This is a genomic window from Variovorax trehalosi, assembly GCF_051216415.1.
Classification (GTDB): Bacteria; Pseudomonadota; Gammaproteobacteria; order Burkholderiales; family Burkholderiaceae_C; genus Variovorax.
Genome location: NZ_JBPJZG010000004.1, coordinates 391,901 through 506,350, shown reverse-complemented (window position 1 = coordinate 506,350; position 114,450 = coordinate 391,901). Strand labels below are relative to the sequence as shown.

90 protein-coding genes (2 of these 90 only partly in view) are annotated in these 114,450 nt (G+C 68.4%); 33 read left to right on the top strand and 57 right to left on the bottom strand.

Annotation, left to right across the window (positions count from 1 at the left end):
• The 3 genes in view from ACSFA7_RS17895 to ACSFA7_RS17885 are tightly spaced (at most 36 nt apart) and all read left to right on the top strand, a layout consistent with a single transcriptional unit that may run on beyond the window.
• On the top strand, positions 1 to 740 hold the 3' portion of the coding sequence (locus tag ACSFA7_RS17895; protein ID WP_435500623.1) for a sll0787 family AIR synthase-like protein. Its footprint begins 268 nt before the window's first position; the window shows 740 of its 1,008 coding nt (coding positions 269-1,008); the start codon falls outside the window, past its left edge; it ends in the stop codon at positions 738 to 740.
• On the top strand, positions 731 to 1,015 hold the full coding sequence (locus ACSFA7_RS17890; RefSeq protein ID WP_435500622.1) for an MSMEG_0570 family nitrogen starvation response protein: 285 nt from the start codon (positions 731 to 733) through the stop codon (positions 1,013 to 1,015). Before ACSFA7_RS17895 ends, ACSFA7_RS17890 begins: the two co-directional genes overlap by 10 nt.
• Before the next feature lie 36 nt (positions 1,016 to 1,051).
• Positions 1,052 to 2,365, top strand: coding sequence for an MSMEG_0569 family flavin-dependent oxidoreductase (locus tag ACSFA7_RS17885; RefSeq protein ID WP_435500621.1), 1,314 nt, complete (start codon positions 1,052 to 1,054; stop codon positions 2,363 to 2,365).
• Position 2,366: 1 nt separating this feature from the next.
• On the opposite strand, the gene ACSFA7_RS17880 is transcribed toward ACSFA7_RS17885, so the two are convergent.
• Positions 2,367 to 3,056 carry a response regulator gene (locus ACSFA7_RS17880; RefSeq protein WP_435500620.1) on the bottom strand — a complete coding sequence of 230 codons (690 nt, stop codon included), beginning with the start codon at positions 3,054 to 3,056 and terminating at the stop codon, positions 2,367 to 2,369.
• A gap of 366 nt (positions 3,057 to 3,422) precedes the next feature.
• On the opposite strand from ACSFA7_RS17880, the gene ACSFA7_RS17875 reads away from it, so the two are divergent.
• Both ACSFA7_RS17875 and ACSFA7_RS17870 read left to right on the top strand, forming a co-directional pair.
• Positions 3,423 to 4,748 (top strand): DotU family type IV/VI secretion system protein, encoded by a 1,326-nt coding sequence (locus ACSFA7_RS17875; protein WP_435500619.1) that lies wholly within the window; start codon positions 3,423 to 3,425, stop codon positions 4,746 to 4,748.
• Positions 4,745 to 5,884 (top strand): type VI secretion system protein, encoded by a 1,140-nt coding sequence (locus ACSFA7_RS17870; protein ID WP_435500618.1) that lies wholly within the window; start codon positions 4,745 to 4,747, stop codon positions 5,882 to 5,884. The genes ACSFA7_RS17875 and ACSFA7_RS17870 overlap by 4 nt, the downstream gene beginning before the upstream one ends.
• Positions 5,885 to 5,901: 17 nt before the next feature.
• Here ACSFA7_RS17870 and tssJ read toward each other — a convergent pair whose 3' ends face one another.
• Positions 5,902 to 6,414: a type VI secretion system lipoprotein TssJ gene (gene tssJ, locus ACSFA7_RS17865; protein ID WP_435500617.1), complete on the bottom strand. Its 513-nt coding sequence runs from the start codon at positions 6,412 to 6,414 to the stop codon at positions 5,902 to 5,904.
• A gap of 71 nt (positions 6,415 to 6,485) precedes the next feature.
• On the opposite strand from tssJ, the gene tssA reads away from it, so the two are divergent.
• The 5 genes from tssA (at position 6,486) to ACSFA7_RS17840 (ending at position 10,921) form a co-directional block, all read left to right on the top strand.
• Complete coding sequence (gene tssA / locus ACSFA7_RS17860; protein ID WP_435500616.1) at positions 6,486 to 7,514, top strand: type VI secretion system protein TssA; 1,029 nt, start codon at positions 6,486 to 6,488, stop codon at positions 7,512 to 7,514.
• Positions 7,515 to 7,584: 70 nt separating this feature from the next.
• Positions 7,585 to 8,100: a type VI secretion system contractile sheath small subunit gene (tssB, locus tag ACSFA7_RS17855; RefSeq protein WP_013539053.1), complete on the top strand. Its 516-nt coding sequence runs from the start codon at positions 7,585 to 7,587 to the stop codon at positions 8,098 to 8,100.
• Between the two features lie 41 nt (positions 8,101 to 8,141).
• Positions 8,142 to 9,635, top strand: coding sequence for a type VI secretion system contractile sheath large subunit (gene tssC, locus ACSFA7_RS17850; protein ID WP_435500615.1), 1,494 nt, complete (start codon positions 8,142 to 8,144; stop codon positions 9,633 to 9,635).
• A 137-nt stretch (positions 9,636 to 9,772) separates the two neighbouring features.
• A complete protein-coding gene (locus tag ACSFA7_RS17845; protein ID WP_435500614.1) occupies positions 9,773 to 10,255 on the top strand; it encodes an Hcp family type VI secretion system effector in 483 nt (160 codons plus the stop codon).
• A gap of 213 nt (positions 10,256 to 10,468) precedes the next feature.
• A complete protein-coding gene (locus ACSFA7_RS17840; protein ID WP_435500613.1) occupies positions 10,469 to 10,921 on the top strand; it encodes a hypothetical protein in 453 nt (150 codons plus the stop codon).
• Between the two features lie 46 nt (positions 10,922 to 10,967).
• On the opposite strand, the gene ACSFA7_RS17835 is transcribed toward ACSFA7_RS17840, so the two are convergent.
• From ACSFA7_RS17835 to tssK, 31 genes are all read right to left on the bottom strand, one after another.
• A complete protein-coding gene (locus tag ACSFA7_RS17835; RefSeq protein WP_435500612.1) occupies positions 10,968 to 11,798 on the bottom strand; it encodes a PP2C family protein-serine/threonine phosphatase in 831 nt (276 codons plus the stop codon).
• 83 nt (positions 11,799 to 11,881) lie between these two features.
• A complete protein-coding gene (gene tagH / locus ACSFA7_RS17830; RefSeq protein WP_435500611.1) occupies positions 11,882 to 13,591 on the bottom strand; it encodes a type VI secretion system-associated FHA domain protein TagH in 1,710 nt (569 codons plus the stop codon).
• A gap of 122 nt (positions 13,592 to 13,713) precedes the next feature.
• Positions 13,714 to 13,881, bottom strand: coding sequence for a hypothetical protein (locus ACSFA7_RS17825; RefSeq protein WP_435500610.1), 168 nt, complete (start codon positions 13,879 to 13,881; stop codon positions 13,714 to 13,716).
• 2 nt (positions 13,882 to 13,883) lie between these two features.
• Positions 13,884 to 15,146, bottom strand: coding sequence for a TIGR02270 family protein (locus ACSFA7_RS17820; protein WP_435500609.1), 1,263 nt, complete (start codon positions 15,144 to 15,146; stop codon positions 13,884 to 13,886).
• A 19-nt stretch (positions 15,147 to 15,165) separates the two neighbouring features.
• Positions 15,166 to 16,065 (bottom strand): beta propeller repeat protein, encoded by a 900-nt coding sequence (locus ACSFA7_RS17815; protein ID WP_435500608.1) that lies wholly within the window; start codon positions 16,063 to 16,065, stop codon positions 15,166 to 15,168.
• A gap of 20 nt (positions 16,066 to 16,085) precedes the next feature.
• On the bottom strand, positions 16,086 to 17,282 hold the full coding sequence (locus tag ACSFA7_RS17810; protein ID WP_435500607.1) for a PAAR-like domain-containing protein: 1,197 nt from the start codon (positions 17,280 to 17,282) through the stop codon (positions 16,086 to 16,088).
• A gap of 61 nt (positions 17,283 to 17,343) precedes the next feature.
• On the bottom strand, positions 17,344 to 18,375 hold the full coding sequence (locus ACSFA7_RS17805) for a hypothetical protein (RefSeq protein ID WP_435500606.1): 1,032 nt from the start codon (positions 18,373 to 18,375) through the stop codon (positions 17,344 to 17,346).
• On the bottom strand, positions 18,372 to 19,493 hold the full coding sequence (locus ACSFA7_RS17800) for a DUF2169 family type VI secretion system accessory protein (protein ID WP_435500605.1): 1,122 nt from the start codon (positions 19,491 to 19,493) through the stop codon (positions 18,372 to 18,374). The genes ACSFA7_RS17805 and ACSFA7_RS17800 overlap by 4 nt, the downstream gene beginning before the upstream one ends.
• A 17-nt stretch (positions 19,494 to 19,510) precedes the next feature.
• Positions 19,511 to 19,993 (bottom strand): DUF6484 domain-containing protein, encoded by a 483-nt coding sequence (locus ACSFA7_RS17795; RefSeq protein ID WP_435500604.1) that lies wholly within the window; start codon positions 19,991 to 19,993, stop codon positions 19,511 to 19,513.
• Positions 19,994 to 20,018: 25 nt separating this feature from the next.
• The gene (locus ACSFA7_RS17790) at positions 20,019 to 22,397 is read right to left on the bottom strand and encodes a type VI secretion system Vgr family protein (protein ID WP_435500603.1); all 2,379 of its coding nucleotides are present in this window, start codon (positions 22,395 to 22,397) and stop codon (positions 20,019 to 20,021) included.
• A 57-nt stretch (positions 22,398 to 22,454) separates the two neighbouring features.
• The gene (locus ACSFA7_RS17785; protein ID WP_435500602.1) at positions 22,455 to 22,850 is read right to left on the bottom strand and encodes a DUF4150 domain-containing protein; all 396 of its coding nucleotides are present in this window, start codon (positions 22,848 to 22,850) and stop codon (positions 22,455 to 22,457) included.
• 24 nt (positions 22,851 to 22,874) lie between these two features.
• Positions 22,875 to 23,558: a DUF3540 domain-containing protein gene (locus tag ACSFA7_RS17780; RefSeq protein WP_435500601.1), complete on the bottom strand. Its 684-nt coding sequence runs from the start codon at positions 23,556 to 23,558 to the stop codon at positions 22,875 to 22,877.
• A 38-nt stretch (positions 23,559 to 23,596) separates the two neighbouring features.
• A complete protein-coding gene (locus tag ACSFA7_RS17775; protein ID WP_435500600.1) occupies positions 23,597 to 24,649 on the bottom strand; it encodes a pentapeptide repeat-containing protein in 1,053 nt (350 codons plus the stop codon).
• Positions 24,646 to 27,240, bottom strand: a complete 2,595-nt coding sequence (locus ACSFA7_RS17770; RefSeq protein WP_435500599.1) for a DUF2169 family type VI secretion system accessory protein — start codon at positions 27,238 to 27,240, stop codon at positions 24,646 to 24,648. The genes ACSFA7_RS17775 and ACSFA7_RS17770 overlap by 4 nt, the downstream gene beginning before the upstream one ends.
• Before the next feature lie 21 nt (positions 27,241 to 27,261).
• Positions 27,262 to 30,315, bottom strand: a complete 3,054-nt coding sequence (locus tag ACSFA7_RS17765) for a type VI secretion system Vgr family protein (protein WP_435500598.1) — start codon at positions 30,313 to 30,315, stop codon at positions 27,262 to 27,264.
• 26 nt (positions 30,316 to 30,341) lie between these two features.
• Entirely contained in the window at positions 30,342 to 33,071 is a 2,730-nt protein-coding gene (gene tssH / locus ACSFA7_RS17760; RefSeq protein WP_435500597.1) for a type VI secretion system ATPase TssH, read from the bottom strand.
• Positions 33,072 to 33,140: 69 nt separating this feature from the next.
• Entirely contained in the window at positions 33,141 to 34,478 is a 1,338-nt protein-coding gene (locus ACSFA7_RS17755) for a methyltransferase domain-containing protein (protein ID WP_435500596.1), read from the bottom strand.
• Positions 34,475 to 35,557 (bottom strand): type VI secretion system baseplate subunit TssG, encoded by a 1,083-nt coding sequence (gene tssG, locus ACSFA7_RS17750; protein WP_435500595.1) that lies wholly within the window; start codon positions 35,555 to 35,557, stop codon positions 34,475 to 34,477. Before tssG ends, ACSFA7_RS17755 begins: the two co-directional genes overlap by 4 nt.
• The gene (tssF, locus tag ACSFA7_RS17745) at positions 35,521 to 37,413 is read right to left on the bottom strand and encodes a type VI secretion system baseplate subunit TssF (RefSeq protein WP_435500594.1); all 1,893 of its coding nucleotides are present in this window, start codon (positions 37,411 to 37,413) and stop codon (positions 35,521 to 35,523) included. Before tssF ends, tssG begins: the two co-directional genes overlap by 37 nt.
• Positions 37,414 to 37,420: 7 nt before the next feature.
• The gene (tssE, locus tag ACSFA7_RS17740) at positions 37,421 to 37,936 is read right to left on the bottom strand and encodes a type VI secretion system baseplate subunit TssE (protein ID WP_206176972.1); all 516 of its coding nucleotides are present in this window, start codon (positions 37,934 to 37,936) and stop codon (positions 37,421 to 37,423) included.
• A 1-nt stretch (position 37,937) separates the two neighbouring features.
• Positions 37,938 to 38,783, bottom strand: a complete 846-nt coding sequence (locus tag ACSFA7_RS17735) for a type VI secretion system accessory protein TagJ (RefSeq protein WP_435500593.1) — start codon at positions 38,781 to 38,783, stop codon at positions 37,938 to 37,940.
• 1 nt (position 38,784) lies between these two features.
• Complete coding sequence (locus ACSFA7_RS17730; RefSeq protein ID WP_257862657.1) at positions 38,785 to 39,342, bottom strand: hypothetical protein; 558 nt, start codon at positions 39,340 to 39,342, stop codon at positions 38,785 to 38,787.
• Between the two features lie 48 nt (positions 39,343 to 39,390).
• Positions 39,391 to 41,334: a caspase family protein gene (locus ACSFA7_RS17725; protein WP_435500592.1), complete on the bottom strand. Its 1,944-nt coding sequence runs from the start codon at positions 41,332 to 41,334 to the stop codon at positions 39,391 to 39,393.
• A 170-nt stretch (positions 41,335 to 41,504) separates the two neighbouring features.
• Positions 41,505 to 42,656: a hypothetical protein gene (locus ACSFA7_RS17720; protein ID WP_435500591.1), complete on the bottom strand. Its 1,152-nt coding sequence runs from the start codon at positions 42,654 to 42,656 to the stop codon at positions 41,505 to 41,507.
• Positions 42,657 to 42,684: 28 nt separating this feature from the next.
• Positions 42,685 to 43,434, bottom strand: a complete 750-nt coding sequence (locus ACSFA7_RS17715) for a hypothetical protein (RefSeq protein WP_435500590.1) — start codon at positions 43,432 to 43,434, stop codon at positions 42,685 to 42,687.
• Between the two features lie 29 nt (positions 43,435 to 43,463).
• A complete protein-coding gene (mltA, locus tag ACSFA7_RS17710; protein WP_435500589.1) occupies positions 43,464 to 45,053 on the bottom strand; it encodes a murein transglycosylase A in 1,590 nt (529 codons plus the stop codon).
• A gap of 60 nt (positions 45,054 to 45,113) precedes the next feature.
• Positions 45,114 to 47,054, bottom strand: a complete 1,941-nt coding sequence (locus ACSFA7_RS17705; RefSeq protein WP_435500588.1) for a protein kinase domain-containing protein — start codon at positions 47,052 to 47,054, stop codon at positions 45,114 to 45,116.
• 670 nt (positions 47,055 to 47,724) lie between these two features.
• On the bottom strand, positions 47,725 to 48,363 hold the full coding sequence (gene tagF, locus ACSFA7_RS17700) for a type VI secretion system-associated protein TagF (protein ID WP_435500587.1): 639 nt from the start codon (positions 48,361 to 48,363) through the stop codon (positions 47,725 to 47,727).
• Positions 48,360 to 51,959: a type VI secretion system membrane subunit TssM gene (gene tssM, locus ACSFA7_RS17695; RefSeq protein WP_435500586.1), complete on the bottom strand. Its 3,600-nt coding sequence runs from the start codon at positions 51,957 to 51,959 to the stop codon at positions 48,360 to 48,362. The genes tagF and tssM overlap by 4 nt, the downstream gene beginning before the upstream one ends.
• Complete coding sequence (locus ACSFA7_RS17690) at positions 51,956 to 53,326, bottom strand: DotU family type VI secretion system protein (RefSeq protein WP_435500585.1); 1,371 nt, start codon at positions 53,324 to 53,326, stop codon at positions 51,956 to 51,958. Before ACSFA7_RS17690 ends, tssM begins: the two co-directional genes overlap by 4 nt.
• 31 nt (positions 53,327 to 53,357) lie before the next feature.
• Positions 53,358 to 54,689 carry a type VI secretion system baseplate subunit TssK gene (gene tssK / locus ACSFA7_RS17685; protein WP_435500584.1) on the bottom strand — a complete coding sequence of 444 codons (1,332 nt, stop codon included), beginning with the start codon at positions 54,687 to 54,689 and terminating at the stop codon, positions 53,358 to 53,360.
• A 223-nt stretch (positions 54,690 to 54,912) separates the two neighbouring features.
• On the opposite strand from tssK, the gene ACSFA7_RS17680 reads away from it, so the two are divergent.
• Positions 54,913 to 55,692, top strand: a complete 780-nt coding sequence (locus ACSFA7_RS17680) for a hypothetical protein (RefSeq protein ID WP_435500583.1) — start codon at positions 54,913 to 54,915, stop codon at positions 55,690 to 55,692.
• 59 nt (positions 55,693 to 55,751) lie between these two features.
• Here ACSFA7_RS17680 and phnD (ACSFA7_RS17675) read toward each other — a convergent pair whose 3' ends face one another.
• Entirely contained in the window at positions 55,752 to 56,777 is a 1,026-nt protein-coding gene (gene phnD / locus ACSFA7_RS17675; RefSeq protein WP_435500582.1) for a phosphate/phosphite/phosphonate ABC transporter substrate-binding protein, read from the bottom strand.
• 47 nt (positions 56,778 to 56,824) lie between these two features.
• Positions 56,825 to 57,862: a phosphate/phosphite/phosphonate ABC transporter substrate-binding protein gene (gene phnD / locus ACSFA7_RS17670; RefSeq protein WP_435500581.1), complete on the bottom strand. Its 1,038-nt coding sequence runs from the start codon at positions 57,860 to 57,862 to the stop codon at positions 56,825 to 56,827.
• Between the two features lie 163 nt (positions 57,863 to 58,025).
• On the opposite strand from phnD (ACSFA7_RS17670), the gene ACSFA7_RS17665 reads away from it, so the two are divergent.
• The 3 genes from ACSFA7_RS17665 to ACSFA7_RS17655 all read left to right on the top strand — a co-directional run bounded on the left by ACSFA7_RS17665 (position 58,026) and on the right by ACSFA7_RS17655 (position 63,107).
• Positions 58,026 to 59,918 (top strand): ATP-binding response regulator, encoded by a 1,893-nt coding sequence (locus ACSFA7_RS17665; protein ID WP_435500580.1) that lies wholly within the window; start codon positions 58,026 to 58,028, stop codon positions 59,916 to 59,918.
• Positions 59,919 to 60,069: 151 nt separating this feature from the next.
• Complete coding sequence (locus ACSFA7_RS17660) at positions 60,070 to 61,155, top strand: ABC transporter substrate binding protein (protein WP_435500579.1); 1,086 nt, start codon at positions 60,070 to 60,072, stop codon at positions 61,153 to 61,155.
• Positions 61,152 to 63,107 (top strand): hybrid sensor histidine kinase/response regulator, encoded by a 1,956-nt coding sequence (locus ACSFA7_RS17655; RefSeq protein ID WP_435500578.1) that lies wholly within the window; start codon positions 61,152 to 61,154, stop codon positions 63,105 to 63,107. The genes ACSFA7_RS17660 and ACSFA7_RS17655 overlap by 4 nt, the downstream gene beginning before the upstream one ends.
• 3 nt (positions 63,108 to 63,110) lie before the next feature.
• Here ACSFA7_RS17655 and ACSFA7_RS17650 read toward each other — a convergent pair whose 3' ends face one another.
• The gene (locus tag ACSFA7_RS17650) at positions 63,111 to 64,088 is read right to left on the bottom strand and encodes a GlxA family transcriptional regulator (protein WP_435500577.1); all 978 of its coding nucleotides are present in this window, start codon (positions 64,086 to 64,088) and stop codon (positions 63,111 to 63,113) included.
• 95 nt (positions 64,089 to 64,183) lie between these two features.
• On the opposite strand from ACSFA7_RS17650, the gene ACSFA7_RS17645 reads away from it, so the two are divergent.
• From ACSFA7_RS17645 to ACSFA7_RS17635, 3 genes are all read left to right on the top strand, one after another.
• Positions 64,184 to 64,816, top strand: a complete 633-nt coding sequence (locus ACSFA7_RS17645; protein ID WP_435500576.1) for a cysteine hydrolase family protein — start codon at positions 64,184 to 64,186, stop codon at positions 64,814 to 64,816.
• Positions 64,817 to 64,927: 111 nt separating this feature from the next.
• Positions 64,928 to 65,713, top strand: coding sequence for a hypothetical protein (locus ACSFA7_RS17640; RefSeq protein ID WP_435500575.1), 786 nt, complete (start codon positions 64,928 to 64,930; stop codon positions 65,711 to 65,713).
• Positions 65,714 to 65,718: 5 nt separating this feature from the next.
• Entirely contained in the window at positions 65,719 to 66,588 is an 870-nt protein-coding gene (locus ACSFA7_RS17635) for an FkbM family methyltransferase (RefSeq protein WP_435500574.1), read from the top strand.
• Positions 66,589 to 66,597: 9 nt separating this feature from the next.
• On the opposite strand, the gene ACSFA7_RS17630 is transcribed toward ACSFA7_RS17635, so the two are convergent.
• The 6 genes from ACSFA7_RS17630 to ACSFA7_RS17605 all read right to left on the bottom strand — a co-directional run bounded on the left by ACSFA7_RS17630 (position 66,598) and on the right by ACSFA7_RS17605 (position 81,748).
• Positions 66,598 to 72,084 carry a two-partner secretion domain-containing protein gene (locus ACSFA7_RS17630; RefSeq protein ID WP_435500573.1) on the bottom strand — a complete coding sequence of 1,829 codons (5,487 nt, stop codon included), beginning with the start codon at positions 72,082 to 72,084 and terminating at the stop codon, positions 66,598 to 66,600.
• Positions 72,085 to 72,086: 2 nt separating this feature from the next.
• Positions 72,087 to 73,814, bottom strand: coding sequence for a ShlB/FhaC/HecB family hemolysin secretion/activation protein (locus ACSFA7_RS17625; RefSeq protein ID WP_435500572.1), 1,728 nt, complete (start codon positions 73,812 to 73,814; stop codon positions 72,087 to 72,089).
• A gap of 122 nt (positions 73,815 to 73,936) precedes the next feature.
• On the bottom strand, positions 73,937 to 76,084 hold the full coding sequence (locus ACSFA7_RS17620; RefSeq protein WP_435500571.1) for a CHAT domain-containing protein: 2,148 nt from the start codon (positions 76,082 to 76,084) through the stop codon (positions 73,937 to 73,939).
• 190 nt (positions 76,085 to 76,274) lie between these two features.
• The gene (locus tag ACSFA7_RS17615) at positions 76,275 to 79,094 is read right to left on the bottom strand and encodes an ExeM/NucH family extracellular endonuclease (protein ID WP_435500570.1); all 2,820 of its coding nucleotides are present in this window, start codon (positions 79,092 to 79,094) and stop codon (positions 76,275 to 76,277) included.
• Positions 79,095 to 79,358: 264 nt separating this feature from the next.
• Entirely contained in the window at positions 79,359 to 81,554 is a 2,196-nt protein-coding gene (katE, locus tag ACSFA7_RS17610) for a catalase HPII (RefSeq protein ID WP_435500569.1), read from the bottom strand.
• A 41-nt stretch (positions 81,555 to 81,595) separates the two neighbouring features.
• Positions 81,596 to 81,748 (bottom strand): hypothetical protein, encoded by a 153-nt coding sequence (locus ACSFA7_RS17605; protein ID WP_435500568.1) that lies wholly within the window; start codon positions 81,746 to 81,748, stop codon positions 81,596 to 81,598.
• Positions 81,749 to 82,034: 286 nt separating this feature from the next.
• On the opposite strand from ACSFA7_RS17605, the gene ACSFA7_RS17600 reads away from it, so the two are divergent.
• A complete protein-coding gene (locus tag ACSFA7_RS17600) occupies positions 82,035 to 82,853 on the top strand; it encodes a transglutaminase-like domain-containing protein (protein ID WP_435500567.1) in 819 nt (272 codons plus the stop codon).
• 10 nt (positions 82,854 to 82,863) lie between these two features.
• Here ACSFA7_RS17600 and ligD read toward each other — a convergent pair whose 3' ends face one another.
• From ligD to ACSFA7_RS17585, 3 genes are all read right to left on the bottom strand, one after another.
• The gene (gene ligD, locus ACSFA7_RS17595; protein ID WP_435500566.1) at positions 82,864 to 85,407 is read right to left on the bottom strand and encodes a DNA ligase D; all 2,544 of its coding nucleotides are present in this window, start codon (positions 85,405 to 85,407) and stop codon (positions 82,864 to 82,866) included.
• A 12-nt stretch (positions 85,408 to 85,419) separates the two neighbouring features.
• The gene (gene ku / locus ACSFA7_RS17590; protein WP_435500565.1) at positions 85,420 to 86,406 is read right to left on the bottom strand and encodes a non-homologous end joining protein Ku; all 987 of its coding nucleotides are present in this window, start codon (positions 86,404 to 86,406) and stop codon (positions 85,420 to 85,422) included.
• Between the two features lie 65 nt (positions 86,407 to 86,471).
• On the bottom strand, positions 86,472 to 87,470 hold the full coding sequence (locus tag ACSFA7_RS17585) for a succinylglutamate desuccinylase/aspartoacylase family protein (protein ID WP_435500564.1): 999 nt from the start codon (positions 87,468 to 87,470) through the stop codon (positions 86,472 to 86,474).
• Positions 87,471 to 87,626: 156 nt separating this feature from the next.
• On the opposite strand from ACSFA7_RS17585, the gene ACSFA7_RS17580 reads away from it, so the two are divergent.
• Complete coding sequence (locus ACSFA7_RS17580; protein ID WP_435500563.1) at positions 87,627 to 87,899, top strand: hypothetical protein; 273 nt, start codon at positions 87,627 to 87,629, stop codon at positions 87,897 to 87,899.
• Here ACSFA7_RS17580 and rpe read toward each other — a convergent pair.
• A complete protein-coding gene (gene rpe / locus ACSFA7_RS17575) occupies positions 87,889 to 88,581 on the bottom strand; it encodes a ribulose-phosphate 3-epimerase (RefSeq protein ID WP_206176942.1) in 693 nt (230 codons plus the stop codon). The genes ACSFA7_RS17580 and rpe overlap by 11 nt on opposite strands.
• A gap of 59 nt (positions 88,582 to 88,640) precedes the next feature.
• Between rpe and apaG the strand changes: the two genes are divergently transcribed.
• From apaG to thiL, 5 genes are all read left to right on the top strand, one after another.
• Positions 88,641 to 89,036, top strand: a complete 396-nt coding sequence (gene apaG / locus ACSFA7_RS17570) for a Co2+/Mg2+ efflux protein ApaG (RefSeq protein WP_013538994.1) — start codon at positions 88,641 to 88,643, stop codon at positions 89,034 to 89,036.
• Positions 89,037 to 89,063: 27 nt separating this feature from the next.
• The gene (locus ACSFA7_RS17565; protein WP_435500562.1) at positions 89,064 to 91,046 is read left to right on the top strand and encodes a site-specific recombinase; all 1,983 of its coding nucleotides are present in this window, start codon (positions 89,064 to 89,066) and stop codon (positions 91,044 to 91,046) included.
• Positions 91,043 to 92,314 (top strand): cation:proton antiporter, encoded by a 1,272-nt coding sequence (locus ACSFA7_RS17560; RefSeq protein WP_435500561.1) that lies wholly within the window; start codon positions 91,043 to 91,045, stop codon positions 92,312 to 92,314. The genes ACSFA7_RS17565 and ACSFA7_RS17560 overlap by 4 nt, the downstream gene beginning before the upstream one ends.
• Positions 92,311 to 93,519, top strand: coding sequence for a YbdK family carboxylate-amine ligase (locus ACSFA7_RS17555; protein ID WP_435500560.1), 1,209 nt, complete (start codon positions 92,311 to 92,313; stop codon positions 93,517 to 93,519). Before ACSFA7_RS17560 ends, ACSFA7_RS17555 begins: the two co-directional genes overlap by 4 nt.
• A 134-nt stretch (positions 93,520 to 93,653) precedes the next feature.
• Positions 93,654 to 94,613, top strand: coding sequence for a thiamine-phosphate kinase (thiL, locus tag ACSFA7_RS17550; protein WP_435500559.1), 960 nt, complete (start codon positions 93,654 to 93,656; stop codon positions 94,611 to 94,613).
• On the opposite strand, the gene ACSFA7_RS17545 is transcribed toward thiL, so the two are convergent.
• Together ACSFA7_RS17545 and ACSFA7_RS17540 are read right to left on the bottom strand one after the other, a co-directional pair.
• The gene (locus ACSFA7_RS17545; protein WP_435500558.1) at positions 94,614 to 95,321 is read right to left on the bottom strand and encodes a DUF3053 domain-containing protein; all 708 of its coding nucleotides are present in this window, start codon (positions 95,319 to 95,321) and stop codon (positions 94,614 to 94,616) included. It abuts the gene before it with no gap.
• 69 nt (positions 95,322 to 95,390) lie between these two features.
• Positions 95,391 to 96,299, bottom strand: a complete 909-nt coding sequence (locus tag ACSFA7_RS17540; RefSeq protein ID WP_435500557.1) for a LysR family transcriptional regulator — start codon at positions 96,297 to 96,299, stop codon at positions 95,391 to 95,393.
• A gap of 102 nt (positions 96,300 to 96,401) precedes the next feature.
• Here ACSFA7_RS17540 and ACSFA7_RS17535 point away from each other — a divergent pair, with 102 nt between their 5' ends.
• Together ACSFA7_RS17535 and ACSFA7_RS17530 are read left to right on the top strand one after the other, a co-directional pair.
• A complete protein-coding gene (locus ACSFA7_RS17535) occupies positions 96,402 to 97,409 on the top strand; it encodes a Bug family tripartite tricarboxylate transporter substrate binding protein (protein WP_435500556.1) in 1,008 nt (335 codons plus the stop codon).
• 30 nt (positions 97,410 to 97,439) lie between these two features.
• Positions 97,440 to 99,146: an FAD-dependent oxidoreductase gene (locus tag ACSFA7_RS17530; RefSeq protein WP_435500555.1), complete on the top strand. Its 1,707-nt coding sequence runs from the start codon at positions 97,440 to 97,442 to the stop codon at positions 99,144 to 99,146.
• 18 nt (positions 99,147 to 99,164) lie between these two features.
• On the opposite strand, the gene ACSFA7_RS17525 is transcribed toward ACSFA7_RS17530, so the two are convergent.
• A complete protein-coding gene (locus tag ACSFA7_RS17525) occupies positions 99,165 to 100,637 on the bottom strand; it encodes an MFS transporter (protein ID WP_435500554.1) in 1,473 nt (490 codons plus the stop codon).
• Between the two features lie 182 nt (positions 100,638 to 100,819).
• On the opposite strand from ACSFA7_RS17525, the gene ACSFA7_RS17520 reads away from it, so the two are divergent.
• Entirely contained in the window at positions 100,820 to 101,347 is a 528-nt protein-coding gene (locus ACSFA7_RS17520; protein WP_435500789.1) for a phosphatidylglycerophosphatase A family protein, read from the top strand.
• A gap of 5 nt (positions 101,348 to 101,352) precedes the next feature.
• Positions 101,353 to 101,871: a CinA family protein gene (locus tag ACSFA7_RS17515; RefSeq protein WP_435500553.1), complete on the top strand. Its 519-nt coding sequence runs from the start codon at positions 101,353 to 101,355 to the stop codon at positions 101,869 to 101,871.
• Between the two features lie 14 nt (positions 101,872 to 101,885).
• Here the strand turns inward: ACSFA7_RS17515 and ACSFA7_RS17510 are convergent, their stop codons facing one another.
• On the bottom strand, positions 101,886 to 103,070 hold the full coding sequence (locus ACSFA7_RS17510) for an Acg family FMN-binding oxidoreductase (RefSeq protein WP_435500552.1): 1,185 nt from the start codon (positions 103,068 to 103,070) through the stop codon (positions 101,886 to 101,888).
• Positions 103,071 to 103,145: 75 nt separating this feature from the next.
• Here ACSFA7_RS17510 and ACSFA7_RS17505 point away from each other — a divergent pair, with 75 nt between their 5' ends.
• Genes ACSFA7_RS17505 through ACSFA7_RS17495 form a run of 3 tightly spaced genes read left to right on the top strand, consistent with a single transcriptional unit; the run spans position 103,146 to position 104,880 of the window.
• Positions 103,146 to 104,042, top strand: a complete 897-nt coding sequence (locus tag ACSFA7_RS17505) for a LysR family transcriptional regulator (RefSeq protein ID WP_435500551.1) — start codon at positions 103,146 to 103,148, stop codon at positions 104,040 to 104,042.
• A gap of 29 nt (positions 104,043 to 104,071) precedes the next feature.
• Positions 104,072 to 104,569 (top strand): nuclear transport factor 2 family protein, encoded by a 498-nt coding sequence (locus ACSFA7_RS17500; protein WP_435500550.1) that lies wholly within the window; start codon positions 104,072 to 104,074, stop codon positions 104,567 to 104,569.
• Positions 104,566 to 104,880, top strand: coding sequence for a GNAT family N-acetyltransferase (locus tag ACSFA7_RS17495; protein ID WP_435500549.1), 315 nt, complete (start codon positions 104,566 to 104,568; stop codon positions 104,878 to 104,880). The genes ACSFA7_RS17500 and ACSFA7_RS17495 overlap by 4 nt, the downstream gene beginning before the upstream one ends.
• Here the strand turns inward: ACSFA7_RS17495 and ACSFA7_RS17490 are convergent.
• Both ACSFA7_RS17490 and ACSFA7_RS17485 read right to left on the bottom strand, forming a co-directional pair.
• Positions 104,870 to 106,057, bottom strand: coding sequence for an MFS transporter (locus ACSFA7_RS17490; protein ID WP_435500788.1), 1,188 nt, complete (start codon positions 106,055 to 106,057; stop codon positions 104,870 to 104,872). The two genes, ACSFA7_RS17495 and ACSFA7_RS17490, sit on opposite strands and share 11 nt — an antisense overlap.
• 49 nt (positions 106,058 to 106,106) lie before the next feature.
• Entirely contained in the window at positions 106,107 to 106,904 is a 798-nt protein-coding gene (locus tag ACSFA7_RS17485) for a UPF0149 family protein (RefSeq protein ID WP_435500548.1), read from the bottom strand.
• Between the two features lie 56 nt (positions 106,905 to 106,960).
• Here ACSFA7_RS17485 and ACSFA7_RS17480 point away from each other — a divergent pair, with 56 nt between their 5' ends.
• A complete protein-coding gene (locus ACSFA7_RS17480; protein WP_435500547.1) occupies positions 106,961 to 108,658 on the top strand; it encodes an FMN-binding glutamate synthase family protein in 1,698 nt (565 codons plus the stop codon).
• Positions 108,655 to 109,557, top strand: coding sequence for a BUD32 family EKC/KEOPS complex subunit (locus ACSFA7_RS17475; RefSeq protein WP_435500546.1), 903 nt, complete (start codon positions 108,655 to 108,657; stop codon positions 109,555 to 109,557). Before ACSFA7_RS17480 ends, ACSFA7_RS17475 begins: the two co-directional genes overlap by 4 nt.
• An 11-nt stretch (positions 109,558 to 109,568) precedes the next feature.
• Here the strand turns inward: ACSFA7_RS17475 and ACSFA7_RS17470 are convergent, their stop codons facing one another.
• The 5 genes in view from ACSFA7_RS17470 to ACSFA7_RS17450 are tightly spaced (at most 22 nt apart) and all read right to left on the bottom strand, a layout consistent with a single transcriptional unit that may run on beyond the window.
• Positions 109,569 to 111,875, bottom strand: a complete 2,307-nt coding sequence (locus ACSFA7_RS17470; RefSeq protein WP_435500545.1) for a spermidine synthase — start codon at positions 111,873 to 111,875, stop codon at positions 109,569 to 109,571.
• Positions 111,875 to 113,083, bottom strand: coding sequence for a TadE/TadG family type IV pilus assembly protein (locus tag ACSFA7_RS17465; protein WP_435500544.1), 1,209 nt, complete (start codon positions 113,081 to 113,083; stop codon positions 111,875 to 111,877). Before ACSFA7_RS17465 ends, ACSFA7_RS17470 begins: the two co-directional genes overlap by 1 nt.
• A 22-nt stretch (positions 113,084 to 113,105) precedes the next feature.
• Positions 113,106 to 113,447 carry a DUF192 domain-containing protein gene (locus ACSFA7_RS17460; RefSeq protein ID WP_042577057.1) on the bottom strand — a complete coding sequence of 114 codons (342 nt, stop codon included), beginning with the start codon at positions 113,445 to 113,447 and terminating at the stop codon, positions 113,106 to 113,108.
• A gap of 8 nt (positions 113,448 to 113,455) precedes the next feature.
• Positions 113,456 to 114,346 (bottom strand): type II secretion system F family protein, encoded by an 891-nt coding sequence (locus ACSFA7_RS17455; protein ID WP_435500543.1) that lies wholly within the window; start codon positions 114,344 to 114,346, stop codon positions 113,456 to 113,458.
• Positions 114,347 to 114,359: 13 nt separating this feature from the next.
• A protein-coding gene (locus ACSFA7_RS17450; protein ID WP_093436872.1) for a type II secretion system F family protein crosses the window boundary here: on the bottom strand, positions 114,360 to 114,450 show its final stretch. The gene runs 767 nt beyond the window's last position; only the last 91 of its 858 coding nucleotides appear in the window; its start codon lies off the right edge, out of view; the stop codon is at positions 114,360 to 114,362.

Genomic DNA, 114,450 nt, shown 5'->3' with positions numbered 1-114,450 from the left:
TCAACGTGAGCGACATCTACGCCATGGGCGGGCGGCCGACTGCGGTGGTCGATGCGCTGTGGAGCACAGGGATGAACCCGGCCGACGATGTGCTGCGCGGGCTCGCGGAGGCGGCGGTGCGCTATGGCGTTCCCATCGTCGGCGGCCACAGCAACAACCGCAGCGAGCGGCCGCAGCTCGCGGTCGCGATCCTCGGCCATGCACGCAAGCTGCTCACCAGCTTCGATGCGAAGCCCGGCGACCTGCTGGTGATGGCAGCCGACCTGCGCGGCGCTTACGAAGAGCCTTTTCCGTACTGGAACGCATCGACCACTGCGCCGGCCGCGCGACTGCGTGCCGACCTCGAAGTGCTGCCCGCGCTGGCCGAGGATGGTCTTTGCCGCGCAGGGAAGGACATCAGCATGGCTGGCGCAGTCGGCACGGCGATGATGCTGCTGGAGTGCTCGGGCGTGGGCGCGCGCATCGATCTCGAAGCGCTGCCGCGGCCCGGCGGCGTGCCGCTGCTGCGCTGGCTCTCGTCCTTTCCGAGCTACGGTTTCGTGCTGAGCGTTCCACCTTCGCAGGTCGCGCAGGTGCTCAGCCGCTTTGCCGCGCGCGACATCGCCTGCGCAGTGATCGGCGAGGTCGATGCGACGCGACAGGTGCGCTTGCAGGCGGGCGGCGACGAAGCCCTGCTGTGGGACTTCGGCAGCGACGCCTTCATCCAGCCGCTGCAGCAGGAGGCGCTCGCATGCCCGTGATGCATTTCCACGTGCGCTGGCCCGACGCCAGCGAAACGCGCTGCTACTCGCCCTCGTCGGTGGTGCAGGAATTCTTCGCGCCCGGCGAACGCTATGCGCTCGAGGAATTTCTCCAGCGCACCCGCCAGGCCTTGGGCATCGCCTCCGAACGCGTGCGTGCCAGGTACGGCTTCGCGTGCTCGCAGGCCATGGACCAGCTCGCCGAGATCGAGCGCATCGCCACCCGCTTCACCGGCATCACTGACGCCGAAGTCACCGTCGTCGCGGTCGATTGACGCCCTCCACATCCAGACAAAGAGAAAGAAGACCCCATGTCCTATCCCTACGGCGGACGCAGCCACTACAGCGTCGTCATCGTCGGCGGCGGCCAGGCCGGCCTGTCGCTGAGCCACTGCCTGCAGCAGCGCGGCATCGACCATCTCGTGATCGAGAAGCGCAGCCTCGTGCACACATGGCGCACCCAGCGCTGGGATTCGTTCTGCCTCGTCACGCCCAACTGGCAGTGCCAGCTGCCGGGCTGGAGCTACCTGGGCAGCGATCCCCACGGCTTCATGCTCAAGGACCAGATCAACGACTGGCTCGCCGGCTTCGTCGCGCATGTGAAGGCGCCGGCCATCGAGGGCGTCACCGTCGAGCGCGTATCGCGCGTGCCCGCCACCGGCGAGCGAGACCGCTTCATCGTGCAGACCGACACCGGCCTCTACACCGCCGACCAGGTGGTGGTGGCCTCGGGCGGCTACCACCGCCCGATCGTGCCGCGCCTGGCGGAGAAGCTGCCGGCCACCGTTGCGCAGTACCACTCCGCGCAGTACCGCAACCCGGCGCAACTGCCCGAGGGTGCGGTGCTGGTGGTGGGTTGCGGCCAGTCGGGCGCGCAGATCGCCGAAGACCTGCACCTGGCCGGCCGCAAGGTCCACCTTGCCACCGGCAACGCACCGCGCTGCGCGCGCTTCTACCGCGGCCGCGAGGTGGTCGACTGGCTCGCCGACATGAAGTACTACGACATGCCCGTCACCGAGCATCCGCTGCGCGAAGGCGTGCGCGACAACACCAACCACTACGTGACCGGCCGCGACGGCGGACGCGACATCGACCTGCGCCGCTTCGCGAGCGAAGGCATGGAACTCTATGGCCTCTTGAGCGGCTTCGACGATGGCAGCTTCGAGCTGCAGCCCAACCTGCGCGAGCACCTGGACAGTGCCGACGACACCTACAACCGCATCAACGCATCGATCGACAAGTTCATCGCGGCGCAGCGCATCGAGGCACCGCCGCCCTCGGTCTACACGCCGGTGTGGGAGCCGCCTGAAGAACGCACCCGGCTCGACCTCGCCGCGGCGGGCATCACGAGCGTGGTCTGGTGCATCGGCTTCTCGCCCGACTTCGCCTGGGTGGATGCACCGGTCTTCAACGGCCGCGGCGCGCCGGTGCACCGGCGCGGCGTGACGAACGAGCCGGGCCTGTATTTCCTCGGCCTGCCGTGGCTGCACACGTGGGGGTCGGGTCGCTTCTCGGGTGTCGCGCGCGATGCGGAGTTTCTTGCCGAGGCGATCGAAGAGAGAAAGGCGGGGTTGCGCAGCGAGACAACGGAGACGTCGTCGCCTCCCGCGCTGCGCGCCGCCTAGGTCAGGCCTGCTGCGCCTCGGTCAGCGCCTGCGCAGCCACCACCGCCTCGGTCCGGTTGCGCACATTCAGCGCCCGGAAGATCGCGGCCAGATGGATCTTCACCGTACCTTCGCTGATGCCCAGGCTGCGCCCGATCAGCTTGTTCGGCTTGCCCTGCGAAAGCAGCTGCAGCACCTCGACCTGCCGCTCGGTCAGCACGCTGCGCAGGTGCTCGAGCGTCTGGCCGGCGCCGCCGCCGCGCGTCAACACCTCGGTGCCGCCGGCCTGCGGCGCCACGCCGGCCACGATGCCCGGCGGCAGCGCCGTCAGCATCATCGGCGGCACGTACACGCCGCCCGCCAGCACCAGGCGCACGGCCGAGAGCATGACTTCCGGTGAGTAAGCTTTTGGAATGAATCCGAGCACGCCGCGTTCGAGCGCGCTGCGCATGATGGCCGGGTCTTCGTAGCCCGACAGCACGATCACCGGCACAGCCGGATGGCGGCGCCGGATTTCGTCGATGTGCGCCTGGCCGTCCGCGCCGGGCATGTTCAGGTCGATCAGGGCCAGGTCGAGGTCGTCGTTCGCGCCTGCAAGCAATTCGTCGACGCTCATCGCCAGGACGAATTCGATGCCGGGCTCGAGCTCCGACAACTTGGCTTTGACCGCCTCGATGACGAGCCGGTGGTCGTCGGCGATCAGGATTTTCATGGCTTGGTTCCGTTGTTCCAGCTGCGTGGAAGTCAGCGATTGCCGAAGATAACGGCGATTGCCCCGCGCAGCAAGGCCGCCCGGCCCCACCAACGGCATAGACCCCAAGCGGTATGGCGCCCGCCGGGACCCCTTTGGAAGAATGAACCTCCACTCGAAGGAACCGGGGACATGGGCATGTGCCATCGATGCAGACGCCGGTGCAAGCATCCTTCGCAATGCACGATTTCCGAAGGTGCGAATAAACCTGCTGCGCACCCCGATCTCGCACCTGCGGTCCTCACCGTACAGAGTACGGCTGCGGTCCTCGATGCAAGCTCGGCGCGCTCGCTGCGGTTTCTTCACACCTTCTGAGCGGGCACGTCCATGGCCCGGCTGCTCGACTGCTTCTCGACCTTCATCTCGTTCGGCCTCGCGCTGGACGCCTCCATCGCGGCCGGCCGGCCCGCACTTTCGCACGACGCGGCGCAACAACAGGCGCGCCGCCTGCTCGACACGGCACGCGCCCGGGCCGAGGCTTCGGGCACGCCCGCAGCGCAGGTCGAATCCGCGGTGTTCGCGATGGTGGCGTGGATCGACGAGATCCTGGCCCGCCACCCCGGCGCAGAGGCCAGCGCCGCGCCGCTGCAGGTGCAGCTCTTCAACTCCAACAACGCGCACAGCGAGTTCTTCCATCACCTCTCGGCGCTGACCGCGCAGGACGACGAGGTGCGCGAGGTCTACTGGCACGCACTTGCGCACGGCTTCAAGGGCCAGTACTACTTCGAGGACGGCGACCACGGCGAGCTCGGCAAGCTCAAGGACCTGCATGGGCGCCAGCTGCGCCTGCGCCCGCTGCCGCTCGGCAGCCTGGTGCAGGACCACATCACGCCGCAGCCCTACGGCGTCGCCGACCCGCGCGGCCCCAACGACACCCACAGGCGCGACCGCGCACTGCTGCGCGCGAGCGCGGCGCTGGCCCTGCTGCTGCCCCTGCTCTACCTGCTGTGGCTCATGACCTCCGGGCCTGCGACCACCCAGACCGCACTGGCCCAGCGCATCGACCAGTACCTGCAGACCTATGCCTGCGCCGACCTCTCGGCCTCGGTCGGCAAGGACGGCCACACGCAGGTGAGCGGCTTCGTCTCGCTGCCCGAGGACGTGCCGCGCGTGGCGCGCGAGGTGAGCGCCATGCCGGGCGTGAGCTCGCCGCGCTTCGACGTGGGCCTGCGCGTGTGGCCGCACTGCGAGGTGTTCGCCATCCTCAAGCCCTACCAGGCGCGCAACCAGGAGAAGCACCACGGGCTGGACATCGACGCCCCCACGGCCCGCAACCACCAGCTGCGCGAAGGCGACAACGTGCGCGTGCAGGTGGTGGCGCCGCGGCACGACAGCTACATCTGGGTCGACTACTACACGGCCGACGGCTCGGTCATGCACCTGAACGCCGGGCAGGCGCCCACGCCGCTGCGCGCCGGCGCCACGCTGGAGATGGGCCGCGACATCCCGTCGAGCTGGCTCGTGAGCCCGCCGTTCGGCAGCGTGCTGATCACAGTGCTCTCGGCGCCGGTGCCGTTCACCGAGACCTTCGACCGCCCGCCGTTCGAGCTCGCCTCGGCCTACCTGCTGCGGCTGCGCGAAGCGATTGCAGCCAGCAAGAACAGCGAGCGGCTGATCGCCGATTTCGTGTTCCTCGAAACGGTGTCGCGATGACCACGCTGTTGTCGCCCGCCCACCTCTTCTGGGTGCTGCTCGCGCTGTGCCTGCTCGGCTTCGGGCTGCTGTACGCGGTGGTGCACGACGCGGGCCGCGGCGCGCGGCGGCGCGCGCTTCTGCGCCGCATCGAGACGCTCGATGCACCGGTCGACGAAACCGCCGCCGAAGCGCTGCGCGAATCGATGGCGCGAGCGAGACAGGCGCTGCGGCAGGCACCGCGGCCCGCACGTTCGCCGCACGAACCGTTGGCGCCCGTGCCGTGGTTCCTGTTCCTCGGCGATGCGGCGGCCGACCTGCCCGGACTGCTGGCCACCGCTCACGGCCAGCGCCTCGCGCGGCCCGACAGCGAAACCGACACCGACGATCGGGCCTGCTGGCGCTGGTGGCTGACCGGCGCGGTGGCGGCCATCGAGGTGCAACCCGCCGCGGTCGGCGACACCGCCGGCACGCCGCGCACGCGTGGCCTGTGGCTGCAAGCGCTGCTGGCGCTGGCCGAGCGGCGCGACCGCCTGCCGCTCAATGGCGTGGTCGCGTGCTTCTCCGCGAGCGCATTGCTGCAGGCGGATGCCGACGGCCTGCGCCCTCTTGCCGCGAAGATGCGCCGGCTGCTCGACGAGGCGGGCGACACCCTGCGCCTGCAGTTGCCCGTGTACCTCGTCGTCACCGGCCTCGAGCACCTGGCAGGCTACGCCACGCTGCGCGGCGCGCTGCCGCCCGAGGTGCTGGCGCAAGTGCTGGGCCATCGCCTGCCGGACCCGTTCGCCGCGCCCGGCACATCGGCCGGCGATCGGCTCGATGCGCTGTTCGACCCGATCGCCGCGCAACTGCAGGGCCTGCGCATGGCCTTGCTGCGCGAGCAGCACGGGGCCGCGGCCCGGCTTTCGATCCATGGGTTCGTGGAAGCCGTGCAAGGGTTGCAGCCCGCATTGCACGAGGTGGCTGAGGTCTTGTTCGAGAGCCACGGCAAGGGCTCGCGCGCGCCGCGCTGGCGCGGCCTGTATTTCACGGCCGCGGCATCGGATGCGAGCGGCGGGGCTTTCGTGACCGATCTCTTCGAGCGCTTCCTGCCGGCCGATCAACCGCTGGTGCGGCCGGGGCGTCCGTCGTCGAACACAACGACGGGTGCGCCATGAAGAACGACGCGTCGCCCTTACTTCGCGTCGATGCGGATCTGGCGCGCGCCGAAGTTGACCGTGAGCGTCTGCGGCTTGCCCGTGGTCACCGGCACCACTTCGCGCCAGCGCGCGCGGTCGAGGTCGCGGAACGCAGCCATCACCGCGATGGACTTGGCATCGGCGGGCAGCGTGAGGTCGAGCTTCTTTGTTTCGCCGGGACGCAGCAGCATTTCTTCGCGCTGCACGAGCTCGGCGCCGAGCGTGGCCTGGTCCTTCTCGAACAGCGAGAAGAAGTCGGCGCCCTCGAAGGGTCCGGGCGACTTGAGTGCATACACGCGCACCGTGAGCGGCGAGGCGCGGCCGCGCGCATCGGGGTTGGCATCGGCGCCAGCCACCAGCGTGATGCTCACCGGCGTGACCACCGGTTTGCTCGCGCAGCCTGCGAGGACAAGCCCCGCAACGGCGAGCCCGAGGGCCGCCACACAGCGCCGCGATGCCGCAGCGAAGAAGCCTTCATAGGACGAATGGTGTGTACCCAGCGTGCGCATGCTATTCCCTTCGTTGCATTGACCGGTCCTGACGCATCTTTGATTATCACCAGCGAACTCGAACAGGCAACATGCTGACTCACGAACTTGTCGAAGCACTGCTCACGCCCATTGGCGAGGCATCGCCATGCGGGGACGATCTGGAGTACGACGCGGACTTCACCGCGCTCACCACGTCCGCACAGGGCAAACCCGAACAACAGTTCGGCGACACCGTCATCCCGGCGGTGGAGCCGGAGTGGCGCCAGGTGGCCGAGCAGTCCGATGCGCTCCTGCGCAGGAGCAAGGACGTGCGTCCCGCGGTGCTGCTGCTGCGCGCATCGACGCGCCTGCAGGGCATCACCGGCTTCGTCGCCGGGCTCGAGCTGCTCACCGGCCTGCTCGACCGGTTCTGGGAAGGCATACATCCAAAGCTCGATGCCGACGACGACAACGACCCGACCATGCGCCTGAACGCGCTGGCACCGCTGGGCGACGAGTCCATGGTGCTGAAGGACCTGTACGACGCGCAGGTGGGCCTGGCGCCCGGCGTGGGCGCGATCCGCGTGCGCGACATCGCGGTGGCCAACAACGCATTGAACGCAGTGGGCGGCGAAGCCACCTATTCGCCGGCGCAGATCCAGGGCGGCCTCGAGGCGCTGCATGCCGAGCGGCCCGAGCTGATCCAGGCGGCCATCAGCGTGCCCGCGCTGGTCGAGAAGCTGCAAGCCCTGCTGGTCGAGCGCACCGGCCGCGCCGACGTGATCGACCTGGCCCCGCTTCGCACCATCGGCCGCATGCTGCAAAGAGCCTGCAGCGCCGCCATCGGCGCGCCCGAAGAAGCCGCTGCAGAAGGCGCGGAAGGCGATGCCGCACAGGCCGGAGGCGCACCGCGCCCGGCCGCCGCGCGCGGCGAGATCCAGAGCCGGCAGGACGCACTGCAGACGCTGGACCGCGTGATCCGCTTTCTCGAACAGACCGAGCCCGGCAACCCCGCGCCGCTCCTGATCGACCGCGCCAAGAAGCTCATCGGCGTGAGCTTTCTCGAAATCATGGCCAACCTCGCGCCCGGTGCGCTGGACACGATCGAGACCGTGACCGGCAAGCGCTCGTCCGAGTAGCCGCCTCTTCCCCTTCTTTTTTCCCTCTGTTGATCGAACCGCCCCATTTACCCCCGCAAGGAGCATCGCCATGGCCAAGAGCAGTCAGAAATTCATCGCCCGCAACCGGGCGCCACGCGTGCAGATCGAATACGACGTCGAACTCTACGGCGCCGAGAAGAAGATCCAGCTGCCCTTCGTGATGGGCGTACTGGCCGACCTGTCGGGCAAGCCCACCGATCCGCTCGCGCCCGTGGCCGACCGCAAGTTCCTGGAGATCGACGTCGACAACTTCGACTCGCGCATGAAGGCCATGAAGCCGCGCGCCGCATTCGCGGTGGAGAACTCGCTCACCGGCGAGGGCGAGCTCAAGGTGGAGCTCACCTTCGAGAACATGGAAGACTTTTCGCCCGCGGCCGTGGCCAAGAAGGTCGGCGCGCTCAACAAGCTGCTCGAGGCGCGCACGCAGCTGTCCAACCTGGTGACCTACATGGACGGCAAGAACGGCGCCGAGGAACTGCTGGCCAAGGTGCTGGAAGACCCGGCCCTGCTGCAGTCGCTCGCCGCCACCGCCAAGCCGGAGGACGGCAGCAAGCCGGCCGCCTGAACCCCAACGCCTGACACACCGGTACACGAGGAGAAACCACCATGGCAGAAGCACTCGAGCAGAGCGCACTCAAGGACGTTGCCTATGCGGGCAGCGACTTTTCGTCGCTCCTTCAAAAGGAATTCAAGCCGCGCAGCGACGAAGCCAAGAGCGCCGTCGAAGCCGCGGTGCTCACGCTCGCGCAGCAGGCGCTGAGCAACAGCACCGTCATCGGCAAGGATGTGACCAAGTCGATCCAGGCCATGATCGCCGCGATCGACGCCAAGCTGACCGAGCAGGTCAACAAGATCATCCACCACCCCGACTACCAGAAGCTCGAGAGTGCGTGGCGCGGCCTGCACTACATGGTGAACAACACCGAGACCGACGAGCACCTGAAGATCCGGGTGATGGACATCTCGAAGGTGGACCTGGCCAAGAGCCTGAAGAAGTTCAAGGGCGCGGCCTGGGACCAGAGCCCCATGTTCAAGAAGATCTACGAACAGGAATACGGCCAGTTCGGCGGCGAACCCTTCGGCGCGCTGGTGGGCGACTACCACTTCGACCAGAGCCCGCCCGACATCGAGCTGCTCGGCGAAATGTCCAAGATCGCGGCCTCGGCGCACGCGCCCTTCATCACCGGCGCGAGCCCCAACCTGATGCAGATGGAGTCGTGGCAGGAGCTCGCGAATCCACGCGACCTGACCAAGATCTTCCTCACGCCCGAATACGCCGGCTGGCGGTCGCTGCGCGATTCGGACGATGCCAAGTACCTGGGCCTGTGCATGCCACGCTTCCTGGCGCGCACGCCCTACGGCGCCAACACCAACCCGGTGGAGGAGTTCGACTTCGAGGAAGACACCGCCGGCGCCGACCACAGCAAGTACGCCTGGGCCAATGCCGCGTATGCGATGGCGACCAACATCAACCGCTCGTACAAGCTCTACGGCTGGGGTTCGCGCATCCGCGGCATCGAGTCGGGCGGCGCAGTGGAGAACCTGCCGCTGCACACCTTCCCGAGCGACGACGGCGGCGTGGACCAGAAGTGCCCGACCGAAATCGCCATCAGCGACCGGCGCGAAGCCGAGCTTTCCAAGGCGGGCCTGCTCTCGCTCATCCACCGCAAGAACTCCGATTTCGCGGCCTTCATCGGCGCGCAGTCGCTGCACAAGCCGGCCGAGTACGACGACCCGGACGCCACGGCCAACGCCAACCTCGCGGCGCGCCTGCCCTACCTCTTTGCCTGCAACCGCTTCGCGCACTACCTCAAGTGCATCGTGCGCGACAAGGTCGGCAGCTTCAAGGAGCGCGACGACATGCAGCGCTGGCTCAACAAATGGATCATGAATTACGTGGACGGCGACCCCGTCAACTCCTCGGAAGAGACCAAGGCCCGCAAGCCGCTGGCCGCGGCCGAAGTGGTGGTGGAAGAGGTCGAGGGCAACCCCGGCTACTACACCTCCAAGTTCTTCCTGCGCCCGCACTACCAGCTCGAAGGCCTCACGGTGTCGCTGCGGCTGGTGTCCAAGCTGCCCTCGGCCAAGGGCGGCAAGTAACGAAGGCATATGCCTTCGGGGGGCCTTTGAAAACCCGGCCCCTTGCTCGTTCTCTTGATAGCTCCCGGGCACCAACGCTTAGGCACCGCACGGAAGCCCTTTTTCTCTGACTCACACACAACTGAAAGGTAAGCATCATGGCTGCAGACATGTTTTTGAAGCTCGAAGGCGTCGACGGTGAATCCAAGGACGATTCGCACAAGAAGGAAATCGACGTTCTCGCCTGGAGCTGGGGTGCCAGCCAGTCCGGCACCGGCCACGTGGGCGGCGGCTCGGGCGCCGGCAAGGTGAGCGTGCAGGACGTCTCGATCACCAAGTACGTCGACTCTTCCTCGCACCTGCTGCTCCTGGATTGCTGCAATGGCCAGCACATCAAGAAGGGCACGCTGGTGGTGCGCAAGGCCGGCGCCACGCCGCTCGAATACATCAAGCTCACGATGGAAGACATCCTGGTGAGCAGCGTCCACACCGGCGGCAGCGGTGGCGAAGACCGCCTGACCGAGACCCTGACGCTGAACTTCTCGAAGTTCAAGTACGAGTACACGCCCCAGAAGGCCGACGGTTCCGGCGACGGCACCAAGGAAACGGGCTGGGACATCGCGGCCAACAAGAAGGTCTGACACCGACCACGGCGTGGCGCTTCCCCCGGCATCGCCGCCGGGTGCGAAGCCCGCCTCCAGGCAACGCCTGGCCACCGGGGAGGGTCGTGGCGCATCGCCACGGCACCCGAAAACAAACAAACAAACCTTCGACGGCATCGAGCCCATGCGCTCGGCACGGCGCCCGCGCGCCTGCCGCAGCGACAGCGGCTGCCGTCAGACCAGGAGACCGAGATGATCGGATTCGAACTCAAGGCCCGTGGCAGCTATGGCTTCAAGCAGTCAAGATCGGCGTGGACCGAAGGCAGCCTGATCGCGCTGAAGGCCGTGGCGCTCGCGGACAACTTCGCGAACAAGACCTCGCAGACCGCCCGGAACGGGACGCTCACCCAGATCGAGCAGCAGTTCAAGAAAATCGCCGATGCGCGGTTCGGCGCGATCTGCTCCTTCGGCCTGGACTTCACCCTTTTCCTCGAGGGTGACATCAAGCTCAAATACTTCTTCGACTCCAGCAAGGATTCGAGCCAGATCCAGAGCGAATTCCTCAATGCGCTGCGTGGGCAGACGGCCAAGCTCGGCGACCAGGTCGTGATCTACATGGCGCAGACCATCGAAGATTTCGTGACCGCGGTCTTCGACAAGACCGACGAGGAAGAGCTGATCCTGCACATCAACGTCGACCTCTAGAGTCGACGCCCATCAGGGCATCCGGCCGGCCCTGCTGGCCGGCCCCTCATTCCTGGTTTCCGTCTTCCCTGCCTGCCCCGGTGCCCCCGGGCTGCGCGGACTCATCGACCGGCAGCAGCCGCGTCGCATCGTCTTCTTCACCGGGAATCACCCACAGCGTGAGCGCCGTGTAGTTGTCGTGGCCCGGCTTGGCGTGTGCCTTGATCTGCGCGTCGAGCAGATCGGTCCACTGGCTGGGGGTGCGCGAGGCATGCAGCGTCTCGACCAGGCATTCGTCGCCCAGCGGCTCCCATACACCGTCGCTGCACAGCAACAGCACGTCGCCCGCCACGAGGCGCATGCGATCCGACACTGCGATGTCGGGCGCCTCCTCGATCGAGCCGAGCGCCGACAAGAGCATGTTGCGCTGCGGATGCAGGCGTGCGCCCTCCTCGTCGAGCATGCCGCCGGCAACCATCTGCTGCACCAGGCTGTGGTCGGTGGTGCGCGCCACGATGGCACCGCCGCGAAAGAGGTACGCCCGGCTGTCGCCGCTGTGCACCCAGGCGAGCGCCTGGTTTTCGAGGTCGATCGCCGCAAAGACGATGGTGGAGCGCATGCCCGCGAGCTTGCCGCCCTCGGCCTGGCGCGCCACCACGTCGCGGTTGGCCTGCTCGACCAGCGTGCGCAGCGTGAATTCGTCCAGCCCCGGCGCCGCCGAGAAGCCGCCCAGCACGCTGCTGCGCGCCGTGGCCGCCGCCACATCGCCGCCGCCATGGCCGCCCGCGCCGTCGGCCACCAGGCAAGCGACGTAGCGCTCGTCATGCCAGTGGCCATGGACGTCCTCGTTGTAGGTGCGGCCGCCCTGTCGGGACAACGTGACGATTTCGATTTCCAAGCGGGGTGCCTCGCGTGTGCTGGTGTTGTTGTGGTGGTGTCGACCGAGGTCGTCGTTCTTCTGCTTTTTTTTCTTCTTCCGCGTCACTGTCCGTCGGACTTCAGGCGCGCCATCTGCTCTTCGTAGGCTTCGAGAAACGCCTTGCCGAAGAGGTTGTGGAAATCGTCTTCCGCCTCGCTCGCGATGCCGCCGTAGAGCGCCACGAACTGGTCCCAGAGCTTGGCCTTGCGGTTGGCCGCGAAGATGGCGTCGAGCGCCGACTTCGCGCTGATCTTCTTCTCGAGCTCCCCGGGCTCGAAGCGCGTGATGACGTGGGCCAGCGCCGCGCGCATGCCCACCATCACGCCGAACTGGTGGGCGCGCAGGTCGTTGAAGGCATCGCGCATCGCGGCCTCGGGCGGCATGAAGCCGCGCACGCCGGGCCCCAGCAGGTGCGCGAGCGCCACTTCCACCGTGGGAGAGAACTTCAGCGGGTTGTTCGCCTGCGCCGCGATCATCGTGACCTCGGCGCGCACCTCGCGCTTGAACTCCTGGCGCGTGAGCAGCAACTGGAGTGTGCCCTCGGTGGCGCTGCGCAGCATCGAGCCGATGCGCTCCATGAGGCCGGGCGTGAGCATCTCGGGCGGCTGGTGCGTGCTGGCCAGGCCGCGCAGGAAGGCGGCGAGCAGCTCGTCATCAGTGGCCGTGCGTTCGGCGCGGGGAGCAGCCGGTGCGGGCGCGCGTTGAACGGGTGGCGGCGGCGGTGGCGGCAGAGGAGGCAGAGCCTCCAGCGGCCTGCTGCCCAACTCGGGGCCGCTGATGCGGATCGGCTGGCCCGTGATGTCGTCGAACTGCGGCAGCACTTCTGCTGGCACTGCGGCCACAGGCGCGGGTGCAGGTGATGGCGGCGGAGGAGGCGGTGGTGGCGGTGGCGTCACAGCCTTCGGCGGCGTGAAGCCGAACTGGTCGATCGGCAAATGGTCGGAGCGCGGCGTCGGCGTGGACGGTGCCGCGCTCTGCAATGCGGCGAGCGGGTCCGCGGACGACGCCGTGTTCGGCTGCAGCAGCGGATCGGCCAGCGGCGACAGCGCGAGCGGGTCGCCGCCAATGCCGCCGCCGCTGTTCATGCCGCCGAACAGCTCGTCGATGCCGGACGCCTTGCCGTGTGCGGGCGGCGCACCGAGGTCGGAGAAATCGTCGAGCGCGCCGATGCCCGCGGCCGGCGCGGAGCTCGGTGTGGGCCCGAGCAGATTGGCGAACGGATCGACCTGCGCGGCCTGCGCGTTGCGCGAGCCCGTTTCCATCGGGTCGGGGAACAGCAGCGAGTCGGCGCTGGCGGGTGCAGCGGCCTTGGCACCGGACGCGGCGGGTGCAGGCGCCGGCGGCGAGCCGAGCCCCGCGAGCAGATCGGCAAAGGGATCGTCACCCGTGCCGCCCGCCGGCGCGGCGGCCGGCGCCGACATGATGGTGTTGGGAATCGCCAGCGAAGGCGGTGCCGCCGCTGCCGTCACGCGCACGCTGAGCTCGAAGCTGCCGACCACCAGCCGCGCGCCGTCGGTGAGCGGCGCTTCCTTGCCCGAGCCCAGCGACACGCCGTTGCACTGCAGCGGATTGCTGCCGCGGTCGATCACGAAGTACTGGCCATCGCGGCACAGCACCTGGGCATGCACGCGCGAGACCGTGCGGTCGGGGTCGTCGAGCACCAGCGTGTTGGTGTCGGCCCGGCCGATGGTGCCCCCGTTGGGTCCGAAGTCGGCGGCGATGGGCTGCCCTGCCGGAGCGCCTTGCCGGGTGATGACAGCGATATGGATCATGAATCGGCCCCCGAGGCTCTAGGCCTTTCTATGCCCGAAAACAGCCCGCGCGCGCAGGGCGTGCACGGGCGAAAAAACTCAGAAGGAGTATTCATTCCGTGGGGCACGTTGGCAATCTCGCCTTAAGAGGTATGCCATTGCAGCCAGGCTGCGACGGCGGTGAAGATGAAGGCGATGAGGAGCCAGGTGCGGGTGGCGGGGTCGACGCGCCTGGCGTTGCGTGCCCAGCGCATCGCGGCCGCAATCAGGAAGACGGCGGCCAGTGCGGCGAGGACGAGCCTGGCCTGCATGGCTAGGCCTCCATCTGCGACAGCAGCCATTGTTGGCGCCATGCCGGTGCCGCCACATTGAACAGCGGGGTGCCCGGCGCCATCAGCGACAGATGGTCAGCGGCGGCAATGCGCTGGCGCTGGCCTCCTGTCTTGAGCACGGTAAGGCAGTGATCCGGAGAGACCGGTCCGCCCACGAAGCAACAGCTGCCGGGCGGAAAGCGATGGCCATTGGCCTGCCACCAGGCATCGATCTTTTCCACATCGGGCCAGGGGAGGCTTTCGTCCTCGTCCATGGCCACGTCTTCATCGTCGGGATCGTCGTTGGGGCCGGCCGCAGGGTGCTCGGGGGGCTTCAGTTCGAGATCTTCGGCGGCAAGGTCCAGCCCGGTGATCGCACTGAAGGCTTCGCCGGCCAGCCGGGCCCGCTTCGGGTCGTTCATCTGCGCAATGAGCCAGGGCACGTAGTGCGGATCGCCGACCGCGCCGATGCCGCGGACCAGGATGCGGAACCAGTCGGCCTCCTGCGCCAGCGCGTGGAGCAGCGCATGGGCCTGCACGGCGGGCAGGACCTTGAGCACCAGCACTGCCGCTGCCGTCTGGCAAGGGCCGGCGGTCCTTGCGAGCGCGACGAGCGTTCGCACCGCGGCTTGCCGGTCGCCGAGCAGCAGCGCGGAGCGGGCCGCTTCGAACCGGCGCCCGGCGTCCTCATGCAACAACCCGCCCACGCAACCGGGCAGCAGGTCGGTGCGACCCAGTTTTCCGGCGACGACGATGGCCTGCCTTGCAGTCGCCACATGGGCCATGGCGGTTTCGAGCACCGCCTCGGGGTCGGCGTGATGCATGGCGCATGCGGCAAGGCCGATGTCGCGGCGAAAGGCATGCGGCGAATCCAGCAGCGCCCGGGTGATGCCGCGCAGCGAAGGGGCCGGCACCCATCCGAAAGCGGAGACCAGGCCCACGCGCGCCTCGGGCACGGCCTCGGCGAGCGACAGCAGGCGTTCGAGCAGCGCGGGGTCGCGGGCGTCGATGGCGCCAACGGCATTCGCGAACACCGCGCCCCGGCTGGGGGCCTCCAGCGCGGCAACGCAGAGGCCGCGCGCGAAGTCACCTGCCACCGCCAGACCGTCGAGACTGGCCGCCAGACGGTCGTCCAGGCGGCGCAGCCGATGCAGCTGGACGTGCGGCGAGCGCAGCAGTTCTGCGCGCGTCGAACGAAGCACGGCGGTGTCGTCCAGGTGCTGCTGCACGATGACAGGGATGGGAGGACGGAGGATCGCGACCATGAGCGCCGGCTTCCCGAGGCTATGCGGACGGTGGAGGGGCGATGCGCACCCAGGTCCGGCCATCGAACGCGAGCAGGTCCGAATGGCCGATGGACCAGAGAACACCGGCGCTCCTGGCAAGAAATCCGAAAGAGTGCGCATCGGCGGGAAGTCCCGGGACAACTTCGAGCACGTCGTCCCGCAACATCAGCAGGCGGTTGGTCGTGCTCATGTAGACCGTTCCATCGAACTCGGTGACCGCCCAGATCGTGTCCCTGAGTTCGGCCTGCGGCAGTTGCGCCCAGCTGAATCCTCGACCGCGCAGCACGGTGCCGGCCCCGCCGCACGCGATGAAATCTCCCGACGAAGTTGCGGCGACCTGCTCCAGTTTCACATTGGTCGGTGAATCGACGGATGTCCACTGTCCGTCCCTGCACAGCCAGATGTCGCCTTTGAATCCCACCGCGTACATCTCGCGCTCGTCGTGCCCGGCCATCGACTTGATGCCCGCGACGTCGTGTATCCGGATGCCTGCATCGACCCGCTGCCAAGTGCCATCTTCCAGCCGCCGATAGACCTGGCGGCACATTCCGTAGGCATACACCGCGGTGCCGATCAGCGACAGCCCCAGGATCCATTGCAGGTTGCTGGGGCCTTCCGGTGAAGCATCGATGAGTTCCGCGCGGCTGCCATTCGCATCGACGACCTGCACGAGGCCATTTCCGGTCACGACAAGCAGTTCCTTTCTCGCGCCGTCATAGGCCAACTGGCAACCGACGCCCAGGCTTGGCATGCATGACCAGTCGCGCCCCGACCTGAAATAGATCAGGTCGCGGTCGATGCCGTCGGCATCGAGCTTCGCGTTGCGCGCCAGCACGACAGCCATCTCCGCGGAGATCAGCCAGCCTGGACCGAAGGTGAGCGGGTTGTTTTCTTGCATGGGTCGCGTCGGCAAAGGGATCAGAGGCTGAATCCCGGCGGGAAGGGAAGCTTCTGCGTCACCGGAGTGGGGTTGAGATAGGGCCGCAACTGTTGCTCGGTCACACCGCGCGCAGCCTCTGTATTGGGAGGAATCCGTTCGGGCGGGTTCAAGCGCCGGTCCGGATCGTCGCCATAGAAATTGTCGAGCTGGGCCTTGATGCACTCGTCGTCGCACATCGGGCTTCCCGCATCGTCGACGAACACCATCTGATGCGCCATCACGCCTCCGGACTTCGCGGCCGCAAAGTCCCAGGGCTGGTTGGCACGGAAGCCACCCGGCATGAAGGATTGCTCGTAGTTGCCCTGGATGACGTGCAACTCCCCATGCTCCGCACGCCACTTGTCGCCGGTCGCACAAACGCAAGGCGCGTCCTCATCCGACCGTATGGCGGGGTTCGTGGCCTTGAGCGCGTCGACGGCGTCCTTCGTGTTCGCCGGTGAACGCAGGCTCTTGTACCAGGGGAAGTCGGCGTTGTCCTTGATCCAGTGGTCTTCCACGAGATGGTGCGGCTGGCTGTAGTGCGGCGAACTCGAGTCGCAGCACAGGTTGGGGGAGAACGGGGCCATCCGGCATTTGCGGGCGCGCCGGCACGCCGCCGCCGCGTCGTTCGATTCGCACAGGGCCCGCTTGCTTGCCGCCACGTTGAGCGTGCCGTCGGACTTTCTCACCTCCCTGCCCGCGCAGGCCGCACTTTCTTCCTGGAAATGCTTGTTGCACGGGTGCGCCGGGTCTGCCAGCGCAGCCTCGTCGATGTAGGGCCAGGGCGAAGTGTTCGACGGAAACGAGGCATGGTTGTGCGTGGTCATGTCCAGGTTGCGCACGACGTTCTCCCCTTCCACCTTCACATCCATCGACCACATCGTGAAGTACACCTTCCCCATATTCTTGCTCGTCATCACGCCCTTCTTCGGCGCGCACCCGGCCTCGTCGCCCATGCTTTTCTTGAAGTAGCTCTTGTTCTTGAGCATGACTTCCTGCCCCGAAATCTTCACGCTGGTCGAACCGTCGCTGGTGTCGCTGGCCATACCGGTATTCGGATAGGGAATCGGCACGCCAGGCGGGGTCGCCGGCGTTTGCGGAGGGGTGAAGCACACATCCGGAAACGCACACGCCGACTTTCCTGCCGCCTGCTTACACGACACCTCCATGTGGTTGGCGTAGACCTGATTGCTCATTGGCATACCCTTGTGCTGCGCACTGCGGTGCGAGCTTGCTTGGGGCGGCCCGTCGCAGCGCTCATGCGGGCACCGTGTATTGCAGGCACAGGGCGGCGCGCTGCCCCGCATCGTTGGAAAGGTGCACGAGGATGTTCGGACCGCAGGTGTATTGCTTGTCGCAGGCCGCCAGTGCCGTGGCGACGATGGCAACGCCCGATGCGGCGCCGATCTCGCCCGTGCATTCGGCCGGATGCCAGATGTCGAATTCCGCCTTGCGTACGCGCAACGTGCGCGAGAGTGCCAGCGACGCTTCCTTGAAGTAGTACTGCTCGCCCGAGTTGTCGGTGATGCGGAAATCCATGTGATGCATCTGGCACCCCGCTTCGGCCAGCGCCGCCTTGATCGCCTGCGCGAGCCCCTCGGCGCGCAACGGTTCCTCGTCGTCGATGCGGGCCGTCTCGCGGCCGAAGCCGATACCGCTGCACAGCAGTTCTCCGGCGCGGCCCTGCGGCCTCCCCAGCAGCAACGCCCCGGCGGCTTCTCCGGGCATGAAGCCATTGGAGTTGTCGTCCGTCAGCAAGCGATCGTGCTGCTCGTAGTAGCTCAGCGTCGGCCAGGACAACAGGCTGTCCGTCGCGGCCACCAGCACGCGCGGGACATTGGCGTCGGCCATCAGCATCCGGGCCTGCGCAAGCGCGGCAGCCAGACCGACCCGCCCCTGCGTGACGATCACCGATGCAGGGGAAAAGACAATGCCGAGCTCCTCCTGAACCTGCGAGAAGAGTTCGTCGTCCAGTCCCGCCATGCGCCCGGGCCGCTCTGCCTCCGCCACGCACAGGATCAAGGGCAATCGCTCCCACTGATCCCTGGGTACATCCGCCAACGCTTCGTCGATCGCCATCGCGGCCATCTTCGCAAGCCTGGTGATGCCACGCCAAGGCTGCGACAACGGCACCTGGTGGGCCATGATCCATTCACTGCCCCCATCGAGAAAGCGTGTCTGCGTCGGGTTCGTCAGCTTGGCGCGGAATGCGGCACAGCACGCGTCCGCGCGCAGCCCGACCGCGGTGACCAGGCCAGTGCGAAGGATGGAGATCGGGGACGCGCTCATGCGGGGGCCGCCTGTCTCGGGTGCATGGGAACCATCACGACCGGAATGGGGAACACCACCTGCTCGCGCTGCTGCCACCACGCCTTGCCCTTCTTCCCGACCAGCACCTGCGCAATCTCGAAGATGCTCTTCCTGAGCGGCCTCGTCACCCGCCACGACAGCGTGAAGCGCTGCGCATCGGGCTCGAGCACCACGGTATCGAGCGTGGCCGTGTAGTCCTCGCGCGCCCCGTGCCTGGGAAAGACATGCACCGGTGCCACCAAGTGCGGAATGGCGAAGCGCGTGATGCCCTCTGGCGTGAGATTGCCGAGCACCACGTCGACCGGCCCCTGCTGGAACATTTCCAGCGGCACCTGCTGGTCCATCGGTGCTGCCTGGTAGTACTGCGGATCGAAATCCGGCGGCAGAAACGGAAAGTGCCTGTCCAGCCATTCGTCGTCATAGGTGCCGGCAAAGCACGACCGTGTGGACCAGCCGCGCCCCACGGGACCGAAAGCCATCGGACGGTAGTTGCCGCCCGGGTCGTGCACTGCGTGGCCGATCTCCTCGGTACGCGGCAGCGGCGCTCCGTCGACCCAGCCCATGCGGATGTGCTTGTGAAAACCGCGGCCCACGGGGTTGGGCATGAAAGCGGCATGTTCCGACGGGTCTTCATGCCGCAGGTCGGTGCCGCCGAACGCAACGTCGTACGACAGCGGCTGCTGCAGGAACACGCCGGGCGGCGAAGCGACCGCGCCGAGCGGTCCGCACTCCCAGTGGCGCGGGCCGACGACAGCCAGGCTCTTGCTCCAGTTGCCCACGCGCACACCCGCCTCGATCTGTGTCGCGGGCTTCCCCTGCGGCGCGTAGGCGCTGCCCAGCAACAGGATGTCGCAACGCTGCTTGCGCGGCGCGAAATCGATCTCGTACACCGGTGCGGAGAGCCCCGGCTCGCCGGTGAAGGTGTCGGCCATCACGAGTGGCACCTGTTCCTCGTGCAACGCGAAATGGCCGGCGGGCGCGTCGGGTGGCGGCATGCGGAAAGTGCCCTTGATGACCACCACGAGCGACTCGCGCCCGCTCGGCTCCAGGCCGATGTTGTAGCTGGCGACCATGCGGGTGGCGTTGATCAGTTCCACGGGCTTCTCCAGGGGCATCAGTTCAATTGCACCGATCCGCCCTTGATGCGATTCACACCCGTGGAGCGGCTCGACACGTAGCTCCCCTGGATCAACACCTTGCCCGCCTTGGTGAGCGTGATGCTGGCCTTGCCGCAGCGCAGCACGAGCTGCTCCTTCGCGTCGACCACCATCCGGCCGCCGTCGACCTCCACATCGACCTGTGCCGGCATCGTGGACAGGTCCGAGACCTCTCCGCCACGCAACACGCCCATCACGATGGGCCGAGCCGGGTCTGCCGCCTCGAACATCAACACGACCTGCCGGCCGATGTGTGCGCCGTGCAGGTCGACCACGCTGCGCGCACGCACGGCCGCGGTGCCGGGCTGGCCCGGAAACACGACGAGGGGCGAGCCGCCGTCGTCCGTGATGGCGATGAGTTCACCCGTCAGCACCGCATTCCACGCGGTGGCGTCCGCGGCCGTTTGCAACTGCGCTTCGATCAGATCCCTGCCGCTCATGGTCGGTCCTCCGTCATGGATGGTTTCAGTTCTGCAAGATCTTCGAGCCCTTGATCACCACGTCGCTGCTGGCCTTGACGTTGATCTTTCCGGAGCCTTCGACCGTGATGTCCTTGCCCTTGATCACGATGGTCCCGTCCTTCTTCATCGTGATGCTCGCGCTGCCCGTCGTGATCGAGATGGAGTCGCCTGCGCTGATGACCAGGTTCTTGCCGACCGTGAGCGCGTCGTCCTTGCCCACGCTGGTGGTGCGCCCCTCCCCCACGCTGCGCGACTCGTTCTTTCCCACGGTGGTCGAGAGGTTCGCCCCCACATCCACCGACCGGTTCGCCCCGATGCTGCTCGACTGATTCGCGCCTACGTTGATCGTCTGGCTTGCCCCCACCGTCACCGCCTGCATCGCCCCCACCGTGATCTCCTGCGCCGCGCCCACGGTGATGGTCTCGTTGATCCCCACCGTGTGCGTGCGCTGCAGCGCCACCGTGGCGGTCTCGCTCGCGCCCACCGTGATCGTGCGGTTCTGCCCGATGGAGATCGTCTCGTTCAGGTCCACCGTCTCCGTGCGGTTCTGGTGGATCGTGATGGTCTCGTTCTTGTCCACCGTTTCGGTGCGCTGCCCGTGCACGGTGATGGTCTCGTTGTTGTCCACCGTCTCGGTGCGGTCGTGCTTGACGTGCGTGGTCTCGTCGTGGTCGATGGTCTTGGTGCGGTCGTGGCCGACCCAGTGGGTCTCGTCGTTCTCGACCTCGATGTCCTGGTTCTTCTCGGCGTGCAGGTAGACCTGCTCGGAGCCCTTCTTGTCCTCGAAGCGGAACTCGTTGCAGTTCGAGGCGCTGCCCTTGGGCGTGGAGCGCGTGCGAAAGCCGCTCTGCGTGTGCGAGCCGAAGGGAATGGGCTGGTCATCGTTGTAGACGCGGCCCACGATGATCGGCCGGTCGGGGTCGCCGTTCAAAAAATCGACGATCACTTCCTGCCCGATGCGCGGAATGAAATACCCGCCCCAGCCCTTGCCCGCCCACGGCTGCGACACGCGCACCCAGCAGGTCGATTTCTCATCGCTCTTGTCGTAGCGGTCCCAGTGAAAGTGCACCTTCACGCGGCCGAAATCGTCGGCATGGATTTCCTCGCCGGCCGGCCCCACCACGATGGCCGACTGCGGCCCGGGCATGACCACGCGGGGCGTGAGGCGCGGCGGGCGGAACGGCACGTCGATCGGCAGCGCGGTGATGAGAAAGGCGCTCGTGCCCTGCAGGTCGCTGCGCAGTGCGGGCGCGCCGGCAATCAGCGCCTCGAGCGCCGGCCGCGCCTCGGCGTTCACCGCATCGTCGGCCAGCGCTTCGCGCAGCGCCCGCTCGATCGGCATCCGCGGCGTGTTGGAAGGAATGCTCTCGTAGCCCGGATGGCTCGCCGCGAAGGTGCAGGCCGCGATCACGTAGTCGCCATCGCGCGCGCCGTCAGGGTCGCCCTCGAAGGTGAAGCTGCGCCCCGCGGTCACGTCGGGCCAGGTGGTCAGCGCCCAGTGGCGCTGGCGGCGCGCGACGATCTCTTCGCCGCGCAGCTTGCCCTTGTCGTCCGCGTCGCCGCCCGAGAAGTAGCCGCCCGCGAATTCGAAGGCCTCGAACTCGGCCAGCTCGTGCTTGTCGGGCGCGCCGCCCGCGGCCTCGAGCTTCTTCTTGATCGACTTGAAGTTGCTGTCCTGCGATGCGTAGGTGCCGGTGTCGAACTGGCGCGCGCTCACCCAGCGCGAGATCTCGTTGTGGCGCGCCTCGGTGGCGTCGGTCGCCGCGTGCCGCAGCGTGCCCTCGACGGGCAGCTTGTCGTGCGCGATGTCGCTCGCGTCCGACAGGTGCATGGTGCCGGGCGCGTCGTGCGCGTCGAACCAGTAATAGATACCTTCGTCTTCCAACAGTCGCGATAGAAACTGGTAGTCGCTTTCCTGGTGCTGCACGCAATAGCGCCGCGGGTTGTGGGTGCCCATCACGTTGCTGGTCTTCGTTTTCTTGAAGCGCTTGATCGGGCTGTCTTCAAAGACGGCATCGAGCACATCCAGCACCTTCTTGTCCTGCAGGATGCGCGAGTTGATGCGCTTGGTGAGCAGCCAGAACCACGAGCGCAGGCCGATGCGGTATTCGAAGTGCCGCCCCACATGACCGGTGCGCTCGAAGCGCACCGCATGGCCCTGGCAGTGGCGCTCGTGCACGCCGCCGTCCTTGTCCTGGAACTCGATGACCACGTCGAACGCGCGGCCCAGGATGTCCTTGGCGTCGAGCGCCCGGTTCTTCGACAGCACGGTGAGCTCGTAGGTGGACGCGCGCGCCAGTGCCTCGTGACCCACGATGCGCCAGAACATCAGCTCGCCGTTGGCGGGCGAATCGCTTTCGATACGGAACTCGTGATCAGCCATCGGTGGCCTTCTCCCCTTCCGCGGCGCCGGGGCGCCGGTGATTGCCGTTGTCTTCTTCTATGGCGCCAGCAGCACCACCAGGGGCTGGCTCGGCACCGTGCGCACGCCCGGGCAGTTGGTGCTGTTCTGCAGCGAGACGCTGGTCAGGCGCGATGCGGGCATGCCCATCCACAGCACGGTGAATGCGCCTGTCAGGTGGCGGCTCGGCCCCATCACCGTTCCGGAAGCCACGCCCAGCAGCACGCCGGAGTTGTCGCCGTTGGTCATGGGAATGGTGGTGCCCAGGTTGTGCGCCGGTGCGCCCATGACCAACACCGTGGGGCAGTTCGGAATCGCCATCGGCCCCATCGCGATGTTCGGATACGGCACCGGGATCGGCGACGGTGCGGCGGGTGTGATGCAGACATCGGGAAACCCCATGTCGGTGCCCATCAGCTGGCAGTTGGCGAACATGCTGTGCTCCGCTTCTTTTTTCTTTCAGCCGAAATGGATCTGCGCGCCCCGCGCCTTGATGAGTTCGCGGCCGTTCACCAACGTGTGCTCGCCCTCCAGTCGCAGCAACTGCTGCGCCTCGCACTCGATGTGCGTGGCGGCCACGCGGTCCATGCCGTCGGTGGTGCGCAGGTAGCTCTTGCTGAAGTGCTGCACCCGGTCCATCACCGAAGACAGCATCGAGCCAACCACCTTGATGTGGGTGCCGATGAAGCTCAATTGCCGGCCCACGACCTCTGCGCTGTCGGTGGCCACGCGGGTCTTCTGCGTGGCAATGTCCAGGTCGTCCGACTTGAGCGCGATGTGTGCGGCCGCCAGTTCGAGCGCACCACCGTCCACCGCGATGCGCATCTGGCCCGGACAACCCACGACGTTGGGTGTGCCTTCCTCCCGCTGCAGTACGCCCATGATCCAGAGCTCGTCGGGCGCAATGCGCAGGCACGCCACGCTGTCGCCCGCAGCCGGCGCGAGCAGGCAACTGGCGGCCCGCCTGGCGTGAAGCCGCAGTTCGCCGCTGGTCACGACGAGTGCGCCCCTGTCGCCCCTGTCGCTCCTGTCGCTCCTGTCGTCGATGCCGACAATGCCCACGCACCACTCGCCGGCGATGGCCTTGGCGGCGCGGTGTTTGCGGGCCGGGGCGACGGCGGGTTTCTTCAGTGTTGCGTTCATGGTGTCTTTCCTTGTTCTTTCCGTTCGATGGGTCGCGTTCAGGCGACCAGCGGTTGCCAGCGTTCGGACGCCAACAGGTCGGGATCGGATTCGATGGCCCGCGCGCGGTCGCTCATCTGGGCGTTGTCGGTGAGTGCACCGTGCAGCACCGCGCGCAGCATCGTGGCCCGTCGCAGGTCTGTTGCGGTGAGGTCGGCATGCCGGAAGTCGGCGTAGGTGAGCTCGGCGCCACTGAAGTTGGCGCCTTGCAGCTTCGCGTCGGCGAAGTGCGTCTGGTAGAGGTCGCAGCCGGCGAAGTTGGCATGCGGCAGCACCGCGCCGGTGAACAGCGCCTGCCGCAGCCGGGCGCCCGAAAAGTCGATGCCCTTGCCCGTGGCCGCGCAGAAGATCGTGAGCGGCGCGATCGCCTTGACGAACTTAGCGCCATCCAGGACGGCGCCCTGGAAGTTGCATTGCTGCAGCTTGACGCCGCTGAAGTCGGCACCGCCCAGGTCGGTCGATGTGAACTGGCAGCCGTCCAGCGTCAACCCCGCGAACGACATGCCTTTGAGCGAGGTCTTGAAGAACACGTTGCGCAGCATCTGCCCGCCGACCCAGGTGAGGTGCGAGAGATCGCACTCGTTGATGGTGGTGTATTGCCAGCTGGTGTCGTCGGCATTCACGTCGAGCAATATCGAATGGGTGATGACCGCGCCGTCCAGCCGCGCGCCGCGCAGCACCGCGTGTTCGAGCCGGCAGCGGGTCAAGGTGGCCATCGACAGCGCCGACTCGGCCAGTTGCGCATGCGACATCTCGCATTCGGCAAAGACTGCGCCGTGCAGGTCGCACTGGCGCAGGTCCGCATGATCGAGGATGCAGCGGTTGAACACCGCCTTTCGCAGTGTCGCGCCCGAGGCCAGGGCGCCGCGCAGGTCGCAGTGGTCGAACACGGCCTCGCGCAGGTCGGCACCGCGCAAGTCGACCTCGGCGAAGTTGATGTTCGAGAAGACGGCGCCGGCGAGCATCAATCGCGCATAGGCGCCCTTGCGCAGGTCGAGCCCTTCCAGCGCCTCGCCGAGGCTGACGGCCATGGACAGCAGGTTCGGCGTCATGCCATGGCCTGTTCTTCGGGGCTCAGCCGCGGCCAGGTGCGCGCGCGCTTGAGCAGCGCGCCATCGAAGCTGGTCGAACCGTCCAGGCGCACACGGCTGAGGTCGGCGCCGAACAGGTTGCTGCGACGCAGGTCCGCGCCACGCAAGTTGGCCGACTGGAAGATCGCGTCGCTGAAGTTCACGCCCGACAGCAGCGCGTTCACGCACCCGGCCTTTCGCAGCAACGCCCCCTTGGCGCTGGACAGCCGCAGGTCTGCGCCCTCCAGCTGCGCCTCGCACAGGTTGGCGCCGTCCAGCACCGCCCGGACCAGCTTGGCGCCGCGCAGGTCGCAGGCGCCGAAGTTGAAGTTGCGCAGGTTGGCCTGGCTCAGGTCCGCGCCGACGAGGCTCGAGTCCTTCACCGTCACGGTGCCCACGCACTGCGCCCCCATGAGCTTCGCACCGTCGAGCCTGGAGGTCGCGAAGGTGGCGGCATCCAGCTTCGCTTCGTGCATGTCCACGCCCGAGAGATCCGAGTGCAGGAAGTTGCATGCGGAGAGGTCTGCCTCCGGCCAGCGCATGCCGCGCAGGTCGAGCTTGTGAAACAGCTGGCCGGCCAGCAGCGCACCGGTCCAGTCGGCGTTGCCCCAGCTCGTTTCAAGCAGGTTGGCCTTGGCGAACCTCGCGCGCCGCATCTGGGTGTCGGCGAAGGCGCAATGCATCAGCGTCGCCTCGGTGAAGTCCGCGTCGTCGAAAACGCCGTGCGCAAGCACGGCCTTGCCCAGGTTGGCTTTCGCGAATTTCGCGCCGATGGCAATGGCGCCCTGCAGGTTCGCATGTGCGAGCACGGCGCCCGACAGGTTGGCGCCCGAGAGATTGGTCTGCGCGAAGTTCACGCTCTCCAGCCACGCACCCTCGAAGTTCACGTCCCTCAGGTCCAGGCCCGACAGATCCGCGCCGGTGAGGTCGATACCCGCGAAGAACTTGATGCCGGCCGCGCTGGCGCGGGCCATTTCGCTGCGCAGCGTGGCGGCTTCCTCCGCCGGCATGGCAAAGGCCGGCGGCTGCATGTGCGCCGACTGCAGGTAGCCCGCGCGATGCGCATCCTCGATGCGGCACAGCTTGGGAAACAGCGGCCGCAGGTCGGGTGGCTGCGTGGTGCTGCTCGCGAGCGCCTGCATTTGGACCAGATGCTTGTCGGGGTCGTAGGTGGGTGGCCCGCGGTGCTGCAGCGAGGCGATGTCGATCTTGTTCTCTTCGGCGAACGCCAGTGCTTTCTCGACGGCAGTGACGGCATCCTCGATCGCCGCCCACTTCTGCGCTTCGGCCTCCTTCATCTTCTGCAGCAGGTAGGCAGGCAGGGCATCGCCGGTGGGAACTTTCTCGCGCGGCGGCATCCGGATCCCGAGGGCATCGGGGTCCTTGCCCATCGCAACGACTTTCTCGCGCGCGATCTCCACGTCCAGCTCGGCGCGGCGACGCTGGGCTTCGCCCTGGAATCCTTCCAGCGCGAACGGCGACTTCGCGGCCTCGACCTCGGGGTCGAGGGTGCTGGCGCCTTCGGGCAGCAGGTCGCTGTCGACCAGGGCGTAGACGGCGCCCATCTTCGGGTCGGCGCGCTTTGCTGCGGCATCCAGGTAGTGGGCATCGGTCCTGGCCTGGCCCACCCGCTCGACGGCCCCCATGAGGCTCACCACGTCGGAGCCGTCGTCGGTGCCGACCTCGGCCAGTCCCTGGAAGATCGCGATGCAGCGCTCGGCATGCGGAAAGAACCACACGGTCGTGAGGCGCAACGGCACCTCGCGCACCTTGGGCTCGCCCACTTCCATCCTGTAGCCGACGAACACACGCGCCCGCATGCCGGGCAGGCGGCCTTCAACCAACCGCTTGTCGGGATGCATGTTCTCGAACGAGAAAGGCTCGTCGCCCACGAGCGCTTCTCCCATCCACTGGTCGGACGGCGCCAGGTTGAAGTAGCGCCAGTCGGTATCGGGGGCGAAGCCGGGCGCGTGCTGTTTCAGGTAGTCGGCGTCGTAGGTGCCGCGGTACTGCACGCGCTGCGGATGCATCACGTCGAGCGCGCCCATGCCCGCGGGTGCGACGGCCTGGTCGGGTCGCAGCAGGCGATCCCCGGGCAATTCGATGTTGGGCAGCCACGCCACCCCGTCGGTTTTCTGCCGGCCGCGCCCGCCCGGGTTGGGGGCGAAGTCGGGGCCGCCGTAGGCGCGGGACCAGTCCAGCGGCATCTGCGCGAACGGCTGGGCGGCGCTGGGGCGCGTGCCGTCCCAATAGCGGTCTCCCAGTACCAGCAGCGTCTTCTCCCGTGTGCCAAAGCGCGCGCGCACGGCACAGCCGTCGGCACGGTCGGGCGAAGTGAAGGCCCGGCCATGCACCAGGAACTCCGGCGTGAGCTTGGCCACGCCCTCGTCGATCAGAGGCTGCGCCATTTCCTTCCCGAGGAACGACCACATCGACTGCTCGGCCCAGAGCGTGCCGCGCTCGCCCTGCGCGAAGGGCAGGTACAGGCACGCGCTGATGCTCAGGCCGAAGCGCTTGCGGAACTCGATGGGGCGCGTCGAAAGGCCGAGCGCCTGGGGTTTGAGGACTTGCATGGTCGCGTCTGGCGTTCTCTCTCAGGGCACCCCGCCGCTCGGCGGCACCCCGCCGTCCATCGGATCGGACGGTGGCGGTGGCGGTGGCGGTGGCGGCGGCGGCGGCGGTGGCGGTGGCGGTGGCGGTGGCGGTGGTGGCGGTGGCGGTGGCGGTGGCGGTGGCGGTGGCGGTGGTGGTGGTGGTGGTGGCGGTGGCGGTGGCGGTGGTGGTGGTGGCGTTGGCGTCCACTCCTGCGTCGGCTCCGGCGTAGCGGCCTCGCCTTCCGGCGGCGGTGGGGGGGGCGGAGGGGCCGGGGTGTTGTCGGCCAGGCGGGACGTATCGTCCGCCCACTGCTCCGCACCCGTTTTGAGACCCAGCACGGTCCCCAGGCCTTCGGCCAGGATGACGGGGATGGTCCCGACGACAGGAACCGCGGCAACGATGCCTTCGATGCGCCGACGCTCGGTGTAGCCCGCCAGCGCCCTCAACCTGTCGCCCAATCCCGGGAGGTCCGCGAGATCGGCTTCAGCCGCGGCATCCTTGAGCTGCTGGGCCGCATCGGCGTACTGCTTCAGCGTGGCGGCAACGTCCTTCTTGACGCTCTCGACGCCCGCAACGAAACCCAGCGCGCCGGCAACTGCAGCGCCACCGGCGCCTCCCATGCCGGTGCCGGGCGAGAACGTGTGCAGGGTCGCCTGTTTCACTTCGATGGGGAATGCCTGGATCTCGGGTGCGACGCCGGACGACAGCTTCACCCCCAACGCCGTCTCGACGGCCAGGCCGACGAAGTTGTTGACGGCCAGCGCCAGCGCGTTGTCGATGCTCATCCCGATGAAGGTCGAGCGCGCCATGCCCAGGTTGGCTTCGCTGTTCGTGCCGATGTAGCCGCTCGAGTTCGGGCCCAGCACCGTGGTGTTGGAGCCGACCGACGTGGCGTCGATGTTGCCCACCGCCATCATCTCGATGCCGGTGTTGCTCATCAGCTTGATCTTGTTGGCCATCAGGTGCAGCGGGCCCTTGGGCACCGTGATGTATTTCGAGTTTGCCCCCGTCACCAGCCAGTCGATGTGACCGGCCTCGAAGGTCATGTTCGCGGCCTTGTAGGTCACGTTGCCGCTGACGGTGATGGTCTGGTTGCCGACCACGTTGCGCGTCTCGCCGGCGCGCGAGGTGTCGGTGCGCGCGCCGGTCACATCGGTCAGGCTGGTTCCGGTGACGATGGTCTTGTCGTCGATGTCGACATGCGTGGTCCGGTTGCCCACCACCTGGTTGTTCTGGTTGCCCTTGACGGTGTTCTTCTGGTCGACCACCACCATGTTGGTGTCGTTGCGCGTCACCGTGTTCTTGCGGTCGCGGTCCACCAGCGTCGTCTGGTCGCGCTTGACGGTGACGGTCTGGTCGCGGTCGATGGTGGTCGAGTCGTCGCGCTCGACGCTGCGGCTCATGTCCAACTCGGCGTGGATGTTGATGTTCTCCTCGCCCTTCTTGTCCTCGAACATGATCTCGTTGAAGTTCGCGGGGCCGCCGCCGGGCGTGGAACGGGTCTTGAAGCCGCTCTGCGTGGGCGACTTGTACGGAATCGGCTGGTCGTCGTTGTAGACACGGCCGACGATCACCGGGCGGTCCGGGTCGCCGTTCAGGAAGTCGACGATCACCTCCTGGCCGATGCGCGGAATGAAATACCCGCCCCAGCCCTTGCCGCCCCAGGGCTGCGACACCCGCACCCAGCAGGTCGACTTCTCGTTGCTCTCGTCGTAGCGGTCCCAGTGGAAGTGCACCTTCACGCGGCCTTGATCGTCCACATGCAACTCATCGCCGGCCGGGCCGACCACGATGGCCGTCTGCGGGCCGGGCATGGTCACGCGCGGCGTGAGGCGCGGCGGCCGGTAGGCGCGCTCCATCGGAATCGCGGTGATCAGGAAGGCGCTCACGCCCGGCTGCGAGCTGTTGAGCATCGGCGTGCCGGCGATCAGGTCTTGCAGCACCTGCAGCGTGTCGGCGTTCACCGCATCGTCGCGCAGCACATCGGCCAGTGACGTGTGCACCTGCTGGGGCGTTGCCCCGCCAGCGCCCACGCTTTCATAACCGGGGTGGCTCGCCATGAAGGTGCAGGCCGCGATCACGTACTCGCCATCGCGCGTGCCGTCGGGGTCGCCCTCGAACTTGAAGCTTCGTCCGGCCGTCACGTCGGGCCAGGTGGTGAGCGCCCAGTGACGATCGCGGCGCGCGTTGAGCTCGTCGCCGCGCAGCTTCGTGCGGTTCTCGCCGTCGTCGCCGGTGAAGTAGCCGCCCGGGAATTCGAACTCCTCGAAGTCGGCCAGCTCGTGGTCGTCCTTCACGTCGATGGCGGCGCCCAGCTTCTTCTTGATCGCCTTGAAGTCGCTGTCGCGCGAGGCCTGCTTGCCGGTGTCGAACTGGCGCGAACTCACCCAGCGCGAGATCTCGTTGTGCCGCGCCTCGGTCGCGTCGCTGGGCATGTAGCTCAAGGTGCCTTCGACCGGCAGCTTCTCGTGCGCCATGTCGCTCGCGTCCGACAGGTGCATGGTGCCGGGCGCGTCGTGCGCGTCGAACCAGTAGTAGATGCCCTCGTCCTCCAGCAGGCGCGAGAGGAACTGGTAGTCGTTCTCCTGGTGCTGCACGCAGTAGCGCCGGGGCGTGTGGGTGCCGATGACGTTGCCGGCCTTGGTCTTCTTGAAGCGCTTGATCGGGCTGTCTTCGAACACCGCGTCGAGCACCTCCAGGATCTTCTTGTCCTGCAGGATGCGCGAGTTGGTGCGCTTGGTGAGCAGCCAGAACCACGAGCGCAGCGTGATGCGGTATTCGAAATGCCGGCCCACGTGCCCCGCGCGCACGAAGCGCACCGCGTGGCCCTGGCAGTGCCGCTCGTGCTTGGCTCCGCCTTTGTCGTGGAACTCGATGACCACATCGAACGCACGGCCCAGGATGTCCTTGGCATCGAGCGCCTTGTTCTTCGAGAGCACGGTGAGCTCGTAGGCCGACGGGCGCGCAAGGGCCTCATGACCCACGATGCGCCAGAACATCAAATCGTCCTTGGCGGGTGAATCGGTCTCGATGCGGAACTCGTGGTCGGCCATTTTTTACTCTTGAAAGATGGAGCAGCTCAATCGAACGCGTAGGTGAAGTCGGCGTCTTTGACATCCAGCGCAACACGGCGGATCTCTCCGCCGGACGCCAGGCGTTGCAGGTACTCGACGGAAATCGTGGGCAGCACCGTGTTGGTCAGGATCGCGTCGATCACGCGGCCGCCCGACTCCGGGTCCTGGCAGCGCGCGACCACCTGCTCGATCACCGCCTCGGTGTATTCGAAGGGCACGCCGTGGTTGGTCTCCACGCGCTTCTTGATGCGGCCCAGCTGCAGGCGCACGATCTTCTTCATCATGTCCGGCGACAGCGGGTAGTAGGGAATGGTGACGATGCGGCCCAGCAGCGCGGGCGGGAACACCTTCATGAGCGGCGCCTTCAGCGCATCGGCCAGCGCGTTCGAGTCGGGCAGGAGCTCGGGGTCGCGGCACATGCTCATCACGAGCTCGCTGCCGGCGTTGGTGGTGAGCAGGATGATCGTGTTCTTGAAATCGATCATGCGGCCCTCGCCGTCTTCCATCCAGCCCTTGTCGAACACCTGGAAGAAGATCTCGTGCACGTCGGGGTGGGCCTTCTCCACTTCGTCGAGCAGCACCACGCTGTAGGGACGGCGGCGCACCGCCTCGGTCAGGATGCCGCCTTCGCCGTAGCCCACGTAGCCGGGCGGCGCGCCCTTGAGCGTGGAGACGGTGTGCGCCTCCTGGAACTCGCTCATGTTGATGGTGATGATGTTCTGCTCGCCGCCGTAGAGCGCTTCGGCCAGTGCGAGCGCGGTCTCGGTCTTGCCGACGCCCGAGGTGCCGCACAGCATGAAGACGCCGATGGGTTTCTGCGGGTTGTCCAGCCGTGCACGCGAGGTCTGGATGCGGCGCGCGATCATCTCCAGGCCGTGCTTCTGGCCGATGACGCGCTGGTTGAGCGTGTCGGCGAGCTTGAGCACGGCCTCCACTTCGTTCTTGACCATGCGGCCGACCGGAATGCCGGTCCAGTCCGCGACGACAGAGGCCACGGCCTGTTCATCGACCGACGGAAGAATAAGCGGCGACTCGCCCTGCACCGCATGAATCTTGGCTTGCAGCTCGTGCAGTTCGGCGAGCAGCGCGGCGCGGTCGTGCGCGGGGACAGCAGCAGCGGCCGGGTCTGCCGGCGCGGCGGCGGCCGTTGCATCGGCTGCAGTCGCAGGCGCATCCACCGGCTTGTTGCCCGCACGCAATTTGCTGCGCAATTCAAGCAGCCGGTCGACCAGCCCCTTCTCTTCCTGCCAGCGCGCATTCAGCGCTTCGAGCTGCAGCTTCGATTCGACCAGCAGCGCCTCCACCTGCGCCGAGCGCTTGGTCACGTCGATGCCGATGGTGGCCTCGCGGCCGATGATCTCCTGCTCGACCGTGAGCCCTTCGATGCGGCGCATGCAGTCTTCCACCTCGGGCGGCGTCGCGTGCTGCGACACGGCCACGCGGGCACATGCGGTATCGAGCAGGCTCACCGCCTTGTCGGGCAGCTGGCGCGCGGGAATGTAGCGGTGCGAGAGCTTGACCGCTGCTTCGATGGCCTCGTCGAGCAGCTGCACGCGGTGGTGCTTCTCGAGCACGCTGGCCACGCCGCGCAGCATCAATATCGCCTTCACCTCGTCGGGCTCGGGCACCTGCACGACCTGGAAGCGGCGGGTGAGTGCCGGGTCCTTCTCGATGTACTTCTTGTACTCGGCCCAGGTGGTCGCGCCGATGGTGCGCAGGTTGCCGCGCGCGAGCGCGGGCTTGAGCAGGTTGGCCGCATCGCCGGTGCCGGCCGCGCCGCCCGCGCCCACGAGCGTGTGGATCTCGTCGATGAACAGGATGATCGGCGTCGGCGAGCTCTGCACCTCGTCGATCACCTGGCGCAGCCGCTGCTCGAACTCGCCCTTCATGCTCGCGCCGGCCTGCAGGAGGCCGATGTCGAGCGTGAGCAGCTTCACGTCCTTGAGTTGCGGCGGCACGTCGCCGCGCGCGAGGCGCTGCGCAAAACCTTCCACCACCGCGGTCTTGCCGACGCCGGCCTCCCCGGTCAGCAGCGGATTGTTCTGGCGGCGGCGCATGAGGATGTCGACGATCTGGCGGATTTCCTCGTCCCGCCCGGTCACCGGATCCATCTCTCCCTTCTTGGCTTTCTCCGTGAGGTCGACAGCAAATTTCTTGAGCGCATCGCCCTTGCCCATGGCCGCGGGCGCCATCGCGCCCGAGTCTTCGCCGGGCGCACCGCTTCCCATGCCGGTGCCGTCCTGCGCGCGCATCTGCGATTCGGGCGAGGCATCGCACACCTTCGGGAAGTTGTCGGCCAGGTCCTCGACCTTGATCTTCTCGAACTGCTTGGACAAGTTGAACAGCGGGTTGCGCAGGCTCTGCGTCTTCAGCATGCCCACCAGGATGTAGCCGGTGCGCACCTGCGCTTCGCCGAACTGCAGCGTGGCGTAGGTCCATGCGCGTTCGATGGCGTTCTCGATGTGTGGCGAGAAGTCGCTGATCGCGGTGGCGCCGCGCGGCAGGCGGTCCAGCGCGGCGGTCATGTCCTTGGCAATCACCGACACATCGAGGCCGTAGTGCTGGATCACGCGGTGCAGGTCGGAGTCCTGCGCCTGCAGCAGCTGGGCGAACCAGTGCTCCAGCTCCACGTACGGATTGCCCCGCATCTTGCAGAACACCGTGGCGCCTTCGATGGCCTTGTAGGCCAGCGAATTGAGTTTGCCGAAGAGGGCGGTGCGACTGATTTCACTCATGGAGGACTCCGTATCTGTTGAAGACGATTCGTGCCGGGAAATTTGAAGTTCGGCGATCTGTGAACGAGCTCATGGAGGGGCCGCGAGCCTTGCGCTGGCCAGCCAGCCCTGCACGTTCCGCCCCGCCTCGCGGCGCGGAACGATCGGCTCGATGCGAACGTCGCTGAAACCGGCGGCCGCAAGGCAAGCCTCGACGTGAGCTGCCGCATGGCGGTAGCGGCCGCTGCCCTCGATCCTGAAATCGTCCTGCCCCCCGTCCATGGCCTCGACCGTGAACACCACGCCGCCTTGCGGGCGCAGCGCACGCGCAGCTGCCGCCAGCACCTCGTGCAGGTCGCCGAAGTAGCACAGCGTGTCGGCCGATGCCACCAGGTCGAAGCGGGCGGGCTGGGTGTTCAGGTAGTGGGTGAGCTCGGCCTTGTGCAGCACGTCGTAGCCGCCGCGCTGCTCCGCGCGTTGCAGCATGCCGACCGACAGATCGCAGCCGGCCAGATGCGAGGCCCAGGGCCGCAGCAGCGGGGCGCAGAGCCCGGTGCCGCAGCCGGCATCGACCACCGCCAGATGCGCGGCGGGTGTTCCATACATGTCCTGCACCGCGCGCCCCACGAGGTCGGGTGCGCGGTAGTGCAGCTTCTCCAGGCTCGCGTCGAAGCTGCCGGCGTAGCTGTCGAACAGCGTCTCCACATAGCCGTCGCTGGCGCGCACGGGCGCATGCCCCTCGCAGGCGGCCAGCAGATGCGCGACCACGGGATTGTCTGGATCTTCGGCCAGCCACTCCCGGTACATGCGGATGGCCTGCTCGTTCTCGCGGAGCAGCTCCAGCGCGCGAATCACCTTCGAGCGCGCGCTCAGGTTGCGCGGCTGCAGCAGCACCGCACGGCTGTTGGCGATGACGCTCTCCTCGATGCGCCCCTGCTCCATCAGCGCGATCGACAGGTTGTACCAGGCCTCGCTGGACGTCGACCGCAGTTCGATCGCACGGCGGCTGACGCGCTCGGCGGCCTGCCAGTGGCCTTTTCCGCATTCGAGCGCCGCGATGTTGCTCAGCGCGTCGGCCCCTTCGTCGCCCTTGGCAAAGGACACGCTGTTTTCATAGGCACGCATCGCATCGTCGACGCGGCCAGCCTCGACCAGCAGATTGCCCAGGTTATTCCAGGCGCCGCTTTGCGCGGGTTGCAGCGTGAGCGACCGCCCGATCAACGCGATGCTCTCGGCGTCACGCCCCTGCGCATGGCGCAGCAAGCCCTTGTAGTGCAGGGCATCGGGGTCGCCGGGCGCGGCTTCCAGAATGCGGGCGAGCACCTCGTCGGCCGCGTCGAGATTCCCCGCCTTCGTCAGGTCCTCCGCTTGCACCAGCGCGGCCGCGTGCGCCGCCGTGTCTGCACACCCGAGAGTCGTCGTCGTCATGCAGCAGCTCCTGCAGCGGCCCGGACGGTCATCGAGCTGTTGCCGATGCGCACGTCCGCCGCGTCCTTCGCGCGCTTGCGCTCACCGAGCCACGAGACCCAGCCCAGGCGCGGCGCGTTGCCTGCTTTCTGTCCGAGACGCGTGGCCGGCACCTGCGCCTTCTCGAGCACCAACTCTGCATCCCATTCGAGTTCGTCGCCCAGCAACTGCTGCATCCAGCGCTGCAGCACCGGCCGCGCGGTGCCGATGGGCAGGAACATGCGGTACTGGTCCAGCGTGAGCGGCCCCATGTGCAGGCGCACGCGGTGCTGCCGGTCCCATGCGCGGGTGCCGAGCATCGCGCCCATGCCCATCGAGCGCGAGCTCTCGCCCCGCCCCAGCCGCGTGACCTCGTCCGTGGGCACGCGCATCCAGTGGCCGACCCAGCGCTCCAGCGTCACCGGCACGCCGAAGTAGCTGCACAGCACCGACTCCACGCTCTCGGCGTTGTGCACGCGGCGCGCGAGCCAGCCCGAGAAATGCAGGCGCGCATCGTCGTGCACCTCGTCGCGTCCGATGCGGCCCGGCGTGCCGGTGCCGATGAGCGCACCGACCTGCAGCCTGAAGCGGTCTTCGCCCGGACGGTCGAGCGCCACGGCGGGCCGTGCCTGCGCCCACGCGCGGTAGAAATGCAGCGAGAAGCGATGCAGAAAGCTGTCGAGAAACGCGAGCCAGGTCGGGTCGCCATGGTTCAGGCTGCGCTCACGGATGAAGTCGCTCAGGTGAACAGGCAGCGGGCCGTTGGGGCCGACGTAGCTGAAGAAATGCTGGCGCAGGCGCGGCGGCGAATACGCAGTCGCGGGCTCGAAGCGGCTGAAGCTCGCGGGCGCGAACGAGAGCGATGGTTCCTGCCCCACGCGCACAGGCTCGGCGCTCGGCAGCAGCGCGCGGCCCCAGCGCGGCGTGGTCCCGGCCACGGACTCCAGCCGGCGCATCACAGCGAAGTAATCGAACGACCACGGCTCCGCGGACCACCCGCGCAGCGCGTTGTCGACACGCGTGGCTACAGAATCTGCCGGGTCCCGCACAGCGGCCTCCATCGCATGGTCTCGCCCTTGCCCGCCACGCGCAGCACGGTCTCGACGAAGTGATTGACCTCCACATGGCGCGCGAGAAAGCGCGACATCACGGCGCCGAACAGAAACACGCTGTGGCCGTGGAACGCATCCTTGTCGACCTCCAGCGTCACTTCGAGCCCGCGCCCGAAGGCGATCGGACCCTTGAGCGGCAGGCGGCGCGCCACCGGCTTGCTCTTGACCGACAGGAGCCCGCGCACCTGGCCCTGGCGCATCTCGTCGGCATGCGTGGCATAGAGCATCAGCGTCTCGCGCAGCGCGGCGGCGCCCTGCTCCGGCGTGCTGTCCGAAATGGAGAGGTAGTTGAGCGCGAGGTGATCGACCACCCGCCAGCCCAACCCCTGGCTCACCACCGGCGACACCGGCCGCGAAGGCCCGCGCACCATGCGCACGCGCTGCACGGGGAAGGAGTCGACGCAATCGAAATCGTTGTCGCGGCCCAGCGGCATTAGGAGCGGCAGGTCGCGGTTCGTGCACAGCGCGGTCACCGCGAGCTGTCGCAGCGTGGCCGCATACGGCGCCTGCTGCGGATCGACGATCTGCATGTAGACCTCGGAGCCGATGTGGCTGCTGCGGTGGCCCTCGGTGCGCTGCCTCACCGACAGCATGCGCGGCTCGCGCGTGGTCGTGAAATAGGCGGGGTGGCTGTGCCGCGTGCCGTGGAAGGCCGAGTAGAAAGGCCGGAACACCTGCTCCGCCGCCGCGGCATCGGCGCCGGGCGCGCCATGGCCGATCACTTCGGTGACCGTGTGCACCTCGAAGTCCTGCGGCCGCGTGCGGTCGGGCACCAGGTGGAACTGGCTCACGCCTTCGGTGAGCGGCACGCGGTCGAGCCGCTTGTTGAAGAGGTTGACCACCGGCACGCAATGGAGCTGGATGTTCTCCGCGCTCACCAGTTTTTCGAGCGCCGCATCGCCGCGCGAGAACAGCAGCACGAGCTCGATCTCGGCCACCGGCATCGTGGCGAGCAGCGCCTGCAGCCCTGCGATGCGCAAGAACTGGAAGCGCTGCGGAAACGCGAAGTACTCCTGCAGCAGCCGAAAGCCCGAGAAGCCCGTGGCCGTGACCGGCAGCAGTGCCTCGTCGTCCTCGAAACCCATAGGCTGGATCGCACTTGCCGGCAGGCTCTGCGCCGGGCCCTGCAACGCGCCGGTGGGCGACAACGGCCGCACCATCACGCCGATGGGCTGGCCGAGCGCGCATTCCTGCAGTTGCCACGCCACGTCCTCGGCGCCGCCGAGGTGCAGCACCAGGTCGTCGAGCGCGATCTGGTTGAACTTGAGCCCGGCCGTCGCGCGCAGCGCGATGCGCAGGCCGCCGCGGATGGCGCGCGACTGCGGGTGCGTGGCCAGCGGCAGGTCGGGCGCGTAGGTGAAGTACTGCGCGCGCTGCACCTCCATCGGCCAGATGCGCAGCGCGCTCGACGTTCGGAACTCGCAATGCGTGTTCTGCCCCACGGCCTGGCGTGCGCGCAGGCCGGCGCCGCGCGGCAGCTTCGGGCCGGTCGCCAAGTTGGCATCGTCGAGGTCGGGCGAGAAGGACACCACCGCCATCGCGGGCGTGGGTGCAAGAAAGTTCGGATAGACGATGTCCAGCAGGTGCCCCGTGAAGCGCGGGTACTCTGCATCGAGCTTGAGATTGACGCGCGCCGACAGGAAGGCCGTGGCCTCGATCAGCCGCTCGACGTAGGGATCGGCAACCTCCTGGCCCTCGATGCCCAGCCGGTGCGCGATCTTCGGAAAGGCGCGCGCGAACTCCGAAGAGCTCTCGCGGAAGTAGCGCAGTTCCTGTTCATACAGGTTCAGCAGCCGAGGGTCCATGTCGGACTTACCTTGGGTTTTGCGCCATGTCCACGATCTCGATGCGTCCTTCTTCCAGGTCTACACGGCTTCGCATCAGGAACTCGAGCGGCACGGGTTGCGCCCACAGCATGCCGCGGATCTGCAGGCCGATGCTGTTGTGCGACTCCAGTGCCGAGCCTTCCATGACGAGTTCCACTTCGAGAGTGCGGGACAAAATGCGCGGCTCGAACTGCAGGATTGCGTTCTTCAAAGCCTGTTCCATGCTGACACGCTGCACCGACGAGGTGAACTGGCCAGACAGCATAGGCAATCCGTAGTTGATGACCGAGCGCGCCGCATTGGGGTACTGCTTGTCGTCCATGGCCAGGCCGAAACCCGTGGCATTGAAGAGCCAGCTCAGGTCGCGCAGCACGGCCGAGCGCAGCGCCTGCTTGGTGAGCGTGCGCTTCTCGTCGCTCTCGCGTTTTTCGGTCGGCGCGTTGTCGACCAGGCGGTCGAGCAGCGAAGGCTGCAGGCGCTCCTGGGCGGTGAGCTCGGCCACGTCAGCCGCCTCCGCTTTCGGTGCCTTCGCCTTCCTGCGGTGCCTCGGCGGAAGCCACCGGCGTGAAGAGGATCTCGCGCACGTCCATGAGCGCGTACTCGCCGGCATCGCTGCCGAGCACGCGCTGGCCGGTGCCGGCCCAGACCTCGGGGCGCAGTTCGCGCCACTCGGTCTTGCGCGCGAGCCGCAGCTCGCCGTCTTCGCTCTTCTCGGTGCCTTCGTAGCGGGTGGGAATGAGCGCGAGGGTTTCGCCGCCGTTCTCGAACTGCAGGTGCGCGGGCATCCAGACGCAGTCGCGCAGGTCTTCGGGCGGCTCGATCTTGATGTGCGCAAGCCGGGCGTACGGAATCCAGTAGTACTTGCCGTTGACGAAGGCCTCGAGCACCGGGCCCAGGCGCATGTCGGCATCGGCCAGCCACTCGAACGGTGCGCCGTCGATGGTGCCGGCGATGGCCGGTGCGCCGTCGAACGCGCGCTGGCGAAGATCTTCGGCCAGCTCGGTCTCACCGCGTCCCTGCCGCAGCAGCGACTCGATGAGAAGCGCCAGCCATTCGTCGGGCTGGCCGAAGATCATGGGCGTGCGCGTGCCGGCGAACACTTCGGCGCGCAGGCCCTCGCAGCGCACGGCGTCGCCATACACCTGCTTCATGGGGACGGCGAGCGCGTCGAGCTCGGCCGCGACGGTCAGCTGGTTGAGCGCGCGCTCCCACTGCCCCAGCACGCAGAGCAACTGCGCCATGAAGACGCGGTGCTTGCTGTCGGAGGGCTTGGCGCGCACCTCGTCGCTCAGGGCCTTGAGCGCGGCCACCGGGTCGGCGGACTTCAGGAGTTCGGCGGAGGTGGTCATTTCAGTTGCCCGTGAAAGTGCAGGTACGGACCGCGCCGCGTGCGCCGGTCTTCTGCTGCGGTGCCGAGCGGATCTCCAGCTTCGTGTAGCTGAAGAAGACGATGTCGCAGGGTCGCTTGGGCGTGCCGCCGGTCACGATGGCGTGGCAGTGCACGCGCGCGCCCTCGAGCACGAACTCCAGGTGCGCCTGCAGATCCTTGGAGCTGTCGCCGCCGGCCTTGAAGACCGACACCGTCACCTTCAGGTCGCTGTCCTGGCCCTTGAGCAGGCTCGCGATGGAGGCCGTGGCGGCATCGCAGTCGCGGATCACGATGAAGGGGTGGTTGCGCATCTTGCCCTTGCTGGAGCCCGGCGGAATGACCACGTCGGCCTTGTACGAGTAGCCGCCGATGTCCATGCGTTGCTTGCCGTCTTCGTACGTGCGCACCGACTCGCCCTCGATCGGCGAGCCCTTGCTCTCGATCATCATCGAGAAGTCGTTGCCCGATTCGCCCGACAGGTAGTCGAGCAGGCGCAGGGCCTCATCGGGGTCCAGTTGTCCATCGAAGGTCCAGCTCATGTCGATCTCCTGAGAAAAAATCCGTGTGGTGGTGAGGTGTCGTCGTCGTTACCTGGCGGCCGGAAAATCGCCCGCCCAATGAACCATCGCGGCAAAGGTCTGCCGCTCGCCCTCGGGTTGCAGCGCGCCGCGCACCCGCACTTCCGCAACCGCATCGCCGGCGCCCGTGCCGAACAGCCGCGGCGCGCTGTAGGGCGCCGCGGGCGTGGCCAGCACCAGCAGCCGGCCGCCCTCCGCGTTGAACCAGGGCAGCTCGAAGCGCTTGACCGCGGGCGCCTCGCGCGTGCCGCGCTTGAAGCGGTTGGTCTCGCCCGGGTCCTCGGGATAGACCTGCCGTGCTCCGCCCTGCGGGTCGATGCCGACGATGACCAGATCGACCGAGCGCGCGCTGGTGTTGCGCACGTTGAGCACGGCGCGTTCGCCGCCGCGCAGCGGCAGGAGCTTCGCGTCGACCTGCTGCGCGGAGCCGCTGCGCACCAGGCGCTCGCCGTTCCAGACTTCGAACACCGCGTCGAAGCCGTCGAACTGCGCGTCCCTGGCGATGGTGTAGAGCTGGTTGAGCCACTTGAGGCGGGCCAGCACTTCGAGGCGGCGACGCGCCGCGGCCGCATCGACCGGCTGGGGCTTTGCGCCCGCGCCGAGCAGGGGCGAGAGCACTTCGAGCCGGCCGGCGGACCAGCGCACGTCGGCGCCCTCCACCTCGTTCACCGCGACGATGGAGGCGGGGTACTCGAGGCTGAGGCCGGGCGGAAGACCCTGCTCCGCGCGCACACGCAGCGCGACAGTGGCCGGTTCGCCCAGCGGCGTGATGTTCCAGAGCGCGGCGCCGGGCAGCTCGCGCAGCGCGGGCGGCACCGCCATGCGCGCCTTGTCGTTGAAGGCCTGCGCGAGCATGCCTTCGGCGCTGCGCACGGTGCCGTCGTCCATCGTGGCCAGCACGCGCAGCGGCTGCTGCGCCACGAGGCCATCGAGCTGGCCGGCCTGCAGCGTGAGCGTGTCGCCCGAGCGCTGCGCGCGCCAGACGGGGCGCGTCGACACGGCCTGGGCGCGGTTGGCAAAGATCGGCGCATCGAGATTGCCCTCGGCGACCGGCGAAGGCAGTTCGCGCGTGGGAAAGCGTTGCGCGAGTTCGTCGATCACCGGCGGATAGACCGCCAGCACGCCGTCGAACAGGTCGCGCCAGGTGGCGGGCTTGCGCGAAAGCGCCTCCACCACGGCCCAGGTCAGGAGGCCCTGCGGACGCGCGTTGCGGTTCTTGCGCGGCAGCCGCAGCTCGGGGGTGATCTGGTGGCTCTCCGAGGCGAAGAGCGCGACGTAGCGGGCGCGCGGCACCGGGTCGGTCACCGTGGGCCGCGCCATGGCGACGCGCGCCGCGGGGCCGGGCGCGCCGACCAGCTGGATGGTGCGCAGGCCGCGCCAGCGCACCTCGTCGCCGGGAGGTCCCTCGGCGATGGCCGGCGCATCGGTCGTGCTGCGGGTCATCGAGTTCGCCGAGCAGGTGTCGAAGACGGAGGCGACGAACACGTTGCGCGCGAGAAAAGCCTGGATCCAGGCGTCGAAATCGGCATCGCGCAGGTCGCCGGTCAGGGCGTTGTCGGCGCCGAGCGTGCCGCGCACGTCGCGCGCGAGAAAGTTCTCGGACAGGCCGTCGGGCTCTTGGTAGCGCTTGTTGCTGTCGCGCAATCGCGTGCCGTGGCCGGAGAAATAGAGCAGCACGAAGTCGCCGCTCTTCGACTGCGCGAGCAGGCGGCCGAGGGCTTCGTGGATGGCTTGCGATTCGGGCAATGCGGAGCCGCTCACGCCGTCGGCGAGCACGGTGATGTCGGCGGGCGCGAAGCCCTGCTTGAGCAATGCGTCGCGCATCAGCATCACGTCATTGCGCGGCGCCTGCAGCCACAGGGCCTGCGGCTGGTTGACGAGTTCGGAGACGCCGACGAGCAGGGCGCGTTGGGTGGCGAAGGAAAGGCTGCTGCAGGCAAGCAGCCACGCCATCAGCAACGCTTGCAGGAAGCGCCACTGTGCTGCTCCCTCTCCCCTTGGGGAGAGGGTTGGGGTGAGGGCCGACGGCGATGGCAAGGGCGGTGCTTCTGCGAGGGCACCTGCCCTCACCCTGGCCCTCTCCCGCAAGCGGGAGAGGGAACAAGACAGCAGGCCGCCTGATGTCATGGCCGCTCCGAAGCCGGCCCAGCCGATTCGACCAGCGGCGACGCCGCGAGCAGCGACAAACCACCGACCGGGTCGTCCACCCGCAAGCGCCAGACGCCGTTCGTGCCCGGCCCGCCGACCACTTCGGCCGAGATCGTGCGCAGCAGCCGATCGGCCTCGTCCACGCGCACACCATCTTTCCAGCGCACGACCAGGTTGGCCGACGCTGCGGCCGGTGCGGTCGGCACATTGCGAAAGCGCACATCGTCCTCTTCCGATCCACGCCCACCGAGCAGCCCGACGTTCTGCACCACCACGCACAAGGCGAGCACCGCGAACGCAGGCCGCATCCAGCCATCGGCGCCGAACCAGCGGCGGATGCTGCCCCACCAGCCGCCTTCGGGCCGTTCCTGCGGCCGGGCGCGCGGCGACACGGGCGCGGCCGGCGCGGCCTCGGGCGACTGCGTCAGCGCCGAGCCCAACTGCAGGCCGACAGTGCGGTACAGCGCCTGGTAGTCGGCGCGCGGGTCCTGCGCGCCGAGCGGCGTGCCCGAGAGCACCGAGAACACGCCGCCCACGGTGCGCAGCGCGATATGCCCCGGCTCGGGCGCGATGGGCAGCACCTTCTGCGCGGCCCATTCGTCGTGCACCGCGCGGATCGCGGCAAGCCGCGTGGCCGAGACCTCGCCGAGCACGCGAGCGCACAGCTGCGGGCTGGGCTCGAGCGTGAGCACATTCCAGGTTTGAATGAGGCCGAAGGCCGGCTCGAAGGGTTCGTCGTCGGGTTCGAGCAGCACGTCGAAGACGCCGGCCCAGTCGGCCTCGCCCGCGGCCATCCAGCCCTGCCAGAGATCGCCGTGGATGCAACGGTCCAGCAGCACGCCGAGCAACCGCCCTTCGTGCACCACGCTGACGAGGCGGCCCGGCGCCCAGCGTGCGGGGAAGGCGCGCTGGGCGACAGCCTCGCGGCGCCGGGCCAATTCGGTGAGGGGCAGCAGGAGATCCTGCAGTGCGGGCGCCGCCACCGCCGATGCGGCTTGCGGCATCGCACCCGGCATGGCCACCGTGGCCACGCCAGCGGCTGCAGCAGCTGCATCGGGCACGGCGGCGCTGCCGGTTTCGAACGCGTTGCGGATCACGCTGAGCGGGGGCCAGAGTTCGGTGTTCATGGCGGTCTGTTCCTGAATGGCTATGTCTTCAGGCATAAGACGCTTCAGCACCGAGGATTTTGAAAACCTGCAGGATCGCCGCCATGTTTTCCGCCTCGATGGCGATGCCCAGGGTCTGCTGGATCCAGCCGCCCAGCCGGGTCTTGGCGTAGTCGGCGGTGAGGCCCTCGCGCTTGTGCACCAGGCCCAGGCGCCCTGCGCGGTAGTGGTACGAGGCAATGGCATGGCGCGAGGCGATGCCCGAGAGCCCGCCTTCGGCCTCCTTGCCGAAGCCCTCGCACAACAGGATGCGTTCGGGCTCGGGCAGCTCGGCGATGAAGGCGCGCGCGGCCAGCTGCACCGCCTGTGCGCTCAGGCCGTGTTCGGCCAGGCAACCGTCGAGGTCCTCGCCCGCGCCGATCTCGTCTTCGAGCTGCGCCTCGGTGATCTGGTCGCCGATGGAAAGCTTGCGGCGGAACGAGCTGGCCCGCGTGCAGTCGATCAGGTAGCGCCGGAAGTACGCGCACAGCGCGAAGGCGGTCGAAGGCGCGCTGTGGCTCGCGCGCTCGTCGGCTTCATCGGGATCGGCATCGAGCCGCAGCACCTTCACATAGATGAACTGCGCCACCAGCTCCTGCCGCCCTTCGCCCAGGATCTGCAGCTCGGGCGGGTTGCAGGCCACGAGCGCATCGCCAACGATGCGGTACATGGTGCCCATGTCGTTCGAGGACAGCGTCTGCCTGCGCCGCCAGAGGCGGACGAGTTCAGTACTCTCTGCGGACGAAAGGGTTTCCTGCATGGAGGGACAAGGTTCAGGCCAAGGTCGGGTCAGTCATCGACGCAGACGCCTTCGCTCGGCACCAGGCATTGCGCCAGCCCCGCGCCGACCGGGCCACCGCGCGTGCGCATCGTCGACGACACCGCCGCCTGCGCCACGGCGAGGCCGCGCGGCAGAAGAATCCACAGCTGGCCGCGTTCCTTCATGCGGCGTGCGTTGGTCGCGGCCGCCTGGCCGTTGCCGAAGAAATAGTCGGCGCGCACCGCACCGCGGATCGCGCCGCCGGTGTCCTGCGCAATGGTCAGGCGCTGCATCGGTGCGCCGCTGCCGGGCGTGCGGGTCGAGACGAACACCGGGTAGCCGAGCGGCGTGCTGCGCGGATCGACCGCGATCGAGCGCCCCGCCGACAGCGGCACGCCGAAGGCGCCCACCGGCCCGCCCACGGGCGAGGTCGATTCCTTGAAGAACACGTAGCTCGGGTCCTTGATGCCCGACCCCGTCACCGCGCCGGCCGTGCGGCGTCCCGGCACCACGACCGCGCCGCTGGCGGTGGGCCGTGCGAGCGTGAAGCCGCGAGTGCGGATGACGCTGCTGTCGACGCCGCCGACATCGTCGTCGTCGCCGTCGTCCAGTTGCAGCTCGATCGACGAGCCGCGCACCTTCACCGCGCTGCGCGGCTTGCCGTTGGCGGCCTGCGCAATGGTGGGACGGAAGGGCTGGCCGTTCTGCTCTGCGTAGGCCACGCGAATGGTGTCGCCATTGGCCAGCTTGATGCGGCCCGAGCCCTGGATCTGCATTTCGTAGAGCGCGGTGGCGCTGCTCACGAAGGCCAGCACCTTGGCGTTGGGCGCGCCCTTGGTCTCGATCTCTTCGCGGGTGTAGTACGGCAGCAGTTGCTTGCCCTCGATGCGCATGCGCACCTTGCGGTCGAGCGTGTCGCGGGTGATGGCCGAGAGATCGAGCGCATAGAGGCCGGGCGCGCCCATGTCGCGCGTGCTCAGGCCCGTCTGCACGACCACGTTGCGGCCCTCGACCTTCGCGGCCACCGTGCCGCTGCCGGCCGGGAGCTTGCGCGCATCGGCGAACAGCATGTCTTCCGGCTGGCCGTACACGGGGTAGATGAAGGGCGCGCCGTAGGTGCGGCTGCCCGCGATCTCGGGTTCGAAGTAGCCGGTGACCACGCCGTCGGGCTTGCGATCATCGTCGCGGATCTGGTAGGCCGAAAACTCGCTCTCGAAGAAGCCGCGGATGGCGTTGCGGTTCTTGCCGTCGACCTTGCCAGCGCGGTCGCACACCTCTTTCCACTCGGCGCCGCGGCCGGTGAGCACCTTGCAGCTGCCCAGGAACGCGGGCCAGGTCTCGGCGAAATCGTCACGCGACCAGCCCGGCATCGCGTCGAAGCTGACCGCGGTGTAGGTGGCCAGCTGGGTCGAGAAGGTGCGCGCCTGGCCGGCCACGCTCGCGCCAGTCGAGGCGGGGCGTGAACTGGTGGTTGTCGATGCCGACGTGTCGGTGGTGGCCGTGGTGTCGGTGGTCGCGGCCGGGGGCGGGTTGGCGCAGCCGGCCAGCGATGCGACGGCCGCGAAGGCGGCCCAGCGAAGCAGCGTGGTGGTGAAGCGCGGCGACTGTGAGGTATGCATGAAAGTCTCCTTGTCCGGAAAAAGCGGCCATCGAACCGATGGGCCAACGTCTACAGACGATTACTTCTCGACGATTTTGAAATTCGCGACGCCATAGACGTCGTTGCACGGGGCGCCGGGGGCGCAGGTCGGCTTGCCCAGCAGCGGAGACGGACCGGTGCCGCGCGTGGCTTCGAGCGCGGAGAGCACCGGCAGCGGGAACTGCGGAAACACGCCGTCGTTCTGCACGCCGGAAGCACTGAAGTCGCGCTCGTGTTCGCTGACGAGCACGGCGAACTGGTTGGTGCCGGCGGGGCCGCCCGCGTCCATCGGCCATGAGGCGCGCGGCAGCGACAGGGCGCTGTTGGCGTTGATCTTGTTGTACTTGTCCAGCAGGTTCGGGAACAGGAGGAACATCTCGCCGCCGCTGGAGAGCAGGAACACGTAGACGAAACCGTCGCGCTTGCTGCGCACCTCGAAGGCGAGCTTGTCCTTGCCGATGGCGACCTCGGCCTTCTTCGCGGTGGCCGTGACCTCGAAGCCTGGCGCGGCGCCCGCCGCGAGCGACTGCAGCGATTCGAGCGGCGTGCGCGGCGCCGCCGGCGGAGGTGGCGGTGGCGGTGGCGGTGGCGGTGGGGGTGGAGGCGGCGGCGGGGTCGGTGTCTGCGCGACCTTGGTGTCGATCGGCGGCGGCGGTGCGGTGGTGGTGACGTCCGTCTTGCCCGCACCACCGGCGCGGCCCTGGTACCACCACCAGCCGCCGCCGGCGACGGCTGCAACGACGGCCACGGAAGCGAGCGCGGCAACGGTCTTGCCTTTGCCGCCACCGGTGCCTGCGCCCCCCGGAGCGGGCGCCGGGGGTGGCGCCTTCTTGCCAGCGATCACCGTCGCGGCGTTCGCATTGGACCCCGTGTGGTTTCCGCCCGTGCGCGCGCCCGAAGGCGGCTGCGTGCGCGGCGTCGGCGCGATGCTGTGGCCGACTTCCAGATCGAGCGCCGCGCGCAGTTCGGCCATCGACTGCGGCCGCTGCTCGGGCCGCACGCCCAGGCCCGCATCGATCGCCTGCAGCAGCTTGAGGCTGTAGCGCTGGCGCAGGATGTCGTTGCCCGCGAGCGGCACATAACTGTCGGACAGGAGCCGCGCCACCGAAGGCGGCGGCGCGCGGCCGCACACGGCCACGTGCATCACGGCCGCGAGGGCGTAGACGTCGGTCCACGCGCCCTGGGACATGTCGGGCATCTCGGCGTACTGCTCGATGGGCGCGTAGCCGGGCTTGAGGATGACGGTGATCGCCTGCGTCTTGTCGGTGATCACGCGGCGCGCGGCGCCGAAGTCGAGCACCACCGGACGGCCGGAGCCTTCGAGCAGGATGATGTTGTCGGGCGCGATGTCGCGGTGGTAGCAGTTGGCGTTGTGCATCACGCCGAGCGCCTGGGTCACGCCGTCCATGATGCGGATGAGCCATGACTCGTCGACACCTGCGGGGATGGCGACCAGAGCTTCCCTCAGCGTGTCGCCCCGGTAGAAGGGCATCACCATGTAGGTGGTGCCGCGCTCTTGCCAGAACCTGTAGACCTTCAGGAGCGAGGGGTGGTCGAACTGGGCGAGGAGGCGGGCTTCGTTGATGAAGCTGCGCATGCCGAGGTCGAAGGTTTCGCGGTGCCGCTCCGAGAGGGGGACTACGGTGCCGTCCTGCTGTCTTGTCGACAGGGACGTTGGCAGGTACTCCTTGATGGCGACTACGCGTTCGAGGGCGTGGTCCCAGGCCTCGTAGACGACGCCGAAGCCGCCCTGGCCTATGACTCGGGTGATTTCGAATTCTGCTAGGCGGGCGCCTACGGGGAGGAGGCCGGCTTCGTGGGTTCCCGATGCGGGGCTGGTGACGGGGACGTTGGACAGGCTTGTGGTGCCGGCTGTGATGACGGTTGCGCTTGTGTCGCCGCCTGTGGCTGGCTGTTGCGGTGCGGGTCTGGAGACGACGCGGGTGCGGTCGTCTTCCGGCGGGGGGGCGTTGTCGGTCATCGACCTGCTCCTGCGGGTTGAACGCCTTTTTGAATTTGCTTTCCGAGGCCGGGTCTCGCCCCGGCGGGCGACTTACTTTCTTTTGCTTCGCCAAAAGAACGTAAGCAAAGAAAAGGCGACCCCACTGTCTGCGACCCCTTCGCTGCGCTACGGGGCAACCTGCGGTGCTCACGTTTCGCGGGGTCCGCAGAACTCGCTTCGCTCAAACAGCTGCGGCCCTGATCCGCGAAACGCTCCGCTCCTCGGCGCAGCCAGAGGGGGGTGGAGACAACACGGGCCATTGCTTCGCTCGGCCCGAAGGGCTGGCACGCTGCGCGTGTCAGCCTTGAACTGCCTGCTGCGGTTCGTTGAATGTTGCGAGGCCGAGCGAAGCGATGGCCAGAAGTGTCCCGAGCGCCGAGCGCAGCGATGGCGTGTCCGGTGTCCAAATCCCTTCTGGCTGCGCCGAGGAGCGCAGCGTTTCGCGGATCAGGGCTCGCAGCTGTTTGAGCGAAGCGAGTTCTGCGAGACCCCGCGAAACGCGAGCACCGCAGGTTGCCCGTAGCGAAGCGAAGGGTCGCAGACAGCAGGGTCGCCTTTCTTTTGCCTACTTTTCTTTGGCGAAGCAAAGAAAAGTAGGTCGCCCGCCGGGGCGAGACCCGGCCTCGGAAAGCAAAAGGAAGCAAGGAGGTCATTCCCCACCCCCAAGAAACAAAGCCTCGAACTGCGCGTCGCGTGGCAACCCAGTCGCAAGCATCCGAACCCCACCTTCAACAGCCGGATCACCAAGCCACAACGAAGCCCCTGCAGCAGGCAGTTCCAGCGACTCGACGCCAACAGCAGCATCGCCGGCCGCAGCTACGAACAGCCGCCCAAGAACGGCATCGAACCGCAGCGCATCAAGATCCCCATCCAGCCCCTCAAGCGCAGCCTGAATCCCCAACGCCCACCAGTGCAGTGCGGCAGCCAGTGCCTCGCCCTGAAGCACCTCGGAACCCTCGCCCAGTTCAACGGCAAGAGTGAACGGAAAGTACCGTCCAACGCCATCGACAGAAGGCATCAACACCCCAATCCACCCACGCTCGCCAGCAACCTGCGGCCCCAGCGCAAAACACCAGATCGGCGCCTCCAGGTAGTAGGAAGTCCAATCCGCATGCCGATCCCGCAGCCGCGCAAGCCCGCGCTGCAACCACTGATCCCACACCGACCGAAACGACTCCGGCAACCGCCGATGCGCAAAGTCCCCCATGCCGGGCAACTTGCCAAACCATCCAGGCAATTCAGCCGAGGCAAAGAGGGATGAAGAAGTAGAAGAAGAGGCCAGACTCACAACCCCTCCGGACAAGAAAACTCCCGCAGCTCACGCAACCGGATCGGATGCTGCACGCTGTTCGTCGTCACTTCAAAACGCGTCTTGCGCGCGCCGATCTGGAAGGTGATGAAGAACTTCTCCGGCGCATCGCCCGCTTCGAGCTGCCCATCGTCGAGCGCACGGAACAGCGCCCACGGCCCATCGACCGCCGAGCCCGAACTGCCGGTCGTCGAAGGCGGGCTCACCTGGATGCGCACCTGGTTGCTGCCCTTCGGCCCCGGCCACTGCACCGCCATCGGCACAACCGGGCCATGCGCGTACTTCACGAGCTGCCCATCGACGTCGAGGATGAACTGGGTGATGCCCGCGTCCATTTCCACCGGCTTGAAGTCCAGCCGCATCGAGGGGCCGCGGCCACCCGCGCGGAAGAAGATGTCCTTGATGCGCGCGGCGCGCTCGAACTGCGCGAGCGCCTGCGTGGTGATCGCGCCGCGCTCGGCCACGGGCTTGTAGCGCCACGGGCGCGTGCTCGTATCGACCAATGCGGCCAGCCGCTTCTGGAAGAACTCGTCCATCAATCCGCCGGCCCCGAACATCTGGCCGAAGTCCTCGGGCAGCACGTCGCGCTTGCTGGTCGGAGAGAACGGATAGCGGCCCGCGATGGCGCGCGCGCAGAACTCGGTCACCGGGCGCAGGTCCTGGCTCAGGTTGCCGCGCTCGGCCACCTGCGCCTGCGCGGCGCCCGACTGGCTCAGGTTCTCGACCATCGAACGCACCGGCTCAGGCAGGCGTCCCGCATCGGCCTTGAGCTTGCCCGCCACGTCACCGGGCGGCGGCGAGGTGCGTCCCTTCACGGCCGTATCGACCGCGTTCAGGTACACGTACACCTCGTTGAAGAGCTTCAGCGCATCGTCGATGGGCGCGGGCTGGCCGGGCGCGGCGGCGGTGACCAGGCGGCGCAGCGGTTCGAAGCGGTCGTCCACGATGCTCTCGATGCGCTTGCCGGTGGCCACCGGCTTGTTGGGGTCGCCGCCGAACAGGTCTTCCAGGCCCTTGCGCGTGTTCGCGACGGTGGCGGTGGCCTTGCTCACCACGTCCTTCGGTTGGTCGGCGGGGATCAGCGTGGTCTCTTTCACCACGGCGCGCAGGAAGTTCGCGAGCGGCGAGCTCACGCCCGAGAGGATGCGTGCGGCCTCGATGTTCTTCTCCAGGCCGGTGGCGCGGATCAGGCGCACATCGGCGAGCAATGCCTCCCACTGCTTCACGTACTCGGCGAGATACAGGCGGCGCACGCGGTCGGTCAGCGCGCCGAGCGCGGCCACGTCGCGCAGGCGGTCGGCGGCGCCCTTGTCCTGCCCGAGCACCCACGGGTCTTCGGCGGCGAGCAGGCCGGTGAGCACCGTCACCTCGTTCTGGAAGCGCTTGTGATAACCGTCGTAGGTGAACATGCCCGGCACGCCTTCGGTCAGCGGCTTGCCGCTGATGCGCTCGAACACGAGCGGTGCCGAAGGGCCTGCTGCCGTCGCCACGCTGAAGCCCGGGATGTCCTTGGTCGCGCGCTGGCGCTTGAGGCGACTGAACACGCGCTGCTCCAGCGGATAGCTCGCGAGCACGGCGCGCACGCTGCGCACCAGGTTCTCGTCCATCTTGAGCGGCGAGCGCGGCGGGCCCTGCGCGATGAGCACGTCGAGCTGGTCTTCGAGCGCCAGGCGCTGGTCTTCGGGAATGCCGCGGTCGAGGCTGCGCGCCCAGTCGAGCGTGATCCAGGCCTTCAGCGCTTCGGGATCGAAGTGCTCGGGCTGGTAGAGCATCAGGTAGCTCTTGAGCGCTTCGTACGTGTACTCGAGGTTGTCCTTCTGCGCGGTGCGCAGCTGGTCCTCGATGCGCTTGGCGATCTGCGGCAGGAACACGTCGTTGAGCGCGCGCTGGTGCGCGAGCCGCGCGGCGGCATCGAGCTTGTCGCCCTGGTAGAGGCCCAGCGTCATGCTCAGCGGCTCATCGCCCTGGCGGTTCTCGGGGGTCTTCCAGATGTCGCGTATGCCCTGCATCGCGGGCGCCACCTCGACCAGGTTCTGCAACTGCACCGGCAGGTTGGCCAGGCTCTTCTGCGCGGGCACGGCGCGCGCTTCCACCGACTTCAGGTAGTTCGTGTTCTGCCAGGTGCTGTAGCCCCAGCCCGCGATGAGGCCGACGGTGACCAGCGTCATCGCGGCCACGCCCGTCATGCGCAGCAGGTGGCGGCGGCGCTCCAGCTTCACGTCGGCGCCGGCCAGGCGCTGCTCGGGGAACACCACGTCGCGCAGCAGCGAGGTGAGGAAGTAGCTGCGCCCGCTCGATTTCTGCGGCGCGAGCATCGCGCGCTCGATGCCGAAGCTGCGCGAGAGGCTGCCCATCACGCGGTCGATCGGGCTGCCCTCCTGTGTGCCGCTGGTGAAATACACGCCGCGCACCCACGGCGGCTGCGCGAAGCGCGAGCCGGTGAACACCTGGTCCAGCAGGTCCGACAGCAGCGAGCCGATGGAGCCGAACTGCGCCGGGAACCCGAAGATCGCCGCGCGGCGCGTGCCGTCGGTCTCGCGCTGCATGCGCGGAATGAGGCCGTCGTTCACGCGGTTGTGCAGCAGCGCGAACTCGCGATGGAAGGCGGTGGAGAGGCCCTTCTCCTCGGTCTGCACGTTCTCGTCGGCCGGCAGCGTGAAGCCGAAGACCTGCGCGCGCTGTTCCTTGCCGAGGTCGTCGAAGTAGTCGGTGAAGCCGTAGAGCAGGTCGCTCTTGGTGACGAGCACGTACACCGGCAGGCGCGTGGTGAGCTTGCTGTCGAGTTCGAGCAAACGCGCGCGAATCGATGCGGCGAGTTGCGTGCGCTGCTCGGGTCCTTGGCTCAACAGGTCGGCGACGCTCACCGTGAGGAACACGCCGTTGAGCGGACGGCGCGGGCGCGCCTTCTTGAGCAGGCCGAGGAAGCCTTCCCATGCGTTCTTGTCCTCGGTCTGGTGGCTGTCCTGTGTGGTGTAGCGGCCGGCGGTGTCGATGAGCACAGCCTCGTCGGTGAACCACCAGTCGCAGTTGCGCGTGCCGCCCACGCCGCGGATCGCGCCGGGGCCGAACTTCTCGGCGAGCGGGAACGAGAGGCCCGAGTTCACGAGCGCTGTCGTCTTGCCCGCACCGGGCGCACCGATGAACACGTACCACGGCAGGTCGTACAGGTAGCTGCCGCCCGAGATCGACATCCAGTCGCGCCAGCCCGGCTTCTTGCCGGCGGCGTGCAGGCGCATCTGCTTCAAGGTGGCGACGGCTTCGCTGAAGCGCGTGTCGAGGATCTTCTGTTCGCCGTTGACCGGTGCGTCGGTCTTGACGGTCGGCGCCTTCATGAGGCCGTCGGTCAGGTGCTGGCTCGCACGGCGCGCGCGCCAGCGGCGGTACAGCACGCGCAGCACCACGAGGAGCACGATCACGCCGATGACGATGGCGCGCACCATTTCGCTTTCGAGCGGTGCGAGCGAACCGATCTTCACCAGCGGGCCGATCCACCAGATCAGGAGCCCGACGACGATGAGCGCGAGCAGCGTCAGCAGCAGCGGGCTGAACAGGAATCCGAAGATTTTCTTGATCATTTCGTCGCTCCTGGAACGGGAGCAGCCGGTGCCGGGGCCGGGGCCGGTGCGGCGGAAGAAGCGACACGCTCGGGCTCGGTCAGCAGCACGATGTCCACGCGGCGGTTGCGTGCCCGGTTGGCGGGCGTGTCGTTGGCGGCCACTGGCTCGGCGTCGGCCTTGCCGTCCGAGCGCATGCGCGCGGGGTCGACCAGCGTGGTGAGCGCGCCCTTCACCGCATCGGCCCGCGCGGCCGAGAGGTGCCAGTTCGACGGATAGCGCAGCGACCGGATCGGCTGGTTGTCGGAGTGGCCGGTGATGAGCACGTCGCCCTTCACCTCGGCCAGCGCCTGCCCAATGCGGCGCAGCACCGGCAGCGACGCGGCCATCGGCTCGGCGCTGCCGGAGCCGAAGAACGAGTCGCCGCGCAGGCGCACCACGCTGCGGTCGGCCTCGTCGGTCACGGTGACCAGGCCCTGCTTGACTTCGGGTTCGAGGAAGCGCGCGAGCCGCGGCGTCTTCGCGGGCGGCGCGGGGGGCGCGATCTGGATGTTGGGCACGCGCAGGCCCGACACCGCGGCATAGGTGGTGTCGGAGCGGTTGTTCAGCATGAGCCGCATGCCGACCCATGCGAGCGCGAGCAGGAACGCGAAGCCCGCCGCGAACACCCACAGCGGCAGCGATTCGCGCAGCCGCACCGTGCCCGCACCCTGCCCGCGCCAGTGCGGCGAGAGTTCGGGTTCGAGTTGCGGACGGTCCTTGGCGATCAGGTCGGCCAGGCGCTGGCGCACCGAATCGAGTTGCGCGCGGCCGTTGTCGACCACGCGGTAGCGGCCTTCGAAGCCGAGCGCGAGCACGCTGTAGATGAGTTCGAGCAACTGGCGGTGCGTGGGCACGTCCTGCGCGAGCTTGGCCAGGAGTTGGAACACCTTTTCGCCGCCCCAGGTCTCGTTGTGGAACTGGACCAGCAGGCTCTGCTTGTTCCAGCCGGCCTGCACGCCCCAGGGCGTGTTGGCCACGGCCTCGTCGAGCGCGGTGCACAGCACGTAGCGCGCGGCGAGCACCGATTCGTTGCTCACGCCCGAGCGGCGCGCGCTGGCGTCGAACTGGTTCACCGCATCGGCGGTGGAGGCGCGCAGCGCCGGCACGTTGGGCGGCTGCGCGAGGTTGCGCAGCTTGCCGATCAGCACCAAGAGCTTGCCCGCGGCGGAGACCAGCGGATTGAGCAGGCCGATCTCGCCGACCTCCACGGCCGGCGTCGGATCGGTGCCGCCGAAGAACGGCGCGGGCGCCGCGGCCGGCGGGGTGCCTGCCGGCGTGCGCGGCTTGGGTTTGATGACCGTGCGCTCCGACTCGAAGGCGGCAAAGGGGTCGGGAGGTGTGCTCATGATGGTGTTCCGTTTCCGTCAGCCGCTGGGGCTAGGAACGAATGGCCCAGAAGGCGAGATCGAGGCCGGGGAAGTCGCCGGCGATGTGCATCGCGATGCCGCCGGATTGCTCTAGCTGGCGCCACAGGTCGCTGTTGCGCGTTTCGAGTTCGAAATAGTTCGCGCCCGTGTGGAAGGGAATCTGTCGCGGAGCCACCGGCATCGGCGTAAGCGTGACGCCCGGGAGCGCGAGGTTCACAAGGTCGCGGATGCGCTCGACCGGGCCGATCTTCACCTGCGTGGGGAAGCGCGCGCGCAACGCCTCGCTCGGCATGTTCGCGTTCACCGCGAGCACGAAGGTGGCCTTGCGCTGCAGTTCGACGTCCGTGACCATCGCCACGCGCACGCCGTGCTTGCGGTCGTGCAGCTCGATGCGGATGGCCGACTGCTCGAACACCATCGAGAGGCTGCGGCGCAGGTCGTCCATCACCGGGCGGAAGCTCAGCGCGAGGTCGTCGTGGATATAGGGACCGAAGCGCGCCACGCGGCGCGAATCGCGAAAGCTCGAGAGGTCGCCGGCCAGTCCGAGCGCATGCTCGAAGAAGTGCTGCGGGTGCAGCATCGAACTCTTTGCGAGGTGCGCAAAGATCGCCTCGTTGCGGTTCACCGCCTGCAGCAGCATGAAGTCGGCGATCTCGGCCACGCCGCCGGTGCCGCCCTGCGTCATGCGGCCGGCCAGCGCCTCGCCGCGCTGGCGCAACAGGCCCAGCAGTTCGTCGAGCCAGGCGCGGATCACTGCATGGCCGGCCACGTCGAGCAAAGGCGGGATCATCCCGCGGTCGAGCTGGACCTGGTTGTCGGTACGGCGCTCGACCACGCGGGCCACGCCCATGGTGGTCCAGGCGTCGGTGGCTTCGCTGGCGCGCATGAGGCGCGTGTGCAACTGGCCCAGCTGCAGCATCGCGGTGCGCTCGCCGGCGGTGTTGGAATCGGGTACCTCGGACTCGAGCACGCGGTGGCGCACCAGCTCTTCATAGTCTTCGGCATCGGCCTCGCGCGCGCCGGCGCGGCGCAGCGGCAGCGCGAGCACCACTGGCTCGTCGCGCATCGTGGAAGGAATGTCGATGGGCTCGGGCAGCGGATCGACCGCCGGCATGTCGAACACTGTGCCGTCGCCGAACACGCCGACCGCGCGCACCAGCGCGAGCTTGCCCAGCGTGAGCGCGGCCTGGTCGATTTCGAGTTCGGCAAGACCCCAGGCGTAGGGCGTGGTCGAACGCAAGAGCACATGCCTCGCATGATCGGCATGACGCTCGCTCTGCTGCAGGTGCTGAGGCTGCAACAGCATCCCCTCGCTCCAGACCACTTTTGTTCGCCAACTCATCCGCACTCCGTCAACGGCAAGGGTTGCCTGAAAGAAACACGAAGTTTCCGGCGCGGAGGGCGGCGGGCAAATCCGCCTAATGGCCTAGATGGAGCGGTTTGGAGCTACGGCGAAGGGACTAGATGGGCCGTTCGGGTCCACGGGAATATGGGATGCCATTGGGCGCCGTGCTGGGTAGCCTGCGCCCAACTCAAAGTCACCAGGGCCCGGCCCAACGTCCAGCATGAAATTGACCGCACTTCTATTGGCCTCGACACTTTTTGCCGGCGGCTGTTCCAATCTGCGTTCGGTGACGATGCCGGACGAGGAGAACCTCCTGAGTGGCGCAGGCTCGCTGCTGGTCGGCGGCGACGGCAAGAAGTCCGACGGATTCGAGCAGATCAATCTTGAGGAACTGCTCAAGACCTACGGACTTCAGGACGTTGATGCAATAGCAAAAGCCAAGCCGGGAGACAAGGCCAGGTTCGAGTACTTGCGAAATGATCTTCAGGACCGAATCCTCGCCGCCTCGAATCAGAAATGCGCGACTTTCATCAGGATGCTGGTGTCGTCGAAGGCGCAAACCAATATGGTGTGGAGCAACTTCGCCACGCTGCTTTCCGGCGCAGCTTCCGTGACCACTCCCGGCTCCGTGGCAAGAGTTCTTTCTGCGGGCAGCACGCTGTCGAGTGGAATCCTCGCCAGATACGACCAAGCGTATTTCAACAATCTCGCACTGAACGTCGTCTCTTCGGGAATCTCGAGACAGCGCGAGGGGATCCTGAAGCAGATCCAGGCTTCAAGAACACAGCCGATGGCTGCGTACCCGGTGAACAGGGCGGTGGCAGATGCGCTGAACTATCACGCTGCGTGCAACATTATTTCGGGACTGGAAACGGCGGCTGCGGCGACGAGCGCGGGCACGAATCCGCCCATTCCTGCTGCTCCCGCGACCCCAAAGACTCCCGCAGTTACCAAGCCTGGAGCTGCAGGCAAGCCTGCCACCACGATTGCCGTGAGATAGGGATCAGGAAAACAGCTGCTGTCTTCGATCACAACGCCAAGAGCGTGCGCGGTGCTGCGTCAGCGCCCGCCGGCGCGCAGGGCCTGCACCTGCTCCGCATACGCCTTCTCTATGCGCTGCAGCCGCTGCGCGCGCGCCGCCTCGTTCACCCAGGCGGCGGCCATGGCGCGCTGCTTGCCGAGCTCGTACTCCAGCCGTGCCTCGGGCAGGAGCGCGCTGTCGTCGGCCGCGGCGTAGCCGTAGGCCGCGCGCAGGTTCTTGAGCACTTCGCGCTCGGCATCGGCGCGCGGGCTCTTTCCCTGTCCGTAGGTGACGAGGAAGTTCTGCAGCTTCGCCTGGAACTCGGGCGGGTAGTTGCGCCGCACCACCATCGGCGCGCCGGGCGGCGGCGCGGACTCCCAGATCACCTGGAGCCGCTCGGCCTCGATGGGGAACTGCTGGCGGAAGCGCTCGAGGTCGGTGGTGTTGTTGGTGGCCACGTCGGCGTCGCCGTTGGCCACGGCCAGCGCGGTGGCCTGGTGGGTGCCGACGAATTCGCTGCGAAAGCGGGTTTCCATCTCGATGTTGTTCGGCAGGAAGAGCTGGCTCTGCGGCACCACGAACCCGGTGACCGAGCGGCTGTCGCCGCGCGCGAGGCGCCAGCGCTCGGGCTGGGCGAGCATGCCTTCCAGGGTGTTGAGCGGGCCGGCCTTGCGGGCGAGCAGCACCGCGCGGTGCTCGGGCATGCCGGGGCGGCGCGCGATCTGGGCCACGACTTTCATGCGGCGCTGCATCACGGCATCGAGCGCCATCTTGGCGGAAAGAAAGGCCATGTCGATCTCGTCGCGGCCGATGGCGCGGTCGAGCTCTTCGTACGACGGCACCGAGTACGCATTGACCGGGATGCCGAGCGCGCGGCTCATGTCGGCCATGAGCGGCGTCCAGAGGGCGCGCGATTCGACGGTGCCGCCGAGCGGAAGCACGCCGAAGCGGATGGACTGGATGGGTTTCTCGTGCGTGACCTGCGCCAGGGCCGGCGAGGGCAGCAGCAGTGCGGTGGCCGCGGCGAGCATTGCCATCAGCAGTTGCTTCAATACAGGGAACATGTCGCCACCTGGTTCTTGCGAGTCAAGACGACCCGGGAATCAGGAACTCAAGGTGTCACGTCCTTGAGCACACTGACCTGTTCAGCATAGCCGCTCTCGATGCGTTGCAGCCGGGCCTGCCGCGCGGCGTCGTTCACCCACTGGGCCGTCACGGCGTTCTGTTTGGCCAGTTGGTAGGCCAGCTTGGCGGCCGGCTGCAGCGAGCTGTTGTCGGCCGCCACGAAGCCGGCCAGGTCGTGCAGCGACTTGAGCACCACCCGCTCGGCGTCGCCGCGCGGCCCCTTGCTGCGGCCGTAGGCAGTCAGGAAGGCCTGCACACGGCCGCGCAGTTCGGCCGGGTACTCGCGCCGCACCACGATCTGCGCGTGCGGAATGAGCTCCGACTCCCACAGCACCTGCAGCCGCTGGGCCTCGGCCGGAAAGCGCAGCTTGAAGCGCTCGAAGTCGGCCGAGTTGTTGGTGGCCACGTCGGCCTCGCTGTTGGCCACGGCGAGCGCATTGGTCTGGTGGGTGCCCACCACCTCGCTCAGGAAGCGCGTCTCCATCACGATGTGGTTCGGCAGGAAGAGCTGCAACTGCGGCACGATGAAGCCCGACACCGACTGCTTCTCGCCGCGCGCCAGGCGCCAGCGGTCGGGCTGGTCCAGCAGGTTCTTCAGCGTGTTCAGGGGCGGCGTCTTGCGCGCCAGCAGCAGCGCGCGGTAGCCGGGCAGGCCGTCGTGCCGAACGACCTGCGCCACCACCTTCATGCGGCGCTGGGTCACGGCGTCCAGCGCCATCTTTCCGGAGAGGAAGGCCATGTCGACCTCGTCGCGCTGGATGGCCTGCTCCAGCGCCTCGTACGAATTGACCGAAAGCACGCTCACCGGACGGTGGATGGCGCGGCTCAGCTCGGCCAGCAGTGGGTCCCAGTCGCTGCGCGACTCGAAGGCGCCGCCCAGCGGGAGGATGCCGAAGCGCACGGGGGCGTGGTCCGGCGGTGTCGCCTGCGCTGCTGCGGCCATCGGCAGGCCGACGAAAAACGCCAGGGCCGCCGCCCTGAAAACGGCAGGAACAACGGCAAGGCAGCGCAGTGAAACCAGCATTTATGGGGCCGAAAGGCGTAGGGTCGCTGGAGAGCAGCGGGTCTAACATGGGCAACGCGGACGCCATTAAATATCAAATACAAGTTAATTTCGTGATGTTTTTCCTGTCTTCCATGTTTGGCGTCGGGCTCCTAAGCTCGTCTGTCATGGGCTCAAAGCATCGATGAACTGGAACTTCCGCGTCCTCCGTGGGCTTGCGCGCCTCACCTTTGCCCAGCAGCTGATCCTGCTGGCGCTGGTGCCGGCCACCGCCGCCACGCTGACGGCGATTGCCGTGCTGACGCGCCAGCACCTGGGCAACCTCACCGAGCTGATGCGCGCCAATGCACAGACGGTGGCACTGCAGGTGGCCACGGTGGCGCAGGCGCCGCTCTCGCGCATGGACCGCCGCGCGCTGCAGCGCACGGCCCAGTCGGGCACCTACCAGCCACATGTGCAGCAGGTGCAGATCTGGACGGAAGACGGCGAGATCGTGGCCAACTCCGAGACCGTCGACCGTGCGCGCGGCGAGGGCCTGCAGGTGGTGGTGCCGATCGTGGCCGACGACGGCCGCCACAACGGCAAGGTGATGGTCGAGATCGGCCTCTCCGCGGTGCAGAACGCCCGCCGCTCGGTCTGGCTCAACGTGGCGGTGGTGCTGGCGATCAGCCTGCTGGGCGTGGGGCTCGCGGGCTGGTGGGCGGCGCGGCGCATCAGCGAGCCGATCCGCGCGCTCGGCAAGGCGGTCGACCGCCTGGGCGCGGGCGAGAACGCGAGCGTGGCGATCGAAGGCACCTCCGAGGTGCAACACCTGCAGCTGGGCTTCAACCAGGCGGCGCGCGCGCTCGCCGAGAGTCGCCGGCTGCTGCAAAGCCGCATCAACGAGGCCACTGCCGAGCTGGCGCGCAAGAACGCGCTGCTCGAAGTGGCGAGCCAGGCCAAGACGCGGCTCCTGGCCGCCGCCAGCCACGACCTGCGCCAGCCGCTGCATGCGCTCACGCTCTTTTCCGACGGGCTGGCCAACGGCGAGACCGATCCGGTGAAGCTGCAGCGCATCGGCCACATCCGCGAATGCGTCGAATCGCTCGACCGCCTCTTCTCGGAACTGCTCAACCTGTCGCAGCTGGATGCGGGTGTGCTTCAGCCGCAGTGGGCCGACTTTCCGCTGGACCGTCTGTTCGATGAAATCAGCCGCAACTTCCGCCCGGTGGCCGAGCAGCAGGGCCTCCGGCTGGTGGCGCGCAAGACCGAGCTGTGGGTGCGCTGCGACTACGTGATGCTCTCGCGCATCCTGAACAACCTGGTGTCGAACTCGCTGCGCCACACGCTCGAAGGCGGCGTGCTCATCGGCGCGCGGCGCCGCGGCAAGGGCGTGCGCATCGACGTGGTCGACACCGGCGTGGGGATCGCCGCGCAGCACCAGACGCGGGTGTTCGAGGAGTTCTACCAGGTGGAGTCGGCCGGTCGCGAGTCCTCGCGCGGTGCCCGCGGCATGGGCCTGGGCCTCGCGACGGTGCAGCGGCTGACGGAGCTCCTGAATACGCGCGTGGAACTCAGCTCGCGGCTTCACAAGGGCACCTGCGTGCGGGTGCTGATGCGCTCGGCGCCGGCCGTGCTGCCCTCGCCGGCGCCGTCGCCGATGGCCGCCGGCATGGAAGAGGGGGAACCGAGCTTTGCAAATCTGCTCATCCTGGTGATCGACGACGAGCGCACGATCCTCGAAGGGCTCTCCGTGGTGCTCGCCAACTGGGGCGCCGAGGTGCTGGTCGCGCAGACCCGTGCCGAGGCGCTCGCGCTGGCCGACACCTGGGAGCAGCCGCCCGACGTGGTGGTGAGCGACCTGCTGCTGCAGGGCGGCGACAACGGCCTGGACGTGATCGCCGCGCTGGAGCGCCATCCGCGCGGCATCGGCCCCGGCACGGCGCGCCTCCTGGTCACCGGCGAGACCAAGCCCGATCGCCTGCGCGAAGTGGCGAGCGCCGGCATCGCGGTGCTCTACAAGCCGGTCTCGCCGCGGGTGCTGCGCCAGTCGATCCACGCGCAGCGCGCCGCCGCACTGCTCAACATCGACGCATAGACCGTCGGACATAGGCCGTGCGGCCGCCGCGGTGTGAAGTTCGTCACGCTGGAACGGCGCCCCATGGACTGACATAGCCCCTCTGCCTTATCGCGCGAAACAGGGTGCGTCCTTACATTGGGTCATGCACCCTCGCTGCAGAAGCAGTCACATGTCCGTCGTCGCGAAACACCTCTCCCATCCCTTCCCCGGAAGGCTGCGCGGCGCCTTGCGCGCGGCGCTGGCCTTCGGCCTGACCGCGGGCGTGGCGGTCGGCCTCCTCGGCCTGTCGATGACCAGCCGCGCGGCCGCGGCCCCCAGCCTCACCGTGCTGATGAGCGACGACAACCCGGCGCATTCGGAATTCGTGCAGCAGCTGCGCGCGAGCCAGGAGCCCGGCGGCCGCTTCGAGCTGGTGCGCCTCTCGACCACCGGCGAGAGGCCGCAAACCATCGAGACGGCCGGCGCCGATACCGAACCACGTGCCAATGCGGGCGTTCGCACGCGCAGCATGCGGCCCTCGGCCGCCGACGCGAACCTCACCATGGCGGTGGGTGTCGCGGCCGCGCGCGCCGCCGTCGAGCGGCCGGGCCAGGAGCCGCTGGTGCTCGCGATGCTGAGCCGGCTCGACTACGAAACCCTGAAGGCCGCGAGCCCGGCCTTGAAGCGCAGCGACCGCCGCGTGGGCGTGCTGCTGCGCGACCCGGCGATGGCCGACCAGCTCACGCTCATCCATGCGGTGCTGCCGCAGAAGCACCGCATCGGCGTGGTCGCCACGCCCGAGTCGGAACCGCTGGTGCGCGAACTGCAGCGCGCCGCGCAGAGCGCCAACCCGGCGTGGGAGGTGCACGTCGAGTACGCGCCCGATGCCAGGTCGCTCGCCGCCGCACTGCGCACCGTGGTGCCGGTGAGCGACGCATTGATGGTGCTGCCCGACCTGATCGGCGACAACCAGGCGGCCACGCTGTCGGTGTTGCGCGCGGGCGCGGGCGCGGGCGTGCCGGTATTCGGCGCCAGCGAGGGGTTGGTGCGTTCGGGCGGCCTCGCCGCGGCGGTGTCGACGCCGTCGCAGCTCGCGCAGCAGGCGCGCCTGCTCGGCCAGAAAGTGGCGAGCGCAAGCAACAGCAGCAACAACAGCCCGCTGGTGGAAGCGGCAACGCCCGCCACCGTGCGCGTCAACGCCACCGTGGCACGCGGACTCGGCCTGCGCCTGCCGGAGGAACGGGAACTGACCGACCGTCTCGCGGCCACGCGATGAACGCCGCGCCGCCCCGCCCAGGTCCGGCATCCACCGGCGACGACGCGGCGCAACCGCGCACTGCGTCCGCACTGGTCGTGCGCGGCAACCTGCAGGGCGATCTGTTCCGCCTGGGCGTGGTGCCGTGCGCAGCGGTGGCGCTCGCGCTCACCGGCTGGTTCACCCACAACCGGTTGCAGACACTCGAAGCCCAATTCGATGCCGAAGGCCAGGCCGTGGCGCGCCAGGTGGCGGCCATGTCCGACCTGAGCCTGTATGCGGGCGATGTGCCGGCGCTGCAGAACGTGGCCAACGCGGCGCTGCGCGGCGGGCAGGTGATGCGGGTGGAGATCAGCAACAGCGCGGGCGTGTACGTGACGGCCGGGCCCAAGACGGAATCGCTCGCGCAACTGCGCATGTTCACTTCGCCGGTCACGCTGCGCGAAGCCTCGCGCGCCAGCGCCTTCGCGCCTGCCGGCTCCACCGCGGCGGGCGACACGCCCATCGGCCTGGTGCAGACCTTCCGCGACACCACGGCCTATGCGCGCGAGCGCAGCCGCTCGCTCATGGCGGGCATCGGCATTGCGCTGGTCGCTCTGCTGGCGGCGTGGGCTTCGGTGCGCCACATGGCACGCACGGTGGCGCGACCGCTGCGGCGCGTGTCGCGCACCGTCGCCGCGCTGGAAGCAGGCCACTTCGACATGCGCTGCGAAGTGGTCGAGGGCGGCACCCGCGGCACGCACGAGTTGGCCGTGCTCGCGCACGACATCGACCGGCTCGCCGAGCGCCTGCAGCACAACCGCCAGGTCAGCGAAGAGCGCGTGCGCGAGGCCACCGCCGTCGCGTTGCAGCGCATGGCCGAGGCCGAGCAGGCGGCGCTTTCTCGCGCGCGCTTCCTCGCGGCCGCGAGCCACGACCTGCGCCAGCCGCTGCATGCGATGGGCCTCTTCATCGACGGCCTGCTGCCCAGCGCTACGCCAGCGCAGCGCCCGGCCGTGCTGCGGCTGCAGGAGAGCACCGAGTTCATGGGCGTGCTGCTGGACGACCTGCTGGAGATTTCGCGGCTCGATGCGCAGGTGCTCACGCCTTCGATCACCCGCATCTCGCTGGCCGCCCTCTTCGACCAGCTCGATGCGCAGCATGCCGCCGCCGCCATCGAGGCGCGCGTGCGGTTGCGCTGGAGCGATCGGGGCCTGGCGGTGCGCACCGATGCGGCGATGCTGCAGCGCATCGTCAACAACCTGGTGGCCAATGCGCTGCGCCATGCGCCCGAAGGCGGCACCGTGCTGGTGGCCGCGCGGCACAGCGCGTCGGGTGTGCGCATCGAGGTGCGCGACAACGGCGTGGGCATCGCGCCGATCCACCAGGGCCGGATCTTCGAGGAGTTCTACCAGGTGGCGAACACCGAGCGCGACCGGCGCCGCGGCTTCGGCCTGGGCCTCGCGATCTGCGCGCGCATCGCGACGCTGCTGGGCACCCGCATCACCGTGCGTTCGGCGCTGCAGGCCGGCAGCACCTTCGCCTTCACGCTGCCCGCCGCGCGCGCCGCCGATGTCGTGCTGCCCGAGCCTGCCCCGGTGGCGCCCGCGCCGCTCGCGGGCCTGCGCTGCCTGGTGGTGGACGACGACCCCGCCATCCTCGACGGCAGCCGCGCGCTGCTGGAACAGTGGGGCTGCGAGGTCGAGTGCGTGTCCACCGGCGCCGAGGCCATCGCGCGGCTGGGCACCGGCGACATCCACTTCGATGCGGTGCTGTGCGACTTGCAATTGGCCGGCGACGGCGACGGCGTGGATGTGATCGAGGCCGCCAAGCGCCTGCAGCCCGATGCGCTCGCGGTGTTGGTGTCGGGCGCGACCGGGCCCGAGGTGCTGCAGCGGCTGCGGCATGGCGGGGTGATGCTGCTGACGAAGCCGGTGCCACCGGCCAAGTTGCGCGCACTGCTGACCACGCGGCGGCACGCGCACGTGGCGTGAAGCTCACGCCATTTCTGCGGTCCGCGAGAACTGCCGGCGGTACACCGTCGGCGACACCTTGAACGCCGAAGTGAAGTGCTTGCGCAGCGACACCGCGGAGCCGAAGCCCGCGCCGGTGGCCACGCGCTCGACCGGGTGGTCCGTGGTCTCGAGCAACCGTTGAGCCAACGCGAGGCGCTGGTTCTGGATCCACTGCCCCACCGTCGTGCCCGTCGATTCGCGAAAGCGCCGTGTGAAGGTGCGGCGGCTCATCAGTGCGCGGCGCGCGAGGTTGTCGAGTTCGTGCGGCACATCGAGATGCTTGCCCAGCCATTCGAGCAGCGGCGCGAGCCGGTCGCGCTCGGCCGTCGCGGGCACGGGCTGCTGGATGTACTGCGCCTGCCCGCCTTGCCGATGCGGTGCCACCACCATGCGCCGCGCGGCGCGGTTCGCGGTCTCGGCGCCGTAGCGCACGCGCAGCAGGTGCAGGCAGCAGTCGATGCCCGCGGCCGTGCCAGCAGAGGTGAGCACATCGCCGTCGTCCACGTACAACACCTCGGGCTGCAGCCTCACCTTCGGGTACTGCTTCGCGAACACGGCGGCGAGGTTCCAGTGCGTGGTGGCCGGCCGGCCATCGAGCAGTCCGGCCTCGGCCAGCACGAAGGCGCCGAGGCAGAGGCCCACCACCGTGGCGCCGCGCCGGTGCGCGGCCTGCAGCGCGCGGATCAACGCCGGCGGCGCGGGCCGTCCGTCGTCGCGCCATGAAGGCACCACCACGATCTGCGCCCGGCGGATCGCCTCCAGCCCATGCGGCACCACGAGCTCGAAGCCCGCATTGGTTTGCAGCGGCCCCGGCTCCGGCGCGCACACGCGCATGCGAAAACGCGGCGCACCCGTCTCGGTGCGGTCTTCGCCGAACACCATGCAGGGCACGGACAGGTGAAAGGGGCTGATGCCGTCGAAGGCAACGACGGCGATGGTTTCGGTGGTCGATCCAGACATGGCCCGATCTTATCGATGAATGGCTACCGGGCCACTTTCGGCGAGATGGCGAAAGGCGAAGAATCGAGCCCATACCAACCGAGAAGGAGCCAGACATGAGCAACGCCCCCACACCCCGCCGCGCCCTCGTCGTGATCGACGTGCAGAACGAATACTTCGAAGGCGGCGGCCTCCCGATCGAGTACCCGCCCATCCTCGACACGCTGCCCAACGTGACCAAGGCCATGGATGCCGCACGGGCAGCCGGCGTACCCGTCGTCGTGGTCCGCCACCACGCCCCGAAGGGCGCGCCGGTGTTCCAGGCCGACACCCACAACGGCCAGCTGCACCCGGAAATCGCGAACCGGCCGCGCGACCACCTGATCACCAAGACCTTTCCGAGCGTGTTCACCGGCACCGACTTCGCCGACTGGCTCACCCGCCACGAGATCGACACGCTGAGCGTGGCCGGCTACATGACGCAGAACTGCGACGCATCGACCGTGTTCGAGGCGATGCACCGCGGCCTGAACGTGGAGTTCCTGTCGGACGCGAGCGGCGCGCTGCCGTATGAAAACGCGGCGGGCAAGGTCACCGCGGAGGAGATCCACCGCGTCTTCAGCGTGGTGTTCCACAGCAACTTCGCGGCCGTGACCTCGACCGCGGCGTGGATCGCGGCGATGCAGGAAGGCCAGCCCATCGCGAAGGACAACGTGGTCATGTCCAACCGCCGCGCACGCGGCGTCTGAAGTCAGCGGGCCGAGGGCAATCCGGGTAGGCACAGGTGAGGCGCGGGTGCTATGGTGGCCCCCGCAGCCGCCCGCACGGCCCGTGCAGAACGCCCCCGAGGACATCCCGCCATGCCCGACCTCTCTGCCCTGAAAGACATCCGGCCCTTCGTCGCGACCCCGAGCTACGGCGGCACGATGACCAGCGTCTACGTGCGCAGCCTCCTGGGCCTGGTCAACCTGGCGTGGGAACACCGGTTCCCGATGCAGACACGTTTTCTCGATGGCGACAGCCTGATCACGCGCGCACGCAACCGTCTCGTCGCGGAGTTCATGGCCGACACCCGCTGGACGCACCTGTTCTGGATCGATGCGGACATCGGCTTCGAACCCGAGGCCGCCCTGCGGCTGTTGTGCGCGGGGCGCGACGTGGTGGCGGGCATCTACCCGCACAAGACCGACGGCTGGCCCGCGGGCGGGCTTCGCGAACCGCTGCCGACCGGCGCCACACGCGAAGATTTCGAGGCGCTGCATGCCAGCTTTCCGGCCAATGCGTTCGACACCCGCCTGTCGGTGGACGCGGAGGGATTCGTCGAGGTGCTGGATGCGCCCACCGGCTTCATGCTGATCGCGCGCAGCGTGTTCGAGCGCCTCGCCGCGGCCAATCCGCAACTGCGCTACACACCCGAGCGCGCCGCCGATCCCGCGGTGCGCGACCTGCCGCACTACCGCTTCTTCGACGTGCTCGCCGAACCCGACAACGGCGCCTACCTGGCAGAAGACTTCGCGTTCTGCCGCCGCTGGCAATCGATCGGCGGCCAGGTCTTCATCGATGCCCGCTCCAATCTGTCGCACCAGGGCACGCGCACCTACACAGGCCACTTCGGCCGCGCACTGGCCGTGCGCGAAGGCCGGTGAACACGATGACGCAGACCGCGCGCACTGCCATGGATCTGCGAGACATCCTCGCGCCGCAGCGATTGACCGAGGTGGTCGATGTCGGGGCCAGCCCGATCGACGGCGACCCGCCCTATCTCGCGATGCTGCGGGCCGGGCTGTGCGGGGTCACGGGCTTCGAGCCGCAGGCGCAGGCGCTGCGCGAACTGACACAGGCCCAGGGGCCGCTGGAGCGCTACCTGCCGTGGGCGCTCGGCGACGGCGGCATGCACACGCTGCATGTCTGCGCCGCGCCGGGCATGAGCAGCCTGCTCGCGCCCGATGCGCAATCGCTCGCGCTCTTCGAGGCCCTGCAGCCACTGGCCGAGGTTCGCGAACGGGTCGCGGTGCAGACGCGGCGGCTCGACGACATTGCCGAGATCGCGCATCTCGATTTCCTGAAGATCGATGCACAGGGCAGCGAGCTCGCGGTGTTCCGCGCAGGCCGCGCCAAGCTGGCGCAGGCCGTGATGGTGCAGGCCGAGGTGTCCTTCGTCACCCTCTACAAGGACCAGCCGACCCAGGGCGAGGTCGACCAGGAGCTGCGCGGCCAGGGCTTCGTGCCGCATTGCTTCGCCGCGGTGAAACAGTGGCCGATCGCGCCGTGCGTGGTGGATGGCGATCCGCGCCGGCCCCTGCGCCAGCTGCTGGAGGCCGACCTGGTCTACATGCGCGACATCCGCCGCCCCGAGGCGATGGACGACGAGCAGCTGCGGCACCTGGCCCTGCTCGCACACCACTGCCACGGCTCCTTCGATCTCGCACTGCGCTGCCTGCTGCTGCTCGAAGAGCGCCGCGCGGTCGAAGGCGGCGCGCAGCAGCGCTATCTGCAGATGCTTGCCGCGCGCAGCGGCTGAGCGTCGCTGTCAGAAGTCGGCGCAGCCGTTGCGCTTCTCGGTGTCCACGCAGCTCGAGAGGTTCGGCCGCGACCGCACGCGCGACCATTCGCGCGCCAGCACATCGCCACCCTGCGACGCGCGATCGCCTTCGAGCGCACCGGTCGCAAAGCAGATCGGCGGCGGGCCGATGTTGCGGTCGTAGAGCCAGGTGGAAGGCACTTCGCGCACCAGGTCGGGCAAGGGGAAGTCAGGCACCTGGAACACGACCGGGGGCGGCGGTGGTGGGGGCGGCGCCGCCGTGACCGTCAAGTCGCCCGGCCGCACGTTGACGGCATAGCCCGCGGCGGAAGCGAAGCTGCCATTGATCGCATAGACGCCCGGCGGGCTGCCCGGCGTCGCCGACGTGCCGGGCACACCGCTGAAGCTCGAATCCGTGTCGCCCAGGATCAGGCCGCCCACGCTGTACGTGAAGGGCGGATTGGCCTGCCCCTCGGGACGGGTCGCATTGCCGATCACCACCGTGGCCACCGGTTGCTGCGCATAGATGAAGTGGTTGTCGCCCGGCGACACCGTGACGGTGCACAACCCCAGGTACGCGCAGTGGTACAGGTTGGGCAGCGGGCCCGAGCCGAACAGGCCACCGCGCGTCTCGCCGACCCAGGTGTCGGCCCACACGCGCCACGGCGCGCCGGTGATCGTGTAGGCACCCAGGTTCTGAAAGCGCGAGGCGGCCACGAGATCGGTGCCGCCCGTGCTGCTGACGTTGGTGCCCAGCAGCAGGTCGCCGGACAGCGTGCGCACGAACACGGTGTCGGCCGCCATCGAGGTGGCCGACTGGAGCTGCGGCGCATTGCCCGCGGCATCGAAGCCCGTGACGGACACCGACCCCAGCTGCACGGTGTCGACATCGACATAGCGGAAGGCACCGGCCGCGCCGCCGCCCACCGTGGCCGCGCTGACGTTGTTCGGCGCCTTGTCGAGCAGCACGCTGCCGCCGGTGGAGCGCGCCATCAGCGTGCCGGCGGTGATGGGCGCGCCCGCGACCTGCGTGATGTTGCCGGCGCTCAGCAGCCCGAGCCGCGTCGCCGTGATGGCGCCGCCGAGCTGGATGTTGCCGCCACCACCGTTCTGCAGGGTCAGCGCGGAGGGCAGAGTCAGCGGCCCCACGACATCGATGTTCGCGGCATGCGCGTTGCTCCCCGCCACGATGGTGGCGGCCGTGAGGCGCCCGAACTCCGCGGCCGAGACCGCGAAGCCGGTGGCGGCCGTGCCGCCAAGGGTGATCGGCGTCGCCGTCTGGTCCAGACCGTTGCCCGCGGCATCAACGCCGCCCGGCCGCAGGTTGATCACATTGGCGGCGCTGACCTTGCCGTCGATCACCAGCGCATCGGTGCTGCCGTCGTTGCCGGCCCGCAGCACCGTGTTGCCGCCGGCGGACACGATGACGTCCGCAAGGACGGGCGGGACCGCGCCGCCCAGCGGCGCCTGCGGGCCGACCCGCACGCCGGCGCCGTTGCCGACGGACTGGCCGCTCAGCTCGATGTCGCCGGTGCCGGTGGTCACGACCTGCGCGCCCGTGGTCAATCGCACGCCGTCGCCGACGAGGTTTCCGCCGGCCTGGCGCAGCCCGCGCACCGTGATGTCGCCGTCGATCGAGCGCAGCGCCGATTGGTCGATGATCACGCCGTGGCCCGGCGAAGTGCCCGCGCTGGTGACGCTGTTGCCCACGCCCAGCACGGTGATGTTGCCCGTGGTGCTCGTGATCTCGGTCTGCCGGTTCGGGATGCCGGTCGCGACGAAGCGCGAGCCCAGGCGCACGCCCGATGCGCCTTCGGCTGTTCCGGTGATGTTCACGTTGCCGGTCGAGGTCGAGATGTGCACGCCGTCGATGGCGACGGCGGCGTCGCCGATGCCGCCCAGCCCGATGCTCTTGCCGACGATCGTGACCGAGCCGCCCGCCCCCGCATCGCTGCGGCCCACGCGGGTGTCGATCTCGTTGCCGTCGAGGTGCACGCTGACACCTTGATTGCTGGGGTTGGCCCAGCTGCCGTTCATCACGACGTTGCCGCCGTTGGTGTAGATGTCGCCGCTGTAGCTGATCTGCCCGCCGCCGGTGGCCGTGCCGCCGTTGTTCACGTCGGCGTTGAACACCACGTTGAGTGTGCCGCCCCCGGTGGACTGGATCACCGTGCCCGCGTCGCCGCGCACGCTGCGGTTGGCATCGAGCTGGAAGGTCACCGCACCCTTGTTGGTGCTGTAGTTGATGTTGACGGCGCCCTTCGCGTTCGACATGTGGATGTCGCCAAGGAGCGCAGAGCCGGTGCTGCCGGTGCCGATCGTCACGCTGGTGCCCGCGTTGAGCGCGGCATTGATGTCGCCGTCCTGGATGGTCGAGGTGGCGATCGGATCGAACGGGTTGCCGGTCAGGGAGCCCGCGGCGACGCCGCTCACGATATCGACGTCGAACGGATCGATCAGCCACGAGCCCGCGCTGCCCACCGGCGCCGAGGCGTCGGCGCGAATGCCGGCCAGGTCGAACTGCGCGGCCGAGGTCTCGATGAAGCCGCCGTTGCCGCCCTCTGCGCCGCCGCGCGCCGAAAGGCTGCCGTAGGCGCGCAGGCTGTCGCCCGCGACCACCTTCACGGTGCCGCCGTTGCCCGAGCCGGTGGCGTTGGCCTCCAGGCTGGCGTTGGCACCCACGGCGATCACGCCGGTGGCGGCGATGTCAATGCTTCCACCGCCGGTGGCGCCGCTCGCATCCAGGCGTCCGATCAGCGGTGCATCGTCGAACTGCTCCGCGCCGTCGATGACGATGTTGCGGCCCCGCACCGAGATGTTGCCGCCCTTGCCGGTCTCGCTCATGACCGACAGCAGCGCGGGCTGGGGTGCGGCCGCGAGCGCACCCGGTTCCGGTGCTGCGGCGAGCGCGAAGGAGCCCGAGCCGAAGGTTTCCATGCGCAGCGACACGTCGGTGCCCTGGCCGTCGATGGCGATCGTGCCGCCGGAGGTGCGCAGCGGATTCGGCTGTGCTTCGTTGGCCCGCACGACGACGCCGTAGACCTGACCGAACGGGGTCACCACGATGTTGCCGCCGTCGTCGAGCGTCGAGGTGAAGCTCTGGTTGCCGGCGCGTCCGTTGACGTCGATGCGCTGTCCCGCGCCCGCCGTGACGCTGCCGTAGATCGAGACACCCTGGCTGCTGCCGGCGAAGTCGTTCTGTGCGGCAAACGCCTTGCTGGTGCGAAACCCGTCGAGGTCGGCGCCGGTGCCGTCGATGCGCACATTGCGATCGCTCGCGATCGAGGCGCCGTCGATGAGCACCGCGGAACTCGAACCCACGCCGGCGGCGGGCATGGCGTCGTTCCATGCAGCGCCGCGCCCGGTGATCGCGATGTCGCCCGAAGCAGCCACGCCGGCGCCGTTCTGCACCGCCACGCCGCTTGCTCCGAAGCCCGCCACGCCGTCGAGCGAGACACCGCCGGTGCCGGCCTGCACGGTGCTGTCGTTCGTCACCGACACGCCGCGGCTTCCCACATAGAAGCCGCCGGTGCCCGATGGATCGGACACCCAACTGCGGCCCTGGCCGCGCATCAAGACTTGGCCGCTGCCGTTGGTGGTGACCGAGCTTTTGCTCAGGTAGACGCCGTCGCGCCACGAATCGTCGGGCTCGGTGGTGTGCGAGGCCGAGCCGCCGATGGCGCGGCCGTTGGCCGCGTCGCCCTGGCCGAAGAAGCGCACCGAGCCGCCATTGGCGTTGATGGTGGCGCCGTCGAGGCGAATCGAGGCTGCGTAGTCGAGTTCGGTGACCGGCCCTGAACCGCTGTTGATCTGCGCCGCGTTCTGCGCCACGCGGCCGGTGGAGTCGGCGTTGAAGTCGACGTGCAGCGCGCCGGTGCCGGCATCGATGACCGAGCCCGTGGCCATCGTGATGCCGCCCGCCGAATCGACCCTGAGCGTGGCGGTGCCGCCTTCGGTCTTGATGACCTTGGCATCCGCGGCGAAGCGCACGCCCGCGTTGTCGCCGATGTTGCTGCTGGAGAGCGTCACATCGGTGCCGCGGCCAAGCGCGCCGCCGATGCCTTCGGCGCTCACGTTGGTGATCGACAACGGCGGGTAGGCACTGTCGTAGGCCGGAATGTCGCCGGCCGAAACGACATTGAGATCGGATGTGGCTGCGACCGTCCAGCGGCCGTTGGCGCCGCCCTGGGCACCGCCGCCCGCATCCACCTTCGCCGGGTTGATGCGCAGGAAATCGCCCGAGGTCGAGATCGCCCCGCCCGCGCCGCTGCCGGCGCCACGCGCGCTCAGTTCGCCGAACACCTGCGCATGCGATTCGCGCTCGGGCGCGGCGAGGCCGTCCACCAGGACCTGGCCCGTGGCCGTGCCCACGTCGATGGTGCCGCCCGTGCCCTGGCCCGTGGCGCTGGCGCGCAGCGCCGAGCCCGACGACAGCGCCACGTCGTAGCCGCGCACGGTGACCGTGCCGCCACCAGCCTGCCCGCTGGCATCGACCACCGCCTGCTGGCCTTTGTCGGTGGCCTGCAGCTGCACCTGCCCCGCCACGATGCGGATGGTGCCGCCGCGCTCGCCGGCCGCGTCGCCGGTAGCGTCAAGCGTGCCGCCGGTCATCGCGACCTGGTTGTCCCGCCCGCCGCCCAGGATGATCTCGCCGTTGCGCGTGCCGATGCTGCGCGCGCGCACCGTGCCGGTCTGGTTGACCACCAGTTCGCCCACCGTGGTGGAGCTGCCGATGAGCGCCACGCGCCCGCCGTCGGCCTGGATCGTTCCGCTGTTGCCCACGCTCGCGCTGGCGGCCATGGCATCGGGTGCGATCACGAGGTTGGTGAGCCCGTCGCCCACGAGGTCCAGCGTGATCCTGCGGCCCGAAGCCAGCGCCACCGTGCCGCCGTCGGCCGTGATGGTGCCGGTGCTGCCGTTGCCCACCACCGCGCCCATCAGCACCACGGGTCCGCCGCCGGTGGCGGTGATGTTGCCGAGGTTGCGCACCGAGGCCGAGTTGGCGTCTGCGCGCTCGAACGTGAGCGTGGTGGCGCCGTCCATGAAGCTCTTGTCGCTGGTCGTCATGGCCAGCGTGGAGGCGATGAGGCCACCCACGTTCACCGTCGCGCCCTGGCTGAACATCACGCCGTTGGGGTTGACCAGGATCACGCGCCCGTTGGCGTTGAGCTGGCCCGCGATGGTCGAGAGCTCGTTGCCGGTGACGCGATTGAGCAGCACGCTGGATGCGTTCGGCTGCGCGATGTTGACGGTGCCGCCCGGGCCGATCGAGAAGGACTGCCAGTTGGCGATGCCGCGCGCGAGCGGCTGGTTGATGTTCATCACGGCGCCGCTCTGCGTCATCGTGACGCCGCCGGCGATCGGGAGAAAGCCCGTGGGCAACACCTGCGCGATGGCCGGCGAGAGACCCGCGCACAACAGCGAGATCGCCAGGGGCCGCAGTTGCAGGCCGCGATGGTGGCGGGCCCCTTGGCGGGAGAGATTGCGTTGCTTCATGGTCAGAACGCCTTGATGAGCTGGACGTAGAGGCGCGGATTGCGCCCACCGCCGTCGGTCTGCGCCGGCGGCGTGCCGGCGCGCCAGGCGAGCGTGGCGTTGATCGAGAAATTGCCCGGCCGCGACCAGCTCACGCCCACGCCGTAGCCGCGCAGGCTGTGGCTGTTGGGGCCGTCGAAGACCGTGGGGTTGCGCACCATCTTTCCGCGTGCGGCGTCGTAGAACACGAAGGGCGTGAGCTCCTCGTTGAACGACCAGCGCCACTCGACGGTGCCGATCACGCCCTGGTCCACCAGCAGTTCGCCCGATGGGTACGCACGCACCGCGCGCGCGCCGCCGAGCGCGAGCTTTTCGGAGCCGTCGAGGTTCTTGCTCGCCCACTGGCCGCCGACCGAGAGGTACAGCGAATGGCGCGGCACGATGGCCTGCAGCCGCGAAAGCTGGAAGCTCAGCTTGGTGAAGCCGCCTTCGGTGTTGTGGCCGCCGAGGCTCTGGTCGGCCAGGCGGCTCTCCGGATCGCGGATCGAGAGGTTGCCGTGGTACAGCGTGCCGGAACTGGCCCAGTAGCCGCCGCCGAACACCTCGTCGCGGCGCTCCCAGGTCCAGCCCATGCTGAGGCCATGGATGCGCTTGCGCGAATTGCTGTTGACGATGCCGACCTCGTCGGTCAGGTCCTTGATGTCGGCGCCCAAGCGCAGGAACAGGTTCTGCTGGCGCTGGCGGATCAGCGGATAGTTGAGCGAGAAGTCGAGCACGTTGGCGCGGCCGCGCGCCTCGTAGTCCGCGAACTGCCCGCCGAGCTCGTAGTTCACGCGCGCCAGGCCCACGCCCGCACGCAACCCGCTGGTGCCGATGGGCGCCTCGTACGCGATGCGGCCGAACTGCAGGTCGTTGCTGTCGGACACCATCAGGCGCATGTCGAGGTTGTCGCCGATGCCGAAGGGGCTGAGCCAGCGCGCGGTGCCGCCGACGCGGTAGCGTCCCGATTCCTTGGTGCCGTGGTTGTCGGCCTCGGCCGTGAAGGCCCAGCGCGGCGCGGCGGCCACTTCGACCGAGAGGTCGGTGGTGCCGGGCGCCGTGCCTTCCTGCAGCCCCGAAGACACCTTGACGCCGGGCTGGTCCGACAGCAGCAGCATCGAACGCTCGTAGCTCTGCGCGCTGACCGCTTCGCCCGGTTGCAGCGGCGCGAGAAAGCCGCGCACGCGCGCCTCGCTGAGCGGCGCATCGGGCGCAACGACCACGTCGACCTTGCCCAGGCGCCCTTCGATCACGCTGATCTCGACGATGCCGTCGCGCACCGTCTGCACCGGCACGATGGCCTGCGCGAGGAAGTAGCCGCGCTCCTTGTAGCGCGCGGTGATCGCCTGCGCGAGCCCTTCGAGATCGCCCAGCGTGACGTCGCGGCCGATGTAGGGCGTGGTGATCGATTGCAGCTCTTCGTTGGTCAGCGCCTTGACGCCGTTCAGGCGCAGGTCGTTGAGCTTGAACGTCGTGCCGGCGGGACGCGGCGGTGCGGGCAGGCTCTGCGGCGCGACGGTGCCTGTCGCTTGCGCGAGCGGGCGATCGCAGGTGCCGCACGGGTCCTTGGTCGGGAGCAGTTCGGTGGTGCCGGCGTCTACCTCGGCTGCATGAGTGCGTTGGGCCGCAAGCAGCAGGGCCGCACTCACCAGAGCGGTGACCGCGAGCGCGATCGGCGTGGACCGTTGACTAAGGCGCATCTCAGTGACCATGGCAGTTCTTCTTTTTCGTGGGGGCCGCCGCGCACGGCCGCCCGAAGCGGCCGGCCCGCCCCCGGTAGGGGGTTGGCGGACCGACACGAAGTGCGGGGAGACTGGGGGCGAGCAACATTTCTTCAGCTCCCTACCGTGAGGCGCCAGTTGCCGATCAGGTTGAACGGCGCCCAGAAGAAGGGATGAGACATCTTGGGGTCCTTCAGCACGGCGAGTTGGCCGGCCTGCATCGCCTTCTGCAGGTCGCGGCCCTTGGAGAGTTCGCCGTAGAGCGTGCTCATGAGCACAGCGGTGGCGTCGTCCGACACCGGCCACAGCGAGGCGATCAGGCTGGAGCTGCCCGCCGAAAGGAACGAGCGCGTGAAGCCCAGCACCTCGTCGCCCTGCGCGATGCGCCCGAGCCCCGATTCGCAGGCCGAGAGCGTGACCAGCGCGGTGCCATCCATCGGCAGCCCGAGGATCTCGTGCGCTTCAAGAAAGTTCTGCTTGCCGCCTTCGTTGGCCAGCAGGATGCGCGAGTACAGCGGATCGACCGCATCGGCCTCGGCATGCGCCGCCACGTGCATCAGCGGCGAGCGCGCGGCCACCTCGCGGAACTGCGTCTTGGTGGCTGCAGCGCCCATGTACACGGTGTTGCGCGGGAAGAGTTGCGCGAGCTGCTTCACCTCGGTCTCGGCGCCGGGCAGGTCGTACTTGTCCTCGATGCGCGGATTGCCGAAGGCCACCAGCGATGCGTTCACGCGCGGCGTGCGCTGTGCCAGTTGCACCGCGATGCTCATCGACGGCGCAACCGACACCGGGTGCGTCTCGATGATGTAGCGGCCATCCAGCCGCAGCGCCTGGAACGGCAGGTAGTGCAGCGGGCCGTGCGGCACGATGATCAGGCGCTGGCCCGACGTGAGGCCGAGCGGCCCGAGCAGCGCGGCACCGAGCTTGTCGGCATTGGTGATGGCGGTGCGGCGTCCGCGCACGATGGAGTTGCGAAAGGTCTCGACCAGCTCGTTGAGCTCGTCGCGCTTCACGGCCACCGTCTTCTCTTGAATGGCAGTCGGACTCACCACCCACACCACCAGCCGGTCGGGCAGCGAGTGGAACTGCACCACGCGCTCGTCGGCAGCCAGCGTGCGCTGCAGTGTGGCGAGGTCGACAGTGTTGGAAGCCTGCTCGCTGATCTTCGCGCGGCCGCGCACCGCATCGAGCAGCGCGCGCGAGCGGCTGTGCTCGCTGACCTCGAAGGCGGCGCGCGCATCGCCCGCATCGCTGTAGACCGACACGCCGCGCTCGAACACCGATTGCAGGTCCGAGAACAGGCCCATCTTGAATTCTTCGCTGCGGAATTTGGCGCGCACCTTGTCCACGCCGCCGAGGGCCTGGCCCACGGCCTCGGCCGCGGCCTGCTTCTGGCCCAGCGCGATCTCGCTGCGCGCCACGCCGTCCCAGGCCCAGAGGCGGTAGTACTCGGTGTCGGCGCCGACCTGGCGCGCGGTGAGCGCGCGGTACATGTCGCGCGCCTCGGCCGGCTTGTTCTCGGCCAGCAGGAGACGGGCGCGGGTGCGGTCGAGTTGCGCGGTGAGCGGCGCGTCCTTGGGCGGCGCCATCGTTCCGAGCACTTCGCGCGCCCTTGCGGCGTCACCCGATTCGATGAGCGCGCTGACCAGCGAGGCCTGCACCAGCGGCGCATAGCGCGGCGAACTGTTGGCCAGCGCCTCGTCGTAGCTGAGCACGGCACCGGAGAAATCGCCGCGGCGCGTGCGCACGTCGCCGATCACCTTCTGCACGGGGCCGACCACCAGCTTGGGGTCGCGCGCCGGATGCTTGAGCGCTTCGCGTGCGAACTCCTCGGCCTTTTCGAGCTGGCCCGAGTAGCTGTAGACGATCGCCAGGTCGCGATTGGCCATCGCCATGAGGTTCGGGTCGCGCGTGGCGTTGGCCAGGTGCAGCGCCTTGCTCGCGGCGCGGATGCTCTGGCGAAATTCGCCCGCCTCCGCCAGCGCGACGGCCTGGCTGCAGTACTGGTAGCCCGAGAGCTTGACCGCGTCCTGCCCGTAGAGAACGGCGCCTTCGCTGGTCAGCGCCAGCAAGGTGTCGGTGTCGGCCAGCCTTGCCTGCTCGGCCTTGCTGGCCGCAGCCTCGGCGTTGGGCGCCTGCGGCTGCGCCGATGCCGAAGGGCCATGGCCCAGCAGAAGAATGCCCGCCAGGCCGAGTGCGCTTGCGAAACCCGCACGGCAACGTGCAGGGCGCTCCCATCCCCATCTTGAAAACCACGCCATTGGACCCCCGCACGCGGCCGGTGCATCTGCTGTTGCTGCAAATGCTCGACGCCGCGGAAGTGCGCGCCGTTCAGGCCTCGTGGGGAAAGTCTAGGAGGGGGTACCCTCCGCGGCTATTCGCAATACGGTCTAGCGCAAAAGGACTAAGTCATGAAGACGAAACCAACGCGGGGCCGGTTTCGCCGTTTGCTCAGTTCACCGTGTGCGCGCCCAGGCCCGCGGAAGTGTCGATGGGGAAGCTGTCCCATTCCACCGACGGATCGAAAGCGAGGCCCGGGTTGCGGTCGCCGGCCTTGATGGTGGGCTTGCGACGCAGGGTCTGGTTGACCGTGCTGACACCGCCGACACCGGTCCATTCGGTGCCCGGATCGGTGCCGACCTGGCCGAAGCGGTCGATGACCACGCCCGACTTTTCCAGCGTCAGCGCATCGTCGCCATTGAAGTTGATGACGGTGCTGTTGATGACCGTGCCCGGTGGCTTGAAGGCGGCCGCGGCGGCGTTGTTCGCGAGCACCAGCACGCCGCCGGCCGGCAGGGAGCCGGTCAGCGGCGCGGAGTTGCTCGGCGCGGCCGCGCCGTTGGAATACAGGTTGAGGGTGTACAGGCTCAGGTCCACGGCCGAGGCGGTCGGGTTGTAGATCTCCAGCGCCTTGTTGGTCGCCGAGCCTTCCACGTATTCGCTGATGAACAGGTCCGGCGCGCCGGGCGGCACGACCACCACCACCGTGCTCGCGGTCACGCTGCCCGATTGCACGGCCGTCTGGCCCGCGGAGTTGGTGAGCGTGACCACGACGCTGAAGGTGCCCGCCGCCGCGTAGGTGTGCGTGACCACGCCGGTGCCCGGTGCCGTCGTGGCGGCGGTGCCGTCGCCCCAGTCGACCGACAGCGAAGCCAGCGTGGCCGTGCCGCCGGGCGTGGCTTCCGAGATGTTCACGCTGTAGGTCTCGCCGACCTTCACGGCCGCCGGGATCGACGCGGTGACGATGGGTTGCGTCACCGCGGCATCGGCCGCGAGCGTGAGGCCGACCAGCACCGGGTCGTGGTCCGACGCGCGGAAGGGCGTGGGCGCGTAGCGGTCGTCGGTGGTGAAGTCGGTGTTGTAGTCCAGTGCCGTGGGCTCGTCGGAATTGATGTGCCAGATGCTCACGCCGCTGACCTGCGTCTTCAGCGAAGCCGAGGCATAGGAGTGGTCCAGCGCGCCGGTCTCGCCGCCGAAGACGTAGGTGTAGCGGTCGTTGGCGGGCATGCGCTTGAGCAGGCTCTCGTTGCCGGCGGCTTCCAGTTCCTTGGTCGGGTCTTCGAGCAGGTAGCTGTTGAAGTCGCCCATCATCAGCACGTCGTTTTCGGGCGTGCCCATGAGCTTGAGCTTGCCGACGAAGCTGCTGAGCGCCTTCGCCTGCTCGATGCGCGCCAGGTTGAAGCAGCCCTGGCCCAGGTCGATGTCGCCCGTGGTGGGGCAACTGCCCTTGCTCTTGAAGTGATTCACCACGAACCAGAAGCCGCCGTTGTTGCCCACCGTGCTGAAGCGCTGCGCGAGCGGCGGTCGGCCGCTCGCGGCGGTGTAGTTCGCGAGGTCCGCGCCCGTCGGCAGCACGACGTTGCCCACGCGCTGCACCTTCGCAGGCTTGTAGAGGATGTCCACCTTGATGGCATCGGTGCCAAACACGCCGCTGTGGACGGCGGCATAGGTGTTCGCGCCGACCTTGGCGTTGAGTGCGGCCAGCAGGTCGTCGGTCGCCACGTCGGTGTTCTGGATTTCCATCAGCCCGACCACGTCGGCATCGAGCCCCGCGATGGCGGCCACGATCTTGGCCTGCTGGCGCTGGAACTCGTTGAGGTTGTTGGCGCCGCGGCAGTTGCCTGGGGCGGCGGGACCGGCACCGAACGAGCAGCCCTGGCCGGTCTGGCCCGAGGCGGTTTCTCCGTTCAGGAACGTGGTGAAGTAGTTCAGCACGTTGAAGCTCGCGACCTTGAGCGTGCCGCTCACCACCGGTGCGGCGGGTTGGCGCACATTGGTCTGCGCGAACACCGGCACCACCGTCGGTTGGATGCGGTAGGCGCCGAAGTTGTGGCTCAGGATGCCGGTGACCTTCTGCGTCGTGTCGCCCATGCGCCGCGTGCCGTCGGTGCCGGGCGCGCTCAGGTAGGGAATGGGGTTCGGGTTCTGGGGCGAGGCGCCGTCGTCCAGCACGATGCGCGAGAGCAGGTTCTGGGAATGCGTGGCGGCTGCGTTGCCGTTGGTGGCGTTGAACTGCCGCCCGTTGAGCGACAACACCATCTGGCCGTAGCGGCCGAGTTCGAAGAGTTCCGTCACGGCCAGCGGCTGCGCGATCTCGACCAGCATGCCCTCGTAGCGCTCCAGCGTGGATTCATTGGCCACCGGCAGCGTGATCTGCGTGGGGGCGATGACGACGCCGCTGCCACAGACGCTGATGGCCAGCGGGTCGCCGCTGGTGCCCGCGATTTGCGTGATGGCGTCGGGCTTGGCGCCGGCACCCGCGGTCTGGCCGAACTCGGTCACCGCGCCGGAGACCTGGACGTAATCGCCCACGGTCACACGGGTGGCGGCGCCCGGCGCGTAGACGAAGATGCCTTCGGAAGTCGCCGGGTCGGCGTCGGGCACGAGCTGCTGCACGAAGAAGCCGTTGAGCTTGACGCTGGTGGTGCCGGTGTTCTGGAAATCGCCGACGACCACGCCGCGCACGGTCACGGCCTGCGCCGCCAGGGGACTCAGGTCGCCCGTGCCCTGGACGGCCGAGATGGCCGTGAGCGGCGCATTGGCCGGGACGGCGGTGGAGCAGGTGGGCGGCGTGACCGGCGGTGTTTCCGGTGGCGTCTCCGGCGGTGTCGTGGGAGGCGTCGTGTCCGGCGGCGCGTTGCCCGAAGGCGGCGGGATCAGCGGGAAGGAGGCGCCGCCATTGCCACCACCGCCGCAGGCGGTCAGCACGAGGGCCAGCGTCAGCGCCAGGAATTTGAGTTGCCGGAGGGGCCTCGATGCCGGATGCGTCATGTGGAACTTTTTGATTGGAATAAGAAACAGCGAGCGGGCGTGCAGCGGCTGTTCTATGTTCCTTGTGTGTCATCCCCGAGTAACCCCGATTGCACTTGGGTGACTGCGCGAGCGCGGCCCTGCCGTGGGCAGCTCGCGCACGGCGCAGCGCAACGCCGTCAACGCGTGACGGCGCGAAGTTCAAACGCAGTCCGAGTGGTGCGCGAGACGCGGCTCACGCACGCCGGGCACGAGAGCGCCCGGCGGATCGGCCTCGACCGCTTGTCAGGCCGGCACCGCGTCGATGTTGGCGCGGTCCCAGTGGCGATGCTTCGCGATCGCCGCGATGAAGTTCTGCGCGATCTGCGTGGCGGCCGTGGTGTCGCCGAGGTTGGTGACCGGCGTGGCGGCCACGACGACGCCCGAGGGCGCGTCGCTGTCCGCGCCGATGCCCAGCGTCGAAAGCAGCTGCACGCCCTCGCCCACCGTGCAGATCGCCTTGCAATGCTTGTAGGCCTCCAGCACGAAGTGCACTGCATCGCCCGTTGCCGCCATCGCGGCCGCGCTGTCGGTGCCTGCCGGCACCAGCACCGCATCGAACATCACCGAGGGGGTGTTCGCGAACGTCATGTCGACATCGATCTGGCGCTTGGACGCACTGGCCACGGTGCCCAGGCGCGGGCCAACGATCTTGCATTGCGCGCCGGCCTGTTCGAGCGCTTCGCGGATCGGCTTGAGCGACGCCGAATCGACGCCGTCCGCCACCAGGATCGCGATCTTGCGGGTGCGGATCGAGCCATCGCCCGTGTCGGCCATGCTGAGCGCGGGCGACTCGTCGATCGGCAGCGCGATGCGGTGGTCGCGAAAGCCCGAGCGGCCCGCCGCCGCCTTGGCATCGGGCTCGCCGATGCCCAGCGGCTCGGCCACGCGGCGCGCGAGCTTTTCGTCCACATGCGCGAGGTTGTCGACCATGCGCTGGCGGATGGCCGGCACCTCGAGCTTGGAAAGCTCGAAGCGGAAGGCCGCAATGATGTGTTCCTTCTCGGCCGCGCTCTGGCTGTTGAAGAACAGGCGCGCCTGCGTGAAGTGGTCGTCGAACGAGGGGCTCCGGCGGCGCACCTTGGGCGCATCGATTTCCTCGGGGAACGACTGGAAGCCGTTGCTGCCGCCATCGACGCGGAACTCGGTGCCGCTGCCCAGCGTGTTGGGCTCATAGGCCACCTGGCCGCGCGCGATGGTCTGGCGGTGCATGCCGTCGCGCTGGAAGTTGTGGAACGGGCACACGCCCTTGTTGATCGGCAGTTCGTGGAAGTTCGCGCCGCCCAGGCGAGAGATCTGCGTGTCGGTGTACGAGAAGAGGCGCCCCTGCAGCAGCGGGTCGTTGCTGAAGTCGATGCCGGGCACCACGTGGCCGGGATGGAAGGCCACCTGCTCGGTCTCGGCGAAGAAGTTGTCGGGGTTGCGGTCGAGCACCAGCCTGCCGATCTTCTGCACGGGCACCATCTCTTCCGGGATCAACTTGGTGGGGTCGAGCAGGTCGAAGCCGAGCGAGTGCTCCTTGTCGGCCGGAATGATCTGCACGCCCAGCTCCCATTCGGGGAAGTCGCCGTTCTCGATGGCCTCCCACAGGTCGCGGCGGTGGAAGTCGGCGTCCTTGCCGGCGATCTTCTGTGCCTCGTCCCACACCAGGCCGTGGATGCCGAGCTTGGGCTTCCAGTGGAACTTCACGAAGTGGCTCTCGCCGCGGCTGTTGACGAAGCGGAAGGTGTGGACGCCAAAGCCCTCCATCATCCGATAGCTGCGCGGAATGGCGCGGTCGCTCATCGCCCACATCAGCATGTGGGTGGTCTCGGGCATGAGCGAGGCGAAATCCCAGAACGTGTCGTGCGCGCTCGCGGCCTGCGGCATCGCGTGGTGCGGCTCGGGCTTGACGGCGTGGACGAGGTCGGGAAACTTCATCGCGTCCTGGATGAAGAACACCGGGATGTTGTTGCCCACCAGGTCGTAGTTGCCTTCGCGCGTGTAGAACTTGACGGCGAAGCCGCGCACATCGCGCACCGTATCGGCGGATCCGCGTTCGCCGGCCACCGTCGAGAAGCGCACGAAAACGGGCGTCTTCACGTCCGGGTCCTGCAGGAAATCGGCCGAGGTGAACTGCGACATCGACTTGTAGACCTGGAAATAGCCATGCGCCGCCGAGCCGCGCGCATGCACCGCGCGCTCGGGAATGCGCTCGTGGTCGAAGTGCGTGATCTTCTCGCGCAGGATGAAGTCTTCGAGCAGCGTGGGTCCCCGCACGCCCGCCTTCAGCGAGTTGTGGTTGTCCGGGATCTGCAGCCCCTGGTTGGTGGTCAGGTGCGTGGGATGCTCGGTGGTGAAGCCATCAAGCTGCAGCTGCTTGGCGTTTCGGCCGTCACCGGACCTGGTGGTCTTGGTGGCATTGGCGCGGCGACCTGCAGCGGCTTTGTTCTGTGGCGTCATCGGGGACCTGGAATCTTTCATGGAGAGATGGGTGAAGGCGCTCAGCCCATTTCGTTGGGGTTGTCGAGGAACATGTCGAGCACGTTGACCACGGCGACGAGGCAGATGCAGCCCGCGACGGCGGCGACGGCCCAGATGAGGATCTCGTCGCCCCACGCACCGGTGAGCGAATCGAACAGGGTTGCAAACTCCATGATTTCCCTCCAAGGAAACTCTCTGAACAGACCCCGAAGGTTATGTTTTGCACCGTCTGTTACCCGTAGTGGCGCCCCGCCCTCGCATGTGGGAGGGCGTGCGCCCCGGCGGTAGGAGCGCGACTACAGCGGCCGCCTACGAGGGTTTGCGGAATGTGGCGCGCGGCTTCGGACACCTCTGTCGCATAGCATGGGTCGAAGACGGCACTGATCGTGCTTGTCGTGTTCTCGGCGTCTCACGCGCACCGGTCGCCTCACCGGTTGGTTCATCCAGGGAAGAAATCCAATGCAGATCAGGATCGGCTACGACATCCAGCTGGGCGTCACCGCCCCCACCGCGCTGATCTACATGCTGCAGGTGCACCCCTCGCGCGCCGCCGACATCCAGGGCAGCGAGAACATCACCATCAGCCCGCCGCTCACCACCGACCATTACACCGACAGCTTCGGCAACCAGTGCGCGCGCGTGCACGTGCCACTGGGCGTCAGCAGCGTGCGGCTGCGCAACCACGCGACCGTGTTCGACACCGGCGCGCCCGACCCCATCGACCTGGGCGCCATCGAGCACGCAGCGGCCGACCTGCCGGTGGACACGCTGCCTTTCGTGCTGCCCAGCCGCTACTGCGAGGTCGACAGCGAATTGCTGCAGTTCGCCTGGGCCCGTTTCGCGAACGTGGCGCCGGGCTGGGGCCGCGTGCAGGCGATCTGCGACTTCGTGCATGGCCACCTGCGCTTCGACTACCAGAACGCCCGCGCCACGCGCACCGCGCTCGAGGGCTTTCGCGAAGGCACGGGCGTCTGCCGCGATTTCGCGCACCTGGCGATCACGCTGTGCCGCTGCATGAACATCCCGGCGCGCTACGTCACTGGCTACCTGGGCGACATCGGCATTCCACCGGTACGCTATCCGATGGACTTCAGCGCATGGTTCGAGGTGTACCTGGGCGACCGCTGGCACACCTTCGATGCGCGCCACAACACGCCGCGCATCGGCCGCATCGTGATGGCGCGCGGACGCGATGCGGCGGACGTGCCGATCACGATGGTGTTCGGCGCGAACACGCTGGAACGCTTCGATGTGACGACGGAGGAAGTGCTGCAGTAGCGTCGGGGCGCTACGCCGGCTTGTAGCCGAGCATCTTCATGGCCGCCGCCAGCCCCTTGCGGCTACGCTCCATTGCGGCCCACGGCTTGTTGCCGGTGGCGAAGCGATCGGCCACGTTGGCGATGGTCCATTGCGCCGCGCCAGTGAGCGTGGGCAGTTCGTCCCATGCGACCGGCACCGACACGCCGAGCCCCGGACGCGACCGCGCCGACCACGCGCTGACCGTCGTCGCGCCGAATCCATTGCGCAGGTAATCGACGAACACCTTGCCCACGCGGTTGCGCGGTCCGCTCTTGGCGACGAAGCGGTCCGGAATGGTCTGTGCCAGGTGCACCACCACGGCCTGCGAGAACCCCTTGACCTCGTCCCAGCCGTACTGCCGGCGGATCGGCACCACCACATGCAGGCCCTTGCCGCCGCTGGTCTTGAGGAACGACGGCAGGCCCAGCTCGTCGAGCAGCGTGCGCACCAGCATCGTCGCCTCCTGGATCTGCGGCCAGCCGACGCCTTCGCCGGGGTCGAGGTCGAAGGTCATGCGGTCGGGCCGGTCGATGGCGCGCGAGGTGGCGTTCCAGGTGTGCAGCTCGATGACGTTCATCTGCGCGGCGCCGATGAGCCCGGTCTTGCTGTCGATCTGCAGCAGCGGCTCGTGGCCCGGGTCGAGCGCGGGGTCCAGCAGATTCACGCCGGGTATCTCGCGGTTCTGGATGTGCTTCTGGAAGAACAGCTCGCCCCCCACGCCGTCGGGCGCGCGCACCAACGACACCGGACGCCCGCGCAGGTGCGGCAGCATGAGCGCGCCTACGGCGTCGTAGTAGGCGGCGAGCTCGCCCTTGGTGATGCCGCTCTTCGCGTCGATCACGCGGTCGGCATGGGAGATCTTCAGCGCCATGGGTTTCTTCGCTCCTTGCTTCTTCGCGGGTGGTGTGTCCGGTTGCGTTGCCCGTTCGCGCACGATGCCGCGCGCGGGCTTGTCGGCGCGCAGCCCCTGGAACACCGCCTGACGCACACGGTCTTCGCGCGTCCATTCGCCGAAAGAGACCTCGGCCACGAGCGTGGGCTTGACCCAATGCGCCTTCGCGTTCACGCCGTCCGGCGCGGGGTCGAAGGGGCAGTGGTCGGTGGTCAGCTTGTCCAGCCGGCTCTTGATGTCGGCAAGGCGATCCGCGTTGAAGCCGGTGCCCACGTTGCCGCAATAGCGCAGCCGCCCCTTGTCGTCGTGCACGCCCAGCAGCAGCGCGCCGAACCCCGAGCGCGTGCCCTTGGGCGCCGTGTAGCCGCCGATCACGAACTCCTGGCGCTGCTGGTTCTTGAGCTTGATCCAGTCGGCCGAGCGACGCGAGACGTAGGGCGAGCCCTTGAGCTTGCCCACGATGCCCTCGAAGCCGATGCGCGCGGAGGACGCAAGCAGGTCGCGCGGCGATGCATCGAAAGCGTCGCTCAGGCGCAGCGGTGCCGGTGGCCGCTTGCCGAGCAGGCGGGCCAGGTGCGCACGCCGTTCCTCGACCGGCTCGTCGCGCAGGTCTTGCCCGTCGAGAAAGGGCGCGTCGAACAGCCAGTACACGATGGACGAGGTGGCGCCACGGTCGAAGGCGTTCTGCAGCGCCTGGAAGTCGGGTGCGCCGTTGTCGCCTTCGACGGTGATCTCGCCGTCGAGCCACGCCGAATCGGTCGGCAGCTTCGCCAGGGCCTTGGCGAGCGCGGGCAGCTTGTCCGTCCAGTCGTGGCCGTTGCGGGTGAAGCAGCGCACCTTGCCCTTGTCGATGCGGGCGAGCAGGCGGTAGCCGTCGAACTTGAGCTCGTAGAGCCAGTCGCCGGGGGATGACGGAGGAGAGGCTGCGAGGGTGGCGAGCTGGGGCTGGAAGGTGGCAGGCAGTGCGACTTTCCTGGTGGATTTCTTCGCGGGTTTCTTTGCCGTCGCTTTCTTCGCCGGCGCCTTGGCTGCCACCTTCTTCGGCGGACTGTCCACCTCGTCCACGCCGCGGCCGGTCAGCACGCTTGCGGGCTGGTCTTCGAGCACGTCGTAGTCGGCAAGATCGCGCGCCTGGTCATCGCGCTCCTTGATGAGCAGCCACGGCTCGTGCTTCTCGTCGCCCTTGCCATGCATGCGCACCAGCGTCCAGTGGCCCTTGAGCTTCTCGCCACGCAATTCGAACTTGAGCTTGCCGGCCGCAAGTGCCTTGCGCGCGTCGCCATCGGGTAGCCAGTCGCCGCGGTCCCACACGATGACGGTGCCGGCGCCGTACTGCTTGGGCGGAATGGTGCCTTCGAAGTCCGCATACGAGATCGGATGGTCCTCGACATGCACCGCCATGCGCTTGACCGTCGGATCGAGGCACGGCCCCTTCGGTACGGCCCAGCTCTTGAGCGTGCCGTCGAGTTCGAGCCGGAAGTCGTAGTGCAGATGGCTCGCGTGGTGCTTCTGGATGACGAAGGACAACACGCCCTTGCCCGCGCGGCCGCCCGCCTTGGGCTCGGGCGTGCGCGAGAAATCGCGCTTGCCGTGATAACGCGAGAGCGCCTTGTGCGCGGTCGATGCGGTGCGGGTCCCCATGGCGAAGGCGCCTCAGGCTGCGCGGCGATGCCGGGTGGTCGTCTTCGATGCCGTTTTCGAGGCAGCCTTTGCGGCAGGCTTTCGCTTCTTTGCCGCAGGTTTGGCGCGTGGCGCGGGCTCGTCTTCTTCGTCCTCTTCGTCGTCGTTGGCCGCAGCCTTCGTCTTCCCGCCCTTGTTGCGCAGGCTGCGCTGCAGCAGCTCGGTGAGGTCGATGATCTTGGCGCCCTTGCCCTCGGTGGACTGGCCCTCTTCAGGCTCGGGCTGCATCACCGTCTCGGTCTGGCCGGCCTTCACCTTGCGGTCGACCAGGCGCAGGATTTCGTCCTTGAACTCGTCCTTGAATTCCATCGGATCCCAGTCGCCGCTCATGTCCTCGACGAGCTGCTTGGCCATCTTGAGTTCGCGCTCGGTGAGGCCGGCTTTCTTCGCGTCTTCGGACGGCAGCGGCAGGTCTTTCCAGGGACGGATGTCAGCGCCCCAGCGCAGCAGGTTCAGCACGAGGCCGGGGCCAACGGGCACGAGCACCGCGAGATGCTGCTTGGTCTGGATCACGACACGGGCCACGCCCACGCGCTCGCTGCGCTGCAAGGTTTCGCGCAGCAGTGCGTAGACCTTGGCGCCCTTGTTGATCGGCGCCACGTAATAGGGCCGTTCCAGGTACACGAACGGAATGCCGTTGGCCGGCACGAAGGTCTCGATCTCGATGGTCTGCGTGGTCTTGGGGTAGGCGGCCGCGATTTCCTTGTCGCTGAGCACCACGTACTCGCCGTCTTCGTATTCCACGCCCTTGACGATGTTCTCGCGCGCGATTTCCCTGCCGGTCTTCTTGTTGATGCGCTTGTAGCCGACCGGGTCCATGCTGCGCTTGTCGAGCCAGTCGAAGTCGATGCCGTGGTCGGTGGTGGCCGAGTAGAGCGCCACCGGGATGTGGACCAGGCCGAAGCTGATGGCGCCCTTCCACAGGACGCGCGGCGCGGGGGACTTTTTCGAGACGGGCATGGGCACACTCCTTCAGATTCGGAATGTGTGCCGCGCCCCTGGCCGCGCGGTGTAGGAACGCGGCGTCAGGCCGTGACGGCCACCGGCCCGAGCACGCGTTCGCTCGGATGCGCGAAGTAGAACCACTCGGCGCCCGGCAGCGCCAATGCGTTGGGGAACACGATGAAACCGTCGTCCGGCGCGCTCACCAGCGTGCCGTCGTGGCGCATGCCGATGGGTTCGCCGCGCTGCACCTCGTCGAAGGTGGCCCAGTCGCGCACGAAGCTGTCTTCTTCATGCAGGCGGTCGGTCACGCTGGCCAGGCGCAGCAGTTGGGGCTGCGCCGATGCGGCCGGCAGACCGGCCGGCAGCGGCGCCATGCCCAGCAGCGCGAGCGTGCGGCGAATGGCGCGCCACGCCACCTCGGGCGCCTGCGGATCCTGGTGCTGGCCGCATTCGAGCGTGACGCCGTAGCCGCCGCAGCTGCGGATGTATTCGTTGGTGCCGCGGCCGAAGTCGAGCGCGGCCTCGTCGGCCGGCGCACCACCCGCGCGCTGCGCAAGGCCGGCGGCGTAGATGTCGAGCCAACCTTCCACCACGATGGGCGTGCCGATGTGCAGCGCGAGCTGGCCCTCTTCGTGCGAACGGGCAAAGGGCTCCAGCGTGCCGGTGTTGTCGCGCGGGCCGATCATTGCGAAGGCCTCGCCCTCGCTCTGGAAGGAGTGCAGGTCGAGCAACACCTCGTGGCGCGCGATGACCGGCGCGAGGCGGTTGGTGATGCGGGCTTCGTAGTCAGCGGGTGCCTCGGTCGGACGGAACAGGCGGTTGAGATTGCGCTCGCCTTCGCGCTGCAGGCGCCGGCGCGCGAGCGGGTTGGCCACGGGCACCAGCGTCAACTCGCCGCGCTGCAGCTGCAGCGTGCCGACATCGAACTCGGCCAGGATGCGCTCGATGCCCGCGGTGCCGCAGGTCTCGTCGCCGTGCACGCCGCCGATCACGAGCAGTCGGGGACCGGGGTGGAGCGAGGCGAAGGTGTGGATGCGCAGGCTGTCGGTCGCCACGCCGGCAAAAGGATCGGAAGACATGCGGACCATTATTGCGGAGGCCCTTCGTCGGAGGCAAAGCCGCTATGGGTTTCATAGCGCCCGAGCGGACACCTACAGGGCCTGCCTTGCATGTCCTACCGCCCGTGCGGCCCCACCGGCGCAGGCTTGCCTGCAAAGCCACGAAGGAGCCATCGCATGACCCAAGCCAAGACCACCAAGACCCCGCCCACCGATCCCAAGGACGCGACGAAGGACGCGGGCGGCGGCAAGACCAAGGTCGAACAGGGCGGCGAATCGGCGCCGCGCCTGCCGCACGAGCACGACCAGTCCTCGGACAGCCAGCAGACCCCGGACGGCCAGCCCACCAAGGTGGGCCGCCAGGCGCATGAAGACGTGGAGCGCGGCGTGGTGGACACCGACCGCGGGCCGGAGGCCGACCGCGTCTACAACGACAAGGTCAGGCGCTGACGGTGGCGAGCTGCTTGCGCATCTCGCCGATCACCGCGCCGTAGTCCTTGGCATTGAAGATCGCGCTGCCGGCCACGAAGGTGTCGGCGCCGGCCGAGGCCACGCGCGCGATGTTGTCGGCCTTGATGCCGCCGTCCACCTCCAGGCGGATGTCGCGCCCGCTCTGCTCGATGCGCTTGCGCGCGAGTTCGATCTTGCGCAGGGCCGAGTCGATGAAGCTCTGGCCGCCAAAGCCGGGGTTCACGCTCATGATGAGGATCAGGTCGATGTCGTCGATGGCCCAGTCGAGCGCCTCGAGACCCAGCCCCGGGTTGAACACCAGCCCGGCCTTGCAGCCCGCGGCCTTGATGGCCTGGATGCTGCGGTGCACATGGGGCGATGCGTCGGGGTGGAAGCTGATGTAGTCGGCGCCCGCTTGCGCGAAAGAGGCCGCCAGGGCGTCGACCGGCTGGATCATCAGGTGCACGTCGATCGGCACCGGCGTGCCGTCGGCCGTCTTGGCGTAGGGCTTGAGCGCCTGGCAGATCATCGGGCCGAAGGTCAGGTTCGGCACGTAATGGTTGTCCATCACGTCGAAATGGATCCAGTCGGCACCGGCGGCGATCACGTCGGTCAGTTCCTGGCCGAGGTGCGCGAAGTCGGCGGAAAGGATGGAGGGGGCGATGCGGAACGGGGTGCTCATACCCCGGATTCTCGCAGCGAGCGGAAGTCCGAGGAAAGGCCTCCGTTACCATCCGCCCCATGTCACACAGCCCCTTCAGCGTCCAGGTCGAACCGCGTTACCTGGCCGACCAGTCCTCCCCGAAGGACGATGTCTACACCTTCTCCTACACGATCACCATCACCAACGTGGGCACGGTCGGCGCGCAACTGATCGCGCGTCACTGGCTCATCAACGACGCCTCGGGCCATCCGCAGGAAGTGAAGGGCCTTGGCGTGATCGGCCAGCAGCCGCTGCTGGCGCCCGGCGAATCGTTCCGCTACACGAGCGGATGCCGGCTGCAGGCCGCCAGCGGCACGATGCACGGCAGCTTCTTCGTGGTGACAGAGGAAGGCGAGCGATTCGACGTTCCGGTTCCAATGTTCGTGCTCGAAGCCGATATCGGCGGTGCCCCTGTCTCTCGCGTGCTGCACTAGGCACGCCCTCTTTTCCCCGCTCCCCCCATGGCTGCCGCATCGCGCGACTTGCAGGGGCTGCTCGCCGGCCTCGACCCCACGGCCGATGTGGCGCAGCGCCACATCTGGCTCATCAATTGCTTCGACTGGCTGCGCGGCGACCGCGCCTCGCCGCAGGCGGCCATGGGCCGCGTGTCGCTGCTGCTCGACGCCATCGAGGCGCGCCCCGAGCTGCGCGAGCGGCTGCGCGCCTGGTGGCGCGTGTTCACCCAGTCGGTCGACCTGACCACGCTGCTGGCCGACTACGGCTTCGCGCCGCGCACCGCGTTCGTGAGCGAACTGAGCGAAAGGCTGCGCCGCAAGATCCTGCCGGGCACGCCCGAGACCACCGATGCGTCGGACCTGTTCCGCATGGTGCTGCCCGGCGTGTTCGATGCGGGCTGGATCGCGCTGCTCGACGAAACCCAGCTCGCCCGCATCGGCGCGCTGCTGGCCGACGCGACGGTGGATGCCGGCGGCGCGCCGCGCTGGCGCCATACCGTGATGGATGCGGTCACCTATTGCAGCAGCCAGGTGGTGGCGGCCGGTTTCTCGCCGGAGCTGCGCCTGCGCATGAACCCGGAACACCACGAGGCGCGCTCCTTCCACGCGCTGATGGCCGACCTCGACGAACTGCGCGAGCAGATGTTCGAGCAACCCGCGGGCGCAGAAAGCGAAGAAGCATTGCAGGCCGCCTTCGTGGCCTTCCGCGACCGGCTCGATGCCTGCCGCGCCAGTGCCGCATCGGTCTACACGCACCTAGAGGACAACGGCATCTCGGTCGGCCTGGTGTTCCGCCTGCGCCAGCTGCGCGAGCGCGTGCTGCGCATCCGCGAGCTGCTCGACTGCCTGATGTCGCCCGTGCCCGCGCCCAGCGTGGCGCGGCTCATCGGCAAGCTGGTGCTCGCGGGCGGCGAGCGCAACAGCATCCGCGCGCTGGTCGCCTCGAACTCGTCGATGCTCGCTGCCAAGGTGACCGAGCGCAGCGCCGAGACCGGCGAGCACTACATCACCCGCGACCGCGCGAGCTACCTGCAGATGGTGAAGAAGGCCGCGGGCGGCGGCGCGCTCACGGCGGTGACGGTGCTGCTCAAGTTCGGCATCTACGCACTGGCGCTGTCGGCCTTCTGGGCGGGCCTCGCCTCGGGCCTCATGTATGCGGCGAGCTTCGTCGCGATCCAGCTGCTGCACCTGACGCTCGCCACCAAGCAGCCCGCGATGACGGCGCCGGCGCTCGCGGCGCGGCTGCGCGACATCAAGGCGGACGGCGCGGTGGACGATTTCGTCGACGAGGTGGCCAACCTCGTGCGCTCGCAGGTGGCCGCGGTGCTGGGCAACGTGCTGGTGGTGGTGCCGGCGATGGTCGCTCTCGCGCTCCTGCTGCAGTACGCGCTCGGTCGGCCTCTGCTCGACGCGGCGCATGCCGCCGCCACGCTGAATTCGCTCTCGCTCGCCGGGCCGACCGCACTTTTCGCGGCAATCACCGGCATCCTGCTGTTTTCGGCCAGCATCGTCGCCGGATGGACAGAAAACGCCTTTGTCCTGCATCGCCTGGACTCCGCCATGCGTTACAACCCACGCATCGGCGCCTTTCTGGGTGCCGCCCGGGCTCGCCGCTGGGCCACCTTCATGCGCACACACATCTCAGGCTTCGCCTCCAACATCTCGCTGGGACTCATGCTCGGACTGCTTCCCGCGTTCGCGGGTTTCTTCGGGCTCGGGCTGGATGTGCGCCACGTGACACTCTCGGCCGGGCAGATCGCCGCGGCTGCGGCGTCCACGGGCCTGTCGGTGCTGCAGCAGCCTGCCCTCTGGTGGGCGGTGGCGGCGATCCCGGTGATCGGCGCGCTCAATGTGAGCGTGAGTTTCTATTTCGCATTCCGCCTCGCGCTGCGCGCGCACAGCGTGAGCCTGGGTGACCGCGCACGCATCCGCAGCGCCATCTGGGCGCGCTGGCGCAGCCGGCCTGTGAGCTTCTTTCTACCTGCATGAATTTGACGAGCTTCATCAACGATCTGCTGGGCTTTTGGTCCGAATGGGTACGCCCCTCGGCCGGCCTGCCCACCATCCTGTGGTCGCTGCTGCTGGCGGCCGCCGCGGCCTCCGGCCACCTGGTGCAACGCTACCTGGGCCTGCCCAAGGTCGTCGGCTACTCGCTGGTCGGCACCGTCGTCGGCTTTGCCGGCTTCGAAGGCGCGATCTGGCCGTTGCGCGGCATCAGCCTGTTCCTGCTTGAACTGGGCGTGGCCGTGGTGCTGTTCGAGGCCGGCGGCCGGCTGCCGCTGCGCTGGTTCCGCCACAACCCGATGGTGCTGGTGCAGAGCCTGCTTGAAGCCACGCTGACCTACTTCGGCGTGTACTGGGTGCTGACGCTGCTGGGCCTGCCCGAGCCCGTGGCCAACCCGATCGCGCTGATGGCCATCGTCGCCTCGCCGGCCGTGCTCAGCCGCGTGATCATCGACACGCGCGCCGCCGGCCCTGTCACCGAACGCGCGATGACGCTGGCCACGCTCAACACCTTCTACGCGCTCGCGCTCGGCTATGCACAGGCCGGCCTGATCGAACGCGCGCCGCAGACGATGCTGCAGAAGCTCTATCCGGTGGCGGTGGTGCTCGGCCTCTCGTTCGTGGTCGGCGCGATCATGGCGCTGGCCCTGCGCACCGCGCTGCGCGTGATGAGCCCGACGAGCGAGAACACCTCGATCCTGCTGCTCGCACTCATCGCGGCCGGCGCGGCGCTCACCGCGCACGTCGGCGGCTCGGCGCCTCTTGCGGCGCTGATCGGCGGCGTATTGCTCAAGACGCTCAACCCCAAGCCCTGGGCGTGGCAACGGCAGCTCGGCACCGCGGCATCGCTGCTCACCATGCTGATGTTCGTGCTGGTCTCCATCGTGGCGGCGCAGGCCGACTGGACGCTGCCGGTGGCGAGCGTGGTGCTGGCCGTGATCGGGGTGCGCATGGTCGCCAAGATTTCCGGCGTGGCCATTGCCAACCCTGGCAGCGGCGCGAGCTGGAAGCAGGCCTTCTGGGTCGGCTGCGCGATGTCGCCGCTGTCGTCGATCGCCCTTCTGATCGCATCGAATTTCGCCACCGCGTCGCCGCTGCTCGGCACCATGATCACGCAGGTCGCCCTGCCGTCGATCCTGCTGATGGAACTGGTGGGCGCCGTGCTTGCCACCGTGGCCATCCATGCGGTCGGCGAGAGTTCGGTGCCCTGGGCGCCCCGGGCATTCAGCACTACCGAGGATACGCAGCGATGAGCACCGCCCTGCCCACCACCATCGACCCCGACAGCGACGACGTGCGCTCGGCTCCGCTGCCCAGCGACCCCGAAAGCCGCGCAGTCAAGCTCGAGCCCTTCAACAAGTCCGAAGCGCTGTCGCTCGGCGTGGAACTCGAGTTGCAGCTCGTCAACACGCACGACTACGACCTCGCGCCCTACGCCGAGGACATGCTGCGCCTGATGGCGCAGACTCCGTTGCCCGGCAGCGTGGTGCCCGAGATGACCTCGAGCATGATCGAGATCTCCACAGACATCTGCCACTCGGCGGCGGACGTGATCAAGCAGCTCTCGCCCATTCGCGAGGCGCTGATCAAGAACGCCGACAAGCTCAACATCGCGGTGGTCGGCGGCGGCACGCATGCGTTCCAGCAATGGCACGAGCGGCGCATCTACGACAAGCCGCGCTTTCGGGAGCTCTCGGAGCTGTACGGCTACCTGAGCAAGCAGTTCACCATCTTCGGCCAGCATGTGCACATCGGCTGCCCCGATGCGGACTCGGCCTTGCTGATGCTGCACCGCATGTCGCGCTACATCCCGCACTTCATCGCGCTGTCGGCCTCCTCGCCGTTCGTGCAGGGGCAGGACACGCAGTTCGACTCGGCGCGCCTGAACTCGGTGTTCGCGTTCCCGCTCTCGGGCCGCGCGCCGTTCACGACGAGCTGGAAGGAGTTCGAGGCCTACTTCGAGCGCATGACCCGCACCGGCGTCGTGCGCAGCATGAAGGACTTTTATTGGGACATCCGCCCCAAGCCCGAGTTCGGCACCATCGAGATCCGCGTGTTCGACACGCCCCTCACGGTGGAACGCGCCGCCGCGCTCGCGGGCTACGTGCAGTCGCTCGCCGCCTGGTTCCTGCAGGAACAGCCCTTCGAGCCCTGCGAAGACGACTACCTCGTCTACACCTACAACCGCTTCCAGGCCTGCCGCTTCGGGCTGGACGCGGTGTATGTCGACCCCGCCAGCGGCCAGCACATGCCGCTGCGCGACCACATCCTCATGACGATGACGCAGCTCGAGTGGCACAGCGAGGCGCTCAACGCCACGCAGGCGCTGGGCGAACTGCGCACCAGCGTGGAAGCCAACCGCAACGATGCGCGATGGTTGCGGGAGAAGCAGGGGAAGGAGCGGCTGCTGGCAGAGGTGGTGAGGCAGGCAGCGCTCAGGTTCCGCGGCGCGGCCTGACGGTTTTTGTTCCTTCCCCCTCTGGGGGAAGGCTGGATGGGGGCGGGCAGAGCGCTCGATGGGCACGCCGCTTGCCCCCACCCTGCCCTCCTCCGAGAAAAACCCGTCCCACGCAGCGCTTATGCTCGCACCCCATGGGTGAATTCGACCTGATCACACGCTATTTCAAACGCCCCGCCAAGCGCTCCCCGCTGGGCGTCGGCGACGACTGCGCCTTGCTCGCGCCCGCACCGGGCATGCAGCTCGCCGTGTCCTCCGACATGTTGGTCGAGGGCCGGCACTTTCTCTCGACCGTCGAGCCGGCGCGCCTCGGCCACAAGGCGCTGGCGGTGAACCTCAGCGACCTCGCGGCCTGCGGCGCGAAGCCGCTGGCCTTCACGCTCGCGCTCGCATTGCCCGGCGTGGACGAGCACTGGCTCGAAGGTTTCTCACGCGGCCTCTTCGCGCTCGCGGACGAACACGGCTGCGAACTCGTGGGCGGCGACACCACGCGCGGCCCGCTCAACATCTGCATCACCGTATTCGGCGAAGTGCCCGCCGGCGCGGCCCTGCTGCGCTCGAGTGCGCGGGCCGGCGACGACATCTGGGTCAGCGGCACGCTCGGCGATGCGCGACTGGCACTCGAAGTGTTCCGCGGCACGATCGCGCTGCCTGCCGATGCGTTCGCCCAGGCCCGTATGCGCATGGAGCAACCCACGCCGCGCGTGGCGCTGGGGCAGGCGCTGCGCGGCATCGCATCGTCGGCGGTGGATGTGAGCGACGGGCTGGTCGGCGACCTGGGCCATATCCTCGGATCGAGCAACGTGGGCGCCACGCTCGATGCCGATGCGGCCGTGAGCACGGTGGCTGCGGCGGGCACGCCCGGCCTCGGCGCCGAAATGCTGCGCACCTGCGCGCTGTCAGGCGGCGACGACTACGAACTGGTGTTCACCGCACCGCCCTCGGCACGCGCAGCGGTCGAGCAAGCCGGCAAGGACAGCGCGACGCGCGTGACGCGCATCGGCCGCATCGATGCCGAAGCAGGCCTGCGCATCGTGGATGCAAGCGGCGCGCCGGTGTCGCAGCGCTTCGGCTCGTTCGACCACTTCGTCTGATCAGCTTCCGCGCACCACCGCCTGCATCTTGCGCTGCGCGGCATTGATGGCAGCCGACTGGCCATTGAGGCTCTGCAGCATCTTGTTGAGCTCCGCCTGCAAGGCCGGATCGGTCACCGTCACCGACGCGCCGGAGATCTGGATCTTCGACTTGTTCTTCTGCAGGAAATCGCCCACAGCCAGCGCGCCGTCGAAGGTGGCGTCGAGCGCGGGGAACACCTCCTTGAAGGTAGCGGCCGGCGTCGAAACGGTCTTCTCGTAGGCCTTGTCGTAGACCTGCTTCAGGTCATCGGGCTGCTTGAGCTGCGCGCGTGCGGCATCGGCCTTGGCCAGTTGCTGGTCGAGCGCGGTGCGCAGGCCCGCGAGGCCTTCCTTCGCGGCCTTGAGGTCGTCGCGGCGCGTGGCCAGGTCGCCGATGGAGCGCAGCGCGCCCTTGGCCACGACCTCGCCCATCGGCTGGCTCACCGATTTGTTCATGCCCTCGGTGAAGTCGGTGATCACCGCGTAATGCTTGGCGTAGTCGCCGAACGACGCCTTCTGTTCCTCGCTCGGAGACGGCACGCGCAGGCCCGGCTTGTCGAGCACGCGGGTCTGGAGGAACTCGATGAAGGCGGTGCGCTGCTCGGCCTCCTTGTTGCCGCAGGCCGCAAGCATGAAGCTGAAGGCGAGGCACAAGCCCAGCGTGGCGAAGCGAACGAAGGTCTTCATGGTGTCGTAGTGTTTTCTCTGGATGGATGGCCCGTCAAGCATACGTCCGGCCTATGACGTTCAGGCGCTTCAGATGTTGCGCTTGATGGCATCGATGAAGGCGCGCGCCGCGACCGACAGCGAATGCCCGCGCTTGATGACCAGCGAGATGTCGCGCGAGACACGCGGCGCACTGAGCACCTTGACCACCAGGGACGGATCGTTCGCATCGCGCGCGAAAGCCGAGGGCATGATCGACGCACCCATGCCGCTGGCCGTCATCCAGAGTGCTGTAGAGAGAAAGGACACCTCGTTCACGACGTCCAGCGCCACGCCGGCGTCCGCCGCGGTGCCGTCGATCAGCGGGCGCACGCCGTAACCGGGCCGCACGGTGATGACGGGATGGCCGCCCAGGTCGATCCACCGCACCACGCGCGCCTTGGCCAGCGGGTGGTCGTTCCTGCACACGAGTGCGAGGTGGTCGCGCATGAGCCGCTGCACCTCGACCTCGGCGCCGGGCCGCTCGGGCGTGCCGATGCCGAAGTCCACGTGCTCGCCGAGGATGCGCGAGATGAACTGGTCGGGTGCGCAGTCGTTGACCATCACGCGAACTTTCGGATGCTCTTCGCTGAAGCTGCGGATCGCCGCGGGCAAGAGGAAGGTCGCGAGCGTGGGCGTGATGGCCAGGGAGACACGCCCCCGCTCGAGCGTGGCCAGTTCGCGAAAACCGGTCGAGAGCGAATCGACGTCGCGCAGGATGCGCTCCGCGGTGGGCAGCATTTCGTTGGCCGCCGCGGTCGGCTTGAGCGAACGCGTGGTGCGGTCGAACAGGCGCGTGCCCAGCCCCTCCTCGAGCTGACGGATCAGCATGCTCACCGCCGACTGGGTAACGAACAGCCTTTGGGCGGCCGCGCTGAGCTTGCGCAACTGGTGCACCGCGAGGAATGCGCGCAGCTGGCGAATCGTCGGGCTGAACGTAGGACTGAAGTTTTCATTCATAAGGTGAATTGATATTTGATACGAAATTTCTCGATTTACGAATGAATTTCCGCAGCGTTCAATCGCTCCAAACAAAGTAAAAAGACAATCAAGGAGCCCTCCATGACAGCATCGATCGCCCGCAAGGCGCCACCGCTTCGCAGGCAATTGCTGCTGGCCACGGCCTTCACCCTCCTGAGCGGGCCCGCCCTGGCACAGGCCCCGGCTTCCGACTTTCCTTCCCATCCGATCCGCATGGTGGTGACATTTCCGCCCGGCGGGAGCGCCGACGCGGTGGTGCGCATGCTGGTGCCCCGGCTCAACGAGAAGCTGGGCCAGCAGGTGGTGGTGGACAACCGGCCCGGCGCAGGCGGCAACGTGGGCCTCACGCTGGTGGCGAAGGCGCCGGCCGACGGCTACACGCTCGGCCTCGGCGCGGCCGGCGCGCTCACCGCGAATGTGAACCTTTATCCGCAGATGCCCTTCGACCCGGTGAAGGACTTCAAGCCGGTCGGCATGGTCGCCGCCACGCCGTTCGTGATCGTCGGGCACCCCTCGGTGGGTGCGCGCACGCTGCGCGAACTGATCGCGCTGGCCAAGGCGAAGCCGGGCACGATCTCGATGGGCCACGGCGGCAACGGCACCGCGATGCACCTGTCGACCGCGCTCTTCGCGCAGATGGCCGACGTGAAGCTGATCGAGGTGCCCTACCGCGGTTCGGGCCCGGCCGCGCTCGATGCGATGGCGGGCCAGGTGCAGCTCGCACTGGTCGACCTGCCCGCCTCGCTGCAGCAGATCCGGGCCGGCAAGCTGATCGCCTTCGGGGTGACGAGCGCGCAGCGCGTGCCGATGCTGCCCGACGTGCCCACCGTGGCCGAGGCGGGCCTGCCGGGCTACGACTCGACCGGCTGGTTCGGCGTGGTGGCGCCGGCCGGCACGCCCGCGCCCATCGTGGCGCGCCTCAATGCAGAGATCAACGCCGCGCTCGGCGACGAGCAGATCAAGGCCTCGATGCGCAACCTCGGCGCGGAGCCCGCACCAACGTCGACCGAGGCCTTCGAGGCCTACATCCGCAGCGAAACGAAGAAGTGGGCCAAGGTGATCCAGGTCGCCAACATCAAGCTCGACTGACGGGCCAGAGACACAGGGATGCACTGACAAATGAACGACACCACACTGAGAGCCGACGTTCTCATCATCGGCGCGGGCCCCGTGGGCCTCACGCTGGCCATGGACCTGGCGTCGCGCGGCGTCTCGGTGATCATCTGCGAGACCCGCCGCTTCGCCGAGCCGCCGAACGTGAAGTGCAACCACGTGGCCTCGCGCACCATGGAGCAGTTCCGCCGCCTGGGCGTGGCGCAGAAGCTGCGCGATGCGGGCCTGCCCCCCGACTACCCGAACGACGTGGTGTTCCGCACCACCGTGACGGGCACCGAACTCACGCGCATTCCGATCCCGTGCCGGCGCGACCGCTACACCGAGACCGAGGGCCCTGACGCCTGGTGGCCCACGCCCGAGCCGCCGCACCGCATCAACCAGATCTACCTCGAACCCATCCTCTTGAAGCACACGGCGGCGCTGCCGGGCGTGCAGTTGCTCAATCGCACGCAGTTCGCGGGCTTCACGCAGGACCGGGAAGGCGTGACCGCCATCGCCACCGAGATGGACGGCGGTGTCACGCGCAGCATCCGCTGCCGCTACATGGTCGGCTGCGACGGCGGCAGCTCGGCGGTGAGGAAGCAGATCGGTGCCAGGCTCGAAGGCACGGCCGTCATTCAGCGCGTGCAGTCGACCTTCATCCGCGCGCCGCAGTTGCGCGCCATGATCCCCGGCAAGCTGGCGTGGGCTACCTACGCGATGAACCCGCGCCGCTGCGGCACGATGTTCGCCATCGACGGGCACGAGACCTGGCTGGTGCACAACCACCTGAACGCCGAGGAGCCCGAGTTCGATTCGGTCGACCGCGACCAGGCGCTGCGCGACATCCTGGGCGTGGGCCCCGACTTCCAGTACGAAGTCATCAGCAAGGAAGACTGGATCGGTCGCCGCCTCGTGGCCAACCGCTTCCGCGAAGGCCGCGTGTTCCTCGCGGGCGATGCGGCACACCTGTGGGTGCCGTACGCGGGCTACGGCATGAACGCGGGCATCGCCGATGCGCTGAACCTCTCGTGGCTGCTCGGCGCCTGCGTGCAGGGCTGGGGCGACGAGGCGATGCTGGACGCCTACGAGGCCGAGCGCCAGCCGATCACCGAGCAGGTGTCGAACTTCGCGATGGACCATGCGCAGAAGATGATCCGCGCGCGCCGCGCCGTGCCGCAGAACATCGAGGCGCCCGGCCCCGAGGGCGACGCGCTGCGCGCGGACATCGGCAGCGAGGCCTATGCGCTCAACGTGCAGCAGTTCTGCTGCGCGGGGCTGAACTTCGGCTACTTCTACACAGGCTCGCCGATCATCATCGCGGACGGCGAACACACCGCCCCGCCGTACTCGATGGGTGACTTCACGCCTTCGACCGTGCCGGGCTGCCGCGCGCCGCACTTCTGGCTGGCCGACGGTCGCTCGCTGTACGACGCGTTCGGTCCCGGCTACACGCTGCTGCGCTTCGACCGCAGCGTGGACGTGCGGCCGCTGGAGCGCGCCGCCCAGACCTACAACATGCCGCTCACGGTGCTCGACATCGAGACGGCCGAAGTGCCCAAGGCCTACGCCCACCGCCTGGTGCTGTGCCGTGCGGACCAGCACGTCGCCTGGCGCGGCGCGCACCTGCCGTTCGACGTGTACGACTTCGTGGCGATCCTGCGCGGCGATGCCAAGCGGGTGCGCGAGCGCAAGCGGGCGCTGGCGTGGGAAGGTGTCGTCGCCGCCTGAGCTCCGTTTCTCCGGGGCTCACCAACCTCGCGGTGCGACCACCCGGTAGGCCAGCAGCACAGCCAGCGCAGGTGCGAGCGCGAAGCTCGCAAACAGCCACACAGCCGCCGACTGCGCGCCCTCCACGCCGCCCGGCAGCGTGAGGCCCGCTGCATTGGCCACCAGCCCCGCCACCGAGGCGCCCACGGCCATGCCGTAGAGCTGGATCGTGGTGACCGAGGCGGAGGCCAGCCCTTCTTCTCCTTTCGGCGCCAGCGAAAGCACACGGGTCACGAGATGCGGCCAGCCGATGCCCACGCCCAGCCCCACGACGGCGAGTGCCACGGCGACCAGCACGATCTCGAAGCCCACGCCCAGATACCCGGGGAACGGCAGCAGCAGCGCGAGCGCCACGAGCCCCAGCGTGCAGGCCACCGGGCCGGCGCGCAGCATGCGATCGGCCCCCGCGCCGCTGCGCCCCGACGACAGCAACGAGCCCGCGCTCCAGCCGCCGGCCATCGCGGCCGTGAGGTAGCCCGCCGCGAGCGGCGAATGGCCGTGCAGCAGCTGCAGGAAGTACGGCACGAAGATCTCGGTGGTGGTGCCGATCAGCAGCAGCGCGATGCTTGCGTAGATGGCGCCCAGCGGCGCGCTCACCGCGTACGCGCCGGTCGGCAGGAGCCGCACCGCGGCCCGGCGATCGACGCGCGTGGCGACGACGCCGATGCCCAGGCCGAGCACCACGCCCACCGCCTGCAAGGCGAGGTCGGACAGGAGCCCGCTCGCCGCGATCACCAGCACCGAGGCAGCCAGCAAGCCGATCTGCAGCGCAGGAATGCGCGGCAGGCTCGCCGGCCGTGAATGCCGCACGCCGGCACCGGGCCGCAGTTGCACCATCACCAACAGTGCCTGCGCCGCAGCCACCGGCAGCAGGAACCAGAAAGCCCAGCGCCAGTGCCCCGATTGCGCGAACAGCCCGCCCACCGCCGGCCCGCACAGCGTGGCAACACCCCACATGCCCGACACCAGCGCCACCGCGCGCGGCCACAGCCGCTGCGCGAACACGAGCTGGATCAGCGCATAGCTCAGCGCCGCGAGCATGCCGCCGCCCAGCCCCTGCACCGTGCGGCCGGCGAGCATCCAGTGCATCGCCGGCGCGAGCGCGCAGCCCATCGAACCGGCGGTGAACACGGCCAGCGCCGCCAGGCACGCCCCCCGTGGCCCCAGCACCGCGAGCAGCCGCACCGAGAGCGTCGCCCCGAGGATCGAACCGACCACGAAGAGCGTGGTGCTCCATGCGTACCAGTCGAGCCCGCCGATCTCGCGCACCACCGAAGGCAGCACCGTGGTCACGATGTGGACATTGACCGCATGCAGCGCAACGCCCCCGGTGAGCGCCAGCGCGCGCCAGCCGTTGCGGCCGGTGAAGAGTTCGCCCCACCCGGCCGTGGCCGGCGGCGAGATCGCGGAAGGTGCCGAAGGATCGGCAGAGGAGGAAGCGGCAGGCGGCATGGCGGACCCGAAAGACTGGAAAGGAGCCCGGATACTAGGCGCCGCGACCCAATTAAACAAGTTATTGCTTTGATAAATAAAATCCACCGCCCGACTGGACCGGCACCCGGATGCGCGACACTTCGGACCTGATGCAAGCCGCTTCCCCTTCTTCTTCCTCCAACGCCCCGCTGTCCGGCGCCATGCCGCAACCCTCGATCCGCCGCCCCACCCTGCGCTTCTTGTTCGGGCATCCGGCGCATGCCATCGCGCTGGGCTTCGGCTCGGGCCTGCCACGCTTTGCGCCTGGCACCGTGGGCACGCTGTGGGCCTGGGTCGCCTTCGCGGTGATGCAGCTGTGGTTCACGCCGGCCACTATCGGCTGGATCATCCTGGCGTCGCTCCCCATCGGCTGGTGGGCCTGCACGGTGACGGCGCGCGACATGAACCTGGCCGACCCCGGCGCCGTGGTGTGGGACGAGGTGGTCGCCTTCTGGATCGTGCTCTGGCTGGTCACGCCGGCCGGGCTCTTCGCGCAGGCCATCGCCTTCGGCCTGTTCCGCTTCTTCGATGCCGCCAAGCCTGGCCCGGTCGCCTGGGCCGATGCGCTGTTCAAGCAGCGCGACGCCACCCAGGTGCGCTGGTGGCGCGCGGGCTTCGGCATCATCCTCGACGACCTGGTGGCGGCCTTCTGCACGCTGCTGGTCATTGCGCTCTGGCGCGCATGGTGAACCCCATGGATTCTTCTTCGACCTTGTCGCCGCTCCCCGACCAGGACACCCCCGCGCTCGTTGCGGCCGTGGCCGAACGGCTGCTGAAAAAAGGCTGGCTGCTTTCCACCGCCGAGAGCTGCACCGGCGGCCTGATCGCCGCGGCCTGCACCGAGCTGGCCGGCTCCAGCGCATGGTTCGAGCGCGGCTTCATCACCTATTCCAACGCGGCGAAGACCGAGCTGCTGGGCGTCGATGCGGCGCTGATCGATGCCCACGGCGCGGTCAGCGAGCCGGTGGCGCGCGCCATGGCCGTTGGTGCCATCGCACGCTCGACCCCATCCCGTGCGGCCATCGCGGTGACCGGCATCGCCGGCCCCACGGGCGGCACGCCCGAGAAGCCGGTCGGCACGGTGTGGTTCGGCTGGTCGGTCGACGGGCAGTTGCGCACCGAGCGCCGCCGATTCGACGGCGACCGCGCCACGGTGCGCGCGGCCACGGTGCACTACGCGCTGCAGACGCTGGTGGAACTGCTGGGCGAGTAAGCCCCGCGGCTCCTTCAGGCCATCATGAAGTCGCTGATCGCCCGGCGCGGCGCGGCGGGCACCGGCGACATCGGATAGCCGAGCCGACACATCATCTGCAGCGTCGGGCTGCGCGCATTGCGCGGTGGCTCCGTGCCCAGCAGCAGGTCGTGCGCCGCCGCGTGGTGCGGTGCCATTTCCGCGAATTCCTCCAGCGGCTGGCTCATCGGGTGCAGGCCCACGCCGAGGTCGGTGGCGCGCAGTTGCTGGCGCACATAGGCGCGGCCCGCGGCGATCTGGTCGGTGCGGCTGTTGCCGCGCGTGCTGAGCCAGACAAAGCCCATCGCTGTGTTGGCCTGGTCCTCGAACACCTGGAAGGTCTGCTTGAACGACTCACTGTCTTCCGGCGCGGGCACGTTGCGGTCGAACTGCCCCAGCGCGATCGCCAGGCGCAGCGCCGGATCGTTGCGCGAGAAGCCGTCGCGGTGCTCCAGGATCTCCTGCGGCCCGACGCGCAGCATCCGCAGGTTCTCCAGGGCGGTGCCGGGCGTGGCGATCTCTACGCGCGCGGCCGCCGCGCAGAGCTTGCGCAGCACCCGCACGCGGGCCATGTCGACCGTGCCGTCGGCCTGCACCGTGCCACCCGCGGGCGCGATGGAAGTGAGCCCCTGCAGCATGTCGGGCGACACCGGCCGGCCGGTATCGAAACGCTGCTTCGGCGTGCGGCGCCTGAGCACCTGCGCAAAGAGCGGATCGGGCGCGCCACCGCCCGACAGCCGCAGCCGCGCCACCGGGATGTGCGGCCAGTGCCGCGGCTCGCCCGGCAGTTCGCCCTGGGGCCACAGCTGCACGCTGGCCAGGATGCCCTGCTGCGCAAGCGCCATCACCAGCAGCTCGATGAAGGCCCCATGGCCGATGAGGGCCTGGCGGCCGTACGGATCGGTCTCGGGCAGCAAACGCTCGCGGTCGCAGTAGAGAACGATGGCATCGGGCTCGCGCAGGTCCACCAGCCATGGCTGGCAGTTGTACGCAGTGGGCGCGGTGACCGCATAGGCCACCGCACGCTTGCGCGCATCCGGCTCGTTGCCGGGGCCGTTCCATATCTCGAGCGCGGCCGCCGGGATGTCGGAGTGCAGCCACCAGGTCGCCAAAGCCACCGCGCCTGCCGCCACCACCACACCGCCTCCCAGCAGCCGGACAAAATTTCTTCGTTCGTCCATTGCCCGCATTATCGAAAGTCGCCTTTCAATTCACAATGCGTCAACTTTTGATACCTGCTATGCGGAACTGAATACGTGGGCCTCGACAGCAACCTCGATTTCGACTGGCGACTGGTGCGCGCCTTCCTCGCCGCCCTCGACCACGGCAGCCTGCTGGCTGCCTCGCGCGCGCTGGGTTCGAGCCAGCCGACGCTGGGCCGGCACATCGCCGAGCTCGAAACCCAACTGGGCGTGGTGTTGTTCGAGCGCACCGGCCGGGGCCTGCGGCCCACGGCCATGGGCGCGCGGCTGGCCGAGTCGGCGCGGGCCATGGAGAGCGGCGCGGTCTCGCTGTCGCGCAGCGTGTCGGGCGCCAATGCCACCACCGCGGGCACGGTGCGCATCTCGGCGAGCCAGGCCACGGCGCGCCAGATGCTGCCTGCGCTGCTGGTGCGCATGCGGCAGGAGCTGCCGGAGATCCAGGTCGAACTGGTGTCGACCAACGAGGTCAGCAACCTGCTGCGGCGCGAGGCCGACATCGCAATCCGCATGACGCAGCCCACCACGGCCACGGTGGTGGCGCGGCGCATCGGGCGGTTCGCGCTCGGCGCCTTCGCGCAGGCCGACTACCTGCGCCGCCGCGGCACGCCGCGCCAGACGGCCGAGCTGCTGCGGCACGACGTGCTGGGCTACGACCGCATCGACACCATCGTTCGCATGTCCGCGCAACTGGGCACGCCGCTGCAGCGCGAGGACTTCTGCTTTCGCACCGACGACATGGGCGCCTACTGGGAGGCGCTGCGTCAGGGCATGGGCATCGGCTTCGTGAGCGAATCGCTCGCGCGCACCGACAGCCAGGTGCAGCGCGTGCTGCCGCAACTGAAGATCCCTTCGCTGCCGGTGTGGCTCGCGGTGCACCGGGAGATCCGCACCGACCGGCGCATCCGCGCGGTCTATGATTTCCTCGCGCGCAACATCCCGGCGTCGATCTGACTTCTTCCCCGATAACTCCAAGAGGCCTCATGACAGCAGCCACCAATGCCCAGACCATCGAGCGCTTCTACAGCGCGTTCGCCAAGCTCGACGCCGCCACCATGGAGGCCTGCTACGCGCCCGATGCGGTGTTCGACGACGAGGCCTTTTCCCTGCGCGGCCGGCGCGAGGTGGGCGGCATGTGGCGCATGCTGGCCACCGCCACCAAGGCCAAGGGCGCGGACGTGTGGCGCATGACCTTTCGCGACGTGCAGGCCGACGACACCACGGGCAGCGCCCACTGGGACGCGCACTACCGCTTCAGCGCCACCGGCCGGCTGGTGGACAACAGCATCGACGCGCGCTTCACCTTCACGCCCGAGGGCCTGATCGCCACGCACCGCGACACTTTCCCGTTCTGGACCTGGTCGCGCCAGGCGCTCGGCACGCCGGGCCTGCTGCTGGGCTGGACGCCGATGCTGCGCAACAAGGTGCGCGCCACGGCTGCCGGCAATCTTTCCAAATTTCTTTCGAGCCAACCCTCATGAGCAACAACGACATCGTTTTCACTTCCAACGAAGCGGCCCACCGCTACGAAGCTTCCATCGACGGCAAGCTCGCGGGCTACGCCGAATACAACTTGCTGACCGACGCGATCATGTTCACGCACACCGAGGTGCTGCCCGAATTCGAAGGCAAGGGCGTGGGCTCGGGTATTGCGAAGCACGTGCTCGGCGAGGCGCGCACGAAGGGGCTGCATGTGATCCCGGTGTGCCAGTTCATTGCGGGCTACATCCGCAAGCACCGCGAATACGCCGACCTCGTGCGGCCTGATATTCAGCGCGCCTTCAAGATCTGACGGCGACGGCCTTCGGCGCGGGCAGCCACGCGAAGGCTGCGATGCCGATCACCAGCAGCGTGGCGATGGTGGCCAGCACGGCCGTGAGCGGATCGCCGCCATGCGCCGCGGCAATCGAAGCGGCGACGCCCGTGCCCCACTGCATCAGCGCAACGCCGAGAAACATCGCCATCGTGAAGACGGCCATCGCGCGCCCGGTGAGCGTGACCGGATAGGCCACGCGCACATCGGCGTACTGCCACACGATGAAGCCCGAGAGCACGCCGATCAGCACCATGCCGAAGATGTCGAGCCAGGCCGAGTGCAGCACGGCGATGAGCGCGAAGAGCGCGGCGTAGACCAGCCCGCAGATCACGATCCAGCGGCGGCGCGCGGCGCCGTCGCGGTCCAGGCGCCCGAAGAGCGGCGCGCCGACGAGCGAGATCACCGACACGGCCAGCGCGACGTTGCCGCTCTGCACCAGCGAGTAGCCGTGACGCTCCATCATCAGCGGCCCGAGCCACAAGCCCCGCAGCGAGATGAAGGCGGCATACGTCACCGCACCGAGCACCATGATGCCGAGCGTGTGCGGCATCGCGAACAGCGCGCCGAACTGGCGGATCGCCTCGGGAATCGACTCTTTCACCTGTGGCACGGCCGACGCGGGCTCATGCACCCAGTACCAGATCGCGAGCCACGCGAGCGCCGCGGCAACGGCCAGCACGAGGAAACCCGCGCGCCACGAGTACGCCTGCACCAGCCATGCGAGCGGCGTGCCGGTCGCCAGCATGCCGATGCCGCCGATGGCCAGCACCATGCCCGACACGGTGGCAAAACGCGCCGCCGGAAAGTGCCGCGCGATGAAGACAGTACACACGAGAAAGGCCGGCGCGCAGCCCACGCCGATCAGCGCCTGCCCCGCGACCAGCACCAGGTAGCTGGACGACACCGCCGAGAGCAGCGCGCCCCCGATGGCGATCGGAAAAGCCACGAGCACCGTGCGGCGCACGCCGTGCAGGTCGATGCCGATGCCCATGAAGAGCTGCATCGCGCCGAAGGCGAAATGAAAAGCCCCCGAGAAAATCCCGAGGGCCTGGGCGGAGAGCTTGAAGTCGGTCTGCAGCGGGCTCGCCATGATGGCGCCGACCGTGCGAAACGCCTGGCTGAGCGCGACCCCGGCGCACAGCGCCAGGACCATCACCCAGGCCGCGCGCGGCGTCAGCGGCGCGGCGCTCTCCGGACCGGTGCTAGGTGGCACCGTGGCACTTCTTGTACTTTTTTCCGCTGCCGCAGGGGCACGGATCGTTGCGGCCGGGGGTCGCTTCCTTGCGGATCGTCTCGACCTTCGGCCCCAGGCTCTTCCAGAGCTGGCGCAGGTCGTACACCGCCCAGATGGCGGCGCCGAAGTCGTCCAGCCGCTGCTGGCTCACGCTGGGCGGCGCGTCGTCGCTGTACATCGAGAGCGTGGGCTTGGCGGTGTCGTCTTCGGTGAGCGCGACGATGTTGTCGAGCGCGTCGTCGAGCATCTGCGCGGCGTCCTTGTCGCGCGGGGTGGCCCAGTCCTCGGGCCAGTTCTCGACCGCGTACATGAAGCCGAGCGCCCAGACCTGCGCGAACGAGGGAATCTCCTCGCCGGCCACTTCGGCGCGCTCTTCCTCGGGGAGCGAAGCGATGGCGCCGCGGGTGTCGAGCACCTCGGGCTGCCAGCTGCGCTCGTCGTCCAGCGTTTCGACGGGGGCGTCCAGGCCTTCTTCGATCTCGCGCCAGCGGCGCTTCCAGTTCCAGACGAACTCCATGTGCTGGGCCGGCACGAAGTTGTCGCCCAGCAGCACGGGCCAGTATTCGGTGGGTTCGATGGGCCGGCGGGTGCAGATCAGCGCGGCCATGAAGCCCTCGCAGAACTCCCACTGGGGGATTTCCTCGTCGTGCTCGCGCATGGCGTCGAGCGCGGTGTCCAGGGCATCGAAATCGTCGGGGCCGAGGGGTTCCTGGGCGGGCGCGGCGGGGGGCTGTGGGGTCTCGGGGGTAGGGGGGGAAGTCGTCATGGCAGGTTCGGGGCAGCCCTCTATGATGCAGCAGGCTCCCGGAGTCATCTATTTCTATGCCCACGATTATTCCGTTTCCGGCGCGCTACAGCGCCTTTGCCTTGTGCGTGGTCGGCCTGGTCGCCTGCCTGGCCTTCGTGCTGGTGTCGCCGCATCTGTGGCTCGCGTGGATCGGTGTGGTGGTCTTCGCGGTACTTTCAGGTACCGGCATCCACGACCTGCGGCAGGCGCGGCACGCGATCCTGCGCAACTACCCGGTCATCGGCCACCTGCGCTTTCTGCTGGAGTTCATCCGGCCCGAAATGCGCCAGTACTTCATCGAGAGCGACTCCGAAGCGGCCCCCTTCTCGCGCGCGCAGCGTTCGCTGGTCTACCAGCGCGCCAAGGGCGACCCCGACAACCGGCCCTTCGGCACGCAGCTGAACGTGACCATCGCGGGCTACGAGTGGATCAATCACTCGATGCAGCCGACCAAGCTCGCGAACCACGACTTCCGCATCGTGATCGGCGGTACGCCGCAGCCGGCCGATGCGAACCCGGCGCAGGTCTGCACGCAACCCTACAGCGCCAGTGTCTTCAATATCTCGGCCATGAGCTTCGGCGCGCTGTCGGCCAACGCGATCCTCGCGCTCAACCAAGGCGCCAAGATGGGCGGCTTCGCGCACGACACCGGCGAGGGCTCGATCTCGCAGCATCACCGGGTGCACGGCGGCGACCTGATCTGGGAAATCGGCTCGGGCTACTTCGGCTGCCGCAACGACGACGGCACCTTCAATGCCGAGCGCTTCACCGCCAATGCGCGCGACCCGCAGGTGAAGATGATCGAGATCAAGCTGAGCCAGGGTGCCAAGCCCGGCCACGGCGGCGTGCTGCCTGCGCCCAAGGTCACGCCCGAGATCGCGGCGGCGCGCGGCGTGCCGGTGGGCGTGGACTGCATCTCGCCCTCCTCGCACAGCGCGTTCTCCACGCCGACCGAGATGATGCATTTCGTCGCGAAGCTGCGCGAGCTCTCGGGCGGCAAGCCGACGGGTTTCAAGTTTTGCCTGGGCCATCCGTGGGAGTGGTTCGGCATCGTCAAGGCGATGCAGGCGACCGGCATCACGCCCGACTTCATCGTGGTCGACGGTGCCGAGGGCGGCACGGGCGCGGCGCCGGTCGAGTTCAGCGACCACGTGGGCGCGCCATTGCAGGAAGGCCTCTTGCTCGTGCACAACACGCTCATCGGCGTGAACCTGCGCCACCGCATCAAGATCGGCTGCGCCGCCAAGGTGATCACCGCCTTCGACGTGGCCCGCATGATGGCGCTGGGCGCCGACTGGTGCAACGCGGCACGCGGCTTCATGATGGCGCTGGGCTGCATCCAGGCGCAGAGCTGCCACACCGGCCACTGCCCCACGGGCGTGACCACCCAGGACCCGCTGCGCCAGCAGGCGCTGGTGGTGCCCACCAAGGCCGACCGGGTGCGCAACTTCCACCGCAGCACGCTGCATGCGCTGCAGGAGCTGGTGCAGGCCGCGGGCCTCGATCATCCGCAGCAGATCACCGCGCACCACATCGTGCGCCGCATCTCCGACACCGAGGTGCGCCTGTTGAGCAACCTCGTGATGCAGGTGCAGCCGGGTGCGCTGCTCGGGCCGCTCGACGCGCAGCACAATGTCTTCCGTACCTACTGGCCGCTGGCCAGTGCAGAGAGTTTCCAGCCCGTGACGCAGGGACCTTATGGCCTCGTCCCGGGTTTCGCAATGGCAGCATGAATCCACTGAGACGAGGCGCTTCTACGCGCCTGCACAGCGCCAAGGGCGTCGCTTCGGCGCCCGCGCCACTCGACGCGCAGCCCAACCCGCCGGCGCCCGGCGACTACGCCGAGTTCCTGCGCATCACCCTGCCCAAGCAGGAGAAGAACGTGGCCAGCCACCGGCTCGGCAGCGAGCGCGTGTGGCTCAAGAAAGCCGGCCCGCGCCACGGCAAGTGGGGCTACCGCGTGATGGCGGCGGTCGCGCGCATGGTGCGGCTGGACATCATCAAGCCCGTGCCCAACCCGGGCGGCGAAGCCGCCATCGCCACCGAGGCGCGGCGCCTGAAGCAGCTCGCGGCCGCGGGCCTGCGCGTGCCTACGGTGCTGGCGCAGCAACCCGATGGCCTCTTGATCTCCGACCTCGGCGAGAGCGGCCGTGCCACCGTCGTGCTGCAGGAGCGCCTGGACCAGGCCTCCGCGGCCGGCCCCGCCGCGCTGCTCGCGGTGTGGCGCGAAGGGCTCGCTGCGATTGCGGCCGTGCATGTGCGCGGCCAGCACCTGAGCCAGGCTTTCGACCGCAACCTCGTGCAATGCCCCGACGGCGTGATCGGCTACATCGATTTCGAGGACGACCCCGCCGAGGTCATGACGCTCGCCGAATGCCAGGCGCGCGACTGGCTCAGCTACCTGCACTCGACGGCCATGATGCTCGAGGCCGCCGCGCCGCAGGCAGCCGGACAGCACTGGCATGCGGCGCTCGCCACGGTGAACGAAGAAGTGCGCGAGCGCATCGCGAATGCGGCGCGCCGCATGAAGTGGGCGCGCAAGCTGCCCGCCAGCCGCCGCTGGGGCCGCGACACGCAGCGCGTGCGCGCGGTGGCGCGGCTGCTCGGGCGTTGGCACGACGCGGGCGCCTGACTTCTTTCAGCTCAGGGCTTGACCGTCCACCGCAGCGCGCCAAGCAAGTTGCTGTGGTCGTCGGTCCACGTCGTCACGCCCGCGGCGTCGATAGCTTCGCCGCGCTCCCGGATCACCGGGTCCTGCAGGAAGCGCTGGTCGCGCGTGAGCAGCACGTATTCCGATGAGTGTTCAAGCGTGAGATTGTTGGGCACAGGCTCGAAATGCACACGCAACGCCTGCATGCCTGCATCCTCGGCCAGGCGCTTGACCACCGGCGCCAGCAGCAGGTGCCGGTTGCTGATGTGGAAGGCGATCACGCCCGTGGGCAGCAGGTGCTTGCCGTAGAGCGCCAGTGCCTCGCGCGTCATCAGGTGCATCGGAATCGCATCGCCCGAGAAGGCGTCGACCACGATCACGTCGAAACGCTGCGAACCGTGCGCATCGAGCTCCTGCTGCATCAGCAGCCGCGCATCGCCTTGCGCGACTTCGACCGTCGCGGGCGAATCCGCGAGGTAGGTGAAATGCGAGCGCGCCGCCGCCGTGACGCGCGGATTGATCTCGTAGAAGCGCACCGTGTCGCCGGCGCGCCCGTAGGCCGCGAGCGTGCCCACGCCCAGGCCGATCACGCCCACGCGCTGCGTCTCGGCGCGGTTCGTGAGCAAGGCGAGCCCGGCGCCCGATTTCGGCCCGTAGTAGGTGCTCGGCAGGCGACGCTGCACCGCGCCCTGCAGTTGCTCGCCGTGCGAGATCACACCGTGCATCAAGCGGCGCGACGCGGTCAGCGCGCCCGGAATGCCGAACTGCTCCACGCGCAGCGCGCCGTAGAAGTTGCGCACGCGCAGCATCGTGCGGTTGTCGGCTTCGAGCACGCTGTACACCGAAAGCCAGACCACGGCCACTGAAGCCAGCGCACCGGCCAGCCCCGCAGCCGCCGGCCATGAGCGTGCGCGCCACGCGGTGTAGCCCACCGCGAAGAGCGCCAGCGCGCTCACCGTCGCATACAGCACATTGAGCGACACGGCCACCGCATCCAGCCGCAGGAACGCCGCGAAGCCCACCACGACGGCGAACGCGAACACCGCCCACACCCATTGCTGGCGCCCGCGCGTGAGCCACAGCACGATCAGCCCCGGCACCGCCAGGCTCATCGGAAGCTCCCAGTAGCCGTTGAAGAAGTGCGGCGCGACCACGCCCGCGAAGATGCCGCCCACCGCGCCGCCCAATGCCAGCAGCAGGTAGAAGCGCGTGAGGCGCTCGGGCCCGGGCCGCGCGCGTGCGAGTTCGCCGTTCGCGAACATGCAGATCGCGAAGAGGCCGGCGCAGTAGAGCCCGATGGCCGCGGCGATCGGCAGCGAACGCTGCGGCGTGTTCAGGTACCAGCCCATCACCGGCGGGAGCACCAGCACCGCCGGCCAGAAGAGCCAGCGCCGGTACCAGAAGTCGCTGTCGAAGCACAGCACGAAGCTCAGCAGGTACAGCGCGAGCGGCACGATCCACAGCATCGGCACCGAGGCGATGTCCTGCGTGATGAAGGCCGACACCGCCAGCAGCGCGACCGTGCCGAGCGCGGCCAGCACCAGCCACAGCAGTTGGTCGGACCACGACAGTGGCGTTGCCGGCGCCGCAGTGGTTGCAGCCGCCTCGTCGCGGGCTCGCACCGGTCGCGCTTTCCCCACGGCCACCACCGACACGATCGCCAGCACCGCGAACACCCCGAAGCCCACCGACCACGCCACGGCCTGCGCACGCAGCGCGAACACCGGCTCCAGCACGAAGGGATACACCACAAGGGCAGCCAGCGCCGCGAGGTTCGACAGCGCGAACAGCCGGTAGACCTTTGCCTGCCGCGGCGCATCGCCCGCATGCAGCCGCGCGACCCAGCTCTGCACCAGCGGCCCGGTGGTGCACACCGCGAGGTACGGCAACCCGATGGTGGCCGCCAGCACCGCGAGCACGCCCGCCGAGGGATCGCCCTGCCCGGTCGGCTTCCATGCCGCATCGGGAATCACCGGCAGCATCGCGCAGGCCGCGAGCAAGAGGAGCGCATGCACGATGGCCTGCATGCGCAGCGGCCGGCGCGAGAGCCAGTCGGCATAGAAATACCCGACGAGCAGCACCACCTGGAAGAAGACCAGGCACAGCGTCCACACCGCCGCCGAGCCGCCGAACCACGGCAGGATCTGCCGCGCGATCAGCGGCTGCACCAGAAACAGCAGGAAGGCCGAGACGAAGATGGTCGATGCAGAGAGCGCCAGCGCGCCGGCGCTCGCGTCACGCGCAGCGCGTGCTGCGCTCCCGCCGCGCACGGCATGCGATGCGTCCGCCACCTCGCGCATCAGGGCGCCTTGCCCGGGTTCGGCACCTTGTCGAGCTGGCCCTTGACCGACGCGTCCCAGATGGCCGGGCAGAAGTTATTGCCGTCGCCCACCTTGTCGGCCGCCGCATCGACGCCGCGCGCCAGCAGCTGCGAGGCCCACTCGGTGCTGTTGTTGCGGACGAAGGCGAAGATGTTGGTCATGGCGTCCTGCGGCTTCTCGAGCACGTTGATGCCCGTATTGTTGCTCCATGCCGGATCCCACTGCAGGTCGATGCTGCGGTCGCTTCGAGGCCCGAACGAATAGAACGGGTGCCAGTACATCGGCGACTCCATGCCCGCCACGCCGTCGGCGGCCAGCGGGATCTTGCCGTTGGCGATGTAGTACGCATCGAGCTGGTTGAGCCGGAAATCGGTGCCCGGCGCGGTGGCGCCGTCCACCGACATCAGCTTGAACCACGCCTCGCCCACGAACTGGTAGCCCTTGAGCGCGGTGAGGATGATCTTGTTGGCCACCGGGATCCCGAGGCGGTAGCCGTAGTGCACGCGCAGGTGCAGCACGCTGGATTCGCCCAGCGTCTTGTTCGACACGTTGCCGCGCAGTTCCGCGTCGGGCGGCAGCGGATCGCCGATGCCCACGGTGGTGCTCATGGCCTTGGCCTTGAAGTCGTACGGCAGGGGCTTCCGATAACGCATGGTGTCGTTGGGGATCTGCATGATCCAGCGGTTCTCGCCGAAGTTCTCGATGAACGCCCAGTCGATGAAGGTGGTCTGCGTGGGGTTCAGGTACTCGATGCAGGCCGACTCGATCAGGTCGGTGTTGGTGTCGATCCAGCCCTTGAACATGCCGCCCACGCTGGCCTCCCGCACGTTGAGCGGCATCATGCCCTTGACCAGCCCCTGCCAGACGCTGCCACGCGTGAGCGCATTGGTGGTGAGCTCGAGCGCGGCGCTGTTGAGCGTGCTCAGCCCCGGCGTGGTCGAGTTGCCGATGCGGAAGATGAAGGGCAGCGGCATGCCGTTGTTGAGCGAGCCCGCGCGTGCCGCTTCGTGCGCGGCGTATTCCAGCGTGAGGCGCGCGCGGTAGATCAGGCCGAACTGCACCACGCACATCACGAACAGGATCAGCACCGGCAGCGCGATCATCGTCTCGGTCATGGAGACGCCGCGCTGGCCACGCCGTGGCCATGCAAGGCTGCGCTTCTGGTTCTGCCGAAGAGTGGAATGCATTGCTGTTCTCCTCTGTGTGTGGTTACCAGCCCGACAACTTGAGACCCGGACGCAGCGCGAGCCGCCGCGCCTGGCCCGCGGCCAGCTCGAGCACATTGGCCGCGCCCAGGCACATGGCCATGCGCATCGGGCGCAGGCTCTCGACCACGCGCGCGATGCCGCCGTGCCGGTCGAGAAAGACGACATCGATCGGATAGCGCATGCCCACCGTGTGCACCGAGCTGCAGCGCATGATCAAAAGGCCCTCGCTCGCGGCCAGCCGCGGCCGCCCGAGCAGCCCGCGCGTGCGGTCCCAGCCGCGCTCGGCCACACGCACGGGACCGAAGGGCTGGGCCTGGGGGGAGCGGAGGGAGACGATGCGCATCGATGGTGTCAGTGGTTCTGGGTTTCGAGGAACTGCATCACCAGCGGGAAGAAGATGATGATGAAGGTCACCGGGAAGATGAAGATCACCAGCGGCCCGATCATCTTCACGGGCGCTTCCATCGCGAGCTTCTCGGCCATCTGGAAGCGCTCGGTGCGGCGCTGGTCTGAAATGGCCGAGAGCGTGTCGGCCAGGCTCGCGCCCAGCGACTCGGCCTGCGTGAGGTTCGAGACCAGGCTCTTGATGTGCTTGTTGTCGAGGCGGTCGGCCAGCGCGTTGAGCGCGTCCATGCGGCTCGCGCCGGTGCGCATCTCGCGCATCATCCGGTCGAACTCCTGGCCGAGCGCGCCGCCCGGGCCCTTCTGCACCGCCTGCGCGATCGCACCGGTGAGGCTCAGGCCCGCCTGGCAGCACAGCGTGATCATGTCCAGGTAGCCGGGCAGCGTGCGCAGGATGTCCTTCTCGCGGCGCTTGCGGCGGTCGCGCATCCACATCACCGGGTAGAGCCACCCCGTCACGCAGGACGCCAGCGTGACCCAGATCTTGGTGGCGGCCATCGCATCGAGCAGGCCCGCGGTCCACAGGCCGAGCGCGGCCACCACGATCATCGACACCACCTGCACCGCGATGAACTCCTCGGCCTTGAGCACGAACTCCAGCCCCGCGAGTTGCAGTTGGCGCTTGCGCTTGACCAGCATCGAGGTCGGCGCGATCTCCGACACATGGAACTGCAGGATGTTCACCACCGGCCACACCAGCCGCAGCATGCGCGGCAGCGGGTCCATGTGCGTGCGCTCCGAAGGCCGGGCCTTGCGGATCAGCGAGATCATGTAGAGCAGCAGGATCACGCCCGTGGTCGCGCACAGGAAGATGATGGCCAGGAGGATCAGCGAGCGCATGGCGGCGGTGTCCTCAGATGTCGATCGCCACGATCTTGCGGATCATCGCGTAGCCCAGCATCAGCATGATGGCGATCACGGTCAGCACGACCCAGCCGATCGTC

What these genes read in the sequence shown, in the direction of transcription:
- ACSFA7_RS17555 (WP_435500560.1), top strand. Translation starts at nt 92,311, where the DNA reads ATGAGCACCGCCCTGCCCACCACCATCGACCCCGACAGCGACGACGTG.
- ku (WP_435500565.1), bottom strand. Translation starts at nt 86,406, where the DNA reads ATGCCCGTCTCGAAAAAGTCCCCCGCGCCGCGCGTCCTGTGGAAGGGC.
- apaG (WP_013538994.1), top strand. Translation starts at nt 88,641, where the DNA reads ATGTCACACAGCCCCTTCAGCGTCCAGGTCGAACCGCGTTACCTGGCC.
- ACSFA7_RS17875 (WP_435500619.1), top strand. Translation starts at nt 3,423, where the DNA reads ATGGCCCGGCTGCTCGACTGCTTCTCGACCTTCATCTCGTTCGGCCTC.
- ACSFA7_RS17665 (WP_435500580.1), top strand. Translation starts at nt 58,026, where the DNA reads ATGAACTGGAACTTCCGCGTCCTCCGTGGGCTTGCGCGCCTCACCTTT.
- ACSFA7_RS17560 (WP_435500561.1), top strand. Translation starts at nt 91,043, where the DNA reads ATGAATTTGACGAGCTTCATCAACGATCTGCTGGGCTTTTGGTCCGAA.
- ACSFA7_RS17790 (WP_435500603.1), bottom strand. Translation starts at nt 22,397, where the DNA reads ATGGCTGATCACGAGTTCCGTATCGAAAGCGATTCGCCCGCCAACGGC.
- ACSFA7_RS17640 (WP_435500575.1), top strand. Translation starts at nt 64,928, where the DNA reads ATGCCCGACCTCTCTGCCCTGAAAGACATCCGGCCCTTCGTCGCGACC.
- ACSFA7_RS17870 (WP_435500618.1), top strand. Translation starts at nt 4,745, where the DNA reads ATGACCACGCTGTTGTCGCCCGCCCACCTCTTCTGGGTGCTGCTCGCG.
- ACSFA7_RS17580 (WP_435500563.1), top strand. Translation starts at nt 87,627, where the DNA reads ATGACCCAAGCCAAGACCACCAAGACCCCGCCCACCGATCCCAAGGAC.
- ACSFA7_RS17630 (WP_435500573.1), bottom strand. Translation starts at nt 72,084, where the DNA reads ATGAAGCAACGCAATCTCTCCCGCCAAGGGGCCCGCCACCATCGCGGC.
- ACSFA7_RS17690 (WP_435500585.1), bottom strand. Translation starts at nt 53,326, where the DNA reads ATGAGCACACCTCCCGACCCCTTTGCCGCCTTCGAGTCGGAGCGCACG.
- ACSFA7_RS17680 (WP_435500583.1), top strand. Translation starts at nt 54,913, where the DNA reads ATGAAATTGACCGCACTTCTATTGGCCTCGACACTTTTTGCCGGCGGC.
- tssJ (WP_435500617.1), bottom strand. Translation starts at nt 6,414, where the DNA reads ATGCGCACGCTGGGTACACACCATTCGTCCTATGAAGGCTTCTTCGCT.
- ACSFA7_RS17520 (WP_435500789.1), top strand. Translation starts at nt 100,820, where the DNA reads ATGCCGCAACCCTCGATCCGCCGCCCCACCCTGCGCTTCTTGTTCGGG.
- ACSFA7_RS17490 (WP_435500788.1), bottom strand. Translation starts at nt 106,057, where the DNA reads ATGGTCCTGGCGCTGTGCGCCGGGGTCGCGCTCAGCCAGGCGTTTCGC.
- tagH (WP_435500611.1), bottom strand. Translation starts at nt 13,591, where the DNA reads ATGATCCATATCGCTGTCATCACCCGGCAAGGCGCTCCGGCAGGGCAG.
- ACSFA7_RS17730 (WP_257862657.1), bottom strand. Translation starts at nt 39,342, where the DNA reads ATGAGCTGGACCTTCGATGGACAACTGGACCCCGATGAGGCCCTGCGC.
- ACSFA7_RS17615 (WP_435500570.1), bottom strand. Translation starts at nt 79,094, where the DNA reads ATGACGCATCCGGCATCGAGGCCCCTCCGGCAACTCAAATTCCTGGCG.
- ACSFA7_RS17780 (WP_435500601.1), bottom strand. Translation starts at nt 23,558, where the DNA reads ATGAACGCAACACTGAAGAAACCCGCCGTCGCCCCGGCCCGCAAACAC.
- ACSFA7_RS17650 (WP_435500577.1), bottom strand. Translation starts at nt 64,088, where the DNA reads ATGTCTGGATCGACCACCGAAACCATCGCCGTCGTTGCCTTCGACGGC.
- thiL (WP_435500559.1), top strand. Translation starts at nt 93,654, where the DNA reads ATGGGTGAATTCGACCTGATCACACGCTATTTCAAACGCCCCGCCAAG.
- ACSFA7_RS17715 (WP_435500590.1), bottom strand. Translation starts at nt 43,434, where the DNA reads ATGCAGGAAACCCTTTCGTCCGCAGAGAGTACTGAACTCGTCCGCCTC.
- ACSFA7_RS17645 (WP_435500576.1), top strand. Translation starts at nt 64,184, where the DNA reads ATGAGCAACGCCCCCACACCCCGCCGCGCCCTCGTCGTGATCGACGTG.
- tssK (WP_435500584.1), bottom strand. Translation starts at nt 54,689, where the DNA reads ATGAGTTGGCGAACAAAAGTGGTCTGGAGCGAGGGGATGCTGTTGCAG.
- ACSFA7_RS17470 (WP_435500545.1), bottom strand. Translation starts at nt 111,875, where the DNA reads ATGCGCGAGGTGGCGGACGCATCGCATGCCGTGCGCGGCGGGAGCGCA.
- ACSFA7_RS17620 (WP_435500571.1), bottom strand. Translation starts at nt 76,084, where the DNA reads ATGGCGTGGTTTTCAAGATGGGGATGGGAGCGCCCTGCACGTTGCCGT.
- tssB (WP_013539053.1), top strand. Translation starts at nt 7,585, where the DNA reads ATGGCCAAGAGCAGTCAGAAATTCATCGCCCGCAACCGGGCGCCACGC.
- ACSFA7_RS17545 (WP_435500558.1), bottom strand. Translation starts at nt 95,321, where the DNA reads ATGAAGACCTTCGTTCGCTTCGCCACGCTGGGCTTGTGCCTCGCCTTC.
- ACSFA7_RS17820 (WP_435500609.1), bottom strand. Translation starts at nt 15,146, where the DNA reads ATGGTCGCGATCCTCCGTCCTCCCATCCCTGTCATCGTGCAGCAGCAC.
- ACSFA7_RS17485 (WP_435500548.1), bottom strand. Translation starts at nt 106,904, where the DNA reads ATGACGACTTCCCCCCCTACCCCCGAGACCCCACAGCCCCCCGCCGCG.
- ACSFA7_RS17655 (WP_435500578.1), top strand. Translation starts at nt 61,152, where the DNA reads ATGAACGCCGCGCCGCCCCGCCCAGGTCCGGCATCCACCGGCGACGAC.
- ACSFA7_RS17755 (WP_435500596.1), bottom strand. Translation starts at nt 34,478, where the DNA reads ATGACGACGACGACTCTCGGGTGTGCAGACACGGCGGCGCACGCGGCC.
- ACSFA7_RS17475 (WP_435500546.1), top strand. Translation starts at nt 108,655, where the DNA reads ATGAATCCACTGAGACGAGGCGCTTCTACGCGCCTGCACAGCGCCAAG.
- ACSFA7_RS17770 (WP_435500599.1), bottom strand. Translation starts at nt 27,240, where the DNA reads ATGCAAGTCCTCAAACCCCAGGCGCTCGGCCTTTCGACGCGCCCCATC.
- ACSFA7_RS17805 (WP_435500606.1), bottom strand. Translation starts at nt 18,375, where the DNA reads ATGAGCGCGTCCCCGATCTCCATCCTTCGCACTGGCCTGGTCACCGCG.
- ACSFA7_RS17890 (WP_435500622.1), top strand. Translation starts at nt 731, where the DNA reads ATGCCCGTGATGCATTTCCACGTGCGCTGGCCCGACGCCAGCGAAACG.
- ACSFA7_RS17825 (WP_435500610.1), bottom strand. Translation starts at nt 13,881, where the DNA reads ATGCAGGCCAGGCTCGTCCTCGCCGCACTGGCCGCCGTCTTCCTGATT.
- ACSFA7_RS17465 (WP_435500544.1), bottom strand. Translation starts at nt 113,083, where the DNA reads ATGCATTCCACTCTTCGGCAGAACCAGAAGCGCAGCCTTGCATGGCCA.
- ACSFA7_RS17725 (WP_435500592.1), bottom strand. Translation starts at nt 41,334, where the DNA reads ATGGCGTGGCTGCTTGCCTGCAGCAGCCTTTCCTTCGCCACCCAACGC.
- ACSFA7_RS17880 (WP_435500620.1), bottom strand. Translation starts at nt 3,056, where the DNA reads ATGAAAATCCTGATCGCCGACGACCACCGGCTCGTCATCGAGGCGGTC.
- mltA (WP_435500589.1), bottom strand. Translation starts at nt 45,053, where the DNA reads ATGCATACCTCACAGTCGCCGCGCTTCACCACCACGCTGCTTCGCTGG.
- ACSFA7_RS17565 (WP_435500562.1), top strand. Translation starts at nt 89,064, where the DNA reads ATGGCTGCCGCATCGCGCGACTTGCAGGGGCTGCTCGCCGGCCTCGAC.
- ACSFA7_RS17635 (WP_435500574.1), top strand. Translation starts at nt 65,719, where the DNA reads ATGACGCAGACCGCGCGCACTGCCATGGATCTGCGAGACATCCTCGCG.
- ACSFA7_RS17660 (WP_435500579.1), top strand. Translation starts at nt 60,070, where the DNA reads ATGTCCGTCGTCGCGAAACACCTCTCCCATCCCTTCCCCGGAAGGCTG.
- ACSFA7_RS17775 (WP_435500600.1), bottom strand. Translation starts at nt 24,649, where the DNA reads ATGACGCCGAACCTGCTGTCCATGGCCGTCAGCCTCGGCGAGGCGCTG.
- ACSFA7_RS17585 (WP_435500564.1), bottom strand. Translation starts at nt 87,470, where the DNA reads ATGTCTTCCGATCCTTTTGCCGGCGTGGCGACCGACAGCCTGCGCATC.
- ACSFA7_RS17535 (WP_435500556.1), top strand. Translation starts at nt 96,402, where the DNA reads ATGACAGCATCGATCGCCCGCAAGGCGCCACCGCTTCGCAGGCAATTG.
- ACSFA7_RS17815 (WP_435500608.1), bottom strand. Translation starts at nt 16,065, where the DNA reads ATGCAAGAAAACAACCCGCTCACCTTCGGTCCAGGCTGGCTGATCTCC.
- ACSFA7_RS17480 (WP_435500547.1), top strand. Translation starts at nt 106,961, where the DNA reads ATGCCCACGATTATTCCGTTTCCGGCGCGCTACAGCGCCTTTGCCTTG.
- ACSFA7_RS17515 (WP_435500553.1), top strand. Translation starts at nt 101,353, where the DNA reads ATGGATTCTTCTTCGACCTTGTCGCCGCTCCCCGACCAGGACACCCCC.
- katE (WP_435500569.1), bottom strand. Translation starts at nt 81,554, where the DNA reads ATGACGCCACAGAACAAAGCCGCTGCAGGTCGCCGCGCCAATGCCACC.
- tssF (WP_435500594.1), bottom strand. Translation starts at nt 37,413, where the DNA reads ATGGACCCTCGGCTGCTGAACCTGTATGAACAGGAACTGCGCTACTTC.
- ligD (WP_435500566.1), bottom strand. Translation starts at nt 85,407, where the DNA reads ATGGGGACCCGCACCGCATCGACCGCGCACAAGGCGCTCTCGCGTTAT.
- ACSFA7_RS17795 (WP_435500604.1), bottom strand. Translation starts at nt 19,993, where the DNA reads ATGAGCGGCAGGGATCTGATCGAAGCGCAGTTGCAAACGGCCGCGGAC.
- ACSFA7_RS17720 (WP_435500591.1), bottom strand. Translation starts at nt 42,656, where the DNA reads ATGAACACCGAACTCTGGCCCCCGCTCAGCGTGATCCGCAACGCGTTC.
- tssG (WP_435500595.1), bottom strand. Translation starts at nt 35,557, where the DNA reads ATGGAGGCCGCTGTGCGGGACCCGGCAGATTCTGTAGCCACGCGTGTC.
- ACSFA7_RS17495 (WP_435500549.1), top strand. Translation starts at nt 104,566, where the DNA reads ATGAGCAACAACGACATCGTTTTCACTTCCAACGAAGCGGCCCACCGC.
- ACSFA7_RS17705 (WP_435500588.1), bottom strand. Translation starts at nt 47,054, where the DNA reads ATGACCGACAACGCCCCCCCGCCGGAAGACGACCGCACCCGCGTCGTC.
- ACSFA7_RS17540 (WP_435500557.1), bottom strand. Translation starts at nt 96,299, where the DNA reads ATGAATGAAAACTTCAGTCCTACGTTCAGCCCGACGATTCGCCAGCTG.
- tssC (WP_435500615.1), top strand. Translation starts at nt 8,142, where the DNA reads ATGGCAGAAGCACTCGAGCAGAGCGCACTCAAGGACGTTGCCTATGCG.
- ACSFA7_RS17600 (WP_435500567.1), top strand. Translation starts at nt 82,035, where the DNA reads ATGCAGATCAGGATCGGCTACGACATCCAGCTGGGCGTCACCGCCCCC.
- ACSFA7_RS17510 (WP_435500552.1), bottom strand. Translation starts at nt 103,070, where the DNA reads ATGGACGAACGAAGAAATTTTGTCCGGCTGCTGGGAGGCGGTGTGGTG.
- tssH (WP_435500597.1), bottom strand. Translation starts at nt 33,071, where the DNA reads ATGAGTGAAATCAGTCGCACCGCCCTCTTCGGCAAACTCAATTCGCTG.
- ACSFA7_RS17625 (WP_435500572.1), bottom strand. Translation starts at nt 73,814, where the DNA reads ATGGTCACTGAGATGCGCCTTAGTCAACGGTCCACGCCGATCGCGCTC.
- ACSFA7_RS17840 (WP_435500613.1), top strand. Translation starts at nt 10,469, where the DNA reads ATGATCGGATTCGAACTCAAGGCCCGTGGCAGCTATGGCTTCAAGCAG.
- ACSFA7_RS17500 (WP_435500550.1), top strand. Translation starts at nt 104,072, where the DNA reads ATGACAGCAGCCACCAATGCCCAGACCATCGAGCGCTTCTACAGCGCG.
- ACSFA7_RS17765 (WP_435500598.1), bottom strand. Translation starts at nt 30,315, where the DNA reads ATGGCCGACCACGAGTTCCGCATCGAGACCGATTCACCCGCCAAGGAC.
- rpe (WP_206176942.1), bottom strand. Translation starts at nt 88,581, where the DNA reads ATGAGCACCCCGTTCCGCATCGCCCCCTCCATCCTTTCCGCCGACTTC.
- ACSFA7_RS17735 (WP_435500593.1), bottom strand. Translation starts at nt 38,783, where the DNA reads ATGACCACCTCCGCCGAACTCCTGAAGTCCGCCGACCCGGTGGCCGCG.
- ACSFA7_RS17845 (WP_435500614.1), top strand. Translation starts at nt 9,773, where the DNA reads ATGGCTGCAGACATGTTTTTGAAGCTCGAAGGCGTCGACGGTGAATCC.
- phnD (WP_435500582.1), bottom strand. Translation starts at nt 56,777, where the DNA reads ATGTTCCCTGTATTGAAGCAACTGCTGATGGCAATGCTCGCCGCGGCC.
- ACSFA7_RS17810 (WP_435500607.1), bottom strand. Translation starts at nt 17,282, where the DNA reads ATGAGCAATCAGGTCTACGCCAACCACATGGAGGTGTCGTGTAAGCAG.
- ACSFA7_RS17455 (WP_435500543.1), bottom strand. Translation starts at nt 114,346, where the DNA reads ATGCGCTCGCTGATCCTCCTGGCCATCATCTTCCTGTGCGCGACCACG.
- ACSFA7_RS17530 (WP_435500555.1), top strand. Translation starts at nt 97,440, where the DNA reads ATGAACGACACCACACTGAGAGCCGACGTTCTCATCATCGGCGCGGGC.
- ACSFA7_RS17460 (WP_042577057.1), bottom strand. Translation starts at nt 113,447, where the DNA reads ATGCGCATCGTCTCCCTCCGCTCCCCCCAGGCCCAGCCCTTCGGTCCC.
- ACSFA7_RS17525 (WP_435500554.1), bottom strand. Translation starts at nt 100,637, where the DNA reads ATGCCGCCTGCCGCTTCCTCCTCTGCCGATCCTTCGGCACCTTCCGCG.
- phnD (WP_435500581.1), bottom strand. Translation starts at nt 57,862, where the DNA reads ATGCTGGTTTCACTGCGCTGCCTTGCCGTTGTTCCTGCCGTTTTCAGG.
- tssM (WP_435500586.1), bottom strand. Translation starts at nt 51,959, where the DNA reads ATGATCAAGAAAATCTTCGGATTCCTGTTCAGCCCGCTGCTGCTGACG.
- tssA (WP_435500616.1), top strand. Translation starts at nt 6,486, where the DNA reads ATGCTGACTCACGAACTTGTCGAAGCACTGCTCACGCCCATTGGCGAG.
- ACSFA7_RS17785 (WP_435500602.1), bottom strand. Translation starts at nt 22,850, where the DNA reads ATGTTCGCCAACTGCCAGCTGATGGGCACCGACATGGGGTTTCCCGAT.
- ACSFA7_RS17885 (WP_435500621.1), top strand. Translation starts at nt 1,052, where the DNA reads ATGTCCTATCCCTACGGCGGACGCAGCCACTACAGCGTCGTCATCGTC.
- ACSFA7_RS17605 (WP_435500568.1), bottom strand. Translation starts at nt 81,748, where the DNA reads ATGGAGTTTGCAACCCTGTTCGATTCGCTCACCGGTGCGTGGGGCGAC.